Raw genomic sequence first — 113,868 nt, 5'->3', positions numbered from 1 at the left:
ATCGCCGCCGCCTGCGTTTTGCGCTGCAATGATGGCATAGGAGGACGGCGCGGCATTGGCGGGCCAATGCGCAGGTTTCAGGTTGATGGGCAAGCCCAGCTTATCCGCTTGCCGCTCCAGCTCGATCAGACGGTACTCCTGCCGCGATGGATGACGTTCTCCCGGGGGCGTGCCGCCGGTGCGGGAAAACAGCGCCAGGATGTCCAGCGGCTTGCAGTTCACCTTGGCGCCGTGACGGGCCGCAATCTCCCACGGGCGGGTTCCGGCGAGATAGGAAAATGGCGAAAGGGTGGAAAAGTAGAAATCAAATACCATCATAAGATGTATCTCCCGCTTAGAACTTTGCGCGAAGGTAAGTGCATGATAAGCGGGGTTCAATATCACGAATCTGACACATTGCCATTGCTGCCTGGGGATAACAGCCAATGCCGACCTTGAACGAACCCAAGCTGATCGCTGGGAACGCCAACCTCCCTCTTGCCCAAGCCATTACCCGCCGCATGAGCATGCACCGCGGTGTCGACCAGGGGCTGGTGGATGCCCGCGTCGAGCGGTTCAATGACGGCGAGATCTTCGTCGAAGTCTATGAGAACGTCCGCGGCGAGGACATGTTCATCATCCAGCCGACCTCGAACCCGGCCAATGACAACCTGATGGAGCTGCTGATCATCTCCGACGCGCTGCGCCGGTCCTCGGCCCAGCGGATCACCGCAGTGATCCCTTACTTCGGCTATGCCCGCCAGGACCGCCGCACCAAGGCGCGCACGCCGATTTCGGCCAAGCTGGTGGCCAACATGCTGACCGGTGCGGGTATCGAGCGGGTGCTGACCATGGACCTGCACGCAGCCCAGATCCAGGGCTTCTTCGACATTCCGGTGGACAACCTGTATGCCAGCCCGATCTTTGCGCTGGACGTGAAGGACCAGTTCAAGGACCGGATGGGCGAGCTGATGGTGGTGTCGCCGGACGTGGGTGGCGTGGCCCGCGCCCGCGAGCTGGCCAAGCGCATCAACGCGCCGCTGTCGATCGTCGACAAGCGCCGCGAGAAGCCGGGTGAAGTTGCAGAGATGACCGTGATCGGTGACGTGAAGGACAAGATCTGCCTGATCGTCGACGACATGTGCGACACCGCCGGCACCCTTTGCAAGGCGGCGCAGGTGCTGCTGGATAACGGCGCCAAGGAAGTCCACGCCTACATCACCCACGGTGTGATGAGCGGCCCGGCGGTGGAGCGTGTCACCAACTCGGTGATGAAATCGCTGGTGCTGACCGACTCGATCCAGCCCACCGAGGAAGTGAAGGCCGCGCCGAACATCCGCATCGTGCCGACCGCGCCGCTGTTCACCCAGGCGATCCTGAACATCTGGCATGGCACCTCTGTGTCGTCGCTGTTCGAGGACAAGACGCTGGTTCCGATCTACGAGAGCCTCTATTCCAACGGCGGCTGAAACTGCTGTTTTCCGGATGGATAAAAGCCCCGCTGCTGAGCGGGGCTTTTTCGTTTCAGGCAGCGGCGCGGCGGCGGGCGGTGCGCAGGGCTGCGGCCAGTGCGGCGGCGGCCATCAGCGCCAGCAGCGCCGAAGCCGCACCAAAAGCACCGCCGTATCCCCACTGAGCTATGGCCGGAGTGCTGGCGAAGGGCGACAGGAACTGGCCGCAGAACACCGAGGCGGTGAGGATTGCCCCTGCGGTGCCGCGCCGCCTGGCCGGGGCCAGCGCCAGTGCAATGGCCACAAACCCCGGGGACACCGTGGCATAGCCGATGCCGACGGCCATCGCCGCGGTGAGGGACAGGGCCGGGCTGCCCTCTTGCGCCAGCACCGCAAAGCCAAGGGCCAGCGCGCTGTAGCCGGCGGCAAAGACCGCAGCATGGGGCAGCGTGCCTTTGAACCGCGCATAAAGCAGCGCGGTGATGCCTCCGCAGAGCGACAGCAGGCCCAGACCGGCGCCGGTCATCAGCGCGCTGTTGAGACCTTGCGCGGCAAAGAAGAATGGCAGCTGGGTCGGCATCATGAAGAAAAGGCCATTGGTCAGCATTTGCAACGCCGAGACGGCGATGACCAGCACCAGCCAGGCGGGGTGGCCTGGCGCCTCTGGCTGCCCTGCCCCGCCGCCGCCGTGCCGGGGTTCCGGGGCGTGGCGCCAGACGGCAAAGAGGCACACCGCCGCCAGGCCGTAGATCAGGAACGGCAGCCGCGGCGACAGAGTCGCGGCCAGCCCGGCTGTGCCGATGAACACCAGTCCGCCAAAGTTGCGGGCAGATATCTGCAGCCCGGTCAGCGCCTGACGCCGGGCGCCAGTGAAGTAGTCGCCGATCAGGGCGGTCTGTGCGGTCATGATCAGGCCGACTGGGATGCCGAGGCCAAAGCGGCTGGCCAGCATCAGGTACAGATCCGGCAGGTAAAAACCGGCAGTGCCGCAGAGGATGAAAAGCCAGACCCCCGCAAGAAGCACGCCCCGCCGCCCGGCGCGGTCGGTCAGCCAGCCCGCCAGCGGCGCGGTCAGCATCACCCCCAGAGAGGGCACGGTGACCAGCAGCCGCACCAGAAAGCCCGCGTCCTCTGCATCCGCAAATTCCTGTTCCAGCCCGGCCAGCGCCGGGCTGATCGTGGCGTTCGCCATCACCGTGAGGCTGGCCGCCATCAGCAGCGCGATGGCCCTGGGCTGCTGCCAAACCGCTGTCTCGTGCGTTTTCATCGGGGATATTCCTTGTCCAATCCGTTCAAGACTGGCAGCCTGCGAATTCAAGCCAGCTTGAGGTCAAGGATGAAACTTCTGGATATTGGCGAGGTCGCGGAGCGTTCTGGCGTCGCGGCCTCGGCTTTGCGGTATTATGAGGAGATCGGGCTGATCACCTCAGCCGGGCGCAAGGGGCTGCGGCGGCAGTTCGGACCCGAAACGCTGCTGCAGCTGTCGCTGATCACGCTGGCCAAGGCGGCGGGGTTTTCGCTGCAGGAGATTTCCGGGATGTTCGGCAAGGACGGCCGGCCGGATCTGCCGCGGGACCAGCTGCACGCCCGCGCCGACGCGCTGGAGGCGCAGATCCAGGAGCTGTCCACGCTGCGCGACGCGCTGCGCCATGTAGCGGACTGCCCGGCGCCCAGCCATCTGGAGTGCCCCAAGTTCCGCAAGCTGCTGCGCGCCGGACGCCTTACGGCCGAGGCTTAATCGACGTCCCAGTCATCGGCATAGGGCAGTTCGCCGATTGCCAGCCAGGCGGCGCGCAGCCGGGCGGCGCGGCTGTCGGCCCAGGTGCGGAAAACGATATCGAACCCTTCGCAGGTGATGTTTTCCGCCACCAGCTCTGCCCGGATGGCTGCGGAGGTGTCCATATCCCACAGCGATACCGACACATGCACGGAGGGCGGGCGGGCAAAAGGTTCCGCAAAAGCCACCGCCCGGCGCCGCTCGCGCGGGCCGGAGCCGGTCCACATCGCGCCGCCATCCTCGAAATCCGAGAAGATGCCGGTATCGCCCTGATCGACCCCAGTGCGGGGGTTGCGCAGTCTTTTCATGCCGTTTCCCAAGCGGTTAGCCTGCCGGTCAGAGTAAGGCAACCGGCAGGATAATCCAGAAACCGGCTGCAATCACCCTGCGGCTGTTGCGTTTGCGCAAGGCATCTGAGGCTCCCTGCGCGTGCTGTCCCGTGTTCCCTCACGGTGCCGCAGCCCAGGCCGCATCGGAACAATTCCCCTATAGGAACACAACTTCCCCAGCGGGGGAATTATCTCCTCAATGTCGCAAATGCCGACCATTCCGGCGCGCTGGCATCGAGTCCGGAAGGGCGTTGTCTGGTGTGTATCTGCATCCGCCTCGCACAGGCGATCTGACCCAAGGGAGGAGAAACCCCGTGTCACCAATTGATCCGAATACTGTTAAACCCGGCCTTGGAATGGCGCTGCTGCCCATCGTGCTGACGCTGGCCGTACTGGGGGTCCAGCTGTTCTATTTCGGGGACTTCACCCCGCATATCCCGCTGGCCATCGGCATTGCCATCACCGCGCTGGTGGGGCTGAAGCTGGGCCACAAGTGGGACAACATCGAAGAGGGCGTGTTCCACGTCATCAACATCTCGCTTCCGTCGGTGTCGATCCTGATCACCGTGGGCATGATCGTCGGCATCTGGATTGCCAGCGGCACCGTGCCGACGCTGATCTATTACGGCCTCAAGATCCTGTCGCCGGAGCTGTTCCTGGCTGCGGGCATGGTGCTGTGCTCCATCGTGTCGGTGTCGCTGGGCACCTCCTGGGGCACCGTGGGCACCGTCGGCCTGGCGCTGATGGGGATCGGCGCGGGCTTTGGCATTCCGATGTACTGGACCGCCGGAGCCGTGGTTTCGGGCGCGTTCTTCGGCGACAAGATCTCTCCCTTGTCGGACACCACCAACCTGGCCCCGGCCGTCACCGGCACCAACCTGTTCGACCACATCCGCAACATGCTGCCGACCACCGTGCCGTCGATGCTGATCGCGCTGGTGATCTATCTGGTTGTGGGCTTCACCCTGATCGACACCTCGCAAGTGTCGTTTGAGCGGATCGACGCCATCACCGCGGCGCTGGACGAGGCGTTCTGGATCTCACCGCTGATGCTGCTGCCGGCGCTGCTGGTCATTTTCCTGGCCGTGAAGAAGCAGCCGCCGATCCCGTCGCTGTTTGCCGGCGCGGTTGTCGGCGGCATCATGGCGATGGTGTGCCAAGGCGCGGGGCTGCATGAGACCTTTACCTTCGCCAACAGCGGCTATTCCATCGACACCGGCGTGGCGGAGATCGACCCGCTGCTGAACCGCGGCGGCATCCAGTCGATGATGTGGACCATCTCGCTGGTGCTGCTGGCGCTTGGCTTTGGCGGCGCGCTGGAGCGGACCGGCTGTTTGCAGGCGATCATCGAGGTGATCATTGCCCGGGTGAAGTCCTTTGCCGGCATCCAGACCTCGGCCATTCTGACCTCGGTGGCGACCAACACCGTGGCGGGCGATCCGTATCTGTCCATTGCCCTGCCCGGCCGGATGTATGCGCCGGTTTACCGCGGCATGAAATATTCGCCGCTGAACCTGTCGCGCGCCATCGAGGAAGGCGGCACGCTGGTGTCGCCGCTGATCCCCTGGAACGCGGGCGGCGCATTTGTGATCTCGGCGCTGGCGCTGGGGATTGCCGACGGCAACTTTGAGAACCTGCTGTACATCCCGCTGGCCTTTGCCTGCTGGCTGTCGCCGCTGATCGGCATCTTCTATGCGATGACCGGGCTGTTCTCGCCCCGGGCCAGTGAGGAGGAAATCACCGCCTGGGAAGACAGCGGCGAACCGGTGGCCGAGCTGACCGCCTGACCGCCGCGCGCGCCGGAGCCTCCCCTCCGGCGCGCATTTCAAAGTGAACATCCCATCTGTTAGGTTAGCGATATGACACTCCGCAGCTTTGTCCCGAAAGGTGCGGCCAGTTTCCGGGTTGATTACGACGGGCCGCCCAAAGACATCTATTTCCTGCTTCTGCCGAAGCTGACCATGCTGGCATTCAGCGCCGCGGTGGAACCCTTGCGGATCGCCAATCAGGTGACTGGCAAGGAGCTGTACCGCTGGTTTCTGATCAGCGAGGACGGCGCGCCGGTGCCCTGTTCCAACGGTATTGAGATCAACACCGGCATGGCGCTGGAGGACCTGCCGCGCGGCAGCTTTGCCTTTGTCTGCTCCGGCATTGAGCCGTCGGACAGCACCAATCCACGGACGCTCGCCTGGATCCGGCGGCAGAATGCCCATGGCAGCCGGTTTGGCGGCATCTGCACCGGTGCCTTTGCCCTGGCCCAGGCAGGAATTCTGCAGGACCAGCGCTTTACCCTGCATTGGGAGAACCAGCCGTCGTTTTCCGAGTATTTTCCGGGGCTGGAACCGACCGCGAACCTCTATGAGATCGACAACGGGATGATGACCTGCGGCGGCGGCAATGCGGCCACCGACATGATGCTGGAGATGATCGAGACCGACCATGGCAAGGACCTGGCGGTGATCGTGTCGGACATGTGCATCCACTTCCGCTCAAACAACCGGGAGGCGCTGCAGAAGTCGGCCTATTCCGTGGCGCTCAGCAGCCGTAACCAGCATCTGATCAACGCGATGCAGTTCATGCATGACACCATCGAGGAGCCGGTGGAGATCGGCGTGGTGGCGGAACATGCGCAAATCTCGCGGCGCCAGCTGGAGCGGCTGTTCCAGCGGTATGCCGGCACCTCGCCGGTGCAGTTCTATATCGAGCTGCGGGTGGGCCGGGCACTGGCCTTGCTGAATGAGACCAACATGACGGTGGCGGAAATATCCGCCGCCACCGGGTTCAGCAGCGCCACCCAGTTGTCGATCCGGTTCAAGAAGCGGTACGGGCAATCGCCCGCCTCCTTCCGCAAGAGCTGGGCGGAGAAAGCGAAAGAGAACGGAGACTGAGCGCCGCTCAGGCCTCTTCGCAGGCGAGTGCGGTGCTCAGCTCCGATATCCTTTCGAGCCGTGCCGAGATCCGGTCCTGGAACTGGCCCAGCTCGTCAATGATCGAGTTCAGCGATTCCCCCACGTGGCCCAGCCGCGCGCATTCGATCTTGCACAGCACCCGGGTGGTGGTGAGCGCCATGAAGTGGCGGTGCAGCGTCAGGCAGGCCTTCTGGATGCGGTCGGCCTCAAAGCGGACGTCGTGCAGGCTGGCCCGGGCCTTGGTGAACTGGGTTTCGGTCAGCTCCGACAGGATGGCCTGCTCGCGGGCGATGTCGGTGGACGCGGAGCCGTCCTCCTGGTCGAGCTGGTGGCCGCATTCGGTCAGGATGCGCGCCAGCCCTTCGACAAAGATGGCTGCCGTCACGGTGCCCTTGATGGCCCGGAAATTGCTGTCCTTGCCCCAGACGTGGGCCTCGAACCAGCTGGACATGTCGCGGGACATGGAGCTGTAGTTCTGCGACAGAACTGTCACCGGCCCGCCCGCCGGTTCGATCCGCGAGGCGATCACCCGCAGGTTATGCGGGATGGTGCGCATGGATTCAAACTCCTGCACCAGCGCCTCGGTCTCCCCGACCAGCGTGCCGGCGGTTGCGTGCATCGTGCGGCGTTCCGCCAGCCGGGCACAGGCCGGGCGGTTGAGACCGGCATCGCGCGCCAGCAGCTCCTCTGCCAGGGCGTGGCCTGCAAAATCGTTGTAGGTGTCAAAGCCCAGCTCCTTCAGGCGGGCGAGCAGAAGCGCAGCGCTGTCCTCCGGGTTCAGCCCCTCGGCCTGCTCGGCCTGGCGCACCTTGGCGTACTCCTGCTCTACCGTGCGCAGCAGCGGGCTGGTGGGCTTGATCCGCGCCGACAAATAACCGCCTTCGCAGGGGGTGACGATGGCAAAGACCCAATAGAAGCTGCCGTCGCTGGCGCGGTTCTTGACATAGGCGCCGACGGTGCCGCCGTCCTTGATGGTATCCCACAGAAGCTGGAACACGGCGCGGGGCATGTCCGGATGGCGGATGACCTTGTGCGGCGCGCCCAGCAGCTCCTCCAGCGGGTATTTGGCAACCCGGCTGAACACCGCATTGCCGGCCCGGATAACACCGCGGCTATCGGTTCGGGAAAAGAACACTTCGTCCAAGGCAAAGTAAGCTTCTTTGCTCCTTGCCGGAGCAGCCAGCGTGCGGTCTTCAAAGGACACGTTTCAGTTCCTGTCAGTGTTAGTTTTCTACAGGGTCCTGTCTAACCGCCAGTGCTTGTCAAAATGCTAATGCGGCGTCCGCCCTGCGGCCGTTCCGGCGGCGGTCCGGGGCCGGCTGCTGAACCGCTGCCGGCGCCCGCGAAATCATGCTGCGGCGCCCTGTGCCCGCGCTGCTGCGCCGGTCTGCGGCGCAGTGCTGCTGTCCTGAAGCGTCACGCCCAGGCTTTCCAGCAGCGGCAGGCGGCGGGCAGCGAAATTGCCGGCCCGGGCGCGCAGCAGGGCGAGGTTCTCTTCTTCGGTTTCCAGCACCCGGCCCTCGTGCTGCAGACGCTGGCCCTGCGGCGCCAGGATGCGCCAGGCCAGGCCCGCCCAGTCCGCCGGGGTCTCCAGCCCCTCGCTGCGGGCCAGCAGGAACAGCTGCTCAAACCGGTCAAGCTCCACCCCGCCGCCGGTGACGGGCGAGGCGAGAAAGCGCAGGGCCTCGCTGTCTTCTGCCCGTTTGCAGACGGCCTGGTTGAAGGCACGGCAGGCGGCGGCGCGTTCCGCCAGCCCCTCCTGCGGCAGGCAAGGCGCGATACAGCCGGTGCCTGCCAGCGCTGACAGCATGAGGGCGATGCTGCCCCAGTCCATGGTGCCGAACACGCCCTGATCCAGCAGGCTGCGCACCGTTGCAGGTCCGTTCGCCAGAGCCTTGAGAACCGGCGCGTATTGTTCCTGCTCCAGCGGCAGGTCCTTGCCGCGGTGGTTGAACTTGAGCGCGCCGCCGCTGTAGGTGCGGGTGAGCGCAAACGGCGTTGCAAACCACGCACCGATTTCGCCGCGCGGAGTATGCGCCAGTTTGCCCTTCACAAAGATGTCGGTGCGGAAATGCTCGTTCAGCAGCACATCCCGCAGGCCCTCGCGGCGGTCCGGGTCCGGCTCAGCCTCCAGCAGCGCCTGCTGCTGCGGCGTGAAGCGGACGCTGTCGATATTGTCGAGCGGATGCACCGAGCCTGCAAAACTCAGCTTGGCGCCTGCCAGTTCCGCGGCCAGATCCTCGAAGTGGAACGGCGTCCAGTCCTTGTTGAAATATTCATGCGCCAGATAGTTGGCGGGCATCGCGTCCATGTGCTTGAGCCGCTTGGCGGCGGCCGGGTTGCTGGCAAAGAACCCCGCGCCGGCCGCGTTCAGCTGGCGGGCAAACGCCATGGCATCCTGGATCCGCTTGGTCAGCGGGCCGCTGCCCTGCTCTGCCCGGCTGGCGAGCAGGCGGCGCAACGGCATCGCCGCAGCCCAGCCCGGCTGCGCGTTGCTGCTGACGTAAACCAGCCCGCCCGGCCGCAGCCGCTCAGCGATGAAGCGGAGGATATGCTGACGGTTTTCCGCGGAAACCCAGCTGTAGACCCCGTGCAGCGCGATGATGTCGAAGCTCTCCGGCAGGTCCGGGGTTTGCCCGAAATCCTCGAAGCTGCGTTCATGGAAATGCACATTCTCCAGCCCCGCCTCCTGCGCCAGTTCGGCCGCGCCGGCGATATGCGCGGGGCTGAAGTCCATAGCGTGAAAGTCGATATGCGGATTGGCGGCTGCCAGCAGATTGGCCGAAAACCCCTGGCCGCAGCCCAGCTCGCAATAGGAGAGCCTTGCCTTGTCCAGCCCGTGCCGGTGCCCCTGGCGCATAGCGCCGAACGCCAGCAGAGCCGGTGTCAGCTGGCTGTGAAAATCAAAGGTGTAGTCGATGCCGGCGACATAGCCGGAGGTCCAATCGGTCACGGGAAATCCTGCTGGTTGGGTTTATGTGGTGCAGGGTAATTTCCGAAAATTTGGTGAGAATTGGGTTAATGATTGAGGAGGATCGCTACTGGCATTGAGGGCAGACAGCGCAGGCTGATAAGGATGAAGAGATTAACTCACAGCTACGCCATTCACCACGTCATGGCCCAAGGTCAAATTTGAAACCAAGGCCGAATCTTAAAGGCCCACTATGGCCCTAAGGTTCACCCGATTTCCAATCGGACGCAAGGCAGACCGGAAACAGCGTTGAGCATTCGAAGCGTCAAGATTTGACAAAAAACCTTCTTGCCCTCACGTAAGGCTTTGGACAGCTCACACCCCTATCCGCAGCGCGAGCATTTCACCTCAGGCATGGGTCCGCACCTTACTAGTACCCTTACAGGCCGGGTGGACTAAAGACGTATTCAGGCTTTGGGAGATCCGAACACATCCTATCCACTGCCTCGAACAAATCCTCAAGGTCGCTTTGGATTTCATCAGTCAATGCAGAACCAATTTCAGTGGAAATTATATCCTTACTTCCGCGAATCCGCGACCATGCCTCCCACAATTGCTCGATTTTTTCCTCGATGCTCACTTATTTTCCTTTGCCAAACTTCAAAAATGGCACCAACTCAACAGTCCCACCCACAGAGAAAAGAGGGAACCTAAGCTCCCCCTCGAAAGGCCGTCGCTTAGCTACAAGCAGCGAACTCACTTCCTGGATGCAGGCGCCCCATCTTGATATCGCTTATTCTACCTGGGTTTACATCGAAATCAGCGGCGATCCGGTTCTGGAACTCCCCCTGTTTGATCCTTCGCCAAATTTTCACCGCATCATTGAAAGTGAGCTTCTTGCTGGGTCGTCTGTAGTCGATACGCATGAAAGCGCTCCTTAAGTTTGGAGCCGCTGCGGGGTTGACTAGAAAGGCTAAAAACGGGTAATAAGCCCTACAACTACTGATCTTTCGCCCCGTAACGGCGTTTGATTTACGCCGCAGACTCTTGCCGGAGTCTGCGGCTTTCTACGTTTTAGGTGATTCAAATTGGTTTGACAACACCAAAAAATGGAATATCTCCGGAGCGCGCCTGAGAGGGCTGAATTAGCGGGGGATAATAATCACCACCCCACCCCCAGCTACTTTTCAAAATAACGCCTGAGAGGGCTGTTTATCCAACACAGTGGATATGTTCTCGTTTTGGATCCCCTGAGGGAATTGGCGAGTTGGGCAACCCCGCTTGTGACAAAAAACGCCGGATCGGCAGATGGGCCCCAGAGTTTTGGCAAAACTCCGGCTAGGAAAACGTTAAGTGTCTACCAACAAAAAACCGGCCCCCAAAGGGAGCCGGTTTCAATTCGTCCAATCCGCGTTTGGATCAGAGGGACATATGGGTGCCCAGGGCTTCCATGTCGGCCAGCAGCTTGGCTGCGTCCTCGACCAGGCCGTGCGGCTGGTCTTCCTCTTTCGCGGTCTTGTACATCTCGCGGGCTTCCTCGATCAGCGCGTTCATCTGATCGCGGGTCATCTCGGCCATCGGGATCGCGCGTTCGGCCAGAACCGACAGGCTGTCGCCTGCGATTTCGGCAAAACCGCCGGTCACCAGATACTCCGAGTTGCCTTCCGGGCTTTCGACCTTCAGCACGCCGGGGCGCAGGGTGGTGATGGTCGGCGCGTGCTGAGGCATCGCCGTCATGTCACCCTCGGCTCCGGGGATCTGAACCGCGCTGGCCTGCAGCGACGCCAGGGCGCGCTCGGGGCTCACGAGGTCGAATTGCATCGTTTGTGCCATTGGGGCCTCCTTTCAGGGTTCCCCCGCACGCAAAGGCGCGGGGGAAAATCCGTTCTTAGGCGGCTTCCGCAGCCATCTTCTCGGCTTTGGCGATCACTTCGTCGATGCCGCCAACCATGTAGAAGGCGCCTTCGGGCAGGTGGTCGTATTCGCCGGCCACAACAGCCTTGAACGACGAGATGGTGTCTTCCAGCGGAACCTGGACACCGTCGGAGCCGGTGAAGACCTTCGCAACGTCGAACGGCTGGGACAGGAAACGCTGGATCTTACGCGCACGCGCAACAGTCAGCTTGTCCTCTTCCGACAGTTCGTCCATGCCGAGGATGGCGATGATGTCCTGCAGCGACTTGTAGCGCTGGAGGATCTGCTGAACGTCGGAAGCAACCGCATAGTGCTCTTCGCCAACGATCGCCGGGTCCATCAGACGCGAGGTGGAGTCCAGCGGGTCCACGGCCGGGTAGATGCCCAGCTCGGAGATCGCACGGTTAAGAACGGTGGTCGCGTCCAGGTGGGCAAAGGTGGTTGCCGGTGCCGGGTCGGTAAGGTCGTCCGCGGGAACGTAGACGGCCTGGATCGAGGTGATCGAGCCGTTCTTGGTGGAGGTAATACGCTCCTGCATGGCGCCCATGTCGGTTGCCAGGGTCGGCTGGTAGCCCACAGCGGAGGGGATACGGCCGAGCAGCGCGGACACTTCCGAGCCTGCCTGGGTGAAGCGGAAGATGTTGTCCACGAAGAACAGAACGTCGGTGCCGGACTGGTCGCGGAACTGTTCGGCCAGGGTCAGGCCGGTCAGCGCAACGCGGGCACGGGCTCCCGGAGGCTCGTTCATCTGACCGTAAACCAGGGCCACCTGGGATTCTTCCAGGTTGTCCGGCTTGATCACGTTGGATTCGATCATTTCCCAGTACAGGTCGTTGCCTTCACGGGTCCGCTCGCCAACACCCGCGAACACCGAGTAGCCGGAGTGCACTTTTGCGATGTTGTTGATCAGTTCCATGATCAGAACGGTCTTGCCCACGCCGGCGCCGCCGAACAGGCCGATCTTGCCGCCCTTGGAGTAAGGCGCCAGCAGGTCGATCACCTTAATGCCGGTCACCAGGACTTCGGACTCGGTCGACTGGTCGCTGAACTCGGGCGCGGGCTGGTGGATGGCGCGGGTCTCGGTCGCGGTGACCGGGCCCTTTTCGTCCACCGGCTCACCGACGACGTTCAGGATGCGGCCCAGGGTTGCGTTGCCGACCGGGATCGAGATCGGGGCGCCGGTGTCGGCGACTTCCCGGCCGCGGACCAGGCCTTCGGTTGCGTCCATTGCGATGGTGCGGACGGTGTTTTCGCCGAGGTGCTGGGCCACTTCCAGAACCAGGGTCTTACCCTCGTTCTCGGTGTGCAGCGCGTTCAGAATTGCGGGCAGGTGGTCGTCGAACTGGACGTCCACAACGGCGCCGATGATCTGGGTCACCTTGCCTTTTGCTTGTGCCATTTGTTGGTCTCCGGTTGTCTCTTAGAGCGCCTCAGCGCCCGAAATGATTTCAATCAGCTCGTTGGTGATCACGGCTTGGCGCGACCGGTTGAACTCGATGGTCAGCTTGTCGATCATCTCGCCCGCGTTGCGGGTCGCGTTGTCCATCGCGCTCATCCGGGCACCCTGTTCGGATGCACCGTTTTCAAGCAGGCCCGAGAAGATCTGGGTCGCCACGCCGCGCGGCAGCAGGTCCGCCAGGATCTGCTCTTCGCCGGGTTCATAGTCATAGACAGCGCCAGAGCTCTCGCCTTCCTCAGCTTCAAACGAAGCCGGGATGATCTGCTGCGCGGTCGGGATCTGGGTCACCACGTTGACGAACTCCGAGTAGAAGATCGTGGCAACGTCGAATTCACCAGCATCGAACCGGGTCAGGATGTCCTTGGCGATCGCCTGCGCGTTGGCATAGCCGACGCGCTTGACTTCGCTGAGGTCCACATGGCCGACGAAATCATCGCCCAGGTCGCGCTTGAGGGCATCGCGGCCCTTTTTGCCGACGGTCAGGATCTTGACCGTCTTGCCCGCGGCCTTCAGCTCGGCCGCCTTCTGGCGGGCGAGCTTGGCAATGTTCGAGTTGAAGCCGCCGCACAGACCGCGCTCGGCAGTCATCACGACCAGCAGGTGCACCTGGTCCGAGCCGGTGCCGCGGAGCAGCTTGGGCGCGGAGTCGGAACCGCCGACCGAGGCCGCCAGCCCCGCCATCACGGCGTTGAACCGCTTGGCGTAGGGCCGGGAATCCTCGGCAGCTTCCTGGGCGCGGCGAAGTTTCGCCGCGGCCACCATTTGCATGGCTTTGGTGATCTTGCGGGTCGATTTGACCGACTCGATCCTGTTTTTAAGGTCCTTGAGAGAAGGCATGTCCCGACTCTCTCCTTATGCGAAGGTGGCGGCGTATTCGTCGATCGCAGCCTTGAGTTTGTCAGCGGCGTCGCCCTTGATCTTGGGATCTTCGTTGGTGATCCAGTCCAGGGTCTCTTTGCCTTTGCCGCGCATGTGCGCCAGCAGACCGGCTTCCCAGCGGCCGACGTCCTTGAGGTCGACCTTGTCGAGGTAGCCGTTGGTGCCGGCGAAGATGACGCAGACGATTTCCGCGTTGGTCAGCGGCGAGTACTGCGGCTGCTTCATCAGCTCGGTCAGACGGGCGCCACGGGCCAGCAGCTGCTGGGTGGCGGCGTCGAGGTCGGAGCCGAACTGAGCAAAGGCCGCCATCTCGCGGTACTGGGCCAGCGACAGTTTCACCGGGCCTGCAACGGTCTTCATCGCGTTGGTCTGGGCCGAGGAGCCCACGCGCGAAACCGACAGACCGGTGTTCACGGCGGGGCGGATGCCCTGGTAGAACAGTTCGGTTTCCAGGAAGATCTGGCCGTCGGTGATCGAGATCACGTTGGTCGGAATAAACGCGGACACGTCGCCGCCCTGGGTCTCAATAACCGGCAGAGCGGTCAGCGAGCCGGCGCCGAAGTCTTCGTTCAGCTTGGCCGAACGCTCCAGCAGGCGGGAGTGCAGGTAGAAAACGTCGCCCGGATAGGCTTCACGTCCCGGCGGACGGCGCAGCAGCAGGGACATCTGGCGGTAGGCCACGGCCTGCTTGGACAGGTCATCATAGATGATCAGCGCGTGCTTGCCGTTGTCGCGGAAGTATTCGGCCATCGCGGTTGCGGCGTAGGGCGCCAGGAACTGCAGCGGCGCCGGGTCGGACGCGGTTGCGGCCACGACGATGGAGTATTCCATCGCGCCGGCTTCTTCCAGCTTCTTCACCAGCTGGGCAACGGTCGAACGCTTCTGGCCGACAGCAACGTAGACGCAGTACAGTTTCTTGGACTCGTCGTCGCCTGCGGCGTCGTTGTAGGTTTTCTGGTTCAGGATGGTGTCCAGAGCCACGGCGGTTTTACCGGTCTGACGGTCGCCGATGATCAGCTCACGCTGGCCGCGGCCGATCGGGATCATCGCGTCAACGGACTTGAGGCCGGTTGCCATCGGCTCGTGCACCGATTTACGCGGGATGATGCCGGGCGCCTTGACGTCTGCAACCAGACGCTGGGAGGCGTTGATCGGGCCCTTGCCGTCCAGCGGGTTGCCCAGACCGTCGACAACGCGGCCCAGCAGCTCGGGGCCGGCCGGAACGTCCACGATCGAGTTGGTGCGCTTGACGGTGTCGCCTTCTTTAATGTCGCGGTCGGAGCCGAAGATAACCACACCGACGTTGTCGTTTTCCAGGTTCAGCGCCATGCCCATGATGCCGCCGGGGAATTCGACCATTTCACCGGCCTGAACATTGTCGAGGCCGTAAACGCGGGCAATACCGTCACCAACGGACAGCACGCGGCCGATTTCTGCCACTTCGGCTTCTTGACCAAAATTCTTGATCTGGTCTTTCAGGATCGCAGAAATCTCTGCTGCTTGGATACCCATTTATCCGACCTCTTTCATTGCATTCTGTAGGGAGTTGAGCTTGGAGCGGATCGAGCTGTCGATCATCTTCGAGCCCACTTTAACGACGAGACCGCCGATGATGGACGCATCGACGGTGGCATTGATGGTGACTTTCTTGCCCACGCGCTCAGCCAAAGTCTTGGCCAGCTTTTCGCTCTGGGTCTTGGTCAGCGCCTTGGCGGACACCACTTCGGCGGTGACTTCGCCGCGGGCTTCGGCCAGGCGGGCGCGCAGCGCCTCGATCATCGCGGGCACCACGAACAGGCGGCGTTTGTCGGCCATCAGGGCAAGGGTATTGCGCAGGACGGGCTCCAGGCCCATCTTGTCTGCCACCGCGGTGATCGCGGCGCCCTGCTCTTCGCGCGACACGAGCGGCGAGTGGATCAGGCTGTTGAGGTCTTTGCTGTCAGCCAGCGCGGCTGCCAGGTCATTGATGCTGGTTTCAAGGCTGTCGAGCGCCTTGTTTTCTTCAGCGATGTCGAACACCGCCGTGGCATAGCGCGCAGCAATGCCTGCAGAAATCGAAGCTGGTTCGGACACGTCCACCCTTCCGATATGTTTTTGGCCCCGGTTGGCATACCTGGCTTCAGGAGGCGTCCGGGGGCGTGAGTCATCCCCCATTGGCAGCGGGGCGTTGAAATCAGCGTGGGTCTAGCAGAGCGGATGCGACCTATCAACTGCCTATAACGGTAACAGATGAAAGCATGTTTCACGTGTTTTCAATGACTTGCGGGAAGTGCGGCCCTTTGACCACAGTCGGTAATTAAAAAAGTGCGGCTGAACTGCAGAATTTTGCGATTCCGGAAAGCGGCATTTGCGCCAAAAAACGTCACATATCGGTGCTGAGGCCGCTTTTGGCGCGGTCATGGGGCCACTTGGGCAGTTTCAGGGAATCGAAATCCGCGGCCGCGACGTCAGGCCGGTTCGGGCATCGGGTTGGACAGCCCCTCCAGCACCCGGATGCGGCTGGGGGTCTTGGTGCGGATCATGTGGCCCTTTTGCGGGTAGGTCTGCTTGCTGACCTCGACCATGAACACCCCGCCGGCCAGCATCGCGGGCAGTTTGCGGCCCATCTTTTCCAGCATGGCGCCGGATTTGAGCCAGAACCGCTTGTGGCTGGGCAGCCGGTAAAGCGCCGCGGTGTGCTGCTCGATAGCGAACTGATGCTCGCGCAGCTGGCCTTCGAGCTGGCGCAGCGTGTAGGGGCGGCCGTAGCCGAAAGGGGTCAGATCCGAGCGCGCCCAGAACCCGGCCCGGTTCGGCACGATGAAAATCGCCCGCCCGCCCGGCCCCAAGACCCGCCAGCATTCCTCCAGCAGGCGGGACGGGCGTTCGGAGGTTTCCAGACCGTGCAGCACCACCAGCCGGTCAACCCGGCCAGTGTCGATGGGCCAGCTGGTCTCCTCGCACAGGACCGAGACATTGGGCATCCCCGCAGGCCACTGCATTACCCCCTGCGGCCCCGGCATCAGCGCCATCACCCGGCGCGCCTCAGGCAGGTAGGGGCGCAAGAGCGGCGCAGCAAAGCCGAAGCCCGCAACCGTCAGCCCCTCGGCTTCCGGCCACAGCTCCAGCAGGCGGCCGCGGATCGACGCCTGCGCCGCGCGGCCCAGCGTGCTGCGGTAATAGAAGTTCCTCAGATCCTGAACATCAAGATGCATTGCGGGCGCCTGCTGCTTCGGCCAATCTGGGCGCAGTTTAGCAATGTAAAGGCGAATGACCATGCCTCTTGAGATCATCACCCTGCCCTGCCTGTCCGATAACTATGCCTTTTTGATCCATAATCCGGGCTCGGGCGAGACCGCGCTGGTGGATGCGCCCGAAGCCGGTGCGGTCAAGGCCGCGCTGGCGGAACGCGGCTGGGGGCTGGACTGGATCCTGCTGACCCACCACCACTGGGACCATGTGGATGGCGTGGCAGAGCTGCGGGATGCTTATGGCGCCAAGGTGGTTGGCGCCAAGGCAGACGCGCACCGGCTGCCGCCGCTGGACATGGCGGTCGAGGATGGCGGTGCATTCTCCTTGCTGGGCGAAGAGGTGCAGGTGATGGATGTCTCCGGCCACACGGTGGGCCACATCGCCTATTACATTCCCGGCGCTGAAGCCGTGTTCACCGCAGACAGCCTGATGGCGCTGGGATGCGGGCGGCTGTTTGAGGGCACGCCGCAGCAGATGTGGGCCAGCCTGTCGCGTCTTGCCGCGCTGCCGCCGCAAACTATGGTTTACTCAGGGCATGAATACACCCGGTCCAACGGTGCATTTGCGGTCACCGTGGACCCGGGCAACCCGGCGTTGCAGGATCGCATCAGGGATATCGCAAAGGCCCGTGAAAACGGCGTCCCGACAGTGCCTTCGTCCCTGCAGCTGGAACTCGGGACCAATCCTTTCCTGCGCGCGGGTGACAGTGCCGTGAGAGCGCATCTGGGCATGGAAGATGCTGAAGACGCAGCAGTTTTCGCCGAAATCCGCAAGCGAAAGGACAATTTCTGAGCAGTTCAAGGGCATCACGGCGCCACAGGGAGAAAATAATTGTGACCCCAAAATGAAGAAAAGCCCTTGAAGCCGGCGCGCTATCAACCAAACTCTAACCATATAAGCACATGGTTGAACTGAGGGGTTGGTTAATACCGCCCCGCCGGCCAACCCAAGATCAGAGGAGCACGCCCGTGCCTTCATTCTCGAGCACCCTGGAACAGGCCATTCACGCAGCGCTGGCGCTGGCGAATGAACGCCGTCATGAATTCGCAACCCTGGAACATCTGCTTCTGGCCCTGATCGACGAGCCCGACGCGGCCCGCGTGATGCGCGCCTGCAGTGTCGACCTGACCGAATTGCGATCCTCCCTGGTGGAATTCGTGGATGAGGATCTTGCCAATCTGGTCACCGACATAGACGGATCCGAGGCGGTGCCGACCGCCGCCTTCCAGCGCGTTATCCAGCGCGCCGCGATCCACGTTCAAAGCTCCGGCCGGACCGAGGTGACAGGCGCCAATGTGCTGGTGGCGATCTTTGCCGAGCGCGAAAGCGATGCCGCCTACTTCCTGCAGGACCAGGAGATGACCCGTTATGACGCGGTGAACTTCATCGCCCACGGCGTTGCCAAGGACCCGGCCTATGGGGAATCCCGTCCGGTCACCGGCGCGACGGATCAGGAAGAAGACAACCTGACCACCGCGCCCGAAGGCGAGAAGAAGGAAAGCGCGCTGGCGAAATACTGCGTCGACCTGAACGCCAAGTCCCGCGATGGCGACATCGACCCGCTGATCGGCCGCGATCACGAGGTGGAGCGCTGCATCCAGGTGCTGTGCCGCCGCCGCAAGAACAACCCGCTGCTGGTGGGCGACCCCGGCGTTGGCAAGACCGCCATCGCCGAGGGTCTGGCGCGCCGCATCGTCTCCGGTGAAACCCCGGATATCCTGTCGGAAACCACCATTTACTCGCTCGACATGGGCGCATTGCTGGCCGGCACCCGCTACCGCGGCGATTTCGAGGAACGGCTGAAGGCCGTGGTCTCCGAGCTGGAGGAGCACCCGGACGCGGTGCTGTTCATTGACGAGATCCACACCGTGATCGGTGCAGGTGCCACCTCCGGCGGCGCCATGGATGCGTCCAACCTGCTGAAACCTGCGCTGCAGGGCGGCAAGCTGCGCACCATGGGCTCCACCACCTACAAGGAGTTCCGCCAGCACTTCGAGAAGGACCGCGCCCTGTCCCGCCGGTTCCAGAAGATCGACGTGAACGAGCCGTCGGTGGAAGACTCCATCGAGATCCTGAAGGGGCTGAAACCCTATTTCGAGGAGCATCACGGCATCAAGTTCACCGGCGACGCGATCAAGACCGCGGTGGAGCTGTCGGCGCGCTACATCAACGACCGCAAGCTGCCGGACAAGGCCATCGACGTCATCGACGAGGCCGGCGCCGCGCAGCATCTGATCATCGAAAGCAAGCGCCGCAAGACCATCGGCGTCAAGGAGATCGAGGCTGTGGTGGCGAAAATCGCCCGCATTCCGCCCAAGAACGTCTCCAAGGACGATGCCGAGGTGCTGAAGGATCTGGAGAAGTCGCTGAAGCGCGTGGTCTTCGGCCAGGACGATGCAATCACCGCCCTGTCGAGCGCCATCAAGCTGGCCCGTGCCGGCCTGCGCGAACCGGAGAAGCCGATTGGCAACTACCTCTTTGCAGGCCCCACCGGCGTCGGCAAGACCGAGGTGGCCAAGCAGCTGGCAGACCAGCTGGGCGTTGAGCTGCTGCGGTTTGACATGTCCGAGTACATGGAGAAACACGCGGTCTCCCGCCTGATCGGCGCGCCTCCGGGCTATGTCGGTTTCGACCAGGGCGGCCTGCTGACCGACGGTGTCGACCAGCACCCGCACTGCGTGCTGCTGCTTGACGAGATCGAGAAGGCGCATCCGGATGTCTACAACATCCTGCTGCAGGTGATGGACAACGGCCAGCTGACCGACCACAACGGCCGGACCGTGAACTTCCGCAACGTGATCCTGATCATGACCTCCAACGCGGGCGCCTCTGACATGGCAAAGGCCGCCATCGGCTTTGGCCGCGACCGCCGCGAGGGCGAGGACACCGCCGCCATCGAGCGCACCTTCACGCCGGAGTTCCGCAACCGTCTGGACGCGGTGATCTCCTTCGCGCCGTTGGGCAAGGAGGTGATCCTGCAGGTGGTCGAGAAGTTCGTCCTGCAGCTGGAAGCGCAGCTGATGGACCGCAATGTCTCGATCGAGCTGACCCGCAAGGCAGCCGAATGGCTGGCCGACAAGGGCTACGACGACCGCATGGGCGCGCGGCCTCTGGGCCGGGTGATCCAGGAGCACATCAAGAAGCCGCTGGCCGAGGAGCTGCTCTTTGGCAAGCTGACCAAAGGCGGTGTCGTCAAGGTCGGTATCAAGGACGGCAAGCTGGAACTGCGCCTGGAAGGCCCTAGCAACCCGCGGATTTCCGGCGACAAGCCGCCGCTGCTGACCGCGGACTGATGCGCCCTGCAGGGCTTCTGATTGCTATATCGCTCGCCGCGCCCGCCGCGGCGGGCGATTTTCGTTTGCAGTTCCCGCTGGACTGCACCTTGGGCCAGGACTGCCATATCCAGCAGTTCGTGGACCATGATCCGGGACCGGGGGCTGCGGATTTCACCTGCGGCACCCTTAGCTATGAGGGCCACAAGGGGACGGATATCGCCCTGCCCTATCTCGCGGACATGCGGTCCGGTGCCGCGGTGCTTGCCGCCGCAGATGGTGTTGTGCTCGGCACCCGCAATACAATGCCGGATCAGTACGCGACGGATGCAAACGCGGACGGGATCGACGGCAGGGAATGCGGCAACGGCGTCGTGCTGCGCCACGGCGGCGGCTGGGAAACCCAGTATTGCCACATGAAGCGCGGCTCGGTCCGGGTCCAAAGCGGGATGAAGGTCAGGGCCGGCGACGTGCTGGGCGAGGTTGGCCTCTCCGGCAAGACCCAGTTTCCGCACCTGCATCTATCCGTCCGCAAGGATGGCGCGGTGGTTGATCCCTTTGCCCCCGACAGCTTGGGCACCTGCGGCGGCCCGTCCGGGCAGACGCTCTGGGCCGATCCGCCGGCCTACCAGCCCGGCGGGGTGCTGGGCGCGGGCTTCAGCACCGCCATTCCCCAATACCAGGACGTTAAGGACGGCACTGCCGACCAGGCGCCGCTGGCCGCGGATGCGCCGGCTTTTGTGTTCTGGGCCTACGCCTTTGGCGGCCAGGCCGGCGACACGCTGGAGCTGACGGTGACCGGCCCCGGCGGCGAGCTTGTTGCCCACAGCGAGGCCCTGAATAAGGACCAGGCGCAGTTCTTCCGCGCCGCCGGCCGCCGGTTGCGCGGCGGGTCCTGGCCTGCGGGCAGCTATACCGGAACGGCCCGGCTGCTGCGCGGCGGCAGCGAGGTGGACAGTTTCAGCAGCAGCATGACGCTGGCGGGCGCCTTGCAATGACACCGGATGAAAGGCGGTTCCGCATCTGCCGGGGCGCCAGCCCCGGCAGATGCCCGGCCCAACGGGTGCGGGCGCCCCGCTGGGGCGGCCAGGCACCGGGCGGGAGCCCCCCTGGGTGCGGGTGAAGCCACCGCCCCTTGCGCGGCGTTTCACGACGAAAAGTTGATAACTCCCGAGTTCGCAATAGTTTTAGAAGAGCCCTACTGCCCGGTGGGGCCGCAACCCGTGTGTAACTAGTAGCTTGTCTCCATTAGTGAAGCGGGTTGCACCTGCCGCCGGCCGCATGCCGCAGGTCCCGCGCGCGCCCGCAGGCGGCGGCCTGAGCGCAAGCCAAGCGCCAGGCGCGATGCTTTCGGTCATTTCTCGGTGAATTTCAGCTCGATCCGGCGGTTCTGCGCGCGCGCCGCAGGCGTGTCTGCCGGGTTCACCGGCTGGTACTCGCCAAAGCCGTTGGCCGCCAGACGCGACGGCGGCACCCCCAGCGCCTCCACCATGTAACGCACCACCGACAGCGCCCGCCCCTGGCTGAGCTCCCAGTTATCGGCAAATTTCGGATGCGCCCCCAAAGACGTGTCATCGGTGTGGCCGTCAACCCGGATGATCCAGTTGATCTCCGGCGGGATCGCCGCCACCACGCTTTGCAGGATCGACACCACCTTGGCGATTTCCACCCGCCCCTCCGGCGACAGGGTGGCGCTGCCTGGGGTGAACAGCACCTCGGAGGCAAAGACAAAGCGGTCGCCCTGAATGCGCACGCCCTCCTGAGTGCCCAAAAGGTCGCGCAGACGGCCAAAGAACTCCGACCGGTAGCGCTCCAGATCCTGCGCCTTGCTGGCCAGTGCTTCGGCTTCGGCTTCCAGCCGCTTGCGCTCCTGCTCCTCCAGCAGCCGCCGCCTGCGCTCCTCTGATGCGGCACGGGCCAAGGCTGCGTTCAGGTCCTGACCCAGGTTCTGCAGCTGCACCTGCTGGGCGGCGTCGCGGGCCTGGTAATCGTCCAGTATGGCCTGAAGCCCGCCCAGTTGCTCGCGCAGCGCCGCCACCTGCTGGTTCAGCAGTGCGGTTTCGCGGCGGGCCTCCTCGGACAGGGCCTGTTCCTCCGACAGCGCCGAGCGCGCCTGCGCCAGCAGGGCTGCGCGTTCTTCGGCGCGGCTCATCTGCTCGGCGGCGCTGGCCTCTGCGGTTTCCTGCGCGGCGACGGCCGCCAGCAGCCGCTGGCGCAACACGTCCAGCTCACCTGCCTGGGTTTCCGCCGCCGCCAGCGCGGCCTTAGCCTCTGCCAGCTCCGCCGCCAGCCGCCCCGCTTCGGCATCAGCGCCTGCACGGGCTGCTTCCAGTTCGGACAATTGTGTGTCCAGCTGCTTCTTTGCGGCCTCGGCTGCGGCGAGCAATGTCAGGGTGTCCTCCGCCTCCTGCCGCTGCGCCTCCAGCGCCAGGGTCATCGCGGTGAGCTCGGCATCTGCCGATTGCAGTTTTTCGCGCAGCGCTTCGGCGGCGGCGGCTTCCACCATCCGGGCCGCTTCCTCGGCGCTCAGCTGTTCCTGAAGACCTGCTATTTCCTTGGAATTCGCGGCCTCCTCCGCCTCAAGGCTGGCGATCAGGGCCTCCATCGCCTCCCGCTCTGCCGCGGCCACCCGGGCGGCCTCTGCCTGGGCATCAATCTCGCCGCGGGCCTGGGCCAGCGCCAGGTTCAGCGCGTCCTGTTCACTCAGCAATGCGTCGCGGGCCGCCTCAAGGCTCTCACGCTCAGCACTCAGGTCCGCGACCCGTGCCTGAGCCGCATCGCGGCTGGCGATCAGGGCGGCCACCTGCGCCTCGAAACTGGTGATGCGGCTGGCGGCCTCGGCCAGTTCGCCCGCCTGCCGGTCGCGTTCCGCGGTCAGCGAGGTGATCAGGCTGCGGGCCTGTTCCAGGTCTTGTTCAGCGGTGTTGAGCGTCGAAGTCAGCGCCCCAAGCCGGGCGTTCAGGCGGCTGTTTTCACGCTCTTCAAGACCCAGCGCGGAGGCCAGCGCGCTAACTTCGGCAGACAGTTCATCCAGCTCGCTTTCCTGGCCTGTAATGGTTTCGCGCAGAACGAATTGGACCACCATGAAGATGGTCAGCACGAACATCAGCACCAGGAGCAACCCGGTCATCGCATCGACAAACCCAGGCCAGATCGAGGCCTGGAACCGCTGCCCTGTGCGCCGGGAAAGGGCCATCGGTTATTCCCCCGCGTCCCGGCCCGGCAAGCCCCCGCGCGACAGGCCGCGCGGGCGGGCAAAGGCCTTGATCATCAGGTCGATGTCCTTGCGCAGTTCGGCCAGGCTTTCCTGGCGGCCCGCTGAAATCTCTTCAAGGATGCGCAGCATCTGCACGTCGATCGACCGCAGCCGCATCCGGCTTTCGGCGTCGATACCGCCCTGTTCGCCCTGGGCGCGCAGGATCTCGGTCAGCGCTTCCTGCCCCACCGCAACCCGGTCCAGCGCCGCTGTGATGGTGCCGGTCTGCTCCTGACGCTGGTTCATTTCCTGGATGGTTTCCACCAGCGCGCCAAGTTTCCGGTCCACCGCCGCGCGGCCTTCGGAGGTTTCGGCAAACATCATTTGCAGCGCGTCCATCTGCTCGGCCATATTGTCGAGCACCTGCGAGACCACACCGCTGTCGCTGGCGCCATCCTCGCCGGAGGAGAAGCTGACGCGGGTGATCGAGGACAGCCATTCCTCCAGCTCGCGGTAGAAGCGGTTCTGGCCGTGGCCTGCGAAGAGTTCCAGAAGGCCTACGATCAATGATCCGGCCAGGCCCAGGAGCGACGAGGCAAAGGCCACGCCCATGCCGCCCAGCTGCGCCTCAAGACCCGTCATCAGGCGGTTGAAGACGGAAAGCCCCTCCTCCCCTTCCTGCGGGGCCAGGCTGCGGATGGTGTCGACGACGGCGGGCACAGTGGTGGCAAGGCCGTAGAAGGTGCCGAGAAGGCCCAGAAAGATCAGCAGGTTGACGATATAGCGGGTGATTTCCCGGTCCTCGTCGATGCGGCTGGCGACCGAGTCCAGAATGGAGCGGGTCGAAGCGGAGCCCAGTTGCATCCGCGCGCTGCGCGTCGCCAGGAGCGAGGCCAGCGGTGCCAGCATCGACGGCGGGCGGCGGTGCTCCTGGCTGTCGCCGGCGGCAAAGCGTTCGATCCAGCGCACCGAACCAATGAGCTGCACCACCTGCCAGAAGCAGGCCAGCACCCCGATCACAAACACAAAGACGATGAATCCGTTGAGCCATGGATTGGCCTCAAACACCGGCAGCACCCGCGGCAGCGCCACAAAGGCGCCAAAGCCCGAGAGCCCGAGTGCGATCAGCATCATGATGATCTGCCGCACCGGCTGGGAGAACTGCGGCCGGGTCTTACGGTCTGGCTGCGCCATACGTCTTGGCTCCTGACACTTTTGACTGCTCTTATTGCGTTCGCAGCCTATAAGCAAAGTGTCAGAAGCGCCAAGGCTTTATGCGGTGATTTCCCGCACCCGGCCGGCCAGCCAGTCGAGATCGCTGTCATGCAGGCCGATCTCAGCCAGATGTTCGGCGGTGTTATAAAGGTACTCGGTGTTAGGCCCGCGCCCGCCCACCGCATGGGCGATGATCTGCGCCTGCTTCTCCAGGCTGAGGCCGCCGCAGTACTGCACGTGGTGCGGGTCGATCACATAGGTGACGGCGGTCACCGATGAGCCATCCGCGAGCTCCACCTCCAGGTCGCGCTCCAGATAGGCCGAGGAGATCAGTTCGCGCTCGCGCAGCTCCGCCAGGGTCTGCTCCTCGTGCCCTTGCTCCACTGACAGCGCCAGCCCCTTGCAGTGGGCGCCTTCGGTTTCATCCAGCGCCAGCACCAGGCCCGGATGGTCCTCTGTGCCGCGGTGGTGGATCGAGGTCATGCAGAAGGAACGCGCATAGCCATGCAGCACCGCCACCTCGCGCCGGGCCACCGGAAAACCGGGGTTCCAAAGAAGTGATCCGTATCCGAAAACCCACATGGTCATGTCGTCTGGCCCTTTCTGCTCCCCCCCTATAAACAGCAATCCTGTTGCGGACAAAAGAGGCTATCCGATGCGCCTGGCAAAACTGCTGATCGCCCTTGCGGCGGTGTGGAGCCTGTACTGGCCGGCGGCAGCCTGGGGCTTGCGCACAGGGATCGCATCCTGGTTCGCCGAGCAGGAGCGGCAGGGCTGGCAGGCAGAGTTTGCGGGGCTTGAAACGAGCGGTTATCCGCTGCGGCACCTGAACCGCATCCAGCGCCCGGCGCTGGCCGACCCAGGCACCGGTACTGCCTGGCGGGCGGACTGGCTGGAGCTGGAAAACCCGGCTGCCTGGCCCGGTAGGCTGACATTGCGTTTTCCCGCCACGGCGCAGCGGCTTTCGTATTTCGACCGGACTGCGGTGATCACTGCGCAAGGCTTGCAGGCCAGCCTCAACCTGGCGCCGGGCGTGGCGCTGGAGCTGGAGGACATGGCGCTGGTCTCTGCCCCCTGGCGGATCGAGCGCAGCGGCGAGACGGTGCTGAGCGGCGCAGCGCTGGATCTGCGCATGGTGCAAACAGACAGCCCCGAGAGCTACCGGATCACCGCCGAAGCCCGGGAGTTTGCGCCGCGCGCGGCCTGGCGGCGGCTGCTGGCGGCCAGCTCTGCCCTGCCGGAGCGTTTTGATGCGCTGGCGCTGGAGACGACGGTTGCCTTTGACAAGCCTTGGGACCGGTCGGCGCTGGAGCAGCAGCGGCCGCAGCCGCGGCGGATCACCCTGAAACTGGCGGAGGCCCGCTGGGGCGACCTGCGGCTCAAGGCGGCGGGGACGCTGACGGTGGATGAGCGCGGACTGCCGGAAGGCGAGATCGCCTTGCAGGCGGAGAACTGGCGCGGACTTGTTCTGATGGCAGAACGCACCGGCGCCCTGGCGCCTTCCTTGCGCGGCACGGTGGAGCGGGTGCTGGGCCTGCTGGCAGAGGCCGGCGGCAACCCGCGGCATCTTGATATCACGCTGGGTTTCTCGGACGGCTATGTCACGCTCGGCCCGCTGCCCCTGGGACACGCGCCGCGGCTGATCATCCGCTGACAAAGGCCCCGCCTGTCAAGGGCCGTGCAATGGCGGCCCGAAGCAGCCTGCGGACCGTTGAGGCGACCTGGGGCGTGCGAGGCTCTGCCTCGCGCTCCGGGATATTTTCAGCCAGATGGACAAGGGGTCTTTGCTTCAGACCGGCCACGGCAGCGGCAAAGGCTAGCGGCAATAGGTTCCGCCGCGGTGGCGGGCGATATCCAGGTGGAAATGGTCCTTGTGATAGCGGTCGGCCTCGGGCCCCAGCACGGTGCCGAAGGGGCCGCAGGCGGCGCGCCAGATCTTTTTAAGCTTTTTGCGGGTCTTGCGTTTTTTCCAGCCGTGCAGAACGGTGACGGTCTCGCCGCTGGCCAGGGTGAAGCCGGAAATGTCGATCGCCCGGCCCTTACCATGTTCGGAGAGCTTGGCGCCGGGGCGGTTGTTGCGGGTGCGGCAGGCATAGTGGGCGGCGACCCGCAGGCCGACCACCTTGTTGCGGCGCCCGAAGGCGGTTTCCACCTCGCGGTTGATCCAGGTCTTCAATGCCCGCGCGGTGTTGCAGGTCATCAGCGAGGTCTGGCTGAGGCGCACCCCGGCAATCTCGCGCACCCGTACCGCGTCCTTGGCGCCGCAGCCGGGCAGCGCGCCGGTGACATTGCCTGCGCGCTCGCCCTGGATGTCGATATCCCCGCAGACCGAGCCCTTGCGGCGCTGGCGGCGTTTGAACAGCGCCTGCTCTGCCACGCTGTCCGGGCGGGCCTGCGGCAGAAGCGAGGACCCCGGCCCCAGCGCCGGCAACGCCCCGGGCCGGGAAGCGGCGGCGAGCACTTGTTCCGATTGCGGGCGCAGCGCCGGGCGGATGTCCGCAACCGGTGCCGGCGCCTCTAACTGCTGGCTGGCAGGTGCCGGACGCGCAGCGGGCCGGAGCGGTGCTTCCGGAGCCAAGGCCATTGCCGCACTGGCAAAAGCGGCAGCCAGAAGCGTCGCCCCGGCCCGGATCATTTCTTCTGCCCCCGGCCGAAGTCCGGCGCATCGGTGTCCTGGCCAGCTTCGATGATGCCGCGGCGGATGGCGCGGGTGCGGGTGAAGTAATCGTGCAGGTGCTCGCCGTCGCCGGTGCGGATCGCACGCTGCAGGGCAAAGAGCTCCTCCGTGAAGCGGCCGAGGATTTCCAGCGTGGCGTCCTTGTTGGTGAGGAACACGTCGCGCCACATGGTGGGGTCCGAGGCCGCGATACGGGTGAAGTCGCGGAAGCCCGCGGCGGAGTATTTTATCACCTCGCTGTCGGTCACCCGGCGCAGGTCGTCGGCCACGCCCACCATCGTGTAGGCGATCAGGTGCGGTGTGTGCGAGGTGACGGCCAGCACCAGATCGTGGTGGTCGGCGTCCATCTCGTCGACATTGGCGCCCATGCCTTCCCACAGCGCGCGCAGACGGGCGGTGGCCTCCGGGTCAGTGCCTTCAACCGGGACCAGCAGCGACCAGCGGTTGTCGAACAGCTCGGCAAAGCCGGATTCGGGGCCGGAATGCTCAGTCCCGGCCAGCGGGTGAGCGGGCACGAAATGCACGCCCGCGGGGATGTGCGGCTGCACCGCCTCGATCACATGGCGCTTGACCGAGCCCACGTCGGAGACCGTGGCGCCGGGTTTCAGCACCGGTGCGATGTCTTCCATCACCGGGCCCATGGCGCCGACGGGGACGCAGAGCACCACCAGATCGGCGTCCTGCACGGCGTCGCGCGCGCTGTCGCAGACGCGGTCGCACAGGCCGATGCGGCGGGCGGTCTCGCGGGTTTCCGCACTGCGGGCATAGCCGGTGACCTCGCCCGCCAGCCCGGCGCGTTTCATTGCCCAGAACATCGAGGAGGCAATCAGGCCAAGCCCGATCAGCGCGACGCGCCCGTATACTTGGTTGCTCATGCCTGCCCCTCTTTGAATGCCTTCACGCCTTGCGCAATGCGGCGGCAGGAGTCCTCGTCGCCGATGGTGATGCGCAGTGCGGTTGGCAGGTTGTAACCCGCCACCCGGCGCACGATCAGGCCCTGCGCCTGCAGATAAAGATCGCAAGCCTCCGCCTCTGCCTGACTGGAGAAGCGGGCCAGGATGAAGTTGGTGCTGGAGACATCCGAGGGAACGCCGAGTTCGGCCAGTGCATTGGCCAGCCAGGCGCGCCACTTGGCGTTCTCGGACCGGCAATGATCCACATAGTCTGTGTCGCGCACAGAGGCCTCGGCGCCCGCCAGCGCGGTGCTGGAGACGTTGAACGGACCGCGGACCCGGTTCAGCACGCTGATGATCTCCTTGGGGCCGTACCCCCAGCCGATCCGCGCGCCGCCCAGGCCGTAGATCTTGGAGAAGGTGCGGGTCATGAAGACGTTGCTGCGCGCACCGATCACTGCGGCGCCTGCATCAAAACCCTCGACATATTCGGCATAGGCGCCGTCCAGCACCAGCAGCGCGCCATCCGGCAGGCCATCGGCCAGCCGGGCGACCTCGGCTTCGCTGATCATGGTGCCGGTGGGGTTGTTGGGGTTGGCGATGAAGACCAGCTTGGTCCGCTCAGTGCAGCCCGCCAGCAGCGCGTCGACATCGGTGACGCGCTCGCGTTCCTTCACCTCCACCGGGGTTGCCCCGGCGGCCAGCGCGCTGATGCGGTACATGGCAAAGCCGTGTTCGGTATAGAGCACCTCATCCCCCGGGCCGGCGTAAGCCTGGCACAGGAAGGCGATGATCTCGTCGCTGCCGGCGCCGCAGATGATCTGCTCCGGCTCCAGCCCGTGCACCTCGCCGATGGCCTGCCGCAGCGCCGCGTGGTCCGAACTGGGATAGCGGTGCATATTGGCCGCCGCGTCCTGCATCGCCTGGATGGCGCGCGGGCTGGGGCCAAGGGGGTTCTCGTTCGAGGAGAGCTTCACAACATTGCTCACCCCTTTCACATGGGCAGCCCCGCCCTGGTACAGAGCGATGTCCATGATACCGGGCTGCGGTGTGAGTTGGGTCATAATACGGGCTCCTTAATTCCAACCCGTCATAACGGCCCGAACGCTGGCGGGGAAGCACCAAGATGACGCTCCCCCATGCTGCCGCCCCCTCCGGCAGCCTGCCCTGCCCGCAGGACCGCGTTAATGCGCGGCTGCGGTCTTGGGCATTTTGCGCTTGGCCTCGGCCATGATGATTTTCTGGATCTGCTTGCGCAGCTCCATGTCCTTGCGCATCGCCTCATTCGCCTGCTTCTGCATGGTCGATGCAGATTGAGAGCCGTCCGAGCTGGTCAGCACCTCGCCGGCGTATTTGCTGAAGGTCTTGCCGGAAATCTGTTTCGCAATCTCGCCATAGATGGCGTCGCCATGCAGTTTGATGAAATCCTCTGTCGCCTTCACACCGTATTTGGCGATCAGATCCTTCTTCACCACGCCTTCCATTGCCGCAGGCGCCAGCTTGGTCTTGAGGAATTTCTCGGCTGCCGAAGTGAATCCGGAGGAGAATTTGTCCAGCGCCTTGCCTGCGCCTGCGGACATGATGCCTGCGGTCAGGATCTTGGCGATGCTTTCCTTGATCTCCTTGGTGTTCGGCGGGCGGCCCTTTTCGATCAGCGGTTTTGCCAGTCCGATGGTTTCCTTCAGCGCTTCTGTCACCATGGCCTCCCCGGCCTTGGACTTCAGGAACTTCTCGAAGAAGACCTTGACCGCCTTCTTGGGCATCTCGCGGGAAAGCTTGGAGGCCGCGGCCTTGGCCAGGTCATCGGCAAGGCCGGCAGAGAGCTTGGCCGTCAGTTTGCCGCCGGCTGCGCCCGCAAGGCCCGCAATGAAGCTGTCGATGAACACCTTCTTGGCGGCGCCGTCCCAGGTGACCTTGTTGCCTGCCAGGTGCTCCCCCAGCTGGCCGGCGCTGGATTTCAGCGCCTCGGTGCTGGCCGCCGCAACGGCATGGGCCTTGGCGGGCGACATGCCTTTGGTCGCCACAAGACGGGCGGTCATGTAGGTTTCGACCACGGCAAAGGAGACCTCCCGCACCACTTCCAGCTTCCAGACGATGCCGCCGGCGGTGGCGATCCGCTGGTCAATGAATTTCTTGAAAGCCTTGCCGCCGTTGTTATAGGCCTTGGAGGCCTTAACATCTTGTTTGTAGACCTTTTTCCAGTCGGGCTTTTTCTTGGAAACCAACGTTTTCAGAAGGCTCGACTCGGAGCGGGCATTCAGGATCGGGGTCCAGGGCGGATCAGTCTTGTCGTTGACCACGCTGACGGCAAATTCCGTGAGCGCATTCAGGAAGGTTTCATTGCCCTGGCGGGTGTTCTCCACCTCGTTGCAGAAGTCGACCCAGGATTCCGCCTGGCCGTACATCATGTTGGCCTTGGCCAGCAGCTTGCGGCGCAGTTCCTCCTGCCCGGCCTCGAATTCCGCCACGGTGATCAGCTTGGTCTTGCCGTTCTCGACAACCTCCACCCGCTCGATCTTTGTGTCGGCAGCGTGCATCGCGGCCAGCTTGGGCAGGCCTGCGTTCCAGGTCCGCATGCCGGGATCGACGATCCCGTCGGGCTTGCGGAAGCCCAGTTTCTTCTTCTGAAAATCCTTGATCGTCTTGATCAGCCCGGCATCGCATTTGGTGCTGATCTCGACCGAATAGCCGTTTGCCTTGAGCATCAGGCGGACAAGTTCGACATCCGCAGGGGCGTTCTTGACCGGTTTGAATTTGCTTTCGCCAGTTTTTGGGTCCGGTTTGGTGATCCGCTTCTTGTCACCAACAGGGGCGGACAGCTTGAGGGCCATAACTTTGCTCCAACCAATAAAGTACGATTAAAGCGTGCCATGCACCTGTCAGCCCCGTCGCGGGGGATTTGAAATAGACTTTCCCCCTTTAAATGCGGGGGTCCGCTGCCTACATATCACAAGTATGTGAGGTGCTTCCCCGGCACGGGAAAGCACCCATCAGGGCTTGGCCTAGGCCACCAGCGCCTTGAACCGGGCCGTTGCCGGATCCGCATCGTACCGGGCGGAAATCTCCCCTGCCCGAAGCGTCAGATCATTGACGCAATTGATGATGTATTGCGCGGTCTGCTCTTCCATGAGGTATGAGAAGTTGAGCCGCACCCAGCCGGGTTTCTTCATTTCCTGCCCCGCCTGCAGGTCAGCGAACAGGGTTTCCGACTCCGGCTTGCTGATGCCCAGCAGCCGGTGCGCGTAGGGACCAGCGCAGGCGCAGCCGCCGCGGGCCTGGATGCCGTAGACGTCGCTCAGCATCCGGGTGAAGAGCTGCTGGTGCACCGGATTGCCCGCCCCGTCGGTGACCAGGAAGGAGAAGATCGGGAGCCGGTGCGCCTCGCGGTGGCCGAGGATGCGCAGCCGCGGGTTGGCGGACCAGCCGTCCCAGGCCATCTGAGCGAACTGAGCTTCGCGCGCCTCGATCTGCTCCTGCCCCACAGCTTCCTTGACCAGAAACGCCAGCGCCGCGCGGATATCGCCGATCACATTCGGGGTCCCGGCCTCCTCGCGGGCCGCCAGGTCCCGGCTGTATTCATGCCGCCAAGGGGAAACAAAGCTGACTGTTCCCCCTCCCGGCCAGGAGGGGCAGCGGCGGCGCACAGCGGCTGTGTTGACGATCAGCACGCCCGAGGCGCCCGGGCCGCCTGGGAACTTGTGCGGCGAGACCACGACCGCATCCTTGCGCGCCGCGCCGCCCGCGCCCATGTCGACCGGCAGGTAGGGGCCGCCGCCGGCGTAATCCCAGACCGCCAGCGCATCGTGCGCGTGCAGCAGGCGGCTGACGGGATCGGGATCGGTCACGATGCCTGTCACGTTGGAGGCGGCGGAGAAGCTGCCGATTTTCAGGTCGCTGTCCGCGTGCTGCCTCAAGGCCAGTTCCAGCACTGCCAGATCCGGGCCGCCCTCCGCCGCTTCGGGGATTTCGACCACCTGCGCCTTGCTCTCGCGCCAGGGCAGGATGTTGGAGTGATGTTCATAGGGGCCGATGAAGACAACCGGGCGGGTGGCCTCGTTCACGCCGAACAGGCTGACCAGCCGGTTGAGGCCCGCGGTAGCGCCCGATCCGGTGAAGATCACCGCATCCTCCGCGGTGGCGCCAGTGATGCGGGCAATCTCGCTGCGCGCCTCGCGGCGCATGCAGGTCATCTGGGTGCCGCAATAGGACGCCTCAGTATGGGAGTTGGCGTAGAAAGGCAGTACCTGCTCTGCCACAAACTCCTCCACCTGGCACAGTGCCCGGCCGGACGCGACGTAGTCCGCATAGACCAGCGGCACCTCGCCATCGAGGCCGGGGATCATCACCCCGTCGCCGATCACGCTGCGGCCAAGGGTTCCGTCCAAAGCCGCCTGCCGGATTAATTGTTTGAATGCTGCCAGGGTCATGCTGCGCCTCCGAAGTCTGTTGAGGCATTGTGAACGGCAATCTGCGAGGTAACTTTATCAATTACTGAGTGGATTGCAGTATTTTTGTGTCATATGATCCATCAATGAGTAAAACAGCCGATCATTTAGACCGCGCCATACTTCGGGCGCTGCAACAGGACGCCAGCCTGTCCCAACGGGAGCTGGCGGACCAGGTTGGGCTGTCGCAGAACGCCTGCTGGCGGCGGCTGAAGGCGCTGAACGAGAGCGGGCTGCTGAAGGGTTCCACCGCGCGGCTGGACCGCAAGCAGCTGGGGCTGGATCTGGTGGTGTTTGTGCTGCTGCGCACCCGGCACCACTCAGCCGACTGGCTGCAAAAGTTCCGCCGCCATGTGCTGACCATCCCCGAGGTGGTGGATTTCCACCGCATCGGCGGCGACTACGATTATCAGCTCAAGGTGGTAACGCAGGACATGGCGAGCTACGACAAGGTCTATCAGCGGCTGATCTCAGGTGTCGAGCTGGACAGCGTGACCTCCTATTTCGCGATGGAGGCCATTGCCGAAGGGCGCCCGCTGCCCTTGTGATGAAGCGGGCACAAGGCTGGCCCGCTTCCTGTTGTCAAAGGCTGTCAGTGCGCGAAGGCGCTGTCCTTCATCCATTTGGGGCGCTTGCCGTCCGGCCCCATGCGCATATGCAGGCAGGCGGTGCCAAGGCGCTGGAAATAGAGGATGTCGACAGGATACCAGCCGGCAGAGGGCACTTCGACCTGGGTCATGATGGTGCTGTCGCAGGACTGGCGGCCGTCGAATTCGCCCACGATCTGACCGCCGATATTGGCACGCAGCCCATCATTGGTCAGGAAATCGATATTGTGGACACCGGGCTGGTCCAGCTTCACGTATCCGGTGATCCGGGCCACCACATGCATCGGACGCTTGGAGGTCAGCGTGTTTTGCCCCTCCTCCGTGTCGCGGTTGTCCAGCCCGGCAATGGGGCGGCCCCGCTCGCTGCCGACCTTCAGCGCCGAAGACGCTTCTGCCAGGGTCTTCACATCCTGGGGATAGGCGTAGACCACGGAAAGCCCCGGCTGGAGACCGGAAGGCTGCGGATCCGCAGGGGTGAGTTTCAGCGGCGCGGCGCCAGCGGCAGAGGCCATGACCGTCAGTGCGATAGCAGCGGCCTTCATCATGTTCTTCATCTGTCACTCCCTAATGTTTCTCATAGGATAGTGGCAGGACGCGCGCAGGGCTACCGGCTTTTCCTGCGGCGGCAAAGGCCCGTGCAAAACGAAAAAGGGCTGCCCCTGAGGACAGCCCTTCCGCCGGATGCCCCAAGGGCAGCAGGCTTAGTTCTTGGCGTAGAATTCGACGACCAGGTTCGGTTCCATCACAACCGGGTACGGCACATCGCCCAGAGCCGGGGTGCGCACGAAGGTTGCGGTCATCTTGGAGTGGTCGGCTTCGATGTAATCCGGCACATCGCGCTCAGCCAGCTGAGTTGCTTCCAGCAGGGCAACCATTTGCTTGGACTTGTCGCGGACTTCGATCACGTCGCCCTCTTTCACGCGGTAGGAGGGGATGTTCACGCGCTTGCCGTTCACCAGGACGTGGCCGTGGTTCACGAACTGACGGGCTGCAAAGACGGTTGCAACGAACTTGGCGCGGTAAACAACCGCGTCCAGGCGGCGCTCCAGCAGGCCGATCAGGTTTTCACCGGTGTCGCCGGTCACACGCACGGCTTCGCCGTAGATGCGGCGGAACTGCTTTTCGGTCAGGTCGCCGTAGTAGCCTTTCAGCTTCTGCTTGGCGCGCAGCTGGATGCCGAAGTCGGACAGCTTGCCCTTGCGGCGCTGGCCGTGCTGGCCCGGGCCGTAGTCGCGGCGGTTGACCGGGGACTTCGGACGGCCCCAGATGTTTTCGCCCATGCGGCGGTCGATTTTGTACTTGGCAGACGTGCGTTTGGTCACGGCTGATCTCCTTCATAAATGGCATTGCAGCGTTTCCGAAAACCGGTTCCCGCCTTTCGGGCTGCAATCGCGTCTGCCACTGCGCCGTCTGTGGTCACCTGTTCCAGGAGCACCTGCAACAATCGAAGGGCGTTGTCCTCTTGCTCCGCATCCAGGATCCGGGCATGACAGGCATCCCCTTGCGGGGGCCACCAACACCAATGAAGCCGCGCTTATATAGGGGGACGGGGCAGAGTCAACATGGCCCGGCAAGGTTAGGCGTGAAAATCTGCACCTGCGGCGGAGGCCCGGCCGCGAAATAGCGCCCCGGCCCGGCCGGGTAAAGGCTCAGGCGGCCTCGTGGCCGAGAATCGCCGCCTCAGAGGCGCTGAGATTGCGGCGGGCCGCGGCGCCGTAGGACAGCGGGTTGTGCTCCAGCTCAGGCTGCAGTCCGAACAGCCGCGCCCTGTCTGCGCCGTTCAGTGCGGTCAGCGATGCATTCGACGGATGGAAGCTTTCGGTCTCCACCCCGTTGGCCCAGAGCACCTGATGGCTGGCCAGCATCAGGTGAATATAGGTGACTTCCCGCACCGAGGCATCGGGCAGGATCGTTCGGCCGTTGACCAGATCGCCAGCCGCCACCAGCACTTCGGGCGTGTTGAACAGGTCCCGCACCCGGTCGCCGCGCAGCAGCATCCGGTGATCGGGAGAAACCAGCAGCTCCCGTTCCGGGCGGTCGATGCCCAAGGCCCCTGCATGAATGCGGATCGGACGCAGCCGCGGCATCACGTACAGCCGGGCCCCGGTAATCCGGCGCGAACCGATCCACAGGATGTCCTGTGCGCCGTTGTCGCGCGTCTGCACCTTTTCGCCCTCGCGCAGCTGCTCCACAGGTTTCGGGCCGGCGGGTGTGGCAATGAGGGTCCCCGGAGTAAAGCAGACCACCCCGGTTTCGCCCTGGGGCCGGTCTTCACGGAGGGTGTCCAGCGAATGATGCACCACCCAAAGGTCGGCTCCGCGCGGCGGCAGCTCATCGACGAACATCAGGAGCGGACGCTGGCCCGGGCCGACCTCGATCAGGGTGACGGTGAAGCTCTGCACGCCATTGGTCACAGCAAAGCTTCTGTCCATCAGCGGATCATCAGCCTCGACCGCCGCCACATCGGTCCGGTTCTGCACCGCGGCCCCGACCAGCCTGCGCACAGTCCTTGCCGCCCGGCGGCGCATCTCTACCTTGCCGTTTGCCCCATCCAGCCGCAACAGCCCTGCCGGCCCGTCCACCCGCACAGCGTCGCCGTGCCAGGACCAGGCCGCGCCCACATCCAGAGCGTCCACCGGCGCGGCCGGAAGGCCGTCGATCTCGGTTTGCGACCAGGAAACAACAAACGTGCCACGAAAGCCCGTTTTCATCTGCCTGTATGCCCGCTTCACTTCATTATTTTTTACGAAACATTAACCAAGCACCCTGATGCAGGAAACAACAGGACCATAAAATGCTTGTGAACGTGCCCTTTACGCACCATTCCTCATGCAGTTGAAGTTGCCGTAAGGGAACTCAATCATCGGGGAAAGAACCCGCGATTGTTTACAATGGCTGAACAATGCCGTGCCTCAGGGCATCGGATTATAGCTGGCCCGCAAAGCATCGGCGGCCTGGCGCACCACATCCGCGACCTGCGTCAGCCGCCGCGCCAGCGGGTTGCTGCGGCGCCAGATCATGCCGATGGTGCGCGCAGGCTGCGGATCGCGGAAGCGCGCTACAGAGACCACCGCCGAGCGGGTTTCAACCGGGACCGCCATTTCGGGAATGAGCGTGACGCCAATACCGGCGCTGACCATCTGAACCAGGGTCGACAGGGAGCTTCCGTCCAAAAGCTCGCGCGGGGCCGCTGACTGCATATTGCAAAACGACAGTGCCTGATCACGGAAGCAGTGCCCCTCCTCCAGCAGCAGGAGCCGCATTTCGCGCAAGCCCTCCGGACCCGGCACCGGCTTGCCGCTGTCCTCCCCCGGGCGCACCAGCACGAAATCCTCGGAGAACAGCGGCACTTCCTCAAACGCAGGCTCAGAGACCGGCAGCGCCACGATGGCGGTGTCCAGACGCCCCTCCCCCAGCTCTTTCAGCAGTTTGGGGGTCACGGTTTCGCGCACCCGGATGTCGGCCTCCGGGTACTGGCGTGTCAGCGTGCCGACAATGGAGGGCAGCAGATAAGGCGCGATGGTGGGAATCACCCCGATCCGCAGCCGCCCTGCCAGACCGTCACGGGAGGCGCGGGCCAGCTCGCCCAGCTCATCCACCGAGCGCAGGATGCCGCGCACCCGCAAGGCCAGATCCTCGCCAAAGCTGGTCAGGCGCACCTGGCGCGCCCCGCGCTCCACCAGCTGCACCCCCAGCACATCCTCCAATTCCTTGATCTGAACCGACAAAGCCGGCTGAGACACCGCGCAGGTCTCTGCCGCGCGGCCGAAATGGCGGTGCTGGGCCAGCGCCTCGAAATAGCGCATCTGGCGGAGGGTCACGTTTATCATAGGTTTTGATTATCACTGCGATGAATAAATGCAACTTAATCCAATGGATTTCCTCTGCTAGCCTCATTTCACGAAGACAGGGAAAACCGGCAGCAGCTTTGCCGCGCTTGCATCCTCAAGGCGTGGTCAGGGCTGCGCCCGAGTTTCAAGCTGCCGCATAGGCCCCAGGACGCTTCTGCCGCGTAGCACGTCAATAACTGCAGCCACGATCGGAGACAAAAATGGACGGAAATACCCCCCAAGGACAATGCCCGGTGTTTCATGGCGCTGCCGCATCCGGCGGCACCACCAACAAGCATTGGTGGCCGAACCTGCTGAACCTGAAGGTTCTGCACCAGCATTCGCCTGCGTCGAACCCGATGGGCGCTGATTTCAACTATGCCGAAGAATTCAAGAAGCTGAACCTGAAGGCGGTGAAGCAGGACCTGTATGCCCTGATGACCGACAGCCAGGACTGGTGGCCTGCGGACTATGGCCATTACGGGCCGCTGTTCATCCGCATGGCCTGGCACAGTGCCGGCACCTACCGCACGGCGGACGGGCGCGGCGGCGGCGGCACCGGCAGCCAGCGGTTTGCACCGCTGAACAGCTGGCCGGACAATGGCAACCTCGACAAGGCGCGCCGCCTGCTGTGGCCGATCAAGCAGAAATACGGCAATCGGATCTCCTGGGGGGATCTGATGATCCTGGCCGGCAACTGCGCCATTGAATCGATGGGCGGCCCGGTGTTCGGCTTTGGCGGCGGCCGCGCGGACGTGTGGGAGCCGGAGGAAGACGTCTATTGGGGGTCTGAAACCGAATGGCTGGCCACCAGCGACCAGCCCAACAGCCGTTATTCCGGCGAGCGCGACCTGGCCAATCCGCTGGCGGCGGTGCAGATGGGACTGATCTACGTGAACCCCGAAGGCCCTGACGGCAACCCGGACCCGGTCGCGTCGGGCAAGGATGTGCGCGAGACGTTCTCCCGCATGGGGATGAATGACGAGGAGACCGTGGCACTGGTTGCGGGCGGCCATACCTTCGGCAAGGCGCATGGCGCAGGCGATCCGGAGCTTGTCAGCACCGAGCCGGAAGGCGCAGAGATCGAGCATATGGGGCTTGGCTGGCTGAATTCGCACGGCACCGGCAACGCGGCTGACACCACCACCTCGGGCATTGAGGGCGCCTGGAAGCCCAACCCGACCAACTGGGACATGGGCTATTTCGATGTGCTGTTCGGCTATGAGTGGAAACTGGTCAAAAGCCCGGCCGGTGCCAACCAGTGGCAGGCGCAGGACGTGAAGCCTGAGCATATGGTCGTGGATGCCCATGACCCCAGCAAGAAACACGCGCCGATGATGACCACCGCAGATATGTCGATGCGGATGGACCCGGAGTATGAAAAGATCTCGCGCGATTTCCACGCCAACCCGGAGAAATTTGCCGACGCCTTTGCGCGCGCCTGGTTCAAGCTGTGCCACCGCGACATGGGGCCCAAGGCGCGCTATCTGGGCGATGAGGTTCCGGCGGAGGATCTGATCTGGCAGGACCCGGTGCCGGCGGTGGATCACCCGCTGGTGGACGATGGCGACGTGGCGGACCTCAAGGCCAAAGTGCTCGCCTCCGGGCTTTCGGTGCCGGAGCTGGTCTCCACCGCCTGGGCCTCGGCCTCGACCTTCCGCGGTTCCGACATGCGCGGCGGCGCCAATGGCGCGCGTATCCGGCTGGAACCGCAGAAGGACTGGGAGGTGAACGAGCCCCAGAAGCTGGCCAAGGTGCTGAAGGTTCTGGAGGGCATCCAGAGTGACTTCAACGGCAGTGCATCCGGCGGCAAGAAAATCTCGATGGCCGATCTGATCGTGCTGGCAGGCGGTGCCGGCGTTGAGAAGGCCGCCAAGGCTGCAGGGCATTCCATCGAAGTTCCCTTCACCCCTGGCCGCACCGACGCCAGTCAGGAGCAGACCGACGTCGAAGGCTTTGCTGTTCTGGAGCCGGAGGCCGATGGCTTCCGCAACTACCAGAAAGCGGACTACAGCATTCCGGCCGAGAAGATGCTGGTGGACCGGGCGCAGCTCCTGACCCTCAGCGCGCCGGAAATGACCGCGCTGATCGGCGGTCTGCGGGTGCTGGGCGCCAACCACGGCGGCTCGGCGCACGGGGTGTTCACGGATCGAACTGGGACGCTCAGCACCGATTTCTTCACAAACATCCTGGACATGGGCGTGCAGTGGAAGCCGGGTGACGACGGCACCTATGAGGGCCGCGACCGTGCCAGCGGCGAGGTGAAATGGACTGCCACCCGCGCCGATCTGGTGTTCGGCTCCAACTCGCAGCTGCGGGCGCTGGCTGAGGTTTATGCGCAGGATGACTCCGCCGGAATGTTCGTGCAGGACTTTGTTGATGCTTGGACCAAGGTGATGAACGCCGATCGGTTTGATCTGGCGGCATAATAGGCACCCAGCATAGTAAAGCGGCGTTCCGGGAAACCGGGGCGCCATTTTTGTTGCTGAATTGAGAAAAAAGCGGGGGGGCAGCGCCTGACCCTGGGTGGGTGCTGAAGCGCCCTCCCGTGGGGAGGGTCGGGCGGAACGGCAGTTACTCAGGCGCGGAAGCGCCCTGCCCCAGCTCAATCACACGGGTATCAGCGGTGTAATCCGACTCGATAATCAGGATCGCCAGCAGCCCGATCATCGCCAGCGGCGGCAGAAGGATCGCATAGATCAGCGCCAGCCGCTCCCAGGCCATATGCATGAAAACAGCAATGATCAGCCCGGCCTTCAAAGTCATGAAAATCAGGATCAGGCTCCAGCGCAGCAGCCCTTGCAGCTGCGCATAATCCACCCAGTAAGACGCGGCGCTGAGGATGAACAGCAAAACCCAGACCACGAAATAAAGCTTGATCGGATGCTGCTGCCCCTCTTCATGGGCGATGCTGCCAGTGTCCATTGCTTGCGGTGAATCTGTCATGGCGGCCCCCTACCACAGATAGAAGAATGCAAAGATGAAGACCCAGACCAGGTCGACGAAGTGCCAGTAGAGACCCATGATCTCAACCGCCTCGTAATCGCCGTTGCCCTGTGACATCCAGCTGCGCTGGTCGCGGTCGAATTCACCGCGCCAGACCTTGAGGGCGACGATGATCAGGAAGATCACCCCGATGGTCACATGGGTGCCGTGAAAGCCGGTGATCATGAAGAAGCTGGCGCCGAATTGCTCCGCCCCCCAAGGGTTGCCCCAGGGGCGCACGCCTTCGGAAATCAGCTTGGACCACTCAAACGCCTGCATCCCCACAAACGCCGCGCCCAGCGCCGCGGTCGCCAGCATCAGTGCGGCGGTCGCCTTGCGCGCCTTGCGGTAGGCGCAGTTCACCGCCATCGCCATGGTGCCGGAGGAGGAGATCAGCACGAAGGTCATGATCGCAATCAGGATCAGCGGCAGATCCTGGCCGCCGATATGCAGGGCAAAGACCTCGCTGGCGTTGGGCCATTCCACGGTGGTGGAGTTGCGGGCGTTCAGATAGGCGACCAGGAAGCAGGCAAAGATAAACGTGTCGCTGAGCAGCAGGATCCACATCATCGCCTTGCCCCAGGAGACCTTCTTGAACACCCGCTGGTCCGAGCCCCAGTCGGCAGCAAACCCGCTGTGACCCTGTTGCAGCAGTGTCTGGTCCTGGCCTTGAAGCGGATGCTCCATCAGTTTCCCTCCTTCAGCTTACGGCCGCGCGGCAAAGCGCCAGAAAGGCGTTGCCCCAGCCCTGCAGCAGCGCAAACAGCATCAGCCAGAAGGCCAGCAGCACGTGCCAGTACAGCGCGCAGAGCCGGACGCCCGGCAGCAGCGCCTTGACGTCCCCGCCCCCGGCGTGGCGCAGGCAGATTGCCGCAAGCGCAATAATGCCGCCCAGCACATGCAGCCCGTGCAGGCCGGTGATCAGATAGAAAAAGCTCGCCGCCGGGGGGCCGTCCAGCGGGTAGCCGTCCGCGGTCAGCGCGATCCACACCTGCGCCTGCCCCGCCAGGAAGGCGAGCGTGGCGATGCTGGCGGCGATCAGGCTGGCGCGCAGCCAGCGCGTGGTGCCCGCCCGCGCGGAGATCACCACAAACTGCAGGAAGAAACTGGCCAGCAGCAGCAGCACGGTGTTCAGCCAGACCCGCCCGGGCAGCGGCACCAGATCCCACGGGGTTTCTTCGATCTGCATGACAAAGGCACTGCCCAGCATGGCAAACAGCCCGCCGGCCACCGCCAGGAAAACGGCAATGAAGATGAATCCCGGCGCCTTCCCCGGGCCATGCCCCGCCAGGGGGGCAATGCCGGTCTCCAGCCAGGGTTTAGAGGCCAGGTGCTGCTGCGACAGCCACAGGCCCGCGGCCAGGGCGACCAGCGCCAGGAAGGCAAGGATGACCGTCACAGCCGCCTCCCCTCGCCGTCCGGCACCCAGGGATCGTTCTGGGCGACATAATCCTTGGGCGCGCCGGGCACGCTGTAGTCATAGGCCCAGCGGTAGACGTTGGGCAGCTCATCCCCCCAGTTGCCATGCCGCGGCGGTGTTTCCGGCGTCTGCCATTCCAGCGAGGTGGCGCGCCAGGGGTTGCCGCCTGCTGCAAGACCGTGGCGCAGGCTCCAGAAGATGTTGAACAGGAACAGCACCTGTACCGCGCCGACAATCAGCGCGGCGGAGGAGATGAAGGCGTTGAGGCCATCGACCGGCGCGGTCAGGAATTCCGGCTCGCCAATCTCGAAATACCGGCGCGGCACGCCGACCAGGCCCACGTAGTGCATCGGAAAGAACACCGCATAGGCGCCGATGAAGGTGACCCAGAAATGGATCTGGCCCATCGCCTCGTTCAGCATCCGCCCGGTCATTTTGGGATACCAGTGATAGATTGCGCCAAAGATCACCATGATCGGCGCCACCCCCATCACCATGTGGAAATGCGCGACCACGAACATGGTGTCGCTGAGCGGCACATCGACCACCACATTGCCCAGGAACAGCCCCGTCAGGCCGCCGTTCACGAAGGTCACGATGAAACCCAGCGCGAACAGCATCGGCAGGGTCAGGTGGATGTCCCCCTTCCACAGGGTCAGGATCCAGTTGTAGACCTTGATCGCGGTCGGGATGGCGATGATCAGCGTGGTGGTGGCAAAGAAAAAGCCGAACCACGGGTGCATGCCGGAGACATACATATGGTGCGCCCAGACGATGAAGCTGAGCGCGCCGATGATCACGATGGCCCAGACCATCATCCGGTAGCCGAACACGTTCTTGCGCGCGTGCACCGCGATCAGGTCGGAGACGATGCCAAAGGCGGGCAGCGCCACGATATAGACTTCGGGGTGGCCGAAGAACCAGAACAGGTGCTGGAAGGCAATCGGGCTGCCGCCGCCGTAGCTGAGCTTCTCTCCCAGCTCCACCAGCGTTGGCATGAAAAACGACGTGCCCAGGAGCCGGTCAAACAGCATCATCACGCAGGCCACGAACAGCGCCGGGAAGGCCAGCAGCGCCATCACCGTGGCGGTGAAGATGCCCCAGACCGTCAGCGGCAGCCGCATCATCGTCATGCCGCGGGTGCGGGCCTGCAGCACGGTGACGGCATAGTTCAGCCCGCCCATGGTGAAGCCGATGATGAACAGGATCAGCGAGACCAGCATCAGGATGATGCCGCTCTGCGCGCCGCCGGGTGTGCCCGACAGCACCGCTTGCGGCGGGTACAGCGTCCAGCCGGCGCCGGTCGGGCCGCCGGGGACGAAAAAGCTGGCAACCAGCACCAGCACGGCCAGCAGGTAGACCCAGTAGCTGAGCATGTTGACGAAAGGAAACACCATATCCCGCGCGCCGACCATCAGCGGGATCAGGTAATTGCCGAAGCCGCCGAGGAATATCGCGGTCAGCAGGTAGATCACCATGATCATCCCATGCATGGTGACGAACTGGTAATAGGCCTCGGGCGTGATGAAGTCGAAGGTACCGGGGAAGCCCAGTTGCAGCCGCATCAGCCAGGACATCACCAGGGCCACCAGCCCGATGGCCACGGCGGTGCCGGAATACTGAATGGCGATGTATTTGGCGTCCTGCGAGAAGACGTACTTGCCGATCCAGCTGTGCGCATGCGGCGGCATCACATCGGCAACTTCGCGCGGCGGCAGATTGCTGTCCGGGTCTGGCAAGATGTCGGTCATTACAGGACTCCATCGCAGTTGCGTTCCGCCCGGCTGAAGGCCGGGCACTGCCCGGCCGCCCCGTCAAACCGGAGGTTTGCCTCCGGCAATACGGAGCGGGCACTTCGTTTCCGCCCGCAGCCGGGCACTGCCCTTACCGTTCTGCCAGTCTGGTCGCGGGTTCAGCTGCCGCGCGGGCGTAGTCTTCAAAGGTCAGCTGCTCCTGCAGCCATTCCTGGTATTCCTCCGCCTCCACCACGGTCACATAGCCGCGCATGAAGGAATGCGCGGTGCCGCAGTACTCGGCGCAGAGCACCTCGAAATTGCCGGTACGGGTGGGGGTAAACCAGATGTAGGTGACCATGCCCGGCACCATGTCCATCTTGGCTCGGAATTCGGGCACGTAGAAATTGTGCAAGACGTCGATCGAACGCAGCAGCAGCTTCACCGGCTGATCCACCGCCAGGTAGACCTCGCCGCCCTCGACAATGACGTCGTCCTTGCCGAACCGGTCATGCGGGTTGACACCCAGAGGGTTCTCGCCGCTCACCCATTCCGCATCCGCAGTGCCCAGCACCCCGTCGGCGCCCGGCAGCCGGTAGGCCCAGTTCCACTGCTGGCCGAACACCTCCAGCTCGCTGGCCTCTTCCGGCACGGTGACGAATTGCTTCCACACGAACAGCCCCGGAACCAGCATCGCCGCCACACCCAAGGCGGTCACCGCGGTCAGCCACGATTCCAAGCGCTTGTTTTCCGGGTCGAATTCCGCCTTGTGCCCTGGCCGGTGCCGGAATTTCCAGACGCAATAGGCCGTGAACAGGATCACCGCGGCAAACACGGCGCCGGTGATCCAGAAGGTTATGACCAGCGTGTTGTCGATATAGTCCCAATTCGACGCGATCGGCGTCCACCACCACGGACTGTACAGATGGAACGCGACAGACCCCGCCACGATCAGCACAAGCACGACCGCAATCAGCATCCCGCCCCCTTTCCCCGCTGCCCGGGCACTCCCAAGGCCCGGCAGGCAGGTTCATTCGGCATGAGATGCCAGTATACGGCGATTTCACAAATTAATCCAGAAAGCGGAGTTTATGCTCCGTGGAGCCCCCGAAAGTTGCCGATTTCACGTAATTCGCCAGATGCAGCAAAAGCGGCTGGCCAAGGGGAGGCCACCGCTCCCGCCGGGCCACCAGAGACGGAAAAGGGGCCGAAGGGATTTCTCCCTCCGGCCCCTGCACCGCCCGGCTGGACGGCTAAAGTGTTTTATTCGGCAGGCGCGCGTTCTGCCGCCTTCTCGCGCTGACCGTCACGGAACAGCGCTTTGGCCAGCGAGATGCACATCAGGCCCATGACCATGGTGAAGGGCAGCGCGCCGATGATCATCGCGCTTTTCAGCGCTTCCATCGGGTCTGCGCCGCCGTTGGTCTTGCCCGCGAACAGCAGGGTACCGATGACAGCGGTCAGGATCAGGCCCCAGACGATCTTGTGCTTGTTGCCGATGTTCTGGTCGCCGCCGGACATGATGGTGTTCATCACCAGGATGCCGGAGTCGGCCGATGTGACCAGGAAGGTCATGATCAGCACCACGCACATGATGGTGATGCCGGACAGCAGCCCGCCGTCGATCATGCTCTGCAGGGTCACGAACAGCTTGGCGGTGTTGGATGCACCGATGATCGCGCCTTCTGCCGCACCGTTCAGTTCCAGGTCGATGGCCGTGCCGCCCAGGATGGTCATCCAGGCAAAGCAGACCAGCGCCGGAGCGAACACACAGCCGATGATGAACTCACGCACCGAGCGGCCGCGGGAAATGCGCGCCAGGAACAGGCCGACGAAGGGCGAGAACGCGATCCACCAGGCCCAGTAGAAAGTGGTCCAGCCTGCCTGCCAGCCGAACTGGCGCTGCGGTTCACCGGCTGCATAGGCTGCCGACAGAACGTCGTCGGACAGGGCAGCGGCTTCGCCTTCGAGACCGGACTTGAAGCCATCGAACGAACCCCAGGCGTTGGTGGCACCGCCGCGCAGCGCATCGGCGTAAGGTGCTGCCTCAGCCGGCAGCGCTGCCGAGAACTCAGCTGCGCTTTGCGGACCAAAGGCGCCGAAGCTCAGCGAAGTGAAGTGCAGGATGTAGTCCACGAAGGCCGACGCATAGGTGCTCATTGCAAACACGAAGGAGCCGAAGACCACAAAGGTCAGCAGCAGGATGATCGACAGAACCAGATTCAGGTTCGACAGATACTTCACGCCGCGGCCCACGCCGGACACTGCGGAGATGATCGACAGGCCCATGATCGCAAACAGGCCGGACAGCAGGCCAACGGTGCCCGGTGCAGGCGCGTCGCCGCTCATGTCCATCATCCACTCCATGCCGGTGATGGCATAGACGCCGTCCACGAACTGCGACACGCCAAAGCCGATGGTGACCGACACGCCCAGGATGGTGGCGACAACGCCCAGAACGTCAACGACGTGGCCCAGGAAACCGTTCATCAGCTTGCCGAACAGCGGCGTCAGCGCGGTGCGGATGGTCAGCGGCATGCCGCGGGTGTAGGCGTAATAGGCCAGCGACAGGCCGGTCACCACATAGATCGCCCAGGCATGAAAGCCGTAGTGCAGGAACGTGTAGCGGAAGCCGGACTGGATGGCCGCTTCGGTGTTCGCAGCGACCTCCTGCGACAGCACCACAGGGTTGGAACCCCACAGGCCCAGCGGCTCAGCGGTGGCGAAAACCATCAGACCGACGCCCAGACCGGCGCCGAACATCATCGAGAACCAGGAGAAGTCCGAGAACTCCTTCTGTTCGCCCGGGGCCCCCATGATCCGCTTACCGGTTTGCGGCAATGCGGCGACCACAAACAGGAAAAAGGCAAAGAAGCCGACGATGACGATGTAGAAGGCGTTGAAGTCCTCCAGGATCCGCCAGTTCAGGCTGCCCAGCACGCCGGTGGCGTTTGCCGGCCACACCAGGGCCCAGAGCACCAGCGCGACCATGATGCCTTTGCTGAGCAAGGCGATCTCGACGCTGTGGCCCTCGTAGAAGCCGCCGTTGGAGGTCTTAATCTCCAAATCGGTAAAAGGTTGCTTAATTGACATGCGTTTCCTCCCGTTTCGCACGTGCCGCACCGGGGTGCGGGGTATCCGGCGGGTTGCGGTCCCGCCGGGGGGTGGCGTCAGCCCAAGAGAGCTTTGATCCTGTCCAGCGTTGCCACGCTGACCGCGACGCCTTGGTCACGGGCCTTGATCCGCTTGCCGCGGCGCCCGTCGCCCGGCACATGTGCGCCAGGCTGCCCTCGCACCGCTTCCACGATTCCGACCATTCCGGCACGAAATGTGTCATTTGAGGTCGCAGCAGGGTCGATTGCGATAAACATTTGGCCGGTTTTCGGCGGACCGCCTGCGGTGCCGGAGAACGGCGAGGCGTTGATGCCCAGGGTCGCCCCGGTCAGTGCGGCGGCCATGATCTCGGTCAGCAGGGCCACGCTGACGCCCTTGTAGCCGCCCGACGGCGCCATCGAGCCCTTGAGGCCCGCGTCCGGGTCGGTGGTCGGGTTGCCGTCTGCATCCAGCGCCCAGCCCAGCGGGATCTCCTTGCCTTCGCGGGCGTGTTTCATCACTTCGCTTTTGGCGATGGTGCTGGCGCTCTGGTCGATCAGCAGTTCCGGCTCACCGTCTTCGCCCGGCACCGCGACCGAGAACGGGTTGGTGCCGACAACCGGCTTGGCTCCGCCCGAGGGCGCAATCGAGGCCGGTGCATTGGTAAAGCCCAGCCCCACCAGCCCGGCGCGGGCCAGGCGGGCAGTGTGGTAGCCCAGAACGCCGCAGTTGTAGCTGTTTCGGATCGCCAGGACCGCAATGCCCTGCTCGCGGGCCGCCGGGATCAGCGCCTCAAAGCCTGCGTCGATGGCCGGATGCGCAAAGCCGGTGGCCGCGTCGACGGAAATGACGCCGGGACGCGGGCGGGACAGCGAAGGCGACGCCTGCCCGTCCACCTTGCCGCATTGCACATGCTCGGCATAGATCGGGATATAGGCAAGGCCATGGCTGGCCACGCCGTCCGCCTCGGTTGCCGCAGTGGCGACAGCCAAAGGCCGCGCATTCGCCTCTGACGTGCCAGCCGCCACAAGAGCGCGGAAGGACAGGTCCTCGATTTCGGCGAGGGTCAGGGTTTGGGTTTCGGTCATTTCGATGCCTTCTCAGTCGTTGTCCGACAGCCCGGCGCCGGCGCCCAGCAGACGCGACTCCTCGGTGGCCGGAGCGTAGGTTTTATGGGCAAAGCGGTTTAGCACGGCCCAGGCCGCCTCCTCCGGTTCGGCGCGGGTGTGGGTTGGGTTTGCGTTTGCAAGGCTGCCCGCGGCGCGGATAGTCAGCGCACCGGAGGTTTCCGGCAGCGTGCCTTCAATGTGCAGGCCGCTGCCGTCGGTGACGGCCTGAAAGCCCTCGCCTTCGACGGTAACGCAAGCGCCAAGCTGGCGGGCGGCCATCGCTGCAAAGGGCAGGATCATCGCAGGCCGGGTAACAGGCCCCATCTTCCGCGGTGTGTCCTGCAGCCGTGCGGCGCAATCCGACAGGGCCGCGCCGGTCGCCAGCGGGCATAGCGGTGCGGCGGCCAGCCAGTCCCCCTCCAGGTCTTGGGGCACGTGAGCGTTCCGTTCGGATGCGTAGCCGGCCTCCAGCAGACCGGCCAGAACAGCCGCGCCGTCCAGCCCTTGCGCGCACAGCCAGCGGGTGGCCTTGGCGGCCTCCTCGGCCAGCCCCCAGTCATAGCCGGCGCCGCGGGCGGCGCGTTTGGCGGTGGCTTCCACTTCGTTCAGCGCATAGCTCATTTGTCTGCCTCCGGGTACACCCACAAGTCCGCGTTGGCGGTGGTCAGGTCTTCGGGGTAAGGCGCGCCCGCATACATGCAGATCCGAACCCAGCGGTCGGAGCGCGGGTCGAAATGCGTGGCGCCGAAGAACGACAGCTTGGCCCGCAGCATGTCGACCGGCAGCACCCGGTCGCTGATGGTGTTGCTGCGGATCTCGCCGTAGGGTGCCACCCGGCTCATCTGTGCCCGGCGCACCGTGTGACGGTGTTCCGGGTGGCGCAGCAGGAAGGCCGCAACTGGGTCCTGCCCGTCCCACTCAGCCAGCGCTGCATAAGCCAAGGCAGCATCGCGGGCGGGCGCAAGCGGCTGCTCGTAATTGGCGATCGGCTCGTCGAACCGCTCGCCCATGCGCGGTTCCAGCTTCTCCTCCGAGACGTACCAGGCCCGGGCGCAGTTTTCGCGCGCACTCCAGTCCAGCTCCAGCGCCCAGCCAAAGCTGTCCCCGATCAGCTCCCGCACTTGTGCAACCGGCATCGCGCCGTCGATCACAAAGGCTTCCTTGTTACTGTCAGCCATGCAGTCGGACAGCCCGTCCACCAGCTCCGCATAAGGCTCCAGGATCAGCGAGGCCGCCAGTTCCTGCCCTTCCAGGCCCAGCGCGGTCTCGCTCCAGCGGATCAGACGGTCCCAGGGGCGGTCGTTGAGCAGATCATCTGCCGCCACCCAGGCCGCCAAAAGGTCTAGGTCCTTGCGCAGGCTGGCCAGCTTTTGAATCTGCACCGGGTGTTCGGAGCGCCAGCGCGCCGCCGACAATTCGCTCCGCCGCAGCATCCGGCGGAAACAGGCGGCTTCCTCAGCCGAGGCGGTCTCGACCGAGCGCACCCGGGCAATCGCCTCCTCCCGCGCCATGATCCAGTTGTTGAACAGCACCGGGTGATTGACGATGTAGGGCGCCATGCCAAGGCCGGTGGAATTGCCGATCCCCAGCCGAAGCGCGGTTTCCGGCGCCAGCCGCACGGCGTTTTCTCCACCCTTGGCGCGGGCCATATGCTCCACCAAATCGCGGACAAAGACGCGGGTCAGGTAGACCGACAGCATCTCTGCCTGGAACGGCGCGCTGAGTTCGGGGCGGTCTGCAATCGCCTCCCGGTCGGCAGCCCCCAGCTTGCCGGAGCCGTAAACGGCAGTCGTGCGCATCAGGTAGCCGACGGCGTCCACCTGTTCCGGGTCCGGCTGCTGGCCCTGCGACAGCGCATCGACGAAATGCGCCCACAGGCGCACAGAACGGTTGGCGCGGGAGACCGACAGGGATTTCTCGTTGACCCGGCCGGCCTCCTGATAGGGCACGTTTTTGGACAGCCGCTCGATGTCGGCCTCCGTTGGAACCCCGTCGAACAGGGTGAAGGTCGCATCCCAAGCGGTGGCGATCACCCGGTCCGACCGCATCTCCGGCGGCAGATCGTGGGCAAAGGCAACCAGGGAATAGGTCCGCGCAGGGCCGGTGGCGGTGTAGACCGCAACGCCGATGCCCTTGCCGTCGATATCGAACTTGGGGCGCGCAAAGCTCCAGTTTTCCCGGGCCATGCGGCGTGTCAGCACCCGCATGAAGCTGAGGCGGCACTGATGCAGGGAGCCGAGCCGGCTGAGGCGCATCACCTGTGCCGGATCCCGTCGTGAAATCGTTGTCTGCGCGGTTGTTTCCATGACCTATCCCTTTGGGCCAAAGTTTTCGGCAAAGAACCGGTACCAGTTCCCGCCCATGATGCCGCTGACCTCGTCATCGTTCATGCCCGTCGCGCGAAGGCCCTCTTCGATGTTTCCAAAGTCGCGGTTGTTGTTGAACCAGCCAGGCATTTCCGGGAAGCCCGGAGCGGCGGCTGATCCTTCACCGTAGTCGATTTCCTTGGTCCAGCGGCCGACGCGCATCCACTCGACAACGCTGTCCGGCTGGTCCTGGCAGAGGTCGGTGCCGATGCCGAGATGCTCCACCCCGTATTTCTCTGCGGTGCGTGCAATCATCTCGCAGAAGCTTTGCAGGGTGCAGTCCGATTTATCCTTGAGGTGGTGCGGATAGACCGAGAAGCCCAGCATGCCGCCGTGGCCGGTCACCGCGCGGATCACATCATCCTTCTTGTTGCGCAGCGCGGGCGACCACTCATGCGGGTTGGCATGGGTGATGGCGATGGGGCGGGTGGAAATCTCCGCGGCCTCGATGGTGGACCGGTCGGCGGAATGGCTCATGTCCACGACAAGGCCCACCCGGTTCATCTCCTTGATCACCTGCTTGCCCATGCGGGTGATGCCCATGTCCTCGGCCTCGTAACAGCCGGTCGCCAGCAGCGACTGGTTGTTATAGGTGAGCTGCATGAAGCGGGCACCAAGGGTGTGCAGGATTTCGATCAGGCCGATGTCGTCCTCCATCGGCGAGGGGTTCTGGAAGCCGAAGAACACCGCGGTGCGGCCGGTTTCGCGGGCCTTGTCGATGTCAGAGGCCCATTGCCCCTTCATGATCAGGTCCGGGTATTGCTCGAACCAGCGGTTCCACTTCTCGAAGTTCAGAACCGTCTCGCGGAAGTTCTCGTGATAGGCAATGGTGACATGGATCGCGTCCACGTTGCCCTCGCGCAGCTGGCGGAAGATCTTTTCCGACCAGTTGGCATATTGCAGGCAGTCGATACGGTATCCGGTCATTCAAGCACCTCGGTTTTCAAAGTCACACGCCCGGCCTTCAGGCAGCGGGCAGAAAGCGCCCGCCACAGGGGAAACTAGGAGGGCGGGCGCTTCCGCAAACTGGCAGGCCGGTGTCCGGCGCTGCCACGATTTCAGTCTCAGACCGGCTTGCCGGCGCTGATGTAGGCGGTCTTGACGGTGGTGTAGAACTCCGCCGCCGCCTTGCCCTGCTCGCGCGGGCCATAGGAGCTGTCGCCGCGGCCGCCGAAGGGCACGTGGTAGTCGGTTCCTGCAGTCGGCAGGTTGACGGTGACCACACCGGTGCGCGCGTTGCGGCGGAAGTGGGTGGCGCGGGCCAGCGATTGAGTGACGATACCGGAGGTCAGGCCAAAGTTGGTGTCGTTGACCACCGCCAGCGCCTCGTCATAGCTGCCGACCTTGATCACGCTGGTCAGCGGCGCGAACATCTCCTCGCGGTTGATGCGCATATCGTTGGTGGTGTTCAGGAAGACGCCCGGCGACATGTAGAAACCCTCGTGCGGCATCTCCAGGCGCTGGCCGCCGCACGCCAGTTCCGCACCTTCGGATGTGCCCAGATCGACATAGGCCAGGTTCTCGTTCAGCTGCTGCTCGCTGACCACCGGCCCCATCTGCACGCCCTCTTCCAGCGCGTGGCCCACTTTCATGGCCTGTGCCCCGGCGACAAGCTTGTCGACAAAGGCATCATGCACGGCCGCGTGGACCACGAGCCGGGAGGAAGCGGTGCATTTCTGACCGGTGCCGCCAAAGGCGCCGCCCAGCGCCAGGGTGACCGCCAGATCCAGGTCGGCGTCGTCCATCACCGCCAGCGCGTTCTTGGAGCCCATCTCCATCTGCACCTTGGTCAGGTTCTGGATCGCGGCAGCAGCGATGCCCTTGCCCACCGGCACCGAGCCGGTGAAGGAAATGGCGTTCACCTTGGGGCTTTCGACCAGACGCTGGCCGATCGAACGGCCGGAGCCCATGACCAGCGAGAACAGGCCCTTGGGGATGTCCTGGCGTTCGATGATCTCGGTCAGGGCGACGGCCGAGGCCGGAGTGATATTGGCGGGTTTCCACACCACCGCGTTGCCGTAGCAAAGCGCCGGCGCGATTTTCCAGGACGCGGTTGCGGTGGGGAAGTTCCAAGGGGAGACGATGGCGACAACACCCACCGCCTCGCGGCGCACGTCCACCTCGATGTCCGGGCGGACGGAGTCGGCGTTCTCACCGATCTGGCGCAGGCATTCGGCAGCGTAATAGGTGAAGAACTGGCCGGCGCGGTAAACTTCGCCCTTACCCTCAGCCAGCGGCTTGCCCTCTTCACGGCTGAGCAGTGTGCCCAGCTCCTCGGCGCGGGCCATCAGCTCATTGCCGATGTTCATCAGCACCGCCTGCTTGCGCTCCAGCCCGTAAGCGGCCCATTCGCGCTGTGCGATCTGCGCCTGATCCAGGGTGGCCTCCAGCTGATCGGCGCTGGCCTGGGCAAACATGCCAACCAGATCGCTCAGATCCGAAGGGTTGCGGTTTTCGATTTCGCTTTCGCCAGCCAGCCATTCGCCGGCAATCAGGTTCAGTTTGGTCACGGATTGGCCCCAGATGCTGAATTTCAGGTTTGCGGCAGGATGGACTTCTCCGCCAGCATCAGTCAAACTCAATAAACTGAACGTAACTTCATAAATTCTGAAGCCATGGTCCTGAAGATAGAAATGCTGCGTGCCTTCTGCACAGTGGCGCAGACCGGAAACCTGTCAGAAGCGGCAACCCGGATGGGCCGCACCCAGTCTGCCATTTCAATGACGCTCAAGCAGATGGAAGACCATCTGGGCAAGAAGCTGTTCGAAGGGGAGCGCAAGAACCAGCTGTCACCGCTGGGGGAGCAAGTCTTTGAGCTGGCCCAGAAACAGGTGCGCCGGTTCGACCAGACGGTACAGGCCATTGAGATGGCGGCTGAGGCCATTCACGGGCTGATCCGCATCGTCTCGGTGCCCTCCGTGGCGGCGCTGGTCTTTCCGTCAGTGCTGGAGCATATGACCGCCCGCCACCCGGGCTTGAAAATCGAGCTGCGCGATACCGACACCCAGCAGGTTCTGGACGCATTGGCCGAAGGCAAGGCGGACATCGGCATCGCGTCCGGCTATCATCCGCTGAACGGGGTCAGGGCGGTGCCTCTGTTCGAGGACCGTTTCGGCCTCGTCTGTTCCACCAGCCACCCGCTGATTCTGCAGGACGCCCGTCCCGCCATCGCTGATATCACCGGCCCTGGCTTTGTGCGCAATGCCCTGTGCGATCTGATCCGCAACGAACGCTTTGCCGAGGCCATCAGCACGGCCGATGTGACGATCCACAACACCCACTCGCTGATCACCATGGTCCGGACGGGCAAATGGGTGACGGTGCTGCCGCAAACGGTTGCGCGTTTCATGCCGGAAACAACAGCGTTCCGCCCCATTGCCGACCTGCCCGACAAACGGGAGGTCTACCTCTATCAGCGCGAACGCTCCCGCTTTGCGGGGCTGACTGCGGAATGCAGCGCCTTTATCCAGTCTTGTGACCTGTCCGCGGATCTGCCGGGGTAACGGAAACGGCGCGACGCCGGCGCTGCGGCTTTCCGTCAGGAAGACCGGCAACGGCGGGAGCGTTTCGCCGCCCTGCTCAGGCCAGGTGAAAGGACAGGTGCGGCGCACTGCCCTCCGCATCCCGGACCTGCCGGGCCGTGATGCCGAAAACGTCAGATACCGTTTCCGGTGTCAGCGCCTGCTGCGGTGTTCCCGATGCCACCAAGCGCCCGCCCGACAGCACCGCAACCCGGTCGCAGGTAAGCGCCTGGTTCAGATCATGCAGCGCCACTACGGCGGTCACCTGCAGATTGCGAATGCAGTGCAGGATCGACAGCTGGTGGTGGATGTCCAGATGGTTGGTCGGCTCATCCAGCAGCAGCAGCCCCGGCTGCTGGGCCAGCGCCCGCGCGATATGCAGCCGCTGCCGCTCACCGCCGGAGAGCGTCGCCCATTCCCGCTTGGCGAACCCCTCCATTTCCACCGTCTTCAACGCCTTGTCCACTTGCCGGGTGTCTTCCCCGCTCCAGGGCCGCAGCGCCGACAGCCAGGGGGTGCGGCCCAGCTCCACCACTGAACGCGCCGTGATACGTTCGGCGGTGTCGGCCTGCTGCTCGACTATGGCGATCCGCTGGGCAATTTCCCGGCGCGACAGCCGGGCCAGCGGCTGCTCCGCCAGCAGCACTTCGCCTTGCGAGGGCCGGGCCAGTCCCGCCAGCAGCCGCATCAGAGTCGATTTGCCGGAGCCGTTCGGACCGACCAGCGCCAGTGTCTCACCCGGCTGCACCGCCAGAGACACGTCCGACAGCAGCGCCTTGCCGCGCACGGAGAAGGACAGGCTGCGGGCTTCGATCCTCATCGCGCCGTCCTCTGCCCGCGCACCAGGATGATTGCAAAAGCCGGTGCCCCGATCAGCGCGGTGACAACCCCGATGGGCAGCACCTGGCCGGGAATGATGACGCGCGACACGATGTCGGCACCAATCAGAAACACCGCCCCGGTCAGCGCAGCGGCAGGCATCAGACGGCGGTGGCCGGGGCCAACCAGGAACCGCGCCGCATGGGGGATCACCAGTCCTACAAAGCCGATGGAGCCGACGATCGACACCATCACCGCGGTCATCAGCGCAGTGGCAAAGATCAGCACCACCTGCACCCGCCGCACCGGGATGCCCAGCGCCGCGGCGGAATCGGTGCCAAAGGTGAACGCATCCAGCGCGCGGGCGTGGAACCGGCAGACCATCCAGCCCGCCAGCGCCAGCGGCACCGCCAGCCACACGTCCGGCCAGCGCACGCCGCTGAGGTTGCCCATCAGCCAGAACATGATGCCGCGGGCCTGGTCCGCATTGGCCGATTTGGCGATGATGAAGGCGGTCAGCGCGTTGAACAGCTGCGAGCCGGCAATCCCCGCCAGCACGATCTGCGCCGCTGCCGCCCGGCTGCTGCCCGCCCCGGCGGCCCGTGCCAGAACGGCGACAAAGCCAAACGCCAGCAGCGCCCCGTTGAAGGCGCCAAAGGACAGCGACAGCGCGCCGCCGCCGAGGCCTGCAATGGTCACGGCAACTGCCCCGGTCGAGGCGCCGGCCGAAATGCCAAGGATGTAAGGGTCGGCCAGCGCATTGCGCAGCAGCGCCTGCAGCACCACACCGGTCACCGCCAGCGCCGCGCCGCACGCCCCGGCCACCAGCGCCCGCGGCAGCCGGTAGCTCCAGATAATGCCCTGGTCCACCGGGTCGACCGGCAAGCCTGCCCCGGCCAGCTTGTTGACCAGAACGGACAGGACAAGGTCAGGCGCAAGCTGGGTTTCCCCGATCATTGCGCCTGCCAGAACCGCCGCAGCCAGCACCGGCAGAGCCAGGCAAGCGCCCCGGACGCCCTGCCATGCAAGTGCGGCGGCTGCGCTCATCCGCCGTTGCCGATCGCGCTGAGCTCAGCGGCCAGGTCTTCCAGCGCCGGGATGGCGCGGATGGTGGCATCCATCGCCTGGGCGTCCATCACCACGATGCGGTTGTTCTTGACCGCGTCCATCTGGCTGGCAACCGGGTCGGTGCGCAGGAATTCCAGTTTTTTCTCATAATCGTCGGCAGCAAAGCGGCGGCGGTCCATGCGGGCGATCACGATCACCGTCGGGTTGGCCTTGGCGATGGTTTCCCAGCCGACGGTCGGCCATTCCTCGTCCGTCTCGATGACATTGCGCAGGCCCAACTGCTGCATCATGTAGCCCGGCGCGCCTTTCTGGCCGGCCACAAACGGATCGCTCTCCAGCTCAGGCGAGGAGAACCAGAACACGGCGGAGGCGTCCTCCAGCGCAACCTCTTGAGCCTTGGCAACGGCCGCAGCCTCGCGCGTCTTGTAGTCCGCGACCAGCTCAGCGCCCTTTTCGGCCTCGCCGAAGATCGCCGCCAGTTCCTCGATACCTTGGTACAGGCTTTCGGTGGTGAACATCTGTGTGCGGGTGCCGTCGCCGCCGGTGGTGTTGTCCTTGCCGGCGCAATCGGCGGGCATCACATAGGTCGGGATGCCCAGGTCATGGAACTGCTCGCGCTTGGCGACCACGCCCTCGGGGCCGATGTGCCACTCGTACTGCGCTGCAACCAGGCCCGGGCGTTTAGCCACCACACTTTCAAAGCTTGGGTCGTTGTCGGCCAGCCGTTCGACCTTGGCGTTCACGTCCGCGTATTCAGGCAGAACATCGTTGAACCAGACCGAAGTGCCCAGCACCTTATCCCCCAGCCCAAGCGCATAGAGCACTTCCGTGGCCGCCTGGCCAACCGTGACGGAAGACGCCGCGGGTGCTTCGAAGGTGACGGTCTGGCCGCAGTTCTCGATGGTCAGCGGAAAGCTCTCGCTGGCGGCCGCGGCCTGGGCCGCGACGGTGAAGGAAAGGCCGATCAGGCCGGAACGCAGAAACATGATTTTCGATCTCCATGTGTCAATGACCGGAGAACGGGTGAAAGGGCATTGACCGGCAGGGCGGAGAGCCTGAGCTCTTCCTCTGCGCCGCCTGAAAGCAGCAGCGCGGTCTGCCGGCAACCTCCCCGGACAACCCCGTCCGGTGTGCTTCGGTTTCATACCGGCAGGTCTCCTGACTGGCGGGTCATCGTCTGGGCCGTCTTCCCGGACCGCTGGGATCCAGTGACGCGATGGCTCAGCACTCGCCGCCTACAGTTGCGGGGGCAGTTCCGGTTGGTGCCCGGCAGGCACCGCGGATTCCCTCTTAGCCCTTGCGGGACCGGTAAAGCGCGCGTAGCGCATCACTTTGGTTGCGGCAAGAAAAAGTTGCTGCCGCTGCGGAAATCCCCTGCAAAAGGCGCGCCCGCCGGAAGCTGCGGCAACCGCGTGTTGAGCAGCCGGACCCATTGGCAAGTGCTGGACCCCATGTTGCCGTTCAAAGAATTTCATCCTCGTCGAACATCGGGTCGTCCTCCAGCTGGGCGCTCAGGTCCTCCACCGAATCCTCCGCCTTTTCGACGGAGCGGACCCTGCCGAGGTGGAACACGGCATCGCCCTCGTTCACGATGGGCATTACCGCACGCCCGACGATCAGCCCGTCGAAAGGTGCCAGGATGTCCTCGTCGTGCTCACCGAACGGGTCGGACACCGAGCCCATCAGCTCCCCTTCCCGGACCAGTTCGCCATCGTCCTTGTACACCCGCAGAAGCCCGCCCATCGGCGCCCGCAGCCATTTGCTGGAGACGCAGAACTGCGGCTGCGACTTGGGCTTGGAAATGCCCTTGGCCGGGACCATACCCATGTGCCGCAGCACCCGCAGGATACCCGCCAGCCCGGCACGGATCGACAGCTCGTCAAAGCGCAGGCCCTCGCCCGCCTCATAGAGCAGCACATCCTTGCCCGTCTCCTTGGCCGCGCCGCGCAGCGAGCCGTCGCGCAGCGGCGACTGCATCACGATCGGGGCGCCAAAGACGCCGGCAAGCTCGCGGGTGCTGGAGTTATCGGGCGAGATGCGGATTTGCGGATAGTTGGTCCGGTGGATTGCTGCCGAATGCAGGTCGATACCGAGGTCCGAACGGGCCACCACTTCTGTCATGAAAAGATGCGCCAGACGCGAAGCCAGCGAGCCATGCTCGCTGCCGGGAAACACCCGGTTGAGGTCGCGCCTGTCGGGCAGATAGCGGGAGTGGTTTATGAAGCCGAAGGCGTTGACGATCGGCACCGCAATCAGCGTGCCCTTGAGCGTCGTCAGGTTCGGCGCCCGCAGCAGCCGCCGGATGATCTCCACGCCGATCACCTCGTCCCCGTGCACGCCGCCGCTGACAAACACCGTTGGCCCGTCCTGGCGGCCATGCACAACATGCGCCGACATCGTGACCGGCGTGTGGTCGGACAGAACGCTGACCGGCAGGTCAACCGTCAGCCGTGAGCCCGGCGCCACCTTGGCGTGGCCGATGGTGAAATGCTGCCTTGCCTTCATACTGCCCCCTTGATTTGATTGGCCCCGGTCCTGAGACCTTTGCGGGTGAAAGGTTTGACACTGCCCGCCTGCCTGGCAAGTCCCATCTGAAATCCTTTCCTGTCTCTTGCGCAACTGCCCGTGGCGAGAGTGGACGCAGGTAAGCCGCCTGCAATCCTGTCCCCTCGGCCGAATGCCACGTGCGCAGGCTGCTGCTCCTCGCTGCCGGAGACCTGCGGTTGCCGCCCCAGTACATACGTGATATTTTCTTGTCTATAGGCAAAAATCTTCCGGAAAAATTGAATGCCCGTCTTTGACACTGCCGCAAATGCCCTGGCAGGGTTTTATTCCCAGGAATTCGGCGGCAAGACCTCCGGGCGCTACAGGATCCCGCGCAAACTGTTGCAGGAGATCTGCGGACGGCGCCGGCTGTATGAAGACGATGTCACCGCACTCTCGCGCGCGCTGCTGGAAAAAGGCTATGTTCTGATTGATATGGACAGTTTCTTTGTGGTTATGAGCGCCAACGCCTTCGCCAATTACAGGCGGGTCAGCAACGAGACGCTTGCAGCTCAGGCCGCGGCAGGCGGAACTTCGTGCTGAGCCTGGCTGCGCGACCGGACAATGATGAGATGGACCCAGAACAGCTGATTGCCTGCCCTGCCTGCGACGTGCTGCACCGCGATCAGGAGGTGGCCAAGCATGCGGTCGCCAGATGCGCCCGTTGCGGCACCGTGCTGGCGGCACCCAAGTCCGGGGCGATGACCCGTATCGCGATGCTGTCGCTGACCGCGCTGATCCTGCTGGCCGCCGCGGCCGGTTTCCCGTTTCTGGAGTTGCAGGCTCAGGGGCTGTCGCACCGGGCGTCGGTGCTGGATGCGGTGCTGGCCTTTTCCCGCGGGCCGATGGCGCCCTTGTCGCTGGCCACCGGCCTGCTGATCGTGCTGCTGCCTGCCGCCCGCTATGGCGCCCTGGTCTACACCCTGGCGCCGATGGCGCTGGGCTGGCACCCTGCCCCGCATGCCGCCGCGGTCTACCGCTGGGCGGAATGGCTGAAGCCCTGGGCAATGGCCGAGATCTTCATTATCGGCGTAGCGGTCGCCCTGGTCAAAGTGTCCGGACTCGCCCGGGTCGGGCTGGGCCCCGCCTTCTGGGCCTTTGCAGCGCTTCTGGTGGTGACCATCCTGACTGACAGTACAATTTGCAGACTGACCGTATGGAAAACCCTGAAGACCCGCCGCGGTTCCTGACCGCAGCCGAGGCCGGGCTGACCGGCTGCCGCACCTGCGGGGCCGTCAATCCGGGCGGCGCGCAGATCTGCTACAGCTGCCGCAGCGAGCTGACACCGCCCTCCGCAGCCAGCCTGCAGCGGGTCTGGGCCTGGCTGGCGGCGGGGCTGATTGCCTATGTCCCCGCCAATGTCTACCCGATGCTGCGCACCACCACCTTTGGCCGCGCTTCGGAGAATACTCTGATCGGCGGCATCGCGGAGTTGTTCAGCCATGGCTCCTACGGGGTCGCCTTCATCGTGTTCTTTGCCAGCATAGTGATCCCGGTCGCCAAGTTTCTGGCCATCGGCTACCTGGCGGTCTCGGTCCGCAGGCCCGCAACCCTTGGCAGCCACGGCCGGCTGGTGCTTTATGAGGTTGTCGAATTTATCGGCCGCTGGTCGATGATTGATGTTTTTGTCGTGGCGATCCTGACCGCCCTGGTTCAGCTGGATTTCGCCGCTGCCGTCACCCCGGGGATTGCAGCGGTCAGTTTTGCATTGTCGGTTGCCTTCACCATGCTGGCGGCCCAGAGTTTTGATCCGCGGCTGATCTGGAACGCGGAAAAGCGAGAATATGAATGAGCACGCCTGAACCCGCCGAAATGAAAGTCTCCGCACAGCGCCCGTCGCCGTGGCGCAACCTGTCGCTGGTCTGGCTGGTGCCGCTGGCGGCGCTGGCGGTGTCGCTGGGTGTCGCCTGGAAGGCCTATTCCGACCGTGGCGTGCTGATCCGGATCGCCTTTGACAACGCCTCCGGGGTCGTCGCCAACGAAACCACGGTGCGCTACCGTGACGTGGTGATCGGCCGGGTGGAGGACGTGGGCTTTGCCGGCGATCTGAGCAAGGTCTCTGTCTGGGCCCGCATCGACAAGGAGATTGCCCCTTACCTGGATCAGGATGCCGCCTTCTGGGTGGTCCGTCCGGAGGTCAGCACCCGCGGCATTTCCGGGCTCAGCACTGTGCTGTCCGGTGTCTACATCGAAGGCACCTGGGACCAGGAGCCGGGCGTGGCCGCCACCAGTTTTGAGGGCGAAGACGGGCCGCCGCTGGTGCAGCCAGGACGGGACGGGCGAAGGATCACCCTGCGCACGACCGACGGCAGCATGATCTCCGAAGGCGCGCCGGTGCTGTTCCGCGGCGTCGAGGTCGGACGGCTGGAGCAGCCCCGCCTGACCGTCAGCGGCGACAGCATCGTTGTCGACGCCTTCATCGACGCCCCGCATGACCGGCGCATCAACTCCGCCACACGGTTCTGGGACACCTCCGGCTTTTCTGTCTCCTTCGGGGCCAGCGGGCTGTCGCTTGATGTCGACAGCATCGCCTCGCTGGTGGCCGGCGGTATCGAGTTCGACACCGTGTTCGACGGCGGCAAACCAGTGGGCAAAGGCACGGTTTTCGACATTCACGAAGACGAGGCCTCGGCCCGCCGCACCGCGTTTGCCCGGTCGCGGTCGGGTGGTGTGGCGGTAGCGGTCGCCTTTGACGAGTCGGTTGCCGGCCTCGCCAGCGGCGCCGCGGTCAAACTCGGCGGCGTGAAGGTCGGCGAGGTCAGCACCCTGAACGCTGCCATTCAGAGTGATAGCGACGAAGCAGAGGTGCGGCTGATTGCCAAGCTGCTGCTGGAGCCTGCGCTGATGGGGCTGCCGCCCGGTGCCGGAGAGTCTGAGGTGCTGGATTTCCTCGAACAGGCCGTCGATGGCGGTCTGCGGGCGCGGCTGGCCTCTGCCGGGCTGCTCAGTTCAGAGCTGATCGTTGAACTGGTCACATTGGATGAGGCCGCCCCGGCGCAGCTTGACCGCGGCGCGGAGCCGTTTCCTGAATTGCCCAGCGCGCCCTCCGACCTGCCCGATTTCACCGCGACCGCCGAAGGCGCGATGGAGCGCATAAGCGAATTGCCGGTGGAAGAGCTGATGGCGCAGGCCATTGCCACCCTTGCCAGCATCGAAGACCTGGCCTCTGCCGACAGCACCCGTGAGGTGCCCGCCGCTGCGGTGGCGCTGCTGGAGGACACCCGCGCGCTGGTTGCCGACCCCGGCACCCGCGCCCTGCCGGCTGAGCTGAACGCTACTGTCGCGGACCTGCGCGGCATTCTGGCGGATCTGCAGCAAAGCAAGGCAGTTGCCAACCTGAGCGCCGCACTGGAACAGGGCAGCCAGGCCGCCGCCAGCCTCGCCGCCGCATCAGAGGAGCTGCCCGCCCTGGTCAGCGACGTCCGCGACCTGGCGGCCAAGGCCAACGCGCTGGAAGCCGAAGAGCTGATCCGCTCCGCCAGCCAGCTGATGAAGAGCGCCGACGCCTTCATCGGCACCGAGGAGGCCCGGGATCTGCCCCCTGCCCTGACCGGGGCGCTGGATGAAATGCGCCGCACGCTGGAGGCCCTGCGCCAAGGCGGGCTGGTGGACAATGCCAATGCCACTATGGCCTCTGCACGCGGCGCCGCCGATGCCATGGCCGCCGCTGCCGAGGGCCTGCCGGCCCTTTCCGCCCGGCTGGAACGGCTGGTCGCCCAGTCCGAGGCGCTGATCGCCTCCTATGGCGCGCGCTCCAGCTTCAACTCAGAAACACTGGACGCCCTGCGCGAGGTCAAGACCGCCGCCCGCGCCGTCTCGCAATTGGCGCGCAAGATTGAACGCGATCCGAATTCCCTGCTGTTTGGAAAATAAGATGATAAAACCCCTGTCTTTGACGCTTCCCATTGCCCTGCTGGCGGCCTGTGCCCCGTCCAATGATGCCCGCTATCTGATTTCCGCAGCACCGGGTGAAAAGGTCGCCAACCTGCGCTCCCGCACCATCGAGGTACGGCTGGTTTCCCTGCCCTCCTATGCCGCCGCCTCCGAGATCGTGGCCGAAGGCGAAGGCGGCGCGCTGTTTGCGCTTGGCGGCGCGCAATGGGCCGATGATCCGGCCCGCGGCATGACCGCCGCCCTGGCGCGCGGGCTGAACGAGCGCACCGGCGCCTCCGCCGCGATCGAACCCTGGCCGCTGAACACCGGCCCGGACGCCCGGCTGGATGTGCGGGTGGATCAGGCCTATGCCCGCGCCGACGGGATCTTTGAGCTGACCGGACAGTTCGCGGTCTCCTCGCCCGAAGGCACAGTGCGGGAATTCGTCAGGCGTTTTGATATCCAGACACCAGTCAGCGGCACCGGGCCTTCTGCCACCGCCGACGCCCTCTCCCGTTCGCTGGCAGAGCTTGCCCGGCAGGTGTCGCAGGCCATGTGAATGCTTGCGCCGGGGTGAGGCGCGCTTTGCACACTGGCGGCGCGCCGGCAGTCCTCTCAGGCGGTCTGCGCGGCCGGGCCGGTCAGCGGCAGCCCCTGCAGCATGCCGGAACGGTAGGTTTCGGTGATCAGCATGCAGGAGGTATTTTCGATCTCCAGCACATAGGTGCGTGCCGCCTCCCGGTCGGGCACGCCGCACCGCTGCCACAGCCGGTCCAGAACCCCCTCCGGGCAGGACACCGGCTTTTTACGGGTCAGCTTGATGTCAAAGATGTATCCGATCGGCGACAGCCCCTGTTCCAGATGCCGCTGCACCTCCGGATCCAGCTGCTCCAGCGCGACATAGGTCAGGTTATCCATCATCACTTCGCCCCGGTGCGACATGCAGACCTGGCGCTCGATAAAGGATTTTCCGGGCAGGTGCGCCCTGACCTCTGCCGGCACATCCGCGGTGATCTGCTGATGCAGAACGTCCAGCTGCACCGGACCGTCAGCCAGCGTCTCGCAGATCAGCGTGGCGGAGCCGTCCTGCACCAGCAGCATCTTCTTCCAGACCGCCGCCCATTGCGCAAACGGGCTGCCAGCCGTCAGCCCATCGTCAAACCGCTTGCGCAACAGCGGAGCCTTCGGCTGGTCCGGCCCGTCAGATGGCGAGCCCGCGTTTTGCTGCTGAATGCCGGTGCGCATGTGGTGTCACTCTCTCTGCCGGGTCCGGTGGAAGGAATAGCAGTGCTGGCGCTGGGGTCAAACGGCTAGGCCCGGGGCCGCGCAAGGACCCGCCAGAGCAGCGGGGGGCCGAACGGCTGCAGAATTTCTGCTGCGGCGCAACGCAGCCGCCGCAAGAAGCCATCGGTGGAAACGTCGGCGGCAGCGGCCCGCGGCGTCGTGACAAGCCCAGTCCGGCGCTTTGTCGCGTCTGCTGCTGCAGTCCAGCCGAAGATGTGTTTTGCTTCATCAAACCGGCTACGGCCCAAAGGTGCCGAATTGAGGACGCCCGCACGAGGAGCCGCCCCAGACAGCAAGGCTGCGCACGCCCGTGACATCGTCTGTGCGCAGGGCTGAAGCGGCAGGACACAATGGCTCAAGGCAGCCAATCGCGGCGATACGGCAGTGATCCGCAAACGTGGGCGCCTCACGCAACCGGGGGCCTTGGCCCCTGTTCCGGACCGGCGGGTGCAGAACGGGGCAACCACCGCCGGCGGCGATGGTTTCGGATCCTGTGCCAGGTCAGTGCAAAAGCGACGCCGCTTCGGACAAATGCTCTGGCGACAGGGGTTTGCACAGGAATTTCTTGATCAACGGGACCTTGGCGGCGCGGTCCAGGTCCACCGGATTGACCGTTGTGCTGACAATCACAACAACAGGCACCGGGTCCAGTGCCTGAATTTGATCGGCGTATTGTTCAAGAAATTCGAACCCGCCAATGGGCGGCATGTTGATGTCCAGAAAGATGAGTTCAGGCGGCCGTCCGCCATCCTGGAGGAACTCCATCGCGGCCAGCGGCCCGTCAAACAGCTCGAAATTTTCGAACACCTGCGACCTGCTGATAATGCGTTCCGCGAACTTGCGGTCCATCCTGTCATCATCAATGACGTAGACGACCTTGTCCTGGCTACCCATCCCGCTTCTCCTCCAAATTCAGATCGACGCTGAAAGCCGCGCCTTTGCCAGCTTGCGAAGAGACCCGGAGCACCGTGCCGTGGGTTTCTGCCACCCGCTTGCACAGCGCCAGCCCAACGCCAGAGCCGGGGTATTGGTCATAGCGGTGCAAGCGCTTGAACAGCTCAAAGATCCTGTCCTGCATCTCCTCAGGTATCCCTGGCCCGCTGTCAGCCACCGACAGGCGCACCTTGCCCTCTGTTCCGGCGGGCGCACAGCCGACACTGACTTGCGCCTCCGGCCCCTCGCATCCGTATTTCAGCGCGTTTGACAGCAGGTTGGTCAGCAGAACCCGGACCTGGAACGGGCTGCCCATAACCGCAGGCAAAGCCCCCACACGGACATTCGCGCGCGAGCTGGTGACCAAAGAGTCCATATCCTTGAGGATCTGCTGAACCATCTGCTGCAGATCAACCGGTTCCGGTGCGAACTGGTGACCGACGACTTTCGAGTAATCCAGCACATCATCAACAAGGTTCCGCATCCGCTGGGCCGTGCCGATAAGATCACTGATGAGCTCCCGCGCCTCAGGCTTCAAGTCTGCCTGAAAGTCCTTAAGCAACACCTCCAGAAAACAATAGAGCGTGTTGATCGGTGTCTTGAGGTCGTGGGACAAGGCATAGGTGAAATTGGACTGGTCCTGGTTGGCCTGAACCAGCTGCCGGTTTGTGCATTCCAGCTCTTCCGCGCGCAGGCGGATCTCGGTCGTCCGTTTCCGGACCTCCCGGTCCAGTTCATCCCGCTGGCGGGCCAGCTCGAACGTGATGTCCCGCAGTTCCTGCTCGACCCGGCGGCGCTCCGCGATTTCCTTTCTTAAACTGGCCATACCGCTGACATAGCCGCGCAATGCCATGTCATAGACCGTGACGCCTTCGAGAAAAAAATCCTCCGCACGCTCAAGGCAGCAGCCAGTGCCGCCCGCCGAAATCAGGCCTTCGCGCAGGCCGGCAAAATGCAACAGAGCAAAGTCCGGCAACGGCACCTTCGCCTCCAAGGCAAGCCGCGCAGTTTCATAGGCCTCTCCCAGGTGCTCCGTGTCTCCGCTATCGATGTATGCGGCCAGGGCTGCCTGATACCGTTTTGCCACCAGCGCCAAGGCCTCACTTGCCGGGGCTAAATCCACACCGGTCATAGACACCTCCGCTGATGGGAAACGGCCAGGACCGTGCGGTCGTCACGCTCTTTTCCGTAGGTGCCGAGACAGGCGGCTGCCCACTCCTGAGGGGGGGTGCGCGCACTAGGCAGAGCTTGGCGGAAACGCCGCGAAACCCCGTCCGAGGCAAGAACCAACGCATGGCCGGGCGGGAACGGCTGGGTTTGAGAGAGCACCCTGGGTGAGTCCATCCCCAGAATTCCGCCCTTTTGCATGATAGTGACGCTGTCATTGCCCCCCGGCAGGAGGCCGCAGATAACCCCCTCCACATCCCCGAGCGCGGCCCACTCAACGGCTGCCTTTTCAAGATCTATCAAGGCCAAGGCAAGCGCCGCGCCGCGGGTGCCCCGAAGGCGGTCATGTGCGGTCTCGAACAGCTCCGCAATAGCACCGAATGAGACTGCCGCAAGCGCCTCCAGGCAAGCATTGGCAGCCTCCCGAGCACCGGGTCCGCTGCCAACGCCGTCTGCCAAAGCGACCATCAGCCTATTGCCAGCGCGCCGCAGCAAATAGCCGTCACCGCAAACAGATTCAGACGTCTTCGCCGCCTGCGCCGCGGCCCAGTCGATCCGGGAACCGCCAGCCTCAAAGGCGATACTGCCGCCATCAGAGCTCACCGCCATTTCACCACCGTCACGACGAGGCCCCGGCCAGGCTCCGAACAGATATCGAATTCATCGACGATACGCCGCGTTCCTGGCAGCCCAAGGCCCAGGCTGTTGCCGGTGGAATAACCATCCTGCAAGGCCAGCTCGACGTCGGCCAGCCCTGGCCCCCGGTCCCTGGCTGTCACCTTAATTCCGGTCTGTGAGCCGGCAGTGGCAATGCACAGCTCGATTTCTCCTTCTCGCGCATAGTTCACGATATTCCGGGCCAGCTCCGAAACGGCGGTTGCGATCAAGGCCTGGTCAGGCCTGCTGAATTCCAGCTCATCGGCCAGCCGGCGCGCCAGCTGGCGGGCCGCCACGACATCGCTGTCACAGGACACCGGCTGCAGCAATACAGCAGGGTCCGCTGCGGGCGCGTTCATGAACCCTCTCGCAAAACAGAGATGCCGTGATCCAGGTTCAGGGCTGTGGGGACATTCTCCAGCTTCAGGCCCAAGAGCACCATTGACATTGCGATTTCAGGCCGGATGCCCACGATCGCGATCCGTGCGCCACGCAGAGCGACCGAGGCCGCGATATCGCTCAGCATTCTGGTGCCGAAACTGTCGATCACATCCAGAAGGCTCACATCCAGGATGACTTTGGTGGCTGCCAAGCGTCCTACCGCGAGCAGGATCTGGTTCTGCATCTCTTGGATATCGCTATCGGACAGCTCCTCCTGAACCGCTGCGATCAGCAGGTCTCCTTGGCTTATGATGGGAACACGGCGGGCCAAGTCAGCGCTCCAGAAGCTTGCGCGCGGTTTCGACACCCCGCTCAAGATTTCCTGCCGGGTTCAGCGCCTCGCCAGTGACACCGATTTTGACTAGCGACTGCGCCACCTCCGCACTGATGCCGGTCAGCACCGAATGCGCCCCCATAAGGCGGGTCGCCGTCATCGTCTGTATCAGATGGTTGGCGACCATGCTGTCGACCGCAGCAACCCCTGTAATATCGAGCACAACGGCGCGGGCGTTCTGCTCCCGGATTGCATCCAGAATCTGCATCGTCAAAAGCCGTGAACGGTGGCTGTCGAGCACGCCGACGACAGGCACCAGCAACAGCCCCGCCTGCAACCGGAGCACCGGTGTCGGCAGTTCGCTCATCTGGCGTTCACGTTGTTCAATAGCGTCGCTCCGGGCGGCCGAGAAAGCTTCGACCGTCATGGCCTGGTGGCAGGCCGCTGTTTTGCGCAATGCTCTCTCGATTTCCCGGGCTTCAGCTTCGCTGTCAGTGCCCTCCCAAACCAGATCGCAGATCCGGTTGATGGCGAAAGTAAACAGTCCCAGATAAAAACTGGGTGAAATGCCATAGGTCTCATTGAACAGCCCGGCGCGCTTGCGATCCTTTAAGAGGTTCTGATCGCGGCCAGCCTCAAAAAGCTCCAGCAGATGCCGCCGCTGTTCGTCCCGCACGTCTTGCAAGTCTTGCATACCGAGCGGAGAGGCTTTGCCTCCAGGGTCGTCATAGCCTCCCTCACGGCTGTAGAATTCATGCAAGACAGCATCGATATTCTGTTCGGCAAGAGGCAGGAGACCAGCAACCCGGGCCCGGTCATCCTGGCTTACATCAAACCAGCCCCACACATCCGGCAGCGCCGTCGTATCGGGTTGGATTGTCGAAGAAATGACCTCATTCATAGCACCCTCGCAATGATGGAATTGCCCTCTGAGGGTCTGGCGATATGCTTAAAGAAGCACTAATTGCGCAAGGGACGCCCAATAAATCGCCGCAAAAACAGAGCGTTGCAACAGGTGGCGGCCAAGCCGAATTGACCAGTGGCGCAGTCGGCGGCAATTGTCTTGATGCAGGCGAAACCCTGGAAACTCCCGGCAGCCTTGCCGCATCGGGTTACGTCCCGGCCGTGGCAATCTGACTTGTTAAGGCACCGTTTGGCCAGATTTCCTAAACCGCACGGCGAGCGATCCGCGCCAGCACGCTTTTCGCGGAACCGCCGCATGCATTGCCCGACAGCCGGCTTCAACGCCGAACGGGGCATCAAGATCTTTCCCGTCCGGTGGCACGGTGCCGCGCTCCTGGGCGCGGCACTCTTTCAGAAACCGCGCGGGGCGGCGCACTATTACCCGCCGTTCTCTATCAGAATTGCAGAACTCCGCGCCGATGAGTTTGAACCTGGGCATAGGCGACCCTTTTCCAGCGAGCCGCGCCGCCTGGTTCCTGGCTGTACAGCTGCGTTCAGGACACGTGGGAAAGAACCTGGCCAAAGTCAAGTTTCAGCCCTCAGAACAATGACGCCGTAGTCAACTGGACGAACTTACCGATGTGCGCGATCCATTTCGAAGAATACGGTGGAAGCAGTACCCCCCCAACTTGTTGAAACAAAAGAAAAACCGGCCCATTTCTGGACCGGTGGAAATTTAGGGGCCTGCAATTGGCAGCCGATTAGGGCGTTTTGGCAGCGATCTTACGCCAATTACAGACAACTCTAATACCGACTTACCCAATCACCCGCACTTCGAGTGGCCGCAGCTGCGGCAGGTCATGCAGCCTTCAATCATTTGCATGTCGAACTGGCCGCAGCTCGGGCAGGCCTTGCCGCGCGGCGCGTTCAGGTTCACCACCTGCGCCTGCGGGTCGGACTTCAGCCCCATGCCCTCGCCTTCCAGGAAGCCGGTCTTGACCATGTGTGTCTCGATCACACCACCGATCGCCGCCAGGATAGAGGGGATATACTTGCCCTGCACCCAGGCACCGCCGCGCGGATCGAAGACCGCTTTCAGCTCTTCCACCACAAAGGACACATCGCCGCCGCGCCGGAACACGGCCGAGATCATGCGCGTGAGCGCCAGGGTCCAGGCATAGTGCTCCATGTTCTTGGAGTTGATGAACACCTCGAACGGGCGGCGGTGGCCGTTGATGATGATGTCGTTGATGGTCAGGTAGATCGCGTGCTCGGAATCCGGCCACTTCAGCTTGTAGGTGTGGCCCTCCAGCGACTGCGGGCGGTCCAACGGCTCGGACATGTAGACCACTTCCGCGCCGTTCTCGTCCACGTCGCTTTCATGCGGCGCCTTGGCGGTCTCGCCCGGCGCAGTGTCAGCGCTCTCGCTGACCGACAGGACCGAGCCGGTCACATCGTTCGGACGGTAGGTGGTGCAGCCCTTGCAGCCCTGGTCCCAGGCCTGCATGTAGACGTCCTTGAAATCGTCAAAGGAGATGTCTTCCGGGCAGTTGATGGTCTTGGAAATCGACGAGTCGATCCACTTCTGCGCCGCCGCCTGCATCTTGACGTGGGCCGCGGGGCTCAGCGTCTGGGCGTTAACGAAATAGTCCGGCAGCTTGGCATCCGCGCCGAATTTCTCGCGGTACATCTGCACCGCATAGTCGACCACTTCCTCCTCGGTGCGGGAGCCGTCTTTCTGCAGCACCTTACGGGTGTAGGCATAGGCAAACACCGGCTCGATGCCAGAAGACACGTTGCCTGCATAAAGCGAGATTGTGCCGGTCGGCGCGATCGAGGTCAGCAGCGCATTGCGGATGCCATGCTCGCGGATCGCGTCGCGCACGTCATCGTCCATGTTCAGCATGTTGCCGGAGTTCAGGTACGCCTCGGCGTCGAACAGCGGGAACGCGCCCTTTTCCTTGGCCAATTCGACCGACGCCAGATACGCGGCGCGGGCGATCGCGTGCAGCCAGCGGTCGGTCTGACGCGCCGCCTCGTCGGAGCCGTATTCCAGACCCAGCATCAGGAGCGCATCAGCCAGGCCGGTGACACCCAGGCCGATCCGGCGCTTGTTCTTGGCCTCTTCCGCCTGCGCCTCCAGCGGGAATTTGGAGACGTCAACCACGTTGTCCATCATCCGCACGGCGGTGGCGACCAGCTCCTGCATCGCCTCCTGGTCCAGATGCGCGTCTTTCTCGAACGGGTTGGCCACCAGGCGGGCCATGTTGATCGAGCCCAGCAGGCAGGCGCCATAAGGCGGCAGAGGCTGCTCGCCGCAGGGGTTGGTGGCGCAGATGTTCTCGATATAGGAGAGGTTGTTGGCCTTGTTGATGCGGTCGATGAAGATCACGCCCGGCTCGGCATAATCATAGGTCGCCTGCATGATCTTGTTCCACAGGTCGCGGGCCTCGACAGTGTGGTAGACCTTGCCATCGAACACCAGCTCCCAGGAGCCGTCGGCCTTGACCGCTTCCATGAAGGCATCGGTGACCAGCACCGACATGTTGAACATGCGCAGGCGCGCCGGGTCGGACTTGGCGGTGATGAACTGCTCGATGTCCGGATGGTCGCAGCGCATGGTCGCCATCATCGCGCCGCGGCGCGAGCCGGCCGACATGATGGTGCGGCACATCGCGTCCCACACATCCATGAACGACAAGGGGCCGGAGGCATCCGCCGCCACGCCCTTCACATCGGCGCCGCGCGGCCGGATGGTCGAGAAGTCATAGCCGATGCCGCCGCCCTGCTGCATCGTCAGCGCTGCCTCTTTCAGCATGTCGAAGATGCCCGACATGCTGTCCGGGATGGTGCCCATGACAAAGCAGTTGAACAGGGTCACCTGGCGCGCGGTGCCTGCGCCTGCGGTGATCCGGCCCGCGGGCAGGTATTTGAAATCCTCCAGCGCGCCAAAGAACTTCTCTTCCCACGCCTCCGGCTTTTTCTCCGCCCGCGCCAGATCCCGCGCGATCCGCCGCCAGGTGTCCTCGACGGTCACGTCGATCGGCGCGCCATCGGCCTGCTTGAAACGGTACTTCATATCCCAGATCTGCTCGGCAATGGGGGCGGCAAAGCGGCTCATGTGTCGGTCCTTTGAGTCGTAGTGGCGTCTTAGCGTCGGAAAAGCGGCTCCGGCACCGGAAATTACCCCGGCAGCGAATCCGCGAATTGTTAATGCTTACTTGCAGCAAAAGCGTGGAAGAACACAATACCTTGAAGGCAGCGATCAGTAAACTACTATATACTGTCAGAACTATGGACGACTCTGTGGGGAACCTGTGGATAAACGCGTGAATCTTGTGAAGCTTTCGGTGGGCACCGAAAGCGTCGAAAGCCTGATGGCCTGGCAAGCGATGCGCCGCAAGGAGCTGCCCGGCGGCCTGCCCCGCCACGTCACCCGCATGTGGCCCAAGCGCGAGGCCGAAATCCTCAATGGCGGCTCGATTTACTGGGTGATCAAGGGGCTGATCCAATGCCGCCAGCGTATCCTGCGGCTGGATGAGGTGACGGGCGAGGACGGCATCCGCCGATGCGCCATCGTGCTGGATCCGGAGGTGCACCGCACCCATACGGCGCAAAAGCGCCCGTTCCAGGGCTGGCGTTACCTCAAGCCCGAGGAATCGCCTGCCGACCTGCCCGCAGGCAAGACACAGGAAGAACCGCTGCCGCCGGAGCTGTCGCAGGCGCTGGCCGAGATTGGCGTGATCTGATCCAGCCGCCGCGGCGGCCTGGGCAGACGGCAACCCGCCTGCCCCTCCAGCACTGCTATTTTACTTCAGCAAGGCAAGCAGCTCTTTGGCGGCAGCTTCCGAGGACGCCGGGTTCTGGCCGGTGACCAGCTTGCCGTCGACCTCGACGTAAGACGCCCAATCATCGCCCTTGCGGTAGTCGGCGCCGTTGTCCTTCAGCATATCCTCGACCAGGAAGGGCACAACATCGGTCAGGCCCACGCCCTCTTCCTCGCCGTTGGTGAAACCGGTCACGCGGCGGCCCTTGACCAGCGGCTCGCCATCGCTGCCATTCACGTGGCGGAACACGCCCGGCGCGTGGCAGACGGCACCGATCGGCCGGTCCGCGGCGGCAAAGCTTTCCAGCAGCTTGCGGCTGTCCGCACTCTCGGCCAGATCCCACAACGGGCCGTGGCCGCCGGGATAAAAGACCGCGTCGAACTGATCCGCGTCGACACTGGACAGTTTCACTGTATTGGCCAGCGCCTGCTGCGCGGCATCATCCTGCTTGAACCGGCGGGTGGCATCGGTCTGGGCGTCCTCAGAGTCCGATTTCGGGTCCAGCGGCGGCTGGCCGCCCTTGGGCGAGGCCAAGGTGATCTCGGCGCCGGCATCGCGCAGCACGTAATAAGGTGCGGCGAATTCTTCCAGCCAGAACCCGGTTTTTTCCCCGGTGTCCCCCAGCTGATCGTGCGACGTCAAAACCATCAGAATTTTCATAGCCTGTCCTTTCAGTTGGAGTTTACCCCACCCCAGCTAAGACCGGCGCCGCGGATTTAAACCCGGGCGCCGGAGAAAGGCATCACGCCATGTTCACGGTTTCTTGAGGTTGCGCACCGGCCCGCCCGGACAGGCCGCCGCGCTCAGGCGCGGTTTTCCAGCAAATCCAGCAAGGTATTCAGCGCCGCCTTGTCGTCAGCCGTGTATTTCGCCACCCGGCTGCGCCACAGGGTGGCCTGCGACTTCAGCACCAGGCCGTCGCTCAGCAGCTTCAGGTGGTTTGCCCGCAGGGTTTCGCCGGTAGAGGTAATATCGGCCACCATCTCGGCGGTTTCGTTCTTCACCGTGCCTTCGGTTGCGCCCTGGCTGTCCACCAGCTGGTAATCCGCCACGCCCGCATCGGTCAGGAATTCCCGCACAAGCCGGTGGTACTTGGTGGCAATGCGCAACCGGTGGCCATGCTGCGCCCGAAACGCCGAGGCAGCCGCATCCAGGTCATCCAGCGTGTCCACGTCGATCCAGAACTGCGGCACCGCCAGCACCAGGTCGGCATGGCCGAACCCCAGCTCCGCCAGGTCTTCCACCTGCTGTTCGAACCGCGGCAGCTTCTCCTGCACAAGGTCGGTGCCAGTGACGCCCAGGTGAATGCGCCCGGCTGCCAGCTCGCGCGGGATCTCGCCCGCCGACAGCAGCACCAGCTCCATGTTCGACACGCCCTCGACCGCGCCGGCATATTCGCGGTCGGACCCGGTGCGCGACAAGGTCACGCCGCGCTTGGCAAACCAGTCGAAGGTCTTCTCCATCAGCCGCCCCTTGGACGGCACGCCCAGCTTCAAGGTCATGCGCGCGTCTCCTCAAGCTGCAGCATCAGGTCGGGGCGCAGCACGCCGCCCACCGCCGGGATCTCCTCGCCGTCGCCCAGCTGCCGGGTCAGCGCGTCATAGCGCCCGCCGCTGGCGACCGGCGGCAGATCGGGGCGCGCCTCGGCATAAAAGCCGAACACGAACCCGTCATAATACTCCATCGAGGTGCGCCCGTAGGACGCCTCGAAATCCAGGTTCTCGACGTCCACGCCGCGCGCCTTCATCGCTGCGGTGCGCGCATCCAGCCGGTCCAGCGCCGCGTTGATCTGCGGCAGGTCCACGGCAATATCGCGCATCTGCTCGGTGGCAAACGGCACCGTCTCCCGGACCGCCATCAGCGCTTCCAGCGCCAGCAGCTCGTTTTCGGAAATCGGCGGCGCCTTGGCATCCTCGCGCAGCGCATCGACCCGCGCCTGCACCTCTGCCGCACGGCGCTTGCCCAGCTCCACTGCCGAGCCGGTCAGATCGCCCTCGGTTTCCAGCAGCTTCCTGCGGCTTTCCGGCACCGGGGTGCGCCCTGCAAAGCGGTCCAGCAAAGAGCGGAACCGGCGCGGACGCCAGATGTGCCGCATCAGCGCCGCCTTGCGTTTGCCCGTGGTGTTCAGCCCCTGCACGGCGGCCATCAGGATGCCGATATCACCGGTCGCAGCCCGCAAGGGCAGTCCCCGCACCTGCAGCGCAAACAGCGAAAACACCTCGGCATCCGCCGCCGCGGCATCATCGCGCTCGAACACCTCATAGCCGACCTGCAGGTATTCGTTGGGCCGGTCCGGATCCATCTCCTGACGCCGGAACACTTCGCCGGAATAGGTATAGCGCGCAGGCTCCGCCCCGTGGCGCATATGCGCCTCCACCACCGGCACGGTGAAGTCCGGGCGCAGCATCTGCTCGCCCCGCAGCGCGTCCGAGGTCACATAAGCGCGCGCCCTGATGTCCTCGCCGTACAAATCCAAAAGCGTGCCAGCGGGCTGCAGCAGCGGCGTGTCCACCACCTGCGCGCCTGCGGCCTCGAACCGGAGCCGCAGCATCGCAGCACGGGCCTGTATCTGGGATTGAACCGCCATAATCAGCCCTGCCCGTCAAGGATTTCACGCACCTTGGCCACCAGTTCCGTGCGGGGCACTTCAAACTGGCTCGGGCGTTCCTTCCACTCTTCCAAGGTCGCGCTTTCGGCGATCTTCGCCCCCAGGATCAGGTCCTTGATCTGCACCACGCCATTGGCCTTTTCGTCGCCGCCTTCGATCACGGCCACCGGCGAATTCCGCTTGTCCGCATACTTCAGCTGGTTGCCGAAGTTCTTGGGGTTGCCCAGATAGACTTCGGCCCGGATGCCCGCGTTGCGCAGCTCCGCCACCATCTCCTGGTAATCCGCCATCCGGCCGCGGTCCATCACGGTGACGACCACCGGCCCGGTAGCCTCCGCCGTCAGCCGCCCCTTGGCGTGCAGCGCCGCCAGCAGCCGGTCGACACCGACCGAAACACCGACCGCGGGCACTTCCTGCCCGGTGAAGCGCTTGACGAGGCCATCATACCGCCCGCCGCCCGAGACCGAGCCGAACTGCCGCTTGCGGCCCTTCTCATCCAGGATCTCAAAGGTCAGCTCCGCCTCGAACACCGGCCCGGTGTAATACCCCAGCCCGCGTACCACCGAGGGGTCGATCTCGATCCGGTCCTTGCCGTAACCGCCCGCGGCCAGCAGCTCGCCGATCTGCTCCAGCTCGGCAATGCCCTCCTGGCCAACCTTGCTGTCGCCCACGGCGGAGCGCAGGTTGGCAATGGTGCCCGCAGCCTCAGCCGCCTTGGAAGTGAGGAAGGCCAGCACCGGCGCTGCCTGATCGTCCGACAGGCCAACCCCGTCGATGAACGCACCGGAGGCATCCAGTCGGCCCTTGGTCAGCAGCTCGCGCACACCGGCTTCGCCCACCTTGTCGAACTTGTCGATGGTGCGCAGCACGTCGTCGCGCTTGGCATCGCCGTCGCCAAGTCCCATCGCCTCAAGCACGCCGTTCAGGACCTTGCGGTTATTCACCCGCACCAGATAGTCGCCGCGCGGGATGCCGACGGTCTCCAGCGTGTCGCTGAGCATCGCGCAGATCTCGGCATCAGCAGCCATCGAGGCGCTGCCCACGGTATCCGCATCGCACTGGTAGAACTGGCGGAAGCGGCCCGGCCCCGGCTTCTCGTTGCGCCAGACGGGCCCCATCGCATAGCGGCGGTAGGGTGTCGGCAGGTCGTTGCGGTGCTGTGCATAAACCCGCGCCAAGGGCGCCGTCAGGTCATAGCGCAGCGCCATCCAGTCGCCGTTGCCGTCGTCCTCGGTCTCCTGCCAGGCAAACACGCCCTCGTTCGGACGGTCCACGTCCGGCAGGAATTTGCCCAGCGCTTCAACGGTTTCCACCGCCGACGACTCCAGCGCCTCGAACCCGTAATGATGATACACACCCGCGATGGCCCGCAGCATCTCGCTGCGCTGGGTCACCTCCGCACCGAAATAGTCACGGAACCCCTTCGGCGTCTGCGCCTTGGGGCGGGGCTGTTTCTTCACTTTGGCCATATGAGGCCTCCTCACGGGTAGCGGTTTCACTCGCCCGGCGGTCTAGCGGAAGCAGGCCGCAACGGCAAGACGAAGCCGGCAGGAGCCAATGCCGCAGCAGATAAAGCGGGACGAGGGTTGCGCCGCCCCGTGGGGGGCGGGTCATGCCGGAGGCATGCTTTCGGCATGACGCGGCCCGGCCTCGCGTCCGGGCGGGACTTTGCATTTGAACGTTGCTCCTTTATGAGCCCCATCAAACCTTAGGAGGCACGCCATGCAGCATCTGGAAGAGCAAATCGCCCATCTGACCCGCAGCGTGGAGGAGATGAGCGACGTGATCGCCCGCCAGCAGAAGGAGATCGACGTGCTGACCCGCCGCGTCGCCATGCTGATGCAGCGCGAGGCCGAGCGCCAGCAGGACGGCGGCGGCGGCGTGGTGATCGGCGACGAACGCCCGCCGCATTACTGACGGCCTGCCGCAGGCGGCGGAAGAATTTTGACTGAAAATTCTTGCTCAGAAAATTTGCAATTTTCTGATTGCGGCCGCCCTGCCTCGCACGCCGCTAGCCGCCCTGGGCAGCCCCAAAGCCCTGCCCGACAATGCGCGCGGCCAGCTGCACATGCTCGGCCTGGCTCTCCCCTTCCGACAGCGCAGAAAGCGGAATGTCCAGTTCGTAGACCAGCTTGCCGCCGCCGATCGTCCTGCTGGCTTCACCCTGCAGCATCGACGGCACAATCTGGGTCAGCAGGCGGGTGCCGAACCCGGTTCTCCCGGCCCCGTCCTGAGGCAGCTCCGAATGCGGCGAAACATCTTCTTCCCACCGCAGCTGCAGCCGTTTCTGCCCTGGACCCTCTGCGCTGACCGCCCAGGTCACGCTGATCCGCGCATCCTCCGAGCCGTACTTTTGCGCGTTTGTCGCCAGTTCATGCAGCGCCAGGCTGATCTGCTGCGCCGCCTCCGAACCCGTCTTCACGTCCGGGCCGCCGACCGTCAGCCTGTCGCCAAAGGTCAGCTGAACCGGTTCAAGCTGCGAACGGATAACGCCCCCCAGATCGGCCGTGGCGCCCGACGGCTCCTGCATGACGGTCTGGGTGGCAGAGGCCAGCGCGTTCAGCCGCCCGGTGAAGACGCTGACGAATTCGTCCACGTTCGTGACGCCGCGCGCGCTCTGCCGCGCCATCGACGACACCACGGCAATCATGTTGTGGCTGCGGTGCACCGCTTCCCTCGCCGTGACGGCAAGCTTGGCGTTGACGTTCCGCAGTTCCGCCGTGCGCTCCTCGACCTGAACCTCAAGGTCGTGCCGCGCCTGCCGCAGCACATTCAGGGTCGCTTCATGCGCGGCCACTTCATCCAGCAGCTTGCTGTTGGCGTGTTCCAGATCGCGGCGGCCCGGTATCGCGACCAGAACCGGAACCAGCTTGAACAAGACCACCGCGGTGGTTGCCGACACCAAGCCGGTCGCGAGCTTCAAAAGGCCCTGTGCAGGGTAAACCGGCCACCAGAGCGTCACGATCGACACCGCATGGGTGAGGCCGCAAAGCAGGATGAAGGAGGCAAACAGCAGAACCAGACCGCGGTGCTTGATATCCTTGCGCTGCTTCAGAACCCTGAGCAGGGCCAGCGGTATGGCGAAATAGGCGAGGAATATCAGCACGTCCGATCCGGCCCAAAGGATCAGCAGCCAAGGCTCCCAAAGCAGGCACATGCCATGCGGCATGTATTGCCCGAAATCCAACAATGTCTGCACTGCGGCAACCTCCACTCCTATGGCGGAACCGGTGCCGGCCGGATCCATTCAGGCACCCAACGCGGTCCTGCACTCATACGTTGCATTAATTTTCCCGCGAGGGAACCCGCAGTGCAGGCACCGGGGTTTCCGTCAGTGGCCGAAGGCTCCCCTGCCCCTCAGATCTCCTCCACGTCCATCACCCCGTCGAGCGATTTCAGCGCGCCCTTAATCTGCGGGTTGATCGGGAACGCCTGGCCCAGGTCCATCTCCACATCGCCGGGCAGGCCTGGATCCTGAAGGTACATATAGACCTCGCCGCGCGCGGCATTGCGGGCCGCCGCCTTGGCATCCTCCAGCACCTGCGCCACGGTGCCCACCGCCGCCGCATCACTGAGGTAAACCCGCAAGCTGCTGCGCCCGGCATCGGCAATGGCGCTGTCCACCGGCCCGACTGAACGCACTAGCAGCTTCAGCTGATCGCTCTCCATCGTGGCCTCGGCGGTGATCACTACCTTGGACCCGGTCTCCAGATACTCGCGGGATTTCTCCAGCACCTCGGAGAACAACGTCACTTCAAACGCGCCAGACGGATCCGACAATTGAGCAAAGGCAAAACGGTTGCCGCGGGCGGATTTCCTCTCCTGCCGTCCGGCCACCACGCCTGCCATCTTGGCGATACAGGCACCGCGCTCGGCCTTGGCGGTCACCTCATCCAGCGTCATCACATCCTTGCGCTTCAGCGCCGGCATGTAATCGTCCAGCGGGTGGCCTGACAGGTAGAAGCCGATCGCCTTGAACTCCTCGCTCAGCCGCTCGGCCGGCAGCCAGTCCGGCACCGAGGGCAGACGCGGCTCCGGCAGGTCCTCGCCCGCCTCGCCGAACAGCGACACCTGGTTCGAGTTCCGCTGGTCATGCACCGCGGCGGAGTAGTCCACCAGCGCGCCCAGGCTCTCAAACACCCGGCGGCGGTTGGAATCGAGCTGGTCAAAGGCCCCCGCCCGCGCCAGCATCTCCAAGGGCCGCTTGCCCACTTTCTTGAGGTTCACCCGGCGGGCAAAGTCATAGACGTTGACAAAGGGACGCTCGCGGCCGTCCTCATTGCGGGCCTCAGCCACCAGCCGCATCACGTCCAGGCCGACGTTCTTCAGTGCGCCCAGCGCGTAGACCAGCTCCCCGTTCACCACGTTGAACGTCGCCAGCGAGCGGTTGATGCAAGGCGGCACGTATTTCAGCCCCAGCCCCTTTTTCACTTCCTCGAAGTAGATCGCCAGCTTGTCGGTCAGGTGAATATCGCAGTTCATGACACCGGCCATGAACTCCACCGGATGGTTCGCCTTGAGCCAGCCGGTCTGGTAGCTGACCACCGCATAGGCCGCCGCGTGGGATTTGTTGAAGCCGTAGTTGGCGAACTTCTCCAGAAGGTCGAAAACCTCGCTGGCCTTCTTCTTGTCGACGCCATTTTCCGCCGCGCCCTTCTCGAATTTCGGGCGTTCGGCGTCCATCGCCTCCTTGATCTTCTTACCCATCGCCCGGCGCAGCAGGTCCGCACCGCCTAGGGTGTAGTTCGCCATCACCTGGGCGATCTGCATCACCTGCTCCTGATAGACGATGATGCCCTGGGTCTCTTCCAGGATGTGGTCGATCAAGGGGTGGACAGAGGTGATCTCGCGCTGGCCGTTCTTCACCTCGCAGTAGACCGGGATGTTTTCCATCGGGCCGGGGCGGTACAGCGCCACCAGCGCCACGATGTCCTCGATACAGGTGGGCTTCATGCGCTTCAGCGCATCCATCATGCCGGTGGATTCCACCTGGAACACCGCCACCGTCTTGGCGCGGGAGTAGAGGTCGTAGGTGACCTTGTCATCCAGCGGAATGGCGTTGATCTGGTTCTCGGCGCCTTCCGGCGGGTCATAAAGCTGGGTGCCGTCCGCGGCGATATGCAGGTCGCGGCCCGACTGGAAGATCAGGTCCATCGCGTTCTGAATGACGGTCAGGGTCTTGAGGCCCAGGAAGTCGAATTTCACCAGCCCGGCCTGCTCCACCCATTTCATGTTGAACTGGGTTGCCGGCATGTCAGAGCGCGGATCGCGGTAAAGCGGCACCAGCGCATCCAGCGGCCGGTCGCCGATCACCACACCCGCCGCGTGGGTACCGGCAGAGCGCAGCAGCCCCTCAACCTGCTGGCCATAGGTCAGCAGCCGGTCCACCACCGGCTCGTTGCGGGCCTCCTCGCTCAGTCGCGGCTCTTCCTTCAGCGCGTCGGCGATGGACATCGGCTTCACGCCCTCGACCGGGATCAGCTTGGACAGCCGGTCCACCTGGCCATAGGGCATCTGCAAGACCCGCCCCATGTCACGCACCGCCGCCTTGGACAAAAGCGCGCCAAAGGTGATGATCTGCCCCACCTTGTCGCGGCCGTATTTCTCCTGCACGTATTTGATGACCTCCTCGCGGCGGTCCATGCAGAAGTCGATGTCGAAGTCCGGCATCGACACCCGTTCCGGGTTCAGGAAGCGTTCAAACAGCAGTGAATACCGCAGCGGGTCAAGGTCGGTAATCGTCAGCGCATAGGCGACCAGGGAGCCCGCACCGGAGCCCCGCCCCGGCCCCACCGGAATATCGTGGTCCTTGGCCCATTGGATAAAGTCGGCAACGATCAGGAAGTAGCCGGGGAACCCCATCCCCTCAATGATCCCCAGCTCGAAGTCGAGCCGCTCCTGGTATTCCTCGACGCTCACCGCATGGGGGATCACGGCCAGACGCTTTTGCAGGCCCTCGTTGGCGATGCGGCGCAGTTCGGCCACCTCGTCGTCGGCGAACTTCGGCAGGATCGGGTCGCGGCGGTACGCCATAAAGGCGCAGCGCTTGGCGATCTCCACCGTGTTCTCAATCGCCTCCGGCAAGTCGGCAAACAGCGCAACCATCTCTTCCTGGCTCTTGAAGTAATGCTGCGCGGTCAGCCGCCGCCGCGGCTCCACCTGGTCGACATAGGCGCCCTCGGCGATACAGATCATCGCGTCATGCGCCTCGAACATCTCCGTGTTCGGGAAATAGACGTCATTGGTGGCGACCAGCGGCAGGTCCATCGCATAGGCCATTTCCACATGGCCGCGCTCGGTCTGCTTCTCCGCCTCCGGCTGGCCATGCTCGCCCGGATGGCGCTGCAGCTCGACATACAGCCGGTCCGGGAAAATCGCCTTCAGCCGCTGCATCAGCGCTTCCGCCGCCGGACGCTGTCCCATCTGCAACAGCCGCCCCACCGGCCCGTCCGGCCCGCCGCTCAGGCAGATCACCCCGCCGGAATAAGTCTCCAGCTCCTCCAGCGTCACATGCGGCAGCTCGCCCCCCTGCCGCAGATACAGGCAGGAATTCAGCTTCATCAGATGCTCATATCCCGCCTCGCTCTGGGCCAGCAGCACCAGCGGCGCAGGCGGCTTGGGCCGCTCGCCCGGTGCCGGCTCCGTGAACCGCAGATCCACCTGACAGCCGATGATCGGCTGCACCCCCGCCCCGCTCGCCGACACGGAAAACTCCAGCGCCGAGAACAGGTTGTTGGTGTCCGTCACCGCAATTGCGGGCATTTCGTGCTTCTTGCACAGGTCCGGCAGCTTCTTCAGCCGCAGCGCCCCCTCCAGCAAGGAATACTCGGTATGGGTGCGCAGGTGAATGAATCGGGGAGAGCTTGTCATGCCGCCACGCTACCGTATTGCCGCAGCGGGGTGAACGGGCGAACTGCACAGCCCGCCTCCCGCAATTACGGAAGGGTCCCTTGCTATTTTCAGGATTTTTTTGAAGCTGTTTCGCCATCCAGCCGGCCCTGCCGCAAAGATACAGCTAAAAAGCATAAAAAATAACAGCATAGCCGCGAATCCCGCAACTTTATTGCGTCGCAGGTTACTGCAGTGCGGCGGCGGTTTTCCTTGCTTTGACAAGGGGATGCTCCCTAGGCTGTTAGCAGCAAGCAATAAACAGCCCGCCGCACCTTCTACGCCGCATCGAAGGGCGGCACATCGGGTCAACGGGGTAACGCGGCGGGTCTCGGGAAGATGGCACTCACCTTTCGTCTGAACGGTGAAACGGTCCGCATCACGGACGCACGCCCGTCAGTAACGCTGCTGGACTGGCTGCGCGAAGAACAGGGCCTCACCGGCACCAAGGAGGGCTGCAACGAAGGCGATTGCGGCGCCTGCACCGTCATGGTCACGGATTCACGCGGATCGAAGGCGTTGAACGCCTGCATCCTGTTCCTGCCGCAATTGCAGGGCAAATCCGTCCGCACAGTCGAGGGCGCCTCCGGCCCGGACGGCAGCCTGCACCCGGTCCAGCAGGCGATGGTGGACCGCCACGGCAGCCAATGCGGCTTCTGCACTCCCGGTTTCATCATGTCGATGGTCACTGCCCACGCCAACGGCGCCACGGATTTCGACGACCAGCTCGCAGGCAACCTCTGCCGCTGCACCGGCTACGCCCCGATCATCCGCGCCGCCGAGACCGCCAAGGATGCCGCGGTCCCGGACTGGATCGCACAGGAAGGATCCTTCATCTGGCCGGAAATATCCCGGGGGGAGGCCGCAGGCCGGGGGGCAGCGCCCCCTATGCTGCCGGGTTCCGCCGATGAACTGGCAGAGCTTTACGCCGCCCGCCCCGACGCCACCCTGGTCGCAGGCGCCACCGACGTCGGCCTCTGGGTCACCAAGCAACTCCGCCGCCTGCCGCAGATGATCTTCCTCGGCGGCTGCGATGACCTCAAGGGGATCGAGGTCACGGACAGCACCGTCCGCATCAAGGCCATGGCAGACATGAACGATCTGCGCGCCGCGATGGAGCCGCTGCACCCGTCCTTCGCGGAAATGCTGCGCCGCTTTGCCTCCCAGCAGATCCGCGCCGCCGCCACCGTCGGCGGCAATATCGCCAACGGCTCCCCCATCGGCGACACCCCGCCCGCGCTGATTGCCCTCGGCGCCACCCTGCACCTGCGCAAGGGGGACAGCCGCCGCGAACTGCCGCTGGAGGACTTCTTCATCGACTACGGCAAGCAAGACCGCCAGCACGGCGAGTTCGTCGAGGCTGTCAGCTTCCCGCGCCAACCCGACGCGCTCAAGGTTTACAAGCTGTCGAAACGCTTTGACCAGGATATCTCCGCGGTCCTCGGTGCCTTTAACGTGACCGTGATGAACGGCAAGGTGACCGCCGCCCACATCGCCTTTGGCGGTATGGCGGGCATCCCGAAACGCGCCGCCGCCGTCGAGGCCGCCCTCACCGGCCAGCAATGGGATGAGGCCACCATCGAGGCCGCCTCAGCCGCTTTCGATCAGGACTTCACCCCGATGACCGACATGCGCGCCTCTGCCGAATACCGGCTGGAAACTGCGCGCAACATGCTGGCCCGCTATTTCACCGACCTGAACGGCCAGCCGGTCTCGGTACTGGAGGTGCGGCCATGAGCGTCAGCAAACCCCTCCCCCATGACTCCGCCCGGCTGCATGTGACCGGCGCCGCCCGCTATGTCGACGACATCCCCTCGCCCGCGGGCACGCTGCACCTGGCCTTCGGCCTCTCCCCCATTGCCCGCGGCCATATCACCGGCATGGACCTCAGCGAGGTGCAGCAAAGCCCCGGTGTCGTGGCGGTGCTGACCGCCAAGGGGCTGCCCTTTGCCAATGACGTCTCCCCCTCGATCCACGACGAGCCGCTGCTGGCGGCTGGAACCGTCAACTATGTCGGCCAGCCGGTGTTCATGGTCGTCGCCGACAGCCACCTCAATGCCCGCATCGCCGCCCGCAAGGGACAGGTGGACTACACCGAAGAACCCGCCCTCCTGACTCTGGACGCGGCGCTGGCCGCCGACAGCCGGTTCGAAGAAGGCCCGCGCATCTATCAGAAAGGCGACGCGGCCTCCGCCATTGATGCCGCACCGCGCACCGTCGAAGGCACGTTTGAGCTGGGCGGGCAGGAGCACTTCTACCTCGAAGGCCAGGCCGGAATGGCCTGGCCGCAGGAGGATGGCGGCATGCATGTGTTTTCCTCCACCCAGCACCCGACGGAGATCCAGCACAAGGTTGCCGACGCCATCGGCCTGCCGATGCATGCCGTGCGGGTCGAGACCCGGCGCATGGGCGGCGGCTTTGGCGGCAAGGAAAGCCAGGGCAACGCGCTCGCCGTCGCCTGCGCCGTGGCGGCCCGGCTGACCGGCAAGCCCTGCAAGATGCGCTATGACCGTGACGACGACATGGTGATCACCGGCAAGCGCCACGCCTTCCGCATCTCCTACCGCGCGGGCTTTGACGGTGACGGCCGCCTGCAAGGCGTCGAGTTCCTGCATCTGGTGGATTGCGGCTGGGCGCAGGACCTGTCGCTGCCGGTTGCCGACCGCGCCATGCTGCACGCCGACAACGCCTATCTGATCCCGAATATCCGCATCGAAAGCCACCGCCTGCGCACCAACCGGCAAAGCGCCACCGCCTACCGCGGCTTTGGCGGCCCGCAAGGCATGGTCGGGATCGAGCGGGTGATGGACCAAATCGCCCATGATCTGGGGCTGGACCCGGCAGAGCTGCGGCAGCGCAATTACTATGCGCCGATGCGGAGCCCCGATGCCCCGCCGGGCGAGCCGCAAGAGACCTCCGGCCAGCCTGCGGACCCGGACGCCGACCTCGCCTCCCGTGGCGCGCCGGCGCAGCCCGCCAAGACCAGCCCGCCGCCCAAGGACGTGCAGACGACCCCCTACCACATGCCGGTCGAGGACTTCATCCTGCACGATCTGACTGCCGAGCTGCTGAAAACCTCGGACTACGCGGCACGCAAAGACGCAATTGCCAAGTGGAACAAGGGCCAGACGCATCTGAAGCGCGGCATTGCCTTCTCGCCGGTGAAATTCGGCATTTCCTTCACCCTCACCCACCTCAACCAGGCCGGCGCATTGGTGCATGTCTACCAGGACGGCTCGGTGCATCTGAACCACGGCGGCACCGAGATGGGCCAGGGCCTGTTCCAGAAGGTGGCGCAGGTCGCCGCCAACCGCTTCGGCATCCCGCTGGACATGGTCAAGATCACTGCCAGCGACACCGGCAAGGTGCCCAACACCTCCGCCACCGCCGCCTCCTCCGGCTCGGACCTGAACGGCATGGCGGTCAAGGCCGCCTGCGACACCATCCGCGACCGCATGGCCGAACATCTGGCGCTGCAGCACCAGGCCAGCCCCGGCGATGTGGTGTTTGACAACGGCATGGTGCGGATCGGCCAGGATGAGATGACATTCGAGAAGGCCGCGATGACCTGCTACCAGGGCCGCGTCAGCCTGTCGGCCACAGGCTTCTACAAGACCCCCAAGGTCGAATGGGACCGGATCAAGGGCCAGGGCCGCCCGTTCTACTACTTCGCTTACGGTGCAGCGGTAACGGAGGTGGCCGTCGACGCGCTCACCGGCGAGAACCGCATCCTGCGTGCCGACATCCTGCATGACGCCGGCACCTCGCTGAACCCGGCGCTGGACATCGGCCAGATCGAGGGCGGCTATGTCCAGGGCGCGGGCTGGCTGACGACCGAGGAACTGGTCTGGGACAATACCGGCCGCCTGCGCACCCATGCGCCCTCCACCTACAAGATCCCCGCCTGCTCCGACCGGCCTGATGTGTTCAACGTGAATCTTTTCGCCGGCCAGAACCGCGAGGACACCATCTACCGCTCCAAGGCGGTGGGCGAGCCGCCGTTCATGCTGGGCATTTCCGCCTGGCTGGCGCTCAGCAATGCGGTCTGTGCCTTTGGCGACGCCTATCCGGCACTCAATGCGCCTGCCACCGCAGAAGAGGTCTGGCGGGCAGTCCGGAGAGTGCGCGATGGGGTTTGACGTCCAGGAACTGCGCCGAGCGGTTGCCGCGCATGGCCGCGTGGTGCGGGTGGTGATCGCCGCCGTCCGCGGTTCCTCCCCGCGCGAGACCGGCACCGCGATGCTGGTGTGGGAGACCGGCCAGTCCGGCACCATCGGCGGCGGCACCCTGGAATTTGAGGCGGCAGAGGCTGCCCGGCGGCAAGTCGCCCCCAAGCAGATCAGCACCCATGCGCTGGGGCCGGACCTGGGCCAGTGCTGCGGCGGTGCGGTCACGCTTTTCAGCGAAGTTTATGAGGCCGAAGACCTGGCCGCGCTGGATAGCCACGTCATCGCCCGCCCGGCCAGCCCGGCGCTGATGCCGGTGGCGGTAAAGCGCCTCCTCGCCGGCGCCCGCGGCCAGGGGCAGACACCCGCGCCGCAGCTGGTCGAGGGCTGGATGATCGAGCCGGTGCATCAGCCGCAGTTGCCGGTCTGGATCTGGGGCGCGGGCCATGTCGGGCGGGCGCTGGCGGATGTGCTGGCGCCGCTGCCGGACCTGCAGATCACCTGGGTGGATACCGACGCCGAGCGGTTCCCGGACGGCATCCCGTCCGGCGTCACCGCGGTTCCGGCAGCTGACGTTGCGCTCCTTGTGCCCCATGCGCCTGAAAACGCTGCGCATTTGGTGCTGACCTATTCCCATGCGCTGGATCTGGCGCTATGCCACGCGCTGTTGGGCCATGGCTTTGCCTTTGCCGGGCTGATCGGCTCCAAAACCAAATGGGCGCGGTTCCGCTCGCGTCTTGCCGCCCTGGGGCACTCTCCCGGGGCAATCGCAAGGATCACCTGCCCGATCGGCGATCCGGAACTTGGAAAACACCCGCAGATGATTGCGGTCGGCGTGGCGGCGCAGCTGCTGCGGCACGGAAAAGAAGACGAACAGAGAGAGGACCGGCGCGCGTGAGTGTACCACTGTTGAGCCTGCAAGGCCTGACCAAGGCCTACCCCGGGGTTGTGGCCAATGACACCGTTTCCTTTGACATCGGCGAGGGAGAGGTTCACGCCCTGCTCGGCGAAAACGGCGCCGGGAAATCGACGCTGGTCAAGATGATCTATGGCCTGGTGAAGCCCGACAGCGGCAAGATGCTGCTGCGCGGCGAACCTTTCGAGCCGGCCGAGCCGCGCCAGGCGCGGGCGGACGGCATCGCCATGGTGTTCCAGCACTTCTCGCTGTTTGACGCGCTGAACGTGGCCGAGAACATCGCGCTCGGCATGGAGAACCCGCCGGAAATGCGCGACCTTGCGGCCCGCATCCGCGAGGTGTCGGAAACCTACGGCCTGCCGCTGGACCCCTTCCGCACCGTCGGCGACCTCTCCGCGGGCGAACGCCAGCGGGTCGAGATCATCCGCTGCCTGCTGCAGGACCCGAAACTGCTGATCATGGATGAGCCGACCTCGGTCCTCACCCCGCAGGAAGTCGATATCCTGTTCGAAACCCTTCAGAAACTGCGCTCCGAGGGCACCTCGATCCTGTATATTTCGCACAAGCTGGAGGAAATCCGCACCCTGTGCGATCACGCCACCATCCTGCGCCTGGGCAAGAACGTCGGCGAATGCACGCCCGCCGACACCTCGGCCCGCGACATGGCGGAGATGATGGTCGGCAGCACCCTGCAGACGCCGCAGCGCGAGGCCCGCGAATTCGGCCCCGTCGCGATGGACATCTCCGGCCTGTCGGTGCCGGCGCCTTCCGCCTTTGGCACCGCGCTCAAGAACGTGCATCTGACCGTGCGCAAGGGCGAGATCCTCGGCATCGGCGGTGTTGCCGGCAACGGCCAGGACGAACTGCTGGGCGTGCTGTCGGGCGAAACCCTGACCGAGGCCGACGCCGTGAAGCTGCACGGCGAGCCGATCGGCAAGCTGGGCCCCACCGCGCGGCGCAGGCTGGGTGTGCTGGCCGCGCCGGAGGAACGCCTGGGCCACGCCGCCGCCCCGGACATGAGCCTGACCGAGAACGCCATGCTCACCGGATCCGTGCGCGAGGGGCTGGAGAAGAACGGCTTCCTCGACTGGGGCAAGACCAAGGAGTTTGCCGAGCGCGTCATCAAGGCCTTCGACGTCCGCACGCCGGGCCCCGGCAATGCGGCGCGCTCGCTGTCGGGCGGCAATCTGCAGAAATTCGTGATCGGGCGGGAAGTGCTGCAGAACCCGGATGTGCTGGTGGTGAACCAGCCGACCTGGGGCGTGGACGCCGCCGCTGCCGCCGCCATCCGCCAGTCGCTGCTGGATCTGGCCGCCAAGGGCACCGCAGTGATCTGCATCAGCCAGGATCTGGACGAGCTGATGGAGATCTCCGACAGCTTTGCCGCCTTGAACGAAGGCCGCCTCAGCGCCCCGCGCGAGGCCGCGGGCCTGACGGTGGACGAGATCGGCCTGATGATGGGCGGCGCCCACGGCATGGAGGTGGCGCATGTCTGAGAGTTCGGGACGCCTCCGGCGGGAGTATTTTTGGAAAGATGAAAAGGGAGCCGCTTGAATGATCCGGCTTGAGAAAAGGCCGCAGCCGTCGCGCGCCTGGTCGATGGCGACGCCGCTGGTGGCGGTGCTGGCGACGATGTTTTTTGGCGGGCTGCTGTTTGCCGCGCTCGGCAAACCGCCGGTTGAGGCGATCCGCACCATTTTCTGGGAACCGCTGTTTGGCGAGTTTGCCTTCTACTACCGCCCGCAGCTCTTGGTCAAAGGCGCGCCGCTGGTGCTGATCGCCATCGGCCTGTCCCTGGGCTTCCGCGCCGGTATCTGGAACATCGGCGCCGAGGGCCAGTACATCATGGGCGCCATCTTTGGCGCCGGGGCCGGCCTTGCCTTCTACCCCTCCGAGTCGGTCCTGATCTTCCCCTTCATGGTCATCGCCGGCGCATTCGGCGGCTGGATCTGGGCGATGATCCCGGCGGTGCTGAAAACCCGCTTCGGCACCAACGAAATCCTGGTCTCACTGATGCTGGTTTATGTGGCCGAGCAGTTCCTGGCTTCGGTCTCGCTGGGCCTGTTGAAAAACCCGGAGGGCTTCGGCTTCCCTGGCTCCCGCAACCTGCAGTCCTGGGACGCCGCCCATAACGCCGAGCTGATCACCGGCACCGGCATGCATTGGGGGGTGGTGGCCGCACTGATTGCGGTGATCTTTGCCTATGTGCTGCTGAACCGCCACATGACCGGCTACCACATCCGCCTGACCGGCGAGGCGCCGCGGGCGGCGCGCTTTGCCGGCGTGAACCCCACCCGGCTGGTGCTGTTCTGCCTCGGCACTTCCGGCGCGCTGGCGGGTCTGGCCGGCATGTTCGAGGTCTCTGGCCCGTCCGGCCAGATCAGCATCGACTTCAACGTGGGCTATGGCTTTACCGCGATCATCGTCGCCTTCCTGGGCCGCCTGCACCCAGTGGGGATCCTGCTGGCAGGCGGGCTGATGGCGCTGACCTACATCGGCGGCGACATTGCGCAGTCGAACCTGCAGCTGCCCGCCGCGGCCATCCAGGTGTTCCAGGGGATGCTTCTGTTCTTCCTGCTGGCCTTCGACCTGCTCACCAATTTCCGCATCGCAATCGGCAAGCCGGAGGTGGCGTAACATGGATCTTTCTGCAATCAACCCGGTCCTGCTCATCGCCTCGCTGATGGTGGCGGCAACCCCGCTCTTGCTGGCGGCCATTGGTGAACTGGTGGTCGAAAAATCCGGTGTGCTGAACCTCGGGGTCGAAGGGATGATGATCGTGGGCGCCATCGCGGGCTTTGCCACCGCGGTGGAAAGCGGCTCGCCGCTGCTGGGTTTCCTCGCCGCCGCCATCGCAGGCGCGGCACTGTCGATCCTGTTCGCGATCCTCACCCAGTTTGCCCAGGCAAACCAGGTCGCCTCGGGCCTGTCGCTGACGCTGTTCGGCCTTGGCCTGTCGGCGCTGATGGGGCAGTCCTATGTCGGTGTGAAGCCGCCGCAGATGGGCGACATCCACATCCCGGTGCTGAGCGACCTGCCCGTCGTTGGCCCGATCCTGTTCGGCCATGACATCATCCTCTACTTCGGCATCGTGCTGACGGCCGCGGTCTGGTGGATGCTGAAATACTCCCGCATGGGCCTGGTGCTGCGCGCCGTGGGCGAGAACCACGACGCTGCCCATGCGCTGGGATACAAAGTGCTGAAGATCCGCCTGGCAGCGATCCTGTTCGGCGGCGCCTGCGCGGGCATCGGCGGCGCCTACATCAGTCTGATCCGCGTCCCGCAATGGACCGAGGGCATGACCGCCGGCATCGGCTGGATTGCCCTGGCGCTGGTGGTGTTCGCGAGCTGGAAACCCTGGCGCGCGCTGCTGGGGGCCTATCTCTTTGGCGGGGTCACCGTGGTGCAGCTCAATCTGCAGGCGGCAGGCGTTGCCATTCCGGTCGAGTATCTGGCAATGTCGCCCTATCTGATTACCATCCTGGTGCTTGTTATCCTTTCCGCGGACAAGAGCAGCGCACCCGCCGCGCTTGGCCGCAATTTCCACGCCTCCCGCTGACGCGGGGGGCCTATTGCCTGCCCCGGCTGCCGGGGCCAACCAAAACCAACTGGGGAGTCCCTTTGATGAAACTGACCAACCTCCTGACCAGCGCCGCCGTGGCGCTTGGCCTGGCCGCGGGCGCGGCGATGGCCGAAGACAAGACCAAAGTGGGCTTTGTCTATGTCGGCCCCGTCGGCGATGGCGGCTGGACCTATGAGCACGACCAGGGCCGCAAGGCTGTGGAAGCCGAATTCGGCGACAAGGTCGAAACCGTCTATGTGGAAAACGTGGCCGAAGGCCCGGATGCTGAGCGGGTGATGACCCAGATGGCGCTGGAAGGCGCCGACCTGATCTTCACCACCTCCTTCGGCTACATGGACCCGACCATCAACGTGGCAAAGAAGTTCCCGAACGTGAAGTTCGAGCACGCCACCGGCTACAAGCGCGCCGACAACGTGTCGACCTACTCCGCCCGCTTCTATGAAGGCCGCGCGGTGCAGGGCACCATCGCGGGCCACATGACCGAGAGCAACATCATCGGCTACATCGGCTCCTACCCGATCCCGGAAGTGATCCGCGGCATCAACTCTGCCTATATCCACGCCAAGAAGGTGAACCCCGACGTCGAGTTCAAGATCGTCTGGGCCTTCACCTGGTTCGACCCGGCCAAGGAAGCGGACGCCGCCAAGGTGCTGATCGAACAGGGCGCCGACGTGATCCTGCAGCACACCGACTCCACCGCGCCGCAGGCCGCCGCGCAGGCCGCTGGCAACGTGATCACCTTCGGCCAGGCCTCCGACATGTCGGAATACGCGCCCAAGCCGCGCGTGTCCTCCATCATCGACGACTGGGCTCCCTACTACATCGCCCGCACCAAGGCCGTGATGGACGGCACCTGGGAGTCGGTTGACACCTGGGACGGCATCGGCGCCGGCATGGTGGGCATTGGCGAAATCTCTGACGCCGTTCCGGCGGACGTGAAAGAGGCTGCTCTGGCCATCAAGGACTCGATCGCGGACGGCTCCTATCACCCCTTCACCGGCCCGCTGAAAAAGCAGGACGGCAGCGACTGGCTGGCAGAGGGTGAAACCGCCGATGACGGCACCCTGGCCGGCATGAACTTCTATGTCGAAGGCCTGGAAGGCGACATCCCGCAGTAAATCGCGGTTTCGGTACAAACATCAAAGGCCCGCCGCTTGGCGGGCCTTTTTCGTTGCGGGCAAAAGACTGATCTCAGCGAAGCCTGCTGACACGCCCTGTCACTGCCCTGATGTACACCCGGCTCCACGAACCGGCCGCCGGAATTTCCGGGCCGGCTGAATGCACCAGCGGAAAATTGTCCGCTCCCCCTTAAGCCCCGTGGAGGTTGCCTTTGAAACTGAATTACTTTGTTGTTGGAACCAACGACATGGAAGCGTCGGTCAAATTCTATGACGCCTTGTTTGAGCACTCAGGTCTGACCCAAGTCCGGCCAAGCGAAAGAATGACCTACTGGCTGAAGGACGATTTTGCCTTTGCAGCCGCCCTGCCCTTCGACGGCGAACCGGCCGTCAATGGCAACGGAACCATGGTGGGGTTCAGCCTTGGATCCGCTGCCGAAGTCACCCGGCTGCACAGCAAGGCGATTGAGCTGGGCGGCACATGCGAGGGCGAACCGCGGCAGCGGGGGCCGCGGTTCTCCGCATATGTGCGCGACTTGGACAGAAACAAAATCTGTTTCGCTGATTAGGGTCAGGAGCAAACAACCGGCGCGGCCAGCTTTTGCGCAGCGCCGTCGACCCGCTGCACCAGAGCCGGACCGGTCACTGTACAGCCTGCCAGCTGCGCCGCATAATCGGTCAGCTTCTCCAGCTGCTCCCTGTCGGACGCAAAGAGATGTTTCAGCGGCAGCCGGATCTTGTTCAGAACAGCGAAACTGCTGCCATCCACAGTCACGATCCGGAAGCGGGTCCTGGCATCCCCCAGCCCGGTCTGTGCCGCATAGGGGGATTTCCAATTCGAGCTTGAATACGCCATGGCCGACTGTGCGGCAGCCCGGCCTGCCTGCGGCTGGCCGCCGCCCTGATACCGGGCGGAATGATAGACCAGCCAGGGCGCGCCGGTGCGGGTCTTGTGCAGGCCGGGGCGCATGGCGCTGGTGTAATACCCGGCCTCTGCCAGGGCCGCTGTCCGGTAATCCGGCCCGCCGGTCTCCACTCCGGCCACTGACTGCGCGCCATAACCGGTGCGGGTCGCCGACCAGTAATCCGGCTTCTCCGGTGCAGCGCAGGCCGCCAGCAAGGCCGCTGCCCCGATCATCAGAAACTGTTTCACTTTCCCTCTCCATTCCGCTGCGCCGCCCATGATGGCAAAGAAACCGGGCCGGAATATGGCACCGGTTCAAGACCGCGCAGGCAGGCGGAAACCGCCTTTCCCTGCCCGTCACCCTGTGCCAAGCTCCGCGCCATGACCCAGACCGCACGCAAGATTCTGACCGCCCCCGACGGCACCCCGGCCAGCCGTTTTGCCTTTGGCACCATGCAGTTCGGCGGCCGCGCCGATGAGGAGCAATCGGCCGAGATGTACGCCGCCTGCCGCGCCGCCGGGATCAACCACTTCGACACTGCCTGGCTCTATACCGATGGCAACTCGGAACAGATCCTGGGCCGCCTGATCAAGGAGGAACGCGAGCAGCTGCTGATCGCCACCAAGGCGGGCTATACCGGCGGCGCCGGCACTGCCAACCTGCGCGCCCAGCTGGACGAGAGCCGCCGGCGCTTGGGGCTCGACATGGTCGACGTGTTCTACTTGCACCGTTTCGATCCGGACACGGACCTGCGCGAAACCATGGACTGTTTCGCCGCGCTCAAGGACGAGGGTGCGGTCCGCTACGTTGGCCTGTCGAACTTTGCCGCCTGGCAGGTGATGAAGGCGCAGATGGCGGGGCTGGCCTCGGGCACCGCCGCGGACATCCTGCAGCCGATGTATTCGCTGGTGAAGCGGCAGGCTGAGGTAGAGATCCTGCCGATGTGCGCCGATCAGGGCGTAGCCGTGGCCCCCTATTCGCCTCTGGGCGGCGGGCTCCTGACCGGCAAATACACCGAGGGCGGCAGCGGCCGCATCACCGAAGACCACCGCTACCGCGCCCGCTACGGCGCTGAGTACATGCATGAGGCCGCCCAGCGCCTCTCGGCCCTCGCGGCGGAGCGCGGCACCGATCCGGCCACGCTGGCCGTCGCCTGGGCCGCCGCGCATCCCGCCGCCCCGATGCCGATCATCTCCGCCCGCAACCTGCAGCAGCTGCAGCCCTCGCTGGCGGCTCTGGACTTTGAAATGGACGCAGAGCTTTACAAAACAATCGAAGCCTTCAGCCCGCGGCCCGCGCCCGCGACGGACCGGCTCGAAGAACAGGAATAGACCCATGCAGGATTTCATCGTCATCGGCGGCGGCATGGCCGGCATCAGCGCCGCCGCCCGCCTTGCGGACCTCGGCAGCGTCACCCTCCTGGAGATGGAGGACGCGCTTGGCTACCATTCCTCGGGCCGCTCCGCCGCGCTGTTCGAAGAAAACTATGGCCACGGCGCCACCGTCACCCTGAACCGCGCCAGCGCCGCTTACCTGCGTGACGGGGGCTACCTGTCGCCGCGCGGGCTGATGCTTTTGGGCGCCAAGGGGGACGCCGGCGGCTTTGCCCGCGACGTGGATGAGCTGGGCATGGCCACGCTGGAGCTGGACGAAGCCCGCGCCATGGTGCCGATCCTGAACCCGGACACCGTCGGCTTTGCCGCCATCAGCGGCGCGGCAGAGGATATCGACACCGACCGGATGCTGCAGGACTTTGCCAAGACCTTGCGCGCCGCGGGCGGGCAGACCGTGACCAAAGCGCCGGTGAGCGGCATCACCCGCACCGCCTCCGGCTGGGAGGTCACCGCCGGCGGCCAGACCTATCAGGCCCGCCAGCTGGTCAATGCCGCGGGTGCCTGGGCCGATCAGATCGCCGCGCTGGCCGGGGTGGCGGCGATCGGCCTCCAGCCCAAGCGCCGCTCGATGGCGCGGCTGCCTGCGCCGGGCGGCCATGACGTCAGCGGCTGGCCGATGCTGCTGGGCGTGGGCGAGACCTGGTATGCCAAACCGGATGCGGGCAAGCTGCTGGTCTCCCCTGCCGATGCCGACCCGGTGGAGCCGCATGACGCCTATGCCGACGACATGGTCCTGGCCGAGGGGCTGGCGCGCTATGAGGAGATGGTGACAGAGCCGGTGACGCGCGTCGAAAGCAACTTTGCCGGCCTGCGCAGCTTTGTGGCGGACGGCACCCTGGTGCTGGGCCCGGATCCGGATCAGCCGGACTTCATCTGGTGCGCCGCTCAGGGCGGCTATGGCATCATGACCGCGCCCGCAGCCTCGCAGCTGATTGCCGACCTGGTGGCAGGCCGCACGCCGGTGCTGGACGCGGACACGGTGGCGGCGCTTTCGCCCGCCCGGCTGCGCTGATGCCGGTGCGCTCTGTTCCCGGCGCGGCCTCGGTGGCAGCACCTGAGGAGGGCAAGTTGTTCGCCCCCGCCGCCGCCCGCAACAGCAGCGTGCTGTGCGATCTGCTGGCGGAGGTGGCGCCTGCCAAGGGCCGTGCGCTGGAACTGGCCAGCGGCACCGGCCAGCACGCCGTGGCCTATGCCGCCCGCCTGCCCGGCCTGATGTGGCAGCCCAGCGAGGTGGAGGACATCCGCCTCGCAAGTATCCGGAGTTATGCCGAAGAGAGCGGTCTCAAGAACATCTCGCCGCCGGTTCAGCTCGACGCCACCGCCCCCGGCTGGAGCGCGGCGCAGTCCGGCCAGAACCTGATCGTGCTGGTTAACCTGCTGCACCTGATCAGCGAAGGCGAGGCCCGCACCCTGATCCGCGAGGCCGCCGCGGCGCTCGCCCCCGGCGGGCGCTTCGTGATCTACGGCCCCTTCACGCGCGGCGGCGAGCTGACCAGCGACGGCGACCGGGCCTTCCACGCGGCGCTCTCCGCCCACGACCCGGAGATCGGCTACAAGGACGACTTCGACGTGATCGACTGGCTGCACGGTGCCGGGCTGGAGCTTCTGCAGGCGGTGGAGATGCCCGCCAACAACCTCGCCCTGATTGCGGAAAAGCCGGCCATCTGACCTGGATCAAAGCCGCGCAGAAGTGCCGCCCGTACACCTTCAATAATCGGAATGTATTATCGAGGGAACGGCAGATGGACTGGCACGAGAAACTGGACGGCACCCGCAAGGGCCTGCGCAATCTGAACGGGGCGATCCCGGAAACCGCCCAGGCGTTCGGCGCGCTTGGCAAGGCGGTGAAACAGGGCGGCGTGCTGGAGTTCAAGCAGAAGGAATTCGTGGCCCTGGGCATTGCGGTGGCGCTGCGCTGCGAGGATTGCATCGGCCTGCATGTGGAGGCGCTGGTCAAGGCAGGCGCCAGCCGTGCCGAAGTGGGCGATGTGCTGGCGATGTCGATCCAGATGGGCGGCGGCCCGGCGATGATGTATGCGGCCAAAGCGATGGAGTGTTTCAATCAGCTGACCCGCTGAATTCCGGCGCGGAATTCAGCCCGGAAAACACTTGTTTTCCGTGGAAAATTCCGCGCCGCAGTTTTCCTCCCTAACCACTGCCGCGTACCTCTTGCAGGCCTTGCAGCACCTGGCGGATATGCTCCACCGCCGGGTTGTCCGGCAAATAGAGCGCGCGGCAGCTGAGGCTGATTTCCGGCGCGCCCTCAACCGCGTGCAGCGCCCCCGCGGCCAGTGCCTCAGCCGCCATATAGGCCGGGAAATATCCCATGCCGCCCCGCTTCATCAGATAACGCAGCCCCATCAGCGCATTGCCCAGAACGATGTGCTGACGGCTGCGGCGGGGCAGCACCTCGCGCAGCCGGGCGTCGTACTCGCTGCCGAATTCCAGGTTGATGAACAAGGGCAGCGCATCCCGCCCCAGCCGCAGCGGCTGGTCCGCAACCAGCACCAGCCGCTCGGGCGGCAGCTCCTCCACCGCCAGGCTGGTACCCGCGGGCACCTCGTTGACGATGGCCAGATCCAGCAGCCGCCGCGCCACCGCCTCGCCCATGTTCATCGCGTGGTCGTAGTTCAGCGTAAACGGCACCGTGCCCTGCTCCGCCTCCAGCCAGACCGCGACATCGACCAGCACGGGATCCCAGACCGACAGCTGCGCCCCCAGCCGCAAGGGCACCCGCCCCGCCAGGCTCGCCTTCAGATCGCCGGAGACGAACTCCCACGTTCGCATCATCTGCTCCGCATAGGGCTGGAACTGCCGCCCCGCTTCGCTCAGCCTTGTGCCGCCCGGCCCGCGGTCGAACAGCGGCGTGCCCAGCGCCTCCTCCAGCGCCTTGATCCGGGCGCTGACGGCGGTCTGGGTGATATTCAGCACCCGCGCCGCACCGTGAAAGCTGCCGGTGGCCTCAATCGCCAGAAAGGTCTCAAAAGAATTGATCTGCATGGTGATCAATATTTCCAATCAGCCTGAGCAAATCAATTCGTTTTCCTGCTCATCCGGGAACCGCTAGGCTGCCCGCAGATCAACCAAAGGACCGCGCCAATGCTGGACAAAAGCCACAAGCCAACCTGGACCAGTTTCGAAGAAGCCACGCCCGAGGACTGGGCCGCGGTGGAGAAATACGAGGAAGAATACAACGCCGCCCTGCCCGACCGGATCCTCGACGCGATCCGCTCGCTGGACGAGGACTGGACCCCCTACCCGGTGAACCGCTACCAGCACAGCCTGCAGGCCGCGACCCGCGCCTGGGAGGACGGCGCCGAGGACGAGATCATCGTGGCAGCCCTGGTGCATGACACCGGCGATATCCTGTCGCCCTACAACCACGGCGAGCTGTCGGCGGCGATGATGAAGCCCTACGTCAGCGAGAAGACCTATTGGATCCTCAAACACCACTGCGTGTTCCAGGGCTTTTACTACAACCACCATTTCGGCGGCGACCGCAACGCGCGGGACAAGTACCGCGACAGCCCCTATTGGGAGGACTGCCGGTATTTCTGCGAAAAATACGACCAGTGCGCCTTTGACCCGGAGTACCCGACCAAGCCCTTGGAGTTCTTCGAGCCGATCCTGCGTAAGGTGCTGTCGCGCGGCTGGGGTCATATGGAGCTGGCGGAGACGGCCCAAGACTGACCTGCCCGCCCGGGCGGCATCTGCGAACAGAAAAAGAGGGGCCGGACGGCCCCTCTTTTAAATGCTGCTGTTGTTAGTCCCACCAGCCTTCATCGACCGACGGCAACTCTTCCAGCTGCTCTTCGGTGAAGCGGGTGACGATCACGTAACGCTTGTCATCGACCGGGGCCAGACGCATGTCTTCCACCGGAATCATCACGTGCTTGTCGCCCACGTCCAGGAAGCCGCCGACTTCGGCCACGACGCCCTTCATCTGGCCGTTACGGTCCAGGATGATGTCTTCGATTTCACCGATGTCGTTCCAGTCCGGGCCGACGCCATCGGCTTCCCAGTTGCCCCAGGTGTCTTCGTCCATGGGGCCGTTCAGGGTGTAGATGTCACCGCCGGTGATATCCCGGGTGCGGATCAGATCCTTGGTATCCAGCTGGGTTTCTGCAAGAGCCGGTGCAGCCGCCATGCCAGCGGCGAGGGCGATTGTTGCGAGGCGTTTCATGTTGCATTCTCCTTTTCTGGTTCGTTCATAAGGTGAACGGCCGCAGGAGAAGAAAGTTCCTGAAAAGCCGGGAAAATTCCTGAGCATCATCTGCGGCCACCCGTTGCAGCGGGTGCCAGGGAGGAAGCGGGCAAGCCGCTTGGAAGCGGTGGCGCCGCGCGGTGCGCGCCGCTACCGGGGCCAGGCAGGCCGCGCCTGCGGCGCGGCCTGCCTGGCCCAACGGGAACCTTCGGATTTAATATCCGAACGGTGACGGGCGGGAGGTCTTCGCGCGGCCCTTCCAGCCGCGCAAAGAGGCTATCGCAGCAAGCTCAACCCGCGGCGCAGACGGCTGCGCCCATCAGCACCGGCATCCGTTGACCGCCGGCCTCCATTGCAAACGCCTTCTCAACCCGGACCGGTTCAAGGCCTGCGCCCCTGAGCGCGTCTCCTACCTGCTGCTCCGTCAGCCCGGAGCCGCCATCATCCGTGGCCAGCCAGTCCCATTGCACAAACAATCCGCCGCGGTTCAGCAGCCCCGCCAGCTCTGCCACGGCACCGCTGCAGTCCGGCAGGAACCCGCAGACGGACGAGGCGCAGATCAGATCAAAGCCGGTGAGCCCGTCTCCCGCCTCCCTTGTGCTGCTGTCCAGAATATCCGCGTGCAGCGCCCTCACGCCGGGCAGCGCCTTGTCCTGCAGCACCGCGATCATCCGGTCCGAGGTGTCAACGGCCACTACCTCCTGCACGTGCGGCGCGAGCTTCCCGCTCAAAAGCCCGGTGCCGCAGCCGAAGTCGAGCACCCGCTTGTCCTTCCAGCCCCCGCCGGTGATACCGGCAAAGGCATCAAGCGCGGCAAATGCTTTGTCGGCATAGTTCCGGACATCGCTGTTGCCGTCCCAGCCGTCTGCGTAATCGTTCCAGTCGTCGCTCATTTGCCTGCCCTGCTTTGGTATCTCAGGCCCGGGACAGTGCAGCGGCGGGCGGGCGGCGTCAACAGAAGGCCGAAAGCACGCATTCCCCCCGGAACCAAGGCCAAGCCGCCGGGCGAGCAGCATGAAGCGATGTCGAGCAAAGTTTCAGATCAGCCTTCCGCGCGGAGCTTTCGGGCAAGCCAGTCTATTTCTTCTGTTGCACCAAACCCTTCTTCGCTGAGACGGATAACTGCCGTCTTGACGAGTTCCGGGTCGAGGTTATGCGCTGCTCTGGCATTTGCGACGGTCTCAAAATCCGAAGGATCGCAGACAAATGAGCTGAATCTCTGATTTTCGTCCAAATACTCAGTGAACCCCGAGCGGTGCAGCACCTCAGCAGCCAATTGCAGCGGTCCAACGCACAAATTGTCGAAGACCATTACGGGGCCCTTCACCAAATGCTGCACTTCCCGGTAATGCACTTCGTGGATGCAGCGGGCGATGGCGAGCAGCCTGCCCTTATGCGTGTTTACGGGCTGCGGGAGCCAGGGGGGATAATCCATGCGTGGATGCTGACGTCAATCTAAGGCTTCGTTCAAGGCAAAGTTCGCGCTCCAGTCCCCAAACAAAAAAGCCCCGGCACATCGGCCGGGGCTTTCTCATCTCTTTCGCCGGAACTTACCCGTTCTGGCGGATGGTCTCGTTCTTCCGATCATAGGGGCTGTCGCAGGTGACGACCGCGTCCCACAGCTTGTCCTGGATCTTGACCTGCAGCTTGGTGCCTTCCACCGCAAACTCAGGCTTCACATAGCCCATGCCGATGGATTTCTCGAAGGCCACCGAGTAGCCGCCGGAAGTCAGACGGCCCACACGGGTGCCATCCTCAGCGTACAGCGCCTCGCGGCCCCAGGGATCGGCGTCTTCGGGGCCGTCGATCAGCAGGGTGCAGCACTTCACGCGGACGCCGGTCTCGACCAGCTTGTCCTTGCCGTGGAAGTCCTTCTCCAGGTCGACAAAGCGCGGCAGGTCGGCTTCCAGCGGGGTCGCGTCGCGGCCCAGTTCGTTGCCGAAGGCACGGTAGGATTTCTCCTGGCGCAGCCAGTTCTGGGCGCGCGCGCCGACCAGCTTCATGCCGTGCTTCTCGCCCGCCTTCTCCAGCAGGTCGAACAGGTAGTTCTGCATCTCGATCGGGTGATGCAGTTCCCAGCCCAGTTCACCGGTGTAGGCAACGCGGATCGCATTGACCGGGCACATGCCCAGTTCGATCTGCTTGGCCGACAGCCAGGGGAAGCGCTTGTTGGACAGCGCGGTTTCCGGATCGGCGTCGACGATCACCTCTTTCAGCACATCGCGGGACTTGGGGCCTGCGATGGCGAAGACGCCCCACTGGGTGGTCACGTCCTGGATCTCGATATAGCCGAACTCCTCCATCTTGTCCTCGGCCGCCTTGCGCAGGAAGTCGGCGTCATACTCGGACCAGGCACCGGCAGAGACCAGGTAGTAGTTGTTCTCGCCGTTGCGCACGATGGTGTATTCGGTACGGGTGGTGCCGAATGCGGTCAGCGCGTAGGTCAGGTTGATGCGGCCGATCTTGGGCAGCTTGTTGCAGGTGAACCAGTCCAGGAACTGCGTCGCACCGGGGCCTTTGACGACATGCTTGGTGAAGGCGGTTGCGTCGATCAGGCCAACGCCTTCACGCACGGCCTTCGCCTCTTCCACGGCATACTGCCACCAGCCGCCGCGGCGGAAGGAGCGGGCGTCGTGGTCGAAGTTCGCCGGAGCATCGACGGGGCCGTAGTAGTTCGGGCGTTCCCAGCCGTTGACCCAGCCGAACTGTGCGCCGCGGGCCTTCTGGCGGTCGTATGCCGGCGCGGTGCGCAGCGGACGGCAGGCCTCGCGCTCTTCGTCCGGGTGGTGCAGGATGTAGACGTGCTCATAGCACTCTTCGTTCTTGCGGGCCGCGAACTCGGTGGTCATCCAGTTGGAGGAGTAACGCTTGGGGTCGAGCGACGCCATGTCGATCTCGGCCTCGCCGTCCACCATCATCTGCGCCAGGTAGTAGCCGGTGCCGCCAGCCGCGGTGATGCCGAAGGAGAAGCCTTCTGCCAGCCACATGTTGCGCAGGCCCGGTGCCGGGCCGACCAGCGGGTTGCCGTCAGGGGTGTAGCAGATCGGGCCGTTGAAGTCGTCCTTCAGGCCGGATTCGGCGCAGGACGGAACGCGCTCTGCCATCGCCATGTACTGCTCTGCGATCCGGTCCAGATCCAGCGGGAACAGGTCGGCGCGGAAGCTGTCCGGCACGCCGTGTTCGAACTGTGCGGGTGCGCCGCGCTCGTAGATGCCCAGGATCCAGCCGCCGCGCTCTTCGCGGGCATAGGATTCATTGTCGGCGTCGCGCACAACGGGGTGCTCGGGGTTGCCGGCTTCACGCCATTTGACCAGCTCCGGGTCTTTGTCCATGACAATGAAGGTGTGCTCGACCGGGATTGCAGGCATTTTGATGCCCAGCATTTTCGCGGTGCGCTGCGCGTGGTTGCCGGATGCGGTCACGACGTGCTCGGCGGTGATCACCACCTGCTCGTCGGAAGGAACCAGGTTGCCGCCCTTTTCGACCATCTTGGTGCAGGTGACTTCCCAGTGGGTGCCGGTCCAATGGAAGGCATCGGCCTGCATCTTGCGGACGATCTCGACGCCGCGCTGACGGGCGCCCTTGGCCATCGCCTGGGTCACGTCTGCCGGGTTAATGTAGCCGTCCTCGGTGTGGTAGATCGCGCCCTTCAGGTCGCCGGTCTCGATCAGCGGCCAGCGCTCCTTGATCTGATCCGGGGTCAGCCACTCATAGTCCACGTCGCAGGTTTCCGCGGTGGAGGCATAGAGCATGTATTCGTCCATGCGCTCCTGGGTCTGCGCCATGCGCAGGTTGCCCACCACGGCGAAACCTGCGTTCAGGCCGGTTTCCTCTTCCAGGGTCTTGTAGAAATCGACCGAGTACTTGTGGATGTGGGTGGTCGCATAGGACATGTTGAACAGCGGCAGCAGGCCGGCCGCGTGCCAGGTCGAGCCGGAGGTCAGCTCGTCACGCTCGATCAGCATGACGTCTTCCCAGCCGGCTTTGGCCAGGTGATAGGCAATCGAGGTGCCGACGGCGCCGCCGCCAACAACAAGTGCTTTGACTTGGGTTTTCATTCTCCCGCTCTCCAGCTTTGTGAGATTCTTGGCAGTGGTTATGCCCGCGCATTGAAATCCGCGCAAAATCAGGCCGACGCAAAAACAGCCAAAACCGACCTTGCGCGCCACAGCATACCGGATTCCGGCGGCGATTCTGACCGCTATGGCGATTTCCGCGCAGCAAAAAGGGGGCTCGCGCCCCCTGCTGGTCTCACTTCAGGCCGTCCGGACCGCGGTCAGCAGTCCGCTACATTGCCGCGGCGGATGCAGACGGGCGGCGGCGCTTCTTCACCGCTCTGCGCTTCTGCGACCTGCTCGCCGCCTGTGAACAGCCGCTTGCCATAACTGGCGGCCTCACCCCAGATCGACGTGCCGCCGCCGCCGGCCAGGCGGGCTGCGTCCTCGGCCCGGGCACGGGCAAACCGCTCCTGAAGGATGGTGCCATAGTCGGTGGCGCTGAGATCGCCCCAGCTGAGGTTCGCGTCGCGGGTCTGGATGTAGTAGTCGTAGCCGATCACCGCCTGGGTGCTGAACACCAGGATGCCCATCGTTTTTCTCAGTCCCATGCCGCTCTCCGGTTCCGCAGGAATGCTTCGGTTTCATTGCAAGTCAGAACCCGGCGCAGAAATGCGGCAGCATTCCGGCTTTTCGGGGAAGAGTTTCCTTCAACTGCGTTCACCCGGCCAGGGCCCCTGCCCTGCCGGTTGCTGCTGCGGTTTGGCTGTGCTGATCCTTGAGAGCTGATCATCAGCGGTTAAGAGTGGCGGCGCCGCCAAGAGGCGGAGGCGGGACGGGAGGTTCCTCCCGCACGCTGAACGTTGTCTCTGCGTGCCCTTGCCAACGGGCCCTGTTCCTGGATGCCGGGGGTGTCAGGCCCGGCGGTGACCGCGATCAGGGGCATCATGGCAGGCTGCGCTTAAGATGCGGTGAGACAGGCGTGCGCCGGGTGTGCAACACCCAAAGCGGCGTGATCGCCGCTGCTGCTGCCGTGTGAGTATTTTTTGGAAAGATGAATGCACTGGACCTGCGCTTTCATCTTTCCCCAAATACTCAAATCCCGCCGCCGGCCCAGCCCGGACCGCTGGCGGGCGCCCGCAGCTCACATCTCCAGTATCTTGCCCGGGTTCAGGATGTTGTCCGGATCCAGCGCCGCCTTGATCGCCGCCATGTAACGGGTTGCCTCGCCCAATTCCTGCTGCAGATAGGGGCGCTTGCCCTGGCCGATGCCGTGCTCGCCGGTGCAGGTGCCGTCCATCGCAATCGCCATTTCGTTGAGCCAGCCGATGTATTCGTCCGCCTTTTGCCGCTCCGCATCGCTGTCCATGTCGATGAGCAAAAGCGCGTGGAAGTTGCCGTCGCCCACATGGCCGACCATCGGTGCGAGCAGCCCCATGCCTTCGGCCTTTTCCCGTGCAGCAGCAACGCATTCCGCCAGCTTGGAGATCGGCACGCAGACGTCGGTGGAGATCCCCTTGGCAGAGGGGCGCAGCTGCAGGCAGGCCCAGTACATGTCATGGCGCGCCTGCCACAGCTTGCTGCGCTCTTCGGCGGTGGACGTCGCGGCGATGTCAAGACCGCCGAATTCCTCGGCGATGGAGGCGAACATGTCGGACTGCTCCACCACGCCCGCGTCCGAGCCATGGAATTCCAGCAGCAGCAGGGGTGTCTCCGGCAGGTCGAGTCCGGAATAGGCGTTGGCGGCGCGCACGCTGAGCGCGTCCAGCAGCTCGATGCGGGCGACGGGGATGCCGTACTGGATCGTCATCATCACCGCGCGGCAGGCATCGTCGACGGAGCGGAAAGAGCAGCGGGCCGAGCGGATCGCCTCCGGGATGCCCTGCAGTTTCAGGGTCAGTTCTGTGATCAGGCCCAGGGTGCCTTCGGACCCCACCAGAAGGCGGGTGAGGTCATATCCCGCCGAGGATTTCTTGGCCCGCTGCGCGGTGCGGATAACGCCGCCGTCGGCCATCACCGCCTCCAAGCTGAGCACATTGTCCTTCATGGTGCCATAGCGCACCGCATTGGTGCCCGACGCCCGCGTCGCCGCCATGCCGCCCAGCGAGGCATTGGCGCCGGGGTCGATCGGGAAGAACAGGCCCTGGTCGCGCAGGTAGGTGTTGAGCTGCTCGCGGGTGACGCCGGGCTGCACCACCACATCCAGATCCTCGGGATGCACGGCGATGATCTTGTCCATCCGCATCAGGTCGATGCAGATGCCGCCTGCCGGGGCGTTCACATGCCCCTCCAGCGAGGTGCCGGTGCCGAAGGGAATGACCGGCACGCCGTATTCGGCGCAGACTTTGACGATCTCAGAGACCTCCCCGGCGGTCTCCGGGAAGATCACCGCATCGGGCGCCTGATTGGTAATCCAGGTGGTGGTGTGGCCGTGCTGCTCGCGGATCGACTGGCCCGTCTGCAGTCGGTCTCCGAACTGCTGGGTCAGCGTCTCGATGGCGGCGGCGATCCCGGCCTCGTTGCGCGGCAGTGATGTGGCTTGCACCATGATCGGTTCCCCCCGGGAAATGGGCCTGACGCCCGGAACATTCACCTGTTAACCTACGCCCCCAAGTTGCGGGGCGGCAATACCCAGTAGCCGGTAGAGGAGCGGCGGACCGGCGCTGCCGCCGGACCGGATAGCATTATCCGCCCAAGGCAATCCCTTCGCGGCGGGGATCAGCAGCGCCTTTCAGCCCCTCGCCGATCTCAATCGCGTGCAGGCCGGAGGTCAGGTCGCGGGCGTTCACCTCATACCCCATCCCGGTCAGCGCCTCGCCCAGGTCTTCGGCGCTGGTGCCTGCCTCCAGATCATAGGTGCCGAAGCGGTTGACCAGATGCGGCAGCGCCAGCGCCTCCTGGATGTTCAGCCCCCAATCGGCCCAGGCGACAATGGATTTCGCCACATAGCCGATGATGCGGCTGCCGCCGGGGGAGCCGATGGCCAGCACCGGCTTGCCCTCGCGCAGCACAATCGTGGGCGCCATGGAGGAGCGCGGCCGTTTGCCCGGCTCCAGCCGGTTGGCAATCGGCACGCCGTTGGCGTGGGTGCGGAAGGAAAAGTCCGTCAGTTCGTTGTTCAGCAGGAAGCCGCCCGCCATCAGCCGCGAGCCGAAGGCGTTTTCGATCGTCGTGGTCATCGACAGCACGTTGCCGTACTGGTCCACGATCGAGATATGCGATGTCGAGGGCAGCTCGATCGACTCGTCGTCCGCCAGCAGCGCATGGTCGAACTCGGGCGAGCCCGGCGACACCTCCGGCAGCGCGTCATCGCCCTGCAAGAGCTCCGCGCGGCTGGCCAGGTAATCCGCCGCCACCAGGCCATGGGTGGGCACCGGCACATAGTCGCTGTCCGCCATGTAGCGGCTGCGGTCGGCAAAAGCGAGGCGCGAGGCATCGCCGATCAGCCGCCAGGCTTGGGCGCTGTCCGCCCCCAATTCAGCCAGGTCATAGGAGTTCAGCATCCCCAGGATCTGGCCCACGGTGAGCGCGCCGGAAGACGGCGGCCCCATGCCGCAAGCCTCGAAATCGCGGTAAGCAACACAGACCGCCGGGCGTTCCTTTACCTGATAGAGCGCAAGGTCCGTGGCCGAAAGCACACCCGGGTTGCCCTCGGCAGCGGTGACGGCGTGAACGATTTCTGCCGCGATCGGCCCGGAGTAAAACGCCCCCGCGCCGTCCTGAGCCAATGCCCGCAGGGTTTCGGCATAGTCCGTGTTCAGCAGCACCGCGCCTTCCTGGACCGGTTCTCCCTGCGGCAGGAAGTAGGCGGCGGTGGCCGTGAACCGTGCCAGACGCTCGGCATCGCGCTCCACCAGTCCGGCCAGGCGCGGCGAGACGGCAAAGCCCTCCTCCGCCAGCCGGATCGCCGGTTCAAACAGCGACGGCCAGTTGGCCTGCCCCCAGCGGCGGTGCGCCGCCTCCAGCAGCGCGGGCGTGCCCGGGGTGCCGACAGAAAGACCGCCGACCACTGCGTCAAAGAACTGCAGCGGCTCGCCGTTCTCATCCTGGAACAGCGTCGGCATAGCGGCGAGCGGTGCGGTCTCGCGCCCGTCCAGCGTCGTCACCTCGCCGGTGGCAGCATCATACCAGACCAGAAACGCGCCGCCGCCGAGGCCCGAGGATTGCGGCTCCACCAAACCCAGCACGGTCTGCACCGCCACCATCGCGTCGGCCGCGGTGCCGCCTGCGCGCAGGACGCCGGCGCCGGCCTCCACCGCATGCGGGTTGGCGGCGGCAACCATCCAGTTTTCCGCCTCCACCGGCTCGCCTGCGGCCTTGGCTTCCAGCGCAGCGGCCACTTCGGAGGAGATCGCCTCAAACGTGCCGGCGGTCGCGCCTTCGGGCGCGACCGCATCCGCAGCCTCCTGCGCGGCGGCGGATCCCGCGGCAAGCGCGGCAGCGGCCAGAATCAGATACTTCATGAAAGTCCTCCCTTAAATGCCCAGCCACACTCCAGCGCGCTTACAGCATCGACGGCACCACCTGATCCGGCGGGCGGTGGCCGTCCTCGAAAGTCTTGATATTCAACAGCACCTTCTCGCCCATCTCGATCCGGCCTTCGAGGGTGGCCGAGCCCATATGCGGCAGCAGCACCACATTCGGCAGCTCCCGCAGGCGCGGGTTGATGTCGGTGCCATGCTCATAGACGTCGAGACCCGCGCCCGCGATTTCCCCGGCGCGCAGCATCCGGGTCAGCGCCATTTCGTCGATCACCTCGCCGCGCGAGGTGTTCACGATCACCGCCGAGGGTTTCATCAGCTTCAAGCGGCGGGCGTTCATCAGGTGGAAGGTGGAGGGTGTCGAAGGGCAATTGACCGAAAGCACGTCCATCCGCGCCACCATCTGGTCGAGGCTCTCCCAATAGGTGGCCTCCAGCTTCTCTTCGACCTCCGGGCGCAGGCGGCGGCGGTTGTGGTAATGGATCTGCATGCCAAAGGCGGCGGCACGCTTGGCCACGGCCTGGCCGATCCGGCCCATGCCAAGGATGCCCAGGCGGCGCCCGGCAATGCGGCCGCCTAAGAAAGCGGTCGGCGCCCAGCCCTGCCAGTCGCCCTTCTGCATCACCGCCAGGCCTTCGGGCATCCGCCGCACCACTGCCATGATCAGCGCCATCGCCATGTCGGCGGTATCGTCGGTCAGCACGCCGGGCGTGTTGGACACCAGGATGCCGCGCTGGCGGGCGGTGGCCACATCGATATGGTCGACGCCGGCACCATAGTTGGCAATCAGCTTCAGCCGGTCGCCCGCCTGCCCCAGCAGCCCTGCATCAATGTTGTCGGTGACGGTGGGCACCAGCACATCAGCGTCCTTCAGCGCCGCGGCCAGCTCGGTCCGGGTCATCGGCGTGTCATCCTCGCGCAGGCGCACATCAAACAGCTCGCTCAGCCGGGTCTCCACAGGTTCCGGCAACCGTCGCGTAACGACAACACTCAATCGGTCTCTTGGCACTTGTGCTCTCCCTTGGGCTTTTCATTCCGCACGCCTCCATGGCATCGTGGCGCAGGATGCGAAGAGGCACAAGAACCCAACCGCATTCCCCGGCCCGCAACCGGAAATTTAGCGGCGCGGCGGGTCAGACCGAAACGGGCAGAACACCGGAACAAGAGGCTGGGCAAGAAGAGGCGAGCAGGCAGTGAGACAAGCGGCAATGGCAATCCGCCATCTGGCGGCAGCGGCGGCAGCCTTGGCCCTGACGGGCGCAGTCTGCGCGGCCGAATCCCGCGGGCCTGTCACCAACCTCCCCCTGCCCCGCTATGTTTCGATGAAGGCTGCCAAAGGCAATGTGCGCCGCGGCCCCTCGCTCAGCCACAAGATCGACTGGGTGTTCAAGCGCCGCGGCATGCCGCTGGAAATCACTGCTGAGTACGGCCACTGGCGCCGGGTGCAGGACCGCGAGGGGGCCGGCGGCTGGGTGCATTACGCGCTTCTGTCGGGCGTGCGCACGGTGCTGGTCGAAGAAGACATGCTGACCGTGCATTCCCGCCCCGACACCCGCGCGCCGGTCACTGCCGCCTTCGAGCTGGGCGTGGTCGCCCGCCTTGGCGAATGCGAAACCAGCTGGTGCGAGATCTCGGCCGGCGGCTACAGCGGCTGGGCCCCCAAGAAAAAGCTCTGGGGCGTCGCCCCGGATGAGCTGCGCGAATAACCCCTGCCCCTTTCATCTTTCCCGAAATACTCCGGGGTGAATTGGGCCAAGGGCCCAAAAGGGGCAGCGACCCTCTTCCTTCGAACCTGCGGGGCAGCGCCCCTCCCTTCTGCCGCGGCAATCCGCGCGGGGAGGGAAATGCGCCAAACCATTGCACCCGCAGCAATGGTGTTCTACATGAGGGCCGTATCTATAGCTGCCAAAGCAGGTTCCGGCCCGGTTTCCCGGGCCCCGCCCCGGCAGCACCGGAATACCCTCACCGGCGCGGCCCGTCCGCGCTGCCGTCACAAAAGCCTCCGAGATCGCTGAAAGGTTGTGGAACATGGCAGAAAATCAAACCCCGGACATATTGTATACCATTGTAGACGAAGCGCCCGAACTGGCCTCGGCATCTTTCCTGCCGATCATCCGCAAGTTCGCCGCCGCCGCCGGTGTCTCTGTCGGCACCAAGGACATTTCGCTGGCGGGCCGCATCCTCGCCGCCTTCCCGGAAAACCTGACCGCAGAGCAGCGCCAGAGCGATGACCTGGCAGAGCTGGGCGAGCTGGTGAAGACCCCGGACGCAAATGTCATCAAGCTGCCCAATATCTCCGCTTCGGTGCCGCAGCTGGTGGCCGCCGTCACTGAGCTTCAGGGCCAGGGCTTTGACATTCCGAACTACCCGGAAGAGCCCAAGACCGACGAAGAGAAAGCCGCCCGCGCCCGCTATGACGCCATCAAGGGGTCGGCGGTGAACCCGGTTCTGCGCGAAGGCAACTCCGACCGCCGCGCTGCCAAGGCAGTCAAGAACTTTGCCCAGAAGAACCCGCATTCGATGGGGTCCTGGTCGACGGACAGCAAGACCAAAGTGTCGTCGATGCCGGGCAACGACTTCTATGCAAACGAGAAATCCGCGACCATCACCGCCGCGCAGGCGGGTGACGCGAAGATCGAGTTCGTTGGCAAGGACGGCGCCGTCACCGTGCTGAAGGACAGCTGGCCGCTGGCAGAAGGCACCGTGGCCGACGCCACCTTCATGTCGGCCAAGGCGTTGTCGGCCTTCCTGAAGGACGCCATCGAGGACACCAAGGCAGACGGCACCATGTTCTCGCTGCACCTCAAGGCCACCATGATGAAGGTCTCCGACCCGATCATCTTCGGCCATGCGGTCAAGGCCTGGCTGGCGCCGGTGTTCGACCAGTTCGGCCCGCAGCTGGAGGCCCTGGGCGTTGATCCGAACTCCGGCCTCGGCGATCTGCTGAACCGGGTCAAGGACAACCCGGAAATCATGGCCGCCATCGACGCGGTGCGCGCCGAGCGCCCCTCCATGTACATGGTCGACAGCGACAAGGGCATCACCAACCTGCACGTCCCCTCCGACGTGATCATCGACGCCTCGATGCCCGCGGTGATCCGGGCCGGCGGCAAGGGCTGGGATGAGACCGGCAGCAAGGGCGACACCAACTGCGTGATCCCCGACAACTGCTATGCGCCGGTCTATGACGAGAGCATTAAGTTCTTCAAGGAAAACGGCGCACTGAACCCGGCCACCGCCGGTGCCGTGGCCAACGTCGGCCTGATGGCGCAGAAGGCTGAGGAATACGGCTCCCACCCCACCACCTTCGAGGCGCCCGCGGACGGCACCATCCGGGTGGTTCTGGCCAATGGCGACACGCTGCATGAGCATGAGGTGGAAGCGGGCGACATCTGGCGTTCCTGCACCGTCAGGAAGGCACCGATCGAAAACTGGATCCAGCTGGCACTGGACCGTCAGCGGCTGACCGGCTCCGAGGCGATCTTCTGGCTGGACGAAAACCGCGCCCATGACGCCGAGCTGATCAAATACGTGAAGCCCGCGCTGGAAGAAGCCGGCGTTGCGGACAAGTTCCAGATCCTGGCGCCGCGCGAAGCCACCCGCCAGAGCCTCGAAACCATCACCAAGGGCGAGGACAGCATCGCAATCACCGGCAACGTGCTGCGCGACTACCTGACCGACCTGTTCCCGATCCTGGAGCTGGGCACCTCGGCCAAGATGCTGTCGATCGTCAAGCTGATGAACGGCGGCGGCCTGTTCGAGACCGGTGCCGGCGGCTCTGCACCCAAGCACGTGCAGCAGCTGGTCGAGGAAAACCACCTGCGCTGGGATTCGATGGGTGAATTCTGCGCGCTGGGGGAATCGCTGAACTTCCTCGCAGACAGCAAGGGCAACAAGAAGGCCGGCGTGCTGGGCGCCGCGGCTGAGGACGCCACCCAGGGCATCCTCGACAACAACCGCTCGCCCTCGCGCAAAGTGGGTGAGCCGGACAACCGCGACAGCCACTACTGGTTTGCCCGCTACTGGGCCGAGGCGCTGGCAGCGCAGACCGAAGACGCAGAACTGGCCGCGCATTTCGCTCCCATCGCCGAGGAACTCGGCGCCAAGGAAGAGCAGATCATCAGCGAACTGGCCGCAGCACAGGGCGGCGCAGCCGACATCGGCGGCTACTACAACCCGAGTGTTGATCTGAAAGCCAAGGTGATGCGCCCCTCGGAGACGCTGAACGCGATCATCGGCTGATCCATCCGCACCAATACAAACGAAAAACGCCCGGGGCTTCCCCCGGGCGTTTTTTTGTTCCGCAGGCGCTGAGGCTCAGAAGTCCTGCCAAAGATCCCTCGCGGCGTTGCCTTCAGCCATTGCGGCGGGCTGCGGCGTGGCCTCCATGTCCCAGCTGCCGGGGCCGTGCGCGGTCGGCGCCGGCGCTGCGGCGGCCTGCGCCGGTACCGTCCTGGCCGGGGCGGCCGCGCGGGTGCCTGGGATCTTGAAGTGGGCAACCAGCCCGGTCAGCCTGGTGGCATCCTCCTTCAGCAGCTGGCCGGCCGCTGTGGATTCTTCCACCATCGCCGCATTCTGCTGGGTCACCTTGTCCAGCTGGGTGACGCCGGTGTTGATCTCCGCAAGGCCGGTCGACTGTTCGGCGGCCCCTTCGGCAATACCGGACACCAGTTCGGAGATGTGGTTGACCTGCGACACGATGCTTTGCAGCGCCTCGCCTGCCTTGCCCACCAGTTCCACGCCGCGCTCCACCTGACCGGAGCTGCTGCTGATCAGGGTCTTGATCTCCATCGCGGCATCAGAGGAGCGCTGCGCCAGCGCCCGCACTTCGGACGCAACGACCGCGAAACCACGGCCGGCTTCACCGGCCCTTGCCGCCTCGACCCCGGCATTCAGCGCCAGCAGGTTGGTTTGGAAGGCGATGTCGTCGATCACGCCGATAATCTGGGAAATCTGGTTGGAGGATTGCTCGATCTCGGTCATGGCCGAGACCGCGCTTTGCACCACCTCGCCGCTGGTTTCGGCTTCGCGCTTGGCGTCCTCCATCGTCGCCTCGACGCTGCGGGCGCCTTCGGCGGCGGATTTCACCGAAGCGGTCAACTCATCCAGGGCTGCCGCGGTCTGTTCCAGCGTCGCGGCCTGGCTTTCGGTGCGGTGGGACAGGTCATCTGATGCCTGGCTGATCTCACCCGCGCCGCTGCGGATGCTGTCAGCCGCGGCAATAACCTGCTCCACGGTCTGGCTAAGGGTTTGGGCGGTGCTGTTGAAGTCCTGCCGGAGCTGCTCGTATTCAGCCGGGAAACTTTCGGTGATCTGTGCGGTCAGATCGCCGTGCGACAGGTCAGACAGCTTGCTGCTGAGCGCTTCCACCACGCCGCTGCGGGTGGCGTCGAGCGCTTGCTGCTCCTGCTCCATGTCCTGCTGCCGGATCAGCGCCTGGCGGAACACATCCACCGCCCGGGCAATCTCGCCCAGTTCGCTACGCGCGCCGGATGACGGGATTCCGCTTTCGGTGTCACCATCCGCCAGTGCGGTCATCCGGTTCTTCAGACTGTTCAGCGGGGCAGTTACGCTGCGGGTGATAAAGAAGGCCGCCGCTGCCAGCAGCAGCAGGCCGCCGCCCAGAACCGCCAGCGACTTGTTGCGCATGGCCGCCACATCCGCTTCGATATCGGAAACATAGGCACCGGTGCCAACAATCCAGCCGAACGGCTCGAACGCCTGAACATAGCCGATCTTGGCTTCAATCACGTCGGAGCCCGGCTTTTTGAAGTAATAGGTCAGTTCCCCCGCCCCTTGAGAGGCGGCGATCTTCTCCAGCTCCTGGAACACCTTGATGCCTGTCACATCCTCATAGGCGCCCTGGTTGGTGCCAACCCAATCGGGCACCGTCGGGTGCGCCTGAACCACCAGGTCGTGATCGAAAACAAACACATAGCCGGACTCGCCAAAGCGCAGCGCGGTCAGCCGCTCGCGTCCGATGTCGAGGGCTTGTTCCGGAGTGAACCGTCCGGTCCTGGTCCCTTCATCCAGGTCGCGCAGCAGGCTGACCGCCGCGTCGGTGACATTGTGCAGCTCCTTATAACGCATCTCGTAGGCGTTGTTCACGGCCTGATTCAGCATCACGAAGGTGAGCACGGCGGTCAATCCAAGCGCGAGCAGCGCCAAGGAATAGATACGGACGGGCAGACGGTAGAGAAAAGCGGGTATTCGGGACATACTTGCAGAGCCTTCATTGCGGTTCTATTGCCGACCTGTTGTAGGAGGCAGTCTCTAACAAACCCCTACCCTGCAGGGCCCTGCCGGAGTTTTGATGCCGGTTTCCGCGAGGTTTTTGCCGCATTTTGAATGGAATGCCGCACAGGCCCCCTAGGGCCGACGCCTGGCCCAAAGGAAACCGGAAACGCCCGGGGAAATGCCCGGGCGTTTTCTCGTTTTGCTTGGCGCAAGGATCAGAAGTCCTGCCACAGGTCCTTGGCGGCGTTGCCCTCTGCCATCGCAGCCGGCTGCGGCTTGACCTCGACGTCCCAGCTGCTGGGTCCATGCGCGCTCGGTGCCGGGGCGGCGGCGGCTTGCGCCGGGGCAGCGGGACGGGTGCCTGGGATCTTGAAGTGGGCGACCAGACCGGTGAGCTTGGTGGCGTCTTCCTTCAGCATCTGGCCCGCAGCGGTGGCTTCCTCCACCATGGCCGCGTTCTGCTGGGTGACCTTGTCCAGCTGGGTGACACCGGTATTGATCTCGGCCAGACCGGTCGACTGTTCGGCGGCGCTTTCGGCGATGCCGGACACCAGGCCGGAGATATGGCTGACTTGCGACACGATGCTTTGCAGCGCCTCGCCGGCCTTGCCAACCAGCTCCACACCGCGCTCCACCTGGCCGGAGCTGTTGCTGATCAGGGTCTTGATCTCCATAGCCGCATCCGAGGACCGCTGCGCCAGGGCGCGCACTTCCGAGGCAACCACCGCAAAGCCGCGGCCCGCCTCGCCGGCCCTTGCCGCTTCGACCCCGGCGTTGAGCGCCAGCAGGTTGGTCTGGAAGGCGATGTCGTCGATCACCCCGATAATCTGGGAAATCTGGCTGGAGGACTGCTCAATCTCAGTCATCGCGGAAACCGCGCTTTGGACCACTTCGCCGCTGGTTTCGGCCTCGTGCCTGGCCTCCTCCATCGTCGCCTCGACGCTGCGGGCGCCCTCGGCAGCCGATTTCACCGAAGCCGTCAGCTCATCCAGCGCCGCGGCGGTCTGTTCCAGCGTCGCAGCCTGGCTTTCGGTGCGGTGCGACAGGTCATCAGAGGCCTGGCTGATCTCGCTCGCACCATTGCGGATGCTGCCGGCCGCAGCAATTACCTGCTCGACGGTAGCGCTGAGATTCCTAGCCGAGGAGTTGAAGTCCTGGCGCAGCTGTTCATAGTCCTTGGGGAAGGCTTCGGTGATCTGTACCGTCAGATCGCCCTGGGACAGAGCGGACAGCTTGCCGCTGAGCGCCGACACCACCTTGCTGCGCTTCTCGTCGAGTTCTTTCTGCGCCGCCTCCAGTTCCTGCTGGCGGATCAGGGATGTCCGGAAGACGTCCAGAGTCCGTGCCATATCGCCGATTTCACTCTTGTTGGTGGTGGCCGGAATGGCGCTGTCGGTGTCCCCGTCGGCCATCGACTGCATGCGTCCGCGCAAAGCGCTCACCGGTCCGGTGACGCTGCGGGTGATCAGGGTTGCCCCCACCATCAGAACCGCCAGGGTCACAAGCAGCGCGGTTGCCGTGGTGATGATGTTCTGCCGCACATTAGTTTCAATATCCGAGACATATGCACCGGTCCCGACGATCCAACCCCAGGGTTCATAGACGCGGATATAGCCCATCTTGGCCTCGATCACGCCGGTGCTGGCGTTGGCGAAATGGTAAATCAGCGAGCCCTGGCCCTCAGCCTTGGCGATCTTGAGCATTTCCTGATAGATCTTGACGCCGTTTTCGTCGGTCAAATCCGGCTGGCGGGTGCCCACCCACTCCGGCAGAAAGGCATTTGCGGTGATCACCAGATCGAAATCAAAGGCGTGAAAATCACCCGCGGTGCCGAACTTCAAACTATCGAGGGTTGCGCGCCCCATCTCAAGGGCAGTGGCCTCGTCCAGCTGGCCGGTTTCGACCTGATTTTGCAATTCGTCCAGCTGGCTGAAAGCCAGATCCGTAATCTGGTGCAGTTCGCGTTCGCGGCTGGCGTATTCGGCGGTGTTTGCCCGGATCAGCAGGAAGACGGTCAACAGAGCAAACAAGAAAACGGCCAAAGCGGCCAGTGCGTAGATCCGGACGGGCAGACGGTAGAGAAAAGCGGGTATTCGAGACATTTTTGCAGAGCCTTCGTTGCAGGTCTATTGCGGACCGAACTTAGGAAGCAGTCTCTAACAATCCCCTACTGAGCAGGGCTGCAAAGGCAGTTTACGGCGGTTGGTGCTGAGAATTATCGTCTTTGGCGAGGCTGCGGCACTCGTGGCTGTTTGCAGCAAGCCTTCAGGGGCAGTTTTCCGGCGCGCGGTTTCTGCTCTTTAGGTCTTGGAAACGCGAAACCGCCGCTTGCGTTTATCGCAGCGGCGGTTTTGTTTGTGTGATCGTTTAGAGAGTTTATT

At 64.4% G+C, this 113,868-nt stretch carries 99 protein-coding genes, 1 pseudogene and 1 riboswitch (1 of these 101 only partly in view); of the genes and pseudogenes, 34 read left to right on the top strand and 66 right to left on the bottom strand.

Annotated elements, in window-relative coordinates; all coding sequences use genetic code 11:
- Positions 1–318, bottom strand: the 5' portion of a protein-coding gene (locus AC5STI_RS00500) for a 2-hydroxychromene-2-carboxylate isomerase (RefSeq protein WP_495445195.1). Its footprint begins 285 nt before the window's first position; 318 of the gene's 603 nt are visible here — the first part of the coding sequence; its start codon is at positions 316–318; its stop codon lies beyond the left edge, outside the window.
- Positions 319–425: 107 nt separating this feature from the next.
- On the opposite strand from AC5STI_RS00500, the gene AC5STI_RS00495 reads away from it, so the two are divergent.
- On the top strand, positions 426–1,448 hold the full coding sequence (locus tag AC5STI_RS00495) for a ribose-phosphate pyrophosphokinase (RefSeq protein WP_475050597.1): 1,023 nt from the start codon (positions 426–428) through the stop codon (positions 1,446–1,448).
- A gap of 55 nt (positions 1,449–1,503) precedes the next feature.
- On the opposite strand, the gene AC5STI_RS00490 is transcribed toward AC5STI_RS00495, so the two are convergent.
- Complete coding sequence (locus AC5STI_RS00490; protein ID WP_495445194.1) at positions 1,504–2,697, bottom strand: MFS transporter; 1,194 nt, start codon at positions 2,695–2,697, stop codon at positions 1,504–1,506.
- A gap of 69 nt (positions 2,698–2,766) precedes the next feature.
- Between AC5STI_RS00490 and AC5STI_RS00485 the strand changes: the two genes are divergently transcribed.
- Positions 2,767–3,168, top strand: a complete 402-nt coding sequence (locus AC5STI_RS00485) for a helix-turn-helix domain-containing protein (RefSeq protein ID WP_475050594.1) — start codon at positions 2,767–2,769, stop codon at positions 3,166–3,168.
- Here AC5STI_RS00485 and AC5STI_RS00480 read toward each other — a convergent pair.
- The gene (locus tag AC5STI_RS00480) at positions 3,165–3,515 is read right to left on the bottom strand and encodes an H-type lectin domain-containing protein (RefSeq protein WP_475050593.1); all 351 of its coding nucleotides are present in this window, start codon (positions 3,513–3,515) and stop codon (positions 3,165–3,167) included. The two genes, AC5STI_RS00485 and AC5STI_RS00480, sit on opposite strands and share 4 nt — an antisense overlap.
- Before the next feature lie 377 nt (positions 3,516–3,892).
- Between AC5STI_RS00480 and nhaC the strand changes: the two genes are divergently transcribed.
- Together nhaC and AC5STI_RS00470 are read left to right on the top strand one after the other, a co-directional pair.
- The gene (gene nhaC / locus AC5STI_RS00475) at positions 3,893–5,323 is read left to right on the top strand and encodes a Na+/H+ antiporter NhaC (protein ID WP_495447712.1); all 1,431 of its coding nucleotides are present in this window, start codon (positions 3,893–3,895) and stop codon (positions 5,321–5,323) included.
- A 72-nt stretch (positions 5,324–5,395) separates the two neighbouring features.
- Positions 5,396–6,424, top strand: a complete 1,029-nt coding sequence (locus AC5STI_RS00470; protein ID WP_495445193.1) for a GlxA family transcriptional regulator — start codon at positions 5,396–5,398, stop codon at positions 6,422–6,424.
- Between the two features lie 7 nt (positions 6,425–6,431).
- Here the strand turns inward: AC5STI_RS00470 and AC5STI_RS00465 are convergent, their stop codons facing one another.
- From AC5STI_RS00465 to AC5STI_RS00420, 10 genes are all read right to left on the bottom strand, one after another.
- On the bottom strand, positions 6,432–7,649 hold the full coding sequence (locus AC5STI_RS00465) for a PAS domain-containing protein (protein WP_495445192.1): 1,218 nt from the start codon (positions 7,647–7,649) through the stop codon (positions 6,432–6,434).
- Positions 7,650–7,793: 144 nt separating this feature from the next.
- Positions 7,794–9,398 carry a class I SAM-dependent methyltransferase gene (locus AC5STI_RS00460; RefSeq protein ID WP_495445191.1) on the bottom strand — a complete coding sequence of 535 codons (1,605 nt, stop codon included), beginning with the start codon at positions 9,396–9,398 and terminating at the stop codon, positions 7,794–7,796.
- Between the two features lie 397 nt (positions 9,399–9,795).
- Positions 9,796–9,996 carry a hypothetical protein gene (locus AC5STI_RS00455; RefSeq protein WP_495445190.1) on the bottom strand — a complete coding sequence of 67 codons (201 nt, stop codon included), beginning with the start codon at positions 9,994–9,996 and terminating at the stop codon, positions 9,796–9,798.
- 97 nt (positions 9,997–10,093) lie between these two features.
- Positions 10,094–10,282 carry a hypothetical protein gene (locus AC5STI_RS00450; RefSeq protein WP_495445189.1) on the bottom strand — a complete coding sequence of 63 codons (189 nt, stop codon included), beginning with the start codon at positions 10,280–10,282 and terminating at the stop codon, positions 10,094–10,096.
- A gap of 493 nt (positions 10,283–10,775) precedes the next feature.
- Complete coding sequence (locus AC5STI_RS00445; RefSeq protein WP_222507776.1) at positions 10,776–11,189, bottom strand: F0F1 ATP synthase subunit epsilon; 414 nt, start codon at positions 11,187–11,189, stop codon at positions 10,776–10,778.
- 55 nt (positions 11,190–11,244) lie between these two features.
- Complete coding sequence (gene atpD, locus AC5STI_RS00440; protein ID WP_495445188.1) at positions 11,245–12,669, bottom strand: F0F1 ATP synthase subunit beta; 1,425 nt, start codon at positions 12,667–12,669, stop codon at positions 11,245–11,247.
- Between the two features lie 21 nt (positions 12,670–12,690).
- Positions 12,691–13,566 carry a F0F1 ATP synthase subunit gamma gene (locus tag AC5STI_RS00435; protein WP_495445187.1) on the bottom strand — a complete coding sequence of 292 codons (876 nt, stop codon included), beginning with the start codon at positions 13,564–13,566 and terminating at the stop codon, positions 12,691–12,693.
- Positions 13,567–13,581: 15 nt separating this feature from the next.
- Positions 13,582–15,120, bottom strand: a complete 1,539-nt coding sequence (atpA, locus tag AC5STI_RS00430; RefSeq protein ID WP_475050577.1) for a F0F1 ATP synthase subunit alpha — start codon at positions 15,118–15,120, stop codon at positions 13,582–13,584.
- Entirely contained in the window at positions 15,121–15,681 is a 561-nt protein-coding gene (locus AC5STI_RS00425; protein ID WP_475050576.1) for a F0F1 ATP synthase subunit delta, read from the bottom strand.
- A 374-nt stretch (positions 15,682–16,055) separates the two neighbouring features.
- Positions 16,056–16,802, bottom strand: coding sequence for a class I SAM-dependent methyltransferase (locus AC5STI_RS00420; RefSeq protein WP_475050575.1), 747 nt, complete (start codon positions 16,800–16,802; stop codon positions 16,056–16,058).
- Between the two features lie 55 nt (positions 16,803–16,857).
- Between AC5STI_RS00420 and gloB the strand changes: the two genes are divergently transcribed.
- The 3 genes from gloB to AC5STI_RS00405 all read left to right on the top strand — a co-directional run bounded on the left by gloB (position 16,858) and on the right by AC5STI_RS00405 (position 21,109).
- Entirely contained in the window at positions 16,858–17,631 is a 774-nt protein-coding gene (gene gloB, locus AC5STI_RS00415; protein ID WP_495445186.1) for a hydroxyacylglutathione hydrolase, read from the top strand.
- A gap of 176 nt (positions 17,632–17,807) precedes the next feature.
- Positions 17,808–20,132: an ATP-dependent Clp protease ATP-binding subunit ClpA gene (clpA, locus tag AC5STI_RS00410; RefSeq protein ID WP_475050571.1), complete on the top strand. Its 2,325-nt coding sequence runs from the start codon at positions 17,808–17,810 to the stop codon at positions 20,130–20,132.
- Positions 20,132–21,109: a M23 family metallopeptidase gene (locus AC5STI_RS00405; protein ID WP_475050569.1), complete on the top strand. Its 978-nt coding sequence runs from the start codon at positions 20,132–20,134 to the stop codon at positions 21,107–21,109. Before clpA ends, AC5STI_RS00405 begins: the two co-directional genes overlap by 1 nt.
- A 356-nt stretch (positions 21,110–21,465) precedes the next feature.
- Here the strand turns inward: AC5STI_RS00405 and AC5STI_RS00400 are convergent, their stop codons facing one another.
- The 3 genes from AC5STI_RS00400 to AC5STI_RS00390 all read right to left on the bottom strand — a co-directional run bounded on the left by AC5STI_RS00400 (position 21,466) and on the right by AC5STI_RS00390 (position 25,110).
- The gene (locus tag AC5STI_RS00400; protein ID WP_495445185.1) at positions 21,466–23,307 is read right to left on the bottom strand and encodes a peptidoglycan -binding protein; all 1,842 of its coding nucleotides are present in this window, start codon (positions 23,305–23,307) and stop codon (positions 21,466–21,468) included.
- Between the two features lie 3 nt (positions 23,308–23,310).
- Positions 23,311–24,501 carry a biopolymer transporter ExbB gene (locus tag AC5STI_RS00395; protein ID WP_490398213.1) on the bottom strand — a complete coding sequence of 397 codons (1,191 nt, stop codon included), beginning with the start codon at positions 24,499–24,501 and terminating at the stop codon, positions 23,311–23,313.
- Between the two features lie 78 nt (positions 24,502–24,579).
- On the bottom strand, positions 24,580–25,110 hold the full coding sequence (locus AC5STI_RS00390; protein WP_475050563.1) for a gamma-glutamylcyclotransferase: 531 nt from the start codon (positions 25,108–25,110) through the stop codon (positions 24,580–24,582).
- Between the two features lie 67 nt (positions 25,111–25,177).
- On the opposite strand from AC5STI_RS00390, the gene AC5STI_RS00385 reads away from it, so the two are divergent.
- Positions 25,178–26,176 carry a DUF2125 domain-containing protein gene (locus tag AC5STI_RS00385; protein ID WP_495445184.1) on the top strand — a complete coding sequence of 333 codons (999 nt, stop codon included), beginning with the start codon at positions 25,178–25,180 and terminating at the stop codon, positions 26,174–26,176.
- A 162-nt stretch (positions 26,177–26,338) separates the two neighbouring features.
- Here the strand turns inward: AC5STI_RS00385 and AC5STI_RS00380 are convergent, their stop codons facing one another.
- The 5 genes from AC5STI_RS00380 to AC5STI_RS00360 all read right to left on the bottom strand — a co-directional run bounded on the left by AC5STI_RS00380 (position 26,339) and on the right by AC5STI_RS00360 (position 32,519).
- Positions 26,339–27,157, bottom strand: coding sequence for an extensin-like domain-containing protein (locus AC5STI_RS00380; RefSeq protein ID WP_495445183.1), 819 nt, complete (start codon positions 27,155–27,157; stop codon positions 26,339–26,341).
- Positions 27,154–28,074 (bottom strand): prephenate/arogenate dehydrogenase family protein, encoded by a 921-nt coding sequence (locus AC5STI_RS00375; protein ID WP_490398219.1) that lies wholly within the window; start codon positions 28,072–28,074, stop codon positions 27,154–27,156. Before AC5STI_RS00375 ends, AC5STI_RS00380 begins: the two co-directional genes overlap by 4 nt.
- Positions 28,071–29,156: a histidinol-phosphate transaminase gene (gene hisC, locus AC5STI_RS00370; RefSeq protein WP_495445182.1), complete on the bottom strand. Its 1,086-nt coding sequence runs from the start codon at positions 29,154–29,156 to the stop codon at positions 28,071–28,073. Before hisC ends, AC5STI_RS00375 begins: the two co-directional genes overlap by 4 nt.
- Positions 29,157–29,276: 120 nt before the next feature.
- Positions 29,277–30,923 (bottom strand): peptidoglycan-binding protein, encoded by a 1,647-nt coding sequence (locus AC5STI_RS00365; protein ID WP_495445181.1) that lies wholly within the window; start codon positions 30,921–30,923, stop codon positions 29,277–29,279.
- 171 nt (positions 30,924–31,094) lie between these two features.
- The gene (locus AC5STI_RS00360; protein ID WP_495445180.1) at positions 31,095–32,519 is read right to left on the bottom strand and encodes an aminotransferase class V-fold PLP-dependent enzyme; all 1,425 of its coding nucleotides are present in this window, start codon (positions 32,517–32,519) and stop codon (positions 31,095–31,097) included.
- A 104-nt stretch (positions 32,520–32,623) separates the two neighbouring features.
- On the opposite strand from AC5STI_RS00360, the gene AC5STI_RS00355 reads away from it, so the two are divergent.
- Complete coding sequence (locus AC5STI_RS00355) at positions 32,624–33,085, top strand: Lrp/AsnC family transcriptional regulator (protein WP_495445179.1); 462 nt, start codon at positions 32,624–32,626, stop codon at positions 33,083–33,085.
- A gap of 44 nt (positions 33,086–33,129) precedes the next feature.
- Here AC5STI_RS00355 and AC5STI_RS00350 read toward each other — a convergent pair whose 3' ends face one another.
- The 4 genes from AC5STI_RS00350 to AC5STI_RS00335 form a co-directional block, all read right to left on the bottom strand.
- Positions 33,130–33,699, bottom strand: a complete 570-nt coding sequence (locus AC5STI_RS00350) for a PA14 domain-containing protein (RefSeq protein ID WP_490398224.1) — start codon at positions 33,697–33,699, stop codon at positions 33,130–33,132.
- Between the two features lie 147 nt (positions 33,700–33,846).
- Positions 33,847–34,467, bottom strand: a complete 621-nt coding sequence (rpsD, locus tag AC5STI_RS00345) for a 30S ribosomal protein S4 (RefSeq protein WP_475050541.1) — start codon at positions 34,465–34,467, stop codon at positions 33,847–33,849.
- 327 nt (positions 34,468–34,794) lie between these two features.
- Positions 34,795–35,856, bottom strand: a complete 1,062-nt coding sequence (locus tag AC5STI_RS00340) for a Hint domain-containing protein (protein WP_495445178.1) — start codon at positions 35,854–35,856, stop codon at positions 34,795–34,797.
- Positions 35,857–36,057: 201 nt separating this feature from the next.
- Entirely contained in the window at positions 36,058–36,975 is a 918-nt protein-coding gene (locus AC5STI_RS00335) for a LysR substrate-binding domain-containing protein (RefSeq protein WP_495445177.1), read from the bottom strand.
- A gap of 221 nt (positions 36,976–37,196) precedes the next feature.
- Here AC5STI_RS00335 and katG point away from each other — a divergent pair, with 221 nt between their 5' ends.
- Positions 37,197–39,404 carry a catalase/peroxidase HPI gene (gene katG, locus AC5STI_RS00330; protein ID WP_495445176.1) on the top strand — a complete coding sequence of 736 codons (2,208 nt, stop codon included), beginning with the start codon at positions 37,197–37,199 and terminating at the stop codon, positions 39,402–39,404.
- 145 nt (positions 39,405–39,549) lie between these two features.
- Here the strand turns inward: katG and AC5STI_RS00325 are convergent, their stop codons facing one another.
- The 11 genes from AC5STI_RS00325 to AC5STI_RS00275 form a co-directional block, all read right to left on the bottom strand.
- Positions 39,550–39,921, bottom strand: coding sequence for a cytochrome C oxidase subunit IV family protein (locus AC5STI_RS00325; protein WP_495445175.1), 372 nt, complete (start codon positions 39,919–39,921; stop codon positions 39,550–39,552).
- Between the two features lie 9 nt (positions 39,922–39,930).
- Positions 39,931–40,647 carry a heme-copper oxidase subunit III family protein gene (locus AC5STI_RS00320; RefSeq protein WP_475050531.1) on the bottom strand — a complete coding sequence of 239 codons (717 nt, stop codon included), beginning with the start codon at positions 40,645–40,647 and terminating at the stop codon, positions 39,931–39,933.
- Between the two features lie 13 nt (positions 40,648–40,660).
- A complete protein-coding gene (locus tag AC5STI_RS00315) occupies positions 40,661–41,359 on the bottom strand; it encodes a cytochrome c oxidase subunit 3 (protein ID WP_495445174.1) in 699 nt (232 codons plus the stop codon).
- A complete protein-coding gene (locus AC5STI_RS00310) occupies positions 41,356–43,131 on the bottom strand; it encodes a cbb3-type cytochrome c oxidase subunit I (protein ID WP_490398229.1) in 1,776 nt (591 codons plus the stop codon). The genes AC5STI_RS00315 and AC5STI_RS00310 overlap by 4 nt, the downstream gene beginning before the upstream one ends.
- A 133-nt stretch (positions 43,132–43,264) precedes the next feature.
- Positions 43,265–44,092, bottom strand: a complete 828-nt coding sequence (locus AC5STI_RS00305; protein WP_495445173.1) for a cytochrome c oxidase subunit II — start codon at positions 44,090–44,092, stop codon at positions 43,265–43,267.
- Positions 44,093–44,376: 284 nt separating this feature from the next.
- Positions 44,377–46,206: a BCCT family transporter gene (locus AC5STI_RS00300; protein WP_495445172.1), complete on the bottom strand. Its 1,830-nt coding sequence runs from the start codon at positions 46,204–46,206 to the stop codon at positions 44,377–44,379.
- Between the two features lie 77 nt (positions 46,207–46,283).
- Positions 46,284–47,294: an Ldh family oxidoreductase gene (locus tag AC5STI_RS00295; protein ID WP_495445171.1), complete on the bottom strand. Its 1,011-nt coding sequence runs from the start codon at positions 47,292–47,294 to the stop codon at positions 46,284–46,286.
- 12 nt (positions 47,295–47,306) lie between these two features.
- Positions 47,307–47,936 (bottom strand): DUF3726 domain-containing protein, encoded by a 630-nt coding sequence (locus AC5STI_RS00290; protein WP_475050520.1) that lies wholly within the window; start codon positions 47,934–47,936, stop codon positions 47,307–47,309.
- Complete coding sequence (locus AC5STI_RS00285) at positions 47,933–49,621, bottom strand: hypothetical protein (RefSeq protein ID WP_495445170.1); 1,689 nt, start codon at positions 49,619–49,621, stop codon at positions 47,933–47,935. The genes AC5STI_RS00290 and AC5STI_RS00285 overlap by 4 nt, the downstream gene beginning before the upstream one ends.
- 3 nt (positions 49,622–49,624) lie before the next feature.
- The gene (locus AC5STI_RS00280) at positions 49,625–50,608 is read right to left on the bottom strand and encodes a membrane dipeptidase (protein ID WP_495445169.1); all 984 of its coding nucleotides are present in this window, start codon (positions 50,606–50,608) and stop codon (positions 49,625–49,627) included.
- Positions 50,609–50,745: 137 nt separating this feature from the next.
- A complete protein-coding gene (locus AC5STI_RS00275) occupies positions 50,746–52,191 on the bottom strand; it encodes an aldehyde dehydrogenase family protein (RefSeq protein WP_495445168.1) in 1,446 nt (481 codons plus the stop codon).
- 105 nt (positions 52,192–52,296) lie between these two features.
- On the opposite strand from AC5STI_RS00275, the gene AC5STI_RS00270 reads away from it, so the two are divergent.
- The gene (locus tag AC5STI_RS00270; protein ID WP_495445167.1) at positions 52,297–53,184 is read left to right on the top strand and encodes a LysR family transcriptional regulator; all 888 of its coding nucleotides are present in this window, start codon (positions 52,297–52,299) and stop codon (positions 53,182–53,184) included.
- A 327-nt stretch (positions 53,185–53,511) separates the two neighbouring features.
- On the opposite strand, the pseudogene AC5STI_RS00265 reads toward AC5STI_RS00270, so the two are convergent.
- From AC5STI_RS00265 to AC5STI_RS00250, 4 genes and pseudogenes are all read right to left on the bottom strand, one after another.
- Positions 53,512–54,022: pseudogene (locus tag AC5STI_RS00265) on the bottom strand (ABC transporter ATP-binding protein); the annotation flags it as partial.
- Complete coding sequence (locus AC5STI_RS00260; RefSeq protein ID WP_495445166.1) at positions 54,019–55,068, bottom strand: FecCD family ABC transporter permease; 1,050 nt, start codon at positions 55,066–55,068, stop codon at positions 54,019–54,021. The gene AC5STI_RS00260 and the pseudogene AC5STI_RS00265, both read right to left, overlap by 4 nt.
- Positions 55,065–56,075, bottom strand: a complete 1,011-nt coding sequence (locus AC5STI_RS00255) for an ABC transporter substrate-binding protein (RefSeq protein ID WP_495445165.1) — start codon at positions 56,073–56,075, stop codon at positions 55,065–55,067. Before AC5STI_RS00255 ends, AC5STI_RS00260 begins: the two co-directional genes overlap by 4 nt.
- A 145-nt stretch (positions 56,076–56,220) precedes the next feature.
- Positions 56,221–56,414, bottom strand: a riboswitch (cobalamin riboswitch).
- A gap of 136 nt (positions 56,415–56,550) precedes the next feature.
- Entirely contained in the window at positions 56,551–57,594 is a 1,044-nt protein-coding gene (locus tag AC5STI_RS00250) for a succinylglutamate desuccinylase/aspartoacylase family protein (RefSeq protein ID WP_495445164.1), read from the bottom strand.
- Positions 57,595–57,876: 282 nt separating this feature from the next.
- Between AC5STI_RS00250 and AC5STI_RS00245 the strand changes: the two genes are divergently transcribed.
- Genes AC5STI_RS00245 through AC5STI_RS00225 form a run of 5 tightly spaced genes read left to right on the top strand, consistent with a single transcriptional unit; the run spans position 57,877 to position 62,065 of the window.
- A complete protein-coding gene (locus AC5STI_RS00245) occupies positions 57,877–58,176 on the top strand; it encodes a hypothetical protein (protein ID WP_495445163.1) in 300 nt (99 codons plus the stop codon).
- Positions 58,177–58,205: 29 nt separating this feature from the next.
- Positions 58,206–58,823 (top strand): paraquat-inducible protein A, encoded by a 618-nt coding sequence (locus AC5STI_RS00240; protein ID WP_475050508.1) that lies wholly within the window; start codon positions 58,206–58,208, stop codon positions 58,821–58,823.
- Complete coding sequence (locus AC5STI_RS00235) at positions 58,790–59,425, top strand: paraquat-inducible protein A (RefSeq protein WP_495445162.1); 636 nt, start codon at positions 58,790–58,792, stop codon at positions 59,423–59,425. Before AC5STI_RS00240 ends, AC5STI_RS00235 begins: the two co-directional genes overlap by 34 nt.
- Positions 59,422–61,506, top strand: coding sequence for an MlaD family protein (locus tag AC5STI_RS00230; RefSeq protein WP_495445161.1), 2,085 nt, complete (start codon positions 59,422–59,424; stop codon positions 61,504–61,506). Before AC5STI_RS00235 ends, AC5STI_RS00230 begins: the two co-directional genes overlap by 4 nt.
- A gap of 1 nt (position 61,507) precedes the next feature.
- Positions 61,508–62,065, top strand: a complete 558-nt coding sequence (locus AC5STI_RS00225) for a PqiC family protein (RefSeq protein ID WP_495445160.1) — start codon at positions 61,508–61,510, stop codon at positions 62,063–62,065.
- Positions 62,066–62,121: 56 nt separating this feature from the next.
- Here the strand turns inward: AC5STI_RS00225 and AC5STI_RS00220 are convergent, their stop codons facing one another.
- From AC5STI_RS00220 to AC5STI_RS00190, 7 genes are all read right to left on the bottom strand, one after another.
- Entirely contained in the window at positions 62,122–62,751 is a 630-nt protein-coding gene (locus AC5STI_RS00220) for a chorismate--pyruvate lyase family protein (RefSeq protein ID WP_495445159.1), read from the bottom strand.
- A gap of 540 nt (positions 62,752–63,291) precedes the next feature.
- A complete protein-coding gene (locus tag AC5STI_RS00215; RefSeq protein ID WP_475050500.1) occupies positions 63,292–63,684 on the bottom strand; it encodes a response regulator in 393 nt (130 codons plus the stop codon).
- Entirely contained in the window at positions 63,677–64,855 is a 1,179-nt protein-coding gene (locus tag AC5STI_RS00210) for a sensor histidine kinase (RefSeq protein WP_495445158.1), read from the bottom strand. Before AC5STI_RS00210 ends, AC5STI_RS00215 begins: the two co-directional genes overlap by 8 nt.
- Complete coding sequence (locus tag AC5STI_RS00205; RefSeq protein ID WP_495445157.1) at positions 64,852–65,493, bottom strand: SpoIIE family protein phosphatase; 642 nt, start codon at positions 65,491–65,493, stop codon at positions 64,852–64,854. The genes AC5STI_RS00210 and AC5STI_RS00205 overlap by 4 nt, the downstream gene beginning before the upstream one ends.
- On the bottom strand, positions 65,490–65,906 hold the full coding sequence (locus tag AC5STI_RS00200; RefSeq protein WP_475050495.1) for an anti-sigma regulatory factor: 417 nt from the start codon (positions 65,904–65,906) through the stop codon (positions 65,490–65,492). The genes AC5STI_RS00205 and AC5STI_RS00200 overlap by 4 nt, the downstream gene beginning before the upstream one ends.
- Positions 65,903–66,259 (bottom strand): STAS domain-containing protein, encoded by a 357-nt coding sequence (locus tag AC5STI_RS00195; protein WP_495445156.1) that lies wholly within the window; start codon positions 66,257–66,259, stop codon positions 65,903–65,905. Before AC5STI_RS00195 ends, AC5STI_RS00200 begins: the two co-directional genes overlap by 4 nt.
- Position 66,260: 1 nt before the next feature.
- Entirely contained in the window at positions 66,261–67,163 is a 903-nt protein-coding gene (locus tag AC5STI_RS00190; protein WP_495445155.1) for an STAS domain-containing protein, read from the bottom strand.
- A 44-nt stretch (positions 67,164–67,207) separates the two neighbouring features.
- Between AC5STI_RS00190 and AC5STI_RS00185 the strand changes: the two genes are divergently transcribed.
- A complete protein-coding gene (locus AC5STI_RS00185; RefSeq protein WP_495445154.1) occupies positions 67,208–67,399 on the top strand; it encodes a hypothetical protein in 192 nt (63 codons plus the stop codon).
- Positions 67,400–67,988: 589 nt separating this feature from the next.
- On the opposite strand, the gene AC5STI_RS00180 is transcribed toward AC5STI_RS00185, so the two are convergent.
- Positions 67,989–70,286, bottom strand: a complete 2,298-nt coding sequence (locus tag AC5STI_RS00180; RefSeq protein WP_495445153.1) for an adenosylcobalamin-dependent ribonucleoside-diphosphate reductase — start codon at positions 70,284–70,286, stop codon at positions 67,989–67,991.
- Between the two features lie 196 nt (positions 70,287–70,482).
- Here AC5STI_RS00180 and AC5STI_RS00175 point away from each other — a divergent pair, with 196 nt between their 5' ends.
- Complete coding sequence (locus tag AC5STI_RS00175) at positions 70,483–70,914, top strand: DUF1489 family protein (RefSeq protein ID WP_475050484.1); 432 nt, start codon at positions 70,483–70,485, stop codon at positions 70,912–70,914.
- 60 nt (positions 70,915–70,974) lie between these two features.
- On the opposite strand, the gene AC5STI_RS00170 is transcribed toward AC5STI_RS00175, so the two are convergent.
- The 4 genes from AC5STI_RS00170 to hisS all read right to left on the bottom strand — a co-directional run bounded on the left by AC5STI_RS00170 (position 70,975) and on the right by hisS (position 75,069).
- Positions 70,975–71,652 carry a type 1 glutamine amidotransferase domain-containing protein gene (locus AC5STI_RS00170; protein WP_495445152.1) on the bottom strand — a complete coding sequence of 226 codons (678 nt, stop codon included), beginning with the start codon at positions 71,650–71,652 and terminating at the stop codon, positions 70,975–70,977.
- Positions 71,653–71,795: 143 nt separating this feature from the next.
- Positions 71,796–72,494 carry an ATP phosphoribosyltransferase gene (gene hisG / locus AC5STI_RS00165; protein ID WP_475050480.1) on the bottom strand — a complete coding sequence of 233 codons (699 nt, stop codon included), beginning with the start codon at positions 72,492–72,494 and terminating at the stop codon, positions 71,796–71,798.
- Positions 72,491–73,579, bottom strand: coding sequence for an ATP phosphoribosyltransferase regulatory subunit (locus tag AC5STI_RS00160; RefSeq protein WP_495445151.1), 1,089 nt, complete (start codon positions 73,577–73,579; stop codon positions 72,491–72,493). Before AC5STI_RS00160 ends, hisG begins: the two co-directional genes overlap by 4 nt.
- A gap of 2 nt (positions 73,580–73,581) precedes the next feature.
- The gene (gene hisS, locus AC5STI_RS00155) at positions 73,582–75,069 is read right to left on the bottom strand and encodes a histidine--tRNA ligase (protein WP_495445150.1); all 1,488 of its coding nucleotides are present in this window, start codon (positions 75,067–75,069) and stop codon (positions 73,582–73,584) included.
- A 253-nt stretch (positions 75,070–75,322) separates the two neighbouring features.
- Here hisS and AC5STI_RS00150 point away from each other — a divergent pair, with 253 nt between their 5' ends.
- Entirely contained in the window at positions 75,323–75,517 is a 195-nt protein-coding gene (locus AC5STI_RS00150; RefSeq protein ID WP_475050475.1) for a SlyX family protein, read from the top strand.
- A gap of 94 nt (positions 75,518–75,611) precedes the next feature.
- Here the strand turns inward: AC5STI_RS00150 and AC5STI_RS00145 are convergent, their stop codons facing one another.
- Complete coding sequence (locus AC5STI_RS00145) at positions 75,612–76,799, bottom strand: sensor histidine kinase (protein ID WP_495445149.1); 1,188 nt, start codon at positions 76,797–76,799, stop codon at positions 75,612–75,614.
- Between the two features lie 158 nt (positions 76,800–76,957).
- The gene (gene dnaE / locus AC5STI_RS00140; RefSeq protein WP_495445148.1) at positions 76,958–80,470 is read right to left on the bottom strand and encodes a DNA polymerase III subunit alpha; all 3,513 of its coding nucleotides are present in this window, start codon (positions 80,468–80,470) and stop codon (positions 76,958–76,960) included.
- Positions 80,471–80,827: 357 nt separating this feature from the next.
- Between dnaE and xdhA the strand changes: the two genes are divergently transcribed.
- The 8 genes from xdhA (at position 80,828) to AC5STI_RS00100 (ending at position 90,840) form a co-directional block, all read left to right on the top strand.
- Entirely contained in the window at positions 80,828–82,225 is a 1,398-nt protein-coding gene (gene xdhA, locus AC5STI_RS00135) for a xanthine dehydrogenase small subunit (protein WP_495445147.1), read from the top strand.
- Entirely contained in the window at positions 82,222–84,627 is a 2,406-nt protein-coding gene (xdhB, locus tag AC5STI_RS00130) for a xanthine dehydrogenase molybdopterin binding subunit (protein ID WP_495445146.1), read from the top strand. The genes xdhA and xdhB overlap by 4 nt, the downstream gene beginning before the upstream one ends.
- Positions 84,617–85,552 carry a xanthine dehydrogenase accessory protein XdhC gene (gene xdhC / locus AC5STI_RS00125; protein ID WP_495445145.1) on the top strand — a complete coding sequence of 312 codons (936 nt, stop codon included), beginning with the start codon at positions 84,617–84,619 and terminating at the stop codon, positions 85,550–85,552. Before xdhB ends, xdhC begins: the two co-directional genes overlap by 11 nt.
- Positions 85,549–87,066 (top strand): ABC transporter ATP-binding protein, encoded by a 1,518-nt coding sequence (locus AC5STI_RS00120; protein WP_495445144.1) that lies wholly within the window; start codon positions 85,549–85,551, stop codon positions 87,064–87,066. The genes xdhC and AC5STI_RS00120 overlap by 4 nt, the downstream gene beginning before the upstream one ends.
- 58 nt (positions 87,067–87,124) lie before the next feature.
- Complete coding sequence (locus AC5STI_RS00115) at positions 87,125–88,207, top strand: ABC transporter permease (RefSeq protein ID WP_495445143.1); 1,083 nt, start codon at positions 87,125–87,127, stop codon at positions 88,205–88,207.
- 1 nt (position 88,208) lies between these two features.
- A complete protein-coding gene (locus AC5STI_RS00110; RefSeq protein WP_495445142.1) occupies positions 88,209–89,129 on the top strand; it encodes an ABC transporter permease in 921 nt (306 codons plus the stop codon).
- Between the two features lie 65 nt (positions 89,130–89,194).
- Complete coding sequence (locus AC5STI_RS00105; RefSeq protein ID WP_495445141.1) at positions 89,195–90,271, top strand: BMP family ABC transporter substrate-binding protein; 1,077 nt, start codon at positions 89,195–89,197, stop codon at positions 90,269–90,271.
- 212 nt (positions 90,272–90,483) lie between these two features.
- Positions 90,484–90,840, top strand: coding sequence for a VOC family protein (locus AC5STI_RS00100; protein ID WP_475050453.1), 357 nt, complete (start codon positions 90,484–90,486; stop codon positions 90,838–90,840).
- 2 nt (positions 90,841–90,842) lie between these two features.
- Here AC5STI_RS00100 and AC5STI_RS00095 read toward each other — a convergent pair whose 3' ends face one another.
- Positions 90,843–91,424, bottom strand: a complete 582-nt coding sequence (locus AC5STI_RS00095; protein ID WP_495445140.1) for a hypothetical protein — start codon at positions 91,422–91,424, stop codon at positions 90,843–90,845.
- Between the two features lie 132 nt (positions 91,425–91,556).
- Here AC5STI_RS00095 and AC5STI_RS00090 point away from each other — a divergent pair, with 132 nt between their 5' ends.
- The 4 genes from AC5STI_RS00090 (at position 91,557) to AC5STI_RS00075 (ending at position 94,648) form a co-directional block, all read left to right on the top strand.
- On the top strand, positions 91,557–92,507 hold the full coding sequence (locus AC5STI_RS00090; RefSeq protein ID WP_495445139.1) for an aldo/keto reductase: 951 nt from the start codon (positions 91,557–91,559) through the stop codon (positions 92,505–92,507).
- Between the two features lie 4 nt (positions 92,508–92,511).
- Positions 92,512–93,582, top strand: coding sequence for an NAD(P)/FAD-dependent oxidoreductase (locus AC5STI_RS00085; RefSeq protein WP_495445138.1), 1,071 nt, complete (start codon positions 92,512–92,514; stop codon positions 93,580–93,582).
- Entirely contained in the window at positions 93,582–94,238 is a 657-nt protein-coding gene (locus AC5STI_RS00080; protein ID WP_495445137.1) for a DUF938 domain-containing protein, read from the top strand. Before AC5STI_RS00085 ends, AC5STI_RS00080 begins: the two co-directional genes overlap by 1 nt.
- A 74-nt stretch (positions 94,239–94,312) precedes the next feature.
- A complete protein-coding gene (locus tag AC5STI_RS00075; RefSeq protein ID WP_495445136.1) occupies positions 94,313–94,648 on the top strand; it encodes a carboxymuconolactone decarboxylase family protein in 336 nt (111 codons plus the stop codon).
- 70 nt (positions 94,649–94,718) lie between these two features.
- Here AC5STI_RS00075 and AC5STI_RS00070 read toward each other — a convergent pair whose 3' ends face one another.
- Positions 94,719–95,570, bottom strand: a complete 852-nt coding sequence (locus AC5STI_RS00070; RefSeq protein ID WP_495445135.1) for a LysR family transcriptional regulator — start codon at positions 95,568–95,570, stop codon at positions 94,719–94,721.
- A 99-nt stretch (positions 95,571–95,669) separates the two neighbouring features.
- Between AC5STI_RS00070 and AC5STI_RS00065 the strand changes: the two genes are divergently transcribed.
- Positions 95,670–96,260: an HD domain-containing protein gene (locus tag AC5STI_RS00065; protein WP_495445134.1), complete on the top strand. Its 591-nt coding sequence runs from the start codon at positions 95,670–95,672 to the stop codon at positions 96,258–96,260.
- Positions 96,261–96,333: 73 nt separating this feature from the next.
- On the opposite strand, the gene AC5STI_RS00060 is transcribed toward AC5STI_RS00065, so the two are convergent.
- From AC5STI_RS00060 to AC5STI_RS00025, 8 genes are all read right to left on the bottom strand, one after another.
- Positions 96,334–96,753: a PRC-barrel domain-containing protein gene (locus AC5STI_RS00060; protein WP_490398268.1), complete on the bottom strand. Its 420-nt coding sequence runs from the start codon at positions 96,751–96,753 to the stop codon at positions 96,334–96,336.
- Positions 96,754–97,064: 311 nt separating this feature from the next.
- Complete coding sequence (locus AC5STI_RS00055) at positions 97,065–97,667, bottom strand: class I SAM-dependent DNA methyltransferase (protein WP_495445133.1); 603 nt, start codon at positions 97,665–97,667, stop codon at positions 97,065–97,067.
- Positions 97,668–97,816: 149 nt separating this feature from the next.
- Positions 97,817–98,209, bottom strand: a complete 393-nt coding sequence (locus AC5STI_RS00050) for a hypothetical protein (protein WP_495445132.1) — start codon at positions 98,207–98,209, stop codon at positions 97,817–97,819.
- Between the two features lie 115 nt (positions 98,210–98,324).
- Positions 98,325–100,832, bottom strand: a complete 2,508-nt coding sequence (locus AC5STI_RS00045) for a GcvT family protein (protein WP_495445131.1) — start codon at positions 100,830–100,832, stop codon at positions 98,325–98,327.
- 218 nt (positions 100,833–101,050) lie between these two features.
- Entirely contained in the window at positions 101,051–101,380 is a 330-nt protein-coding gene (locus tag AC5STI_RS00040; RefSeq protein WP_490398272.1) for a hypothetical protein, read from the bottom strand.
- Positions 101,381–101,913: 533 nt separating this feature from the next.
- Positions 101,914–103,317, bottom strand: coding sequence for an FAD-binding oxidoreductase (locus AC5STI_RS00035; RefSeq protein WP_495445130.1), 1,404 nt, complete (start codon positions 103,315–103,317; stop codon positions 101,914–101,916).
- Positions 103,318–103,453: 136 nt separating this feature from the next.
- Complete coding sequence (gene ggt / locus AC5STI_RS00030) at positions 103,454–105,232, bottom strand: gamma-glutamyltransferase (protein WP_495445129.1); 1,779 nt, start codon at positions 105,230–105,232, stop codon at positions 103,454–103,456.
- Between the two features lie 40 nt (positions 105,233–105,272).
- Positions 105,273–106,259 (bottom strand): 2-hydroxyacid dehydrogenase, encoded by a 987-nt coding sequence (locus AC5STI_RS00025; protein ID WP_475050420.1) that lies wholly within the window; start codon positions 106,257–106,259, stop codon positions 105,273–105,275.
- 199 nt (positions 106,260–106,458) lie between these two features.
- Here AC5STI_RS00025 and AC5STI_RS00020 point away from each other — a divergent pair, with 199 nt between their 5' ends.
- Together AC5STI_RS00020 and AC5STI_RS00015 are read left to right on the top strand one after the other, a co-directional pair.
- Positions 106,459–106,956 (top strand): SH3 domain-containing protein, encoded by a 498-nt coding sequence (locus AC5STI_RS00020; protein ID WP_490398275.1) that lies wholly within the window; start codon positions 106,459–106,461, stop codon positions 106,954–106,956.
- A 322-nt stretch (positions 106,957–107,278) separates the two neighbouring features.
- On the top strand, positions 107,279–109,492 hold the full coding sequence (locus tag AC5STI_RS00015) for an NADP-dependent isocitrate dehydrogenase (protein WP_495445128.1): 2,214 nt from the start codon (positions 107,279–107,281) through the stop codon (positions 109,490–109,492).
- Positions 109,493–109,567: 75 nt separating this feature from the next.
- Here the strand turns inward: AC5STI_RS00015 and AC5STI_RS00010 are convergent, their stop codons facing one another.
- Together AC5STI_RS00010 and AC5STI_RS00005 are read right to left on the bottom strand one after the other, a co-directional pair.
- A complete protein-coding gene (locus AC5STI_RS00010) occupies positions 109,568–111,469 on the bottom strand; it encodes a methyl-accepting chemotaxis protein (RefSeq protein WP_495445127.1) in 1,902 nt (633 codons plus the stop codon).
- Between the two features lie 233 nt (positions 111,470–111,702).
- A complete protein-coding gene (locus AC5STI_RS00005) occupies positions 111,703–113,589 on the bottom strand; it encodes a methyl-accepting chemotaxis protein (RefSeq protein ID WP_495445126.1) in 1,887 nt (628 codons plus the stop codon).
- Positions 113,590–113,868 lie beyond the last annotated feature (279 nt).

Source organism: Leisingera sp. CC-HEC096 (assembly GCF_059429235.1).
The sequence above is the reverse complement of the archived record's forward strand: the minus strand, read 5'-3'. Positions and strand labels throughout refer to the sequence as shown.

What these genes read in the sequence shown, in the direction of transcription:
- AC5STI_RS00495 (WP_475050597.1), top strand. Translation starts at nt 426, where the DNA reads ATGCCGACCTTGAACGAACCCAAGCTGATCGCTGGGAACGCCAACCTC.
- AC5STI_RS00490 (WP_495445194.1), bottom strand. Translation starts at nt 2,697, where the DNA reads ATGAAAACGCACGAGACAGCGGTTTGGCAGCAGCCCAGGGCCATCGCG.
- AC5STI_RS00485 (WP_475050594.1), top strand. Translation starts at nt 2,767, where the DNA reads ATGAAACTTCTGGATATTGGCGAGGTCGCGGAGCGTTCTGGCGTCGCG.
- AC5STI_RS00480 (WP_475050593.1), bottom strand. Translation starts at nt 3,515, where the DNA reads ATGAAAAGACTGCGCAACCCCCGCACTGGGGTCGATCAGGGCGATACC.
- nhaC (WP_495447712.1), top strand. Translation starts at nt 3,893, where the DNA reads ATGGCGCTGCTGCCCATCGTGCTGACGCTGGCCGTACTGGGGGTCCAG.
- AC5STI_RS00470 (WP_495445193.1), top strand. Translation starts at nt 5,396, where the DNA reads ATGACACTCCGCAGCTTTGTCCCGAAAGGTGCGGCCAGTTTCCGGGTT.
- AC5STI_RS00450 (WP_495445189.1), bottom strand. Translation starts at nt 10,282, where the DNA reads ATGCGTATCGACTACAGACGACCCAGCAAGAAGCTCACTTTCAATGAT.
- AC5STI_RS00445 (WP_222507776.1), bottom strand. Translation starts at nt 11,189, where the DNA reads ATGGCACAAACGATGCAATTCGACCTCGTGAGCCCCGAGCGCGCCCTG.
- atpD (WP_495445188.1), bottom strand. Translation starts at nt 12,669, where the DNA reads ATGGCACAAGCAAAAGGCAAGGTGACCCAGATCATCGGCGCCGTTGTG.
- AC5STI_RS00435 (WP_495445187.1), bottom strand. Translation starts at nt 13,566, where the DNA reads ATGCCTTCTCTCAAGGACCTTAAAAACAGGATCGAGTCGGTCAAATCG.
- atpA (WP_475050577.1), bottom strand. Translation starts at nt 15,120, where the DNA reads ATGGGTATCCAAGCAGCAGAGATTTCTGCGATCCTGAAAGACCAGATC.
- AC5STI_RS00420 (WP_475050575.1), bottom strand. Translation starts at nt 16,802, where the DNA reads ATGCATCTTGATGTTCAGGATCTGAGGAACTTCTATTACCGCAGCACG.
- gloB (WP_495445186.1), top strand. Translation starts at nt 16,858, where the DNA reads ATGACCATGCCTCTTGAGATCATCACCCTGCCCTGCCTGTCCGATAAC.
- AC5STI_RS00405 (WP_475050569.1), top strand. Translation starts at nt 20,132, where the DNA reads ATGCGCCCTGCAGGGCTTCTGATTGCTATATCGCTCGCCGCGCCCGCC.
- AC5STI_RS00400 (WP_495445185.1), bottom strand. Translation starts at nt 23,307, where the DNA reads ATGGCCCTTTCCCGGCGCACAGGGCAGCGGTTCCAGGCCTCGATCTGG.
- AC5STI_RS00395 (WP_490398213.1), bottom strand. Translation starts at nt 24,501, where the DNA reads ATGGCGCAGCCAGACCGTAAGACCCGGCCGCAGTTCTCCCAGCCGGTG.
- AC5STI_RS00390 (WP_475050563.1), bottom strand. Translation starts at nt 25,110, where the DNA reads ATGACCATGTGGGTTTTCGGATACGGATCACTTCTTTGGAACCCCGGT.
- AC5STI_RS00385 (WP_495445184.1), top strand. Translation starts at nt 25,178, where the DNA reads ATGCGCCTGGCAAAACTGCTGATCGCCCTTGCGGCGGTGTGGAGCCTG.
- AC5STI_RS00380 (WP_495445183.1), bottom strand. Translation starts at nt 27,157, where the DNA reads ATGATCCGGGCCGGGGCGACGCTTCTGGCTGCCGCTTTTGCCAGTGCG.
- AC5STI_RS00375 (WP_490398219.1), bottom strand. Translation starts at nt 28,074, where the DNA reads ATGAGCAACCAAGTATACGGGCGCGTCGCGCTGATCGGGCTTGGCCTG.
- hisC (WP_495445182.1), bottom strand. Translation starts at nt 29,156, where the DNA reads ATGACCCAACTCACACCGCAGCCCGGTATCATGGACATCGCTCTGTAC.
- AC5STI_RS00365 (WP_495445181.1), bottom strand. Translation starts at nt 30,923, where the DNA reads ATGGCCCTCAAGCTGTCCGCCCCTGTTGGTGACAAGAAGCGGATCACC.
- AC5STI_RS00360 (WP_495445180.1), bottom strand. Translation starts at nt 32,519, where the DNA reads ATGACCCTGGCAGCATTCAAACAATTAATCCGGCAGGCGGCTTTGGAC.
- AC5STI_RS00355 (WP_495445179.1), top strand. Translation starts at nt 32,624, where the DNA reads ATGAGTAAAACAGCCGATCATTTAGACCGCGCCATACTTCGGGCGCTG.
- AC5STI_RS00350 (WP_490398224.1), bottom strand. Translation starts at nt 33,699, where the DNA reads ATGAAGAACATGATGAAGGCCGCTGCTATCGCACTGACGGTCATGGCC.
- AC5STI_RS00340 (WP_495445178.1), bottom strand. Translation starts at nt 35,856, where the DNA reads ATGAAAACGGGCTTTCGTGGCACGTTTGTTGTTTCCTGGTCGCAAACC.
- AC5STI_RS00335 (WP_495445177.1), bottom strand. Translation starts at nt 36,975, where the DNA reads ATGATAAACGTGACCCTCCGCCAGATGCGCTATTTCGAGGCGCTGGCC.
- katG (WP_495445176.1), top strand. Translation starts at nt 37,197, where the DNA reads ATGGACGGAAATACCCCCCAAGGACAATGCCCGGTGTTTCATGGCGCT.
- AC5STI_RS00325 (WP_495445175.1), bottom strand. Translation starts at nt 39,921, where the DNA reads ATGACAGATTCACCGCAAGCAATGGACACTGGCAGCATCGCCCATGAA.
- AC5STI_RS00320 (WP_475050531.1), bottom strand. Translation starts at nt 40,647, where the DNA reads ATGGAGCATCCGCTTCAAGGCCAGGACCAGACACTGCTGCAACAGGGT.
- AC5STI_RS00310 (WP_490398229.1), bottom strand. Translation starts at nt 43,131, where the DNA reads ATGACCGACATCTTGCCAGACCCGGACAGCAATCTGCCGCCGCGCGAA.
- AC5STI_RS00305 (WP_495445173.1), bottom strand. Translation starts at nt 44,092, where the DNA reads ATGCTGATTGCGGTCGTGCTTGTGCTGATCGTGGCGGGGTCTGTCGCG.
- AC5STI_RS00300 (WP_495445172.1), bottom strand. Translation starts at nt 46,206, where the DNA reads ATGTCAATTAAGCAACCTTTTACCGATTTGGAGATTAAGACCTCCAAC.
- AC5STI_RS00295 (WP_495445171.1), bottom strand. Translation starts at nt 47,294, where the DNA reads ATGACCGAAACCCAAACCCTGACCCTCGCCGAAATCGAGGACCTGTCC.
- AC5STI_RS00290 (WP_475050520.1), bottom strand. Translation starts at nt 47,936, where the DNA reads ATGAGCTATGCGCTGAACGAAGTGGAAGCCACCGCCAAACGCGCCGCC.
- AC5STI_RS00285 (WP_495445170.1), bottom strand. Translation starts at nt 49,621, where the DNA reads ATGGAAACAACCGCGCAGACAACGATTTCACGACGGGATCCGGCACAG.
- AC5STI_RS00280 (WP_495445169.1), bottom strand. Translation starts at nt 50,608, where the DNA reads ATGACCGGATACCGTATCGACTGCCTGCAATATGCCAACTGGTCGGAA.
- AC5STI_RS00270 (WP_495445167.1), top strand. Translation starts at nt 52,297, where the DNA reads ATGGTCCTGAAGATAGAAATGCTGCGTGCCTTCTGCACAGTGGCGCAG.
- AC5STI_RS00260 (WP_495445166.1), bottom strand. Translation starts at nt 55,068, where the DNA reads ATGAGCGCAGCCGCCGCACTTGCATGGCAGGGCGTCCGGGGCGCTTGC.
- AC5STI_RS00255 (WP_495445165.1), bottom strand. Translation starts at nt 56,075, where the DNA reads ATGTTTCTGCGTTCCGGCCTGATCGGCCTTTCCTTCACCGTCGCGGCC.
- AC5STI_RS00250 (WP_495445164.1), bottom strand. Translation starts at nt 57,594, where the DNA reads ATGAAGGCAAGGCAGCATTTCACCATCGGCCACGCCAAGGTGGCGCCG.
- AC5STI_RS00245 (WP_495445163.1), top strand. Translation starts at nt 57,877, where the DNA reads ATGCCCGTCTTTGACACTGCCGCAAATGCCCTGGCAGGGTTTTATTCC.
- AC5STI_RS00240 (WP_475050508.1), top strand. Translation starts at nt 58,206, where the DNA reads ATGGACCCAGAACAGCTGATTGCCTGCCCTGCCTGCGACGTGCTGCAC.
- AC5STI_RS00235 (WP_495445162.1), top strand. Translation starts at nt 58,790, where the DNA reads ATGGAAAACCCTGAAGACCCGCCGCGGTTCCTGACCGCAGCCGAGGCC.
- AC5STI_RS00230 (WP_495445161.1), top strand. Translation starts at nt 59,422, where the DNA reads ATGAGCACGCCTGAACCCGCCGAAATGAAAGTCTCCGCACAGCGCCCG.
- AC5STI_RS00225 (WP_495445160.1), top strand. Translation starts at nt 61,508, where the DNA reads ATGATAAAACCCCTGTCTTTGACGCTTCCCATTGCCCTGCTGGCGGCC.
- AC5STI_RS00220 (WP_495445159.1), bottom strand. Translation starts at nt 62,751, where the DNA reads ATGCGCACCGGCATTCAGCAGCAAAACGCGGGCTCGCCATCTGACGGG.
- AC5STI_RS00215 (WP_475050500.1), bottom strand. Translation starts at nt 63,684, where the DNA reads ATGGGTAGCCAGGACAAGGTCGTCTACGTCATTGATGATGACAGGATG.
- AC5STI_RS00210 (WP_495445158.1), bottom strand. Translation starts at nt 64,855, where the DNA reads ATGACCGGTGTGGATTTAGCCCCGGCAAGTGAGGCCTTGGCGCTGGTG.
- AC5STI_RS00200 (WP_475050495.1), bottom strand. Translation starts at nt 65,906, where the DNA reads ATGAACGCGCCCGCAGCGGACCCTGCTGTATTGCTGCAGCCGGTGTCC.
- AC5STI_RS00190 (WP_495445155.1), bottom strand. Translation starts at nt 67,163, where the DNA reads ATGAATGAGGTCATTTCTTCGACAATCCAACCCGATACGACGGCGCTG.
- AC5STI_RS00185 (WP_495445154.1), top strand. Translation starts at nt 67,208, where the DNA reads ATGCTTAAAGAAGCACTAATTGCGCAAGGGACGCCCAATAAATCGCCG.
- AC5STI_RS00180 (WP_495445153.1), bottom strand. Translation starts at nt 70,286, where the DNA reads ATGAGCCGCTTTGCCGCCCCCATTGCCGAGCAGATCTGGGATATGAAG.
- AC5STI_RS00170 (WP_495445152.1), bottom strand. Translation starts at nt 71,652, where the DNA reads ATGAAAATTCTGATGGTTTTGACGTCGCACGATCAGCTGGGGGACACC.
- hisG (WP_475050480.1), bottom strand. Translation starts at nt 72,494, where the DNA reads ATGACCTTGAAGCTGGGCGTGCCGTCCAAGGGGCGGCTGATGGAGAAG.
- AC5STI_RS00160 (WP_495445151.1), bottom strand. Translation starts at nt 73,579, where the DNA reads ATGGCGGTTCAATCCCAGATACAGGCCCGTGCTGCGATGCTGCGGCTC.
- hisS (WP_495445150.1), bottom strand. Translation starts at nt 75,069, where the DNA reads ATGGCCAAAGTGAAGAAACAGCCCCGCCCCAAGGCGCAGACGCCGAAG.
- AC5STI_RS00150 (WP_475050475.1), top strand. Translation starts at nt 75,323, where the DNA reads ATGCAGCATCTGGAAGAGCAAATCGCCCATCTGACCCGCAGCGTGGAG.
- dnaE (WP_495445148.1), bottom strand. Translation starts at nt 80,470, where the DNA reads ATGACAAGCTCTCCCCGATTCATTCACCTGCGCACCCATACCGAGTAT.
- xdhA (WP_495445147.1), top strand. Translation starts at nt 80,828, where the DNA reads ATGGCACTCACCTTTCGTCTGAACGGTGAAACGGTCCGCATCACGGAC.
- xdhB (WP_495445146.1), top strand. Translation starts at nt 82,222, where the DNA reads ATGAGCGTCAGCAAACCCCTCCCCCATGACTCCGCCCGGCTGCATGTG.
- xdhC (WP_495445145.1), top strand. Translation starts at nt 84,617, where the DNA reads ATGGGGTTTGACGTCCAGGAACTGCGCCGAGCGGTTGCCGCGCATGGC.
- AC5STI_RS00115 (WP_495445143.1), top strand. Translation starts at nt 87,125, where the DNA reads ATGATCCGGCTTGAGAAAAGGCCGCAGCCGTCGCGCGCCTGGTCGATG.
- AC5STI_RS00110 (WP_495445142.1), top strand. Translation starts at nt 88,209, where the DNA reads ATGGATCTTTCTGCAATCAACCCGGTCCTGCTCATCGCCTCGCTGATG.
- AC5STI_RS00105 (WP_495445141.1), top strand. Translation starts at nt 89,195, where the DNA reads ATGAAACTGACCAACCTCCTGACCAGCGCCGCCGTGGCGCTTGGCCTG.
- AC5STI_RS00090 (WP_495445139.1), top strand. Translation starts at nt 91,557, where the DNA reads ATGACCCAGACCGCACGCAAGATTCTGACCGCCCCCGACGGCACCCCG.
- AC5STI_RS00085 (WP_495445138.1), top strand. Translation starts at nt 92,512, where the DNA reads ATGCAGGATTTCATCGTCATCGGCGGCGGCATGGCCGGCATCAGCGCC.
- AC5STI_RS00080 (WP_495445137.1), top strand. Translation starts at nt 93,582, where the DNA reads ATGCCGGTGCGCTCTGTTCCCGGCGCGGCCTCGGTGGCAGCACCTGAG.
- AC5STI_RS00075 (WP_495445136.1), top strand. Translation starts at nt 94,313, where the DNA reads ATGGACTGGCACGAGAAACTGGACGGCACCCGCAAGGGCCTGCGCAAT.
- AC5STI_RS00070 (WP_495445135.1), bottom strand. Translation starts at nt 95,570, where the DNA reads ATGCAGATCAATTCTTTTGAGACCTTTCTGGCGATTGAGGCCACCGGC.
- AC5STI_RS00065 (WP_495445134.1), top strand. Translation starts at nt 95,670, where the DNA reads ATGCTGGACAAAAGCCACAAGCCAACCTGGACCAGTTTCGAAGAAGCC.
- AC5STI_RS00060 (WP_490398268.1), bottom strand. Translation starts at nt 96,753, where the DNA reads ATGAAACGCCTCGCAACAATCGCCCTCGCCGCTGGCATGGCGGCTGCA.
- AC5STI_RS00055 (WP_495445133.1), bottom strand. Translation starts at nt 97,667, where the DNA reads ATGAGCGACGACTGGAACGATTACGCAGACGGCTGGGACGGCAACAGC.
- AC5STI_RS00050 (WP_495445132.1), bottom strand. Translation starts at nt 98,209, where the DNA reads ATGGATTATCCCCCCTGGCTCCCGCAGCCCGTAAACACGCATAAGGGC.
- AC5STI_RS00045 (WP_495445131.1), bottom strand. Translation starts at nt 100,832, where the DNA reads ATGAAAACCCAAGTCAAAGCACTTGTTGTTGGCGGCGGCGCCGTCGGC.
- AC5STI_RS00040 (WP_490398272.1), bottom strand. Translation starts at nt 101,380, where the DNA reads ATGGGACTGAGAAAAACGATGGGCATCCTGGTGTTCAGCACCCAGGCG.
- AC5STI_RS00035 (WP_495445130.1), bottom strand. Translation starts at nt 103,317, where the DNA reads ATGGTGCAAGCCACATCACTGCCGCGCAACGAGGCCGGGATCGCCGCC.
- ggt (WP_495445129.1), bottom strand. Translation starts at nt 105,232, where the DNA reads ATGAAGTATCTGATTCTGGCCGCTGCCGCGCTTGCCGCGGGATCCGCC.
- AC5STI_RS00020 (WP_490398275.1), top strand. Translation starts at nt 106,459, where the DNA reads ATGGCAATCCGCCATCTGGCGGCAGCGGCGGCAGCCTTGGCCCTGACG.
- AC5STI_RS00015 (WP_495445128.1), top strand. Translation starts at nt 107,279, where the DNA reads ATGGCAGAAAATCAAACCCCGGACATATTGTATACCATTGTAGACGAA.
- AC5STI_RS00010 (WP_495445127.1), bottom strand. Translation starts at nt 111,469, where the DNA reads ATGTCCCGAATACCCGCTTTTCTCTACCGTCTGCCCGTCCGTATCTAT.
- AC5STI_RS00005 (WP_495445126.1), bottom strand. Translation starts at nt 113,589, where the DNA reads ATGTCTCGAATACCCGCTTTTCTCTACCGTCTGCCCGTCCGGATCTAC.